Source organism: Gordonia sp. JH63 (genome assembly GCF_009856645.1).
Taxonomy (GTDB): Bacteria; Actinomycetota; Actinomycetes; order Mycobacteriales; family Mycobacteriaceae; genus Gordonia; species Gordonia hongkongensis.
Genome location: NZ_CP047235.1, coordinates 971,511 through 1,086,853 on the forward strand (window position 1 = coordinate 971,511; position 115,343 = coordinate 1,086,853).

General features: G+C 69.0%; 107 protein-coding genes and 1 pseudogene (2 of these 108 cut by a window edge). 71 read left to right on the forward strand and 37 right to left on the reverse strand.

Translation table 11 applies throughout. The annotated features are described in order from the left end of the window. Together GR168_RS04405 and GR168_RS04410 are read right to left on the reverse strand one after the other, a co-directional pair. On the reverse strand, positions 1–363 hold the 5' portion of the coding sequence (locus GR168_RS04405) for an MOSC domain-containing protein (RefSeq protein WP_231742502.1). The gene continues 315 nt to the left of window position 1, outside the view; only the first 363 of its 678 coding nucleotides appear in the window; its start codon is at positions 361–363; its stop codon lies beyond the left edge, outside the window. After that, positions 360–1,544, reverse strand: coding sequence for a folate-binding protein (locus GR168_RS04410; RefSeq protein WP_159370134.1), 1,185 nt, complete (start codon positions 1,542–1,544; stop codon positions 360–362). Before GR168_RS04410 ends, GR168_RS04405 begins: the two co-directional genes overlap by 4 nt. 58 nt (positions 1,545–1,602) lie before the next feature. Between GR168_RS04410 and GR168_RS04415 the strand changes: the two genes are divergently transcribed. From GR168_RS04415 to cydC, 5 genes are all read left to right on the forward strand, one after another. Then, on the forward strand, positions 1,603–2,472 hold the full coding sequence (locus GR168_RS04415; RefSeq protein WP_065629161.1) for an aminodeoxychorismate lyase: 870 nt from the start codon (positions 1,603–1,605) through the stop codon (positions 2,470–2,472). A 226-nt stretch (positions 2,473–2,698) separates the two neighbouring features. Next, complete coding sequence (locus GR168_RS04420; protein WP_065629162.1) at positions 2,699–4,282, forward strand: cytochrome ubiquinol oxidase subunit I; 1,584 nt, start codon at positions 2,699–2,701, stop codon at positions 4,280–4,282. A gap of 12 nt (positions 4,283–4,294) precedes the next feature. After that, complete coding sequence (gene cydB / locus GR168_RS04425) at positions 4,295–5,377, forward strand: cytochrome d ubiquinol oxidase subunit II (protein ID WP_065629163.1); 1,083 nt, start codon at positions 4,295–4,297, stop codon at positions 5,375–5,377. After that, positions 5,374–7,095, forward strand: a complete 1,722-nt coding sequence (cydD, locus tag GR168_RS04430) for a thiol reductant ABC exporter subunit CydD (protein ID WP_068972214.1) — start codon at positions 5,374–5,376, stop codon at positions 7,093–7,095. The genes cydB and cydD overlap by 4 nt, the downstream gene beginning before the upstream one ends. After that, positions 7,085–8,797, forward strand: a complete 1,713-nt coding sequence (cydC, locus tag GR168_RS04435; protein WP_068972213.1) for a thiol reductant ABC exporter subunit CydC — start codon at positions 7,085–7,087, stop codon at positions 8,795–8,797. The genes cydD and cydC overlap by 11 nt, the downstream gene beginning before the upstream one ends. Before the next feature lie 194 nt (positions 8,798–8,991). Here cydC and GR168_RS04440 read toward each other — a convergent pair whose 3' ends face one another. From GR168_RS04440 to GR168_RS04450, 3 genes are all read right to left on the reverse strand, one after another. Further along, on the reverse strand, positions 8,992–10,491 hold the full coding sequence (locus tag GR168_RS04440) for an aldehyde dehydrogenase (RefSeq protein WP_068972212.1): 1,500 nt from the start codon (positions 10,489–10,491) through the stop codon (positions 8,992–8,994). Between the two features lie 129 nt (positions 10,492–10,620). Then, the gene (locus tag GR168_RS04445; RefSeq protein WP_055475235.1) at positions 10,621–11,256 is read right to left on the reverse strand and encodes an LON peptidase substrate-binding domain-containing protein; all 636 of its coding nucleotides are present in this window, start codon (positions 11,254–11,256) and stop codon (positions 10,621–10,623) included. A gap of 54 nt (positions 11,257–11,310) precedes the next feature. Continuing rightward, positions 11,311–11,619, reverse strand: a complete 309-nt coding sequence (locus tag GR168_RS04450) for an antibiotic biosynthesis monooxygenase (protein ID WP_035717146.1) — start codon at positions 11,617–11,619, stop codon at positions 11,311–11,313. Between the two features lie 111 nt (positions 11,620–11,730). Here GR168_RS04450 and GR168_RS04455 point away from each other — a divergent pair, with 111 nt between their 5' ends. Continuing rightward, positions 11,731–12,561: an alpha/beta hydrolase gene (locus GR168_RS04455; RefSeq protein WP_055475268.1), complete on the forward strand. Its 831-nt coding sequence runs from the start codon at positions 11,731–11,733 to the stop codon at positions 12,559–12,561. A 69-nt stretch (positions 12,562–12,630) separates the two neighbouring features. On the opposite strand, the gene GR168_RS04460 is transcribed toward GR168_RS04455, so the two are convergent. After that, positions 12,631–13,587, reverse strand: a complete 957-nt coding sequence (locus tag GR168_RS04460; protein ID WP_055475234.1) for a hypothetical protein — start codon at positions 13,585–13,587, stop codon at positions 12,631–12,633. Between the two features lie 163 nt (positions 13,588–13,750). Beyond that, the gene (locus GR168_RS04465; RefSeq protein ID WP_055475233.1) at positions 13,751–14,647 is read right to left on the reverse strand and encodes an A/G-specific adenine glycosylase; all 897 of its coding nucleotides are present in this window, start codon (positions 14,645–14,647) and stop codon (positions 13,751–13,753) included. On the opposite strand from GR168_RS04465, the gene GR168_RS04470 reads away from it, so the two are divergent. After that, positions 14,646–15,296, forward strand: coding sequence for a carbonic anhydrase (locus tag GR168_RS04470; RefSeq protein WP_055475232.1), 651 nt, complete (start codon positions 14,646–14,648; stop codon positions 15,294–15,296). The genes GR168_RS04465 and GR168_RS04470 overlap by 2 nt on opposite strands. Positions 15,297–15,429: 133 nt before the next feature. Further along, a complete protein-coding gene (locus GR168_RS04475; protein ID WP_159370135.1) occupies positions 15,430–16,200 on the forward strand; it encodes a hypothetical protein in 771 nt (256 codons plus the stop codon). Positions 16,201–16,229: 29 nt separating this feature from the next. Here GR168_RS04475 and disA read toward each other — a convergent pair whose 3' ends face one another. Further along, a complete protein-coding gene (disA, locus tag GR168_RS04480) occupies positions 16,230–17,315 on the reverse strand; it encodes a DNA integrity scanning diadenylate cyclase DisA (RefSeq protein ID WP_055475230.1) in 1,086 nt (361 codons plus the stop codon). Positions 17,316–17,442: 127 nt separating this feature from the next. Here disA and GR168_RS04485 point away from each other — a divergent pair, with 127 nt between their 5' ends. After that, a complete protein-coding gene (locus GR168_RS04485) occupies positions 17,443–17,970 on the forward strand; it encodes a PaaI family thioesterase (protein WP_171011614.1) in 528 nt (175 codons plus the stop codon). Between the two features lie 22 nt (positions 17,971–17,992). On the opposite strand, the gene radA is transcribed toward GR168_RS04485, so the two are convergent. Then, positions 17,993–19,372, reverse strand: coding sequence for a DNA repair protein RadA (gene radA / locus GR168_RS04490; RefSeq protein WP_055475228.1), 1,380 nt, complete (start codon positions 19,370–19,372; stop codon positions 17,993–17,995). A gap of 185 nt (positions 19,373–19,557) precedes the next feature. Then, positions 19,558–20,187: pseudogene (locus GR168_RS04495) on the reverse strand (hypothetical protein); the annotation flags it as partial. A 401-nt stretch (positions 20,188–20,588) separates the two neighbouring features. On the opposite strand from GR168_RS04495, the gene GR168_RS04500 reads away from it, so the two are divergent. The 5 genes from GR168_RS04500 to rlmB all read left to right on the forward strand — a co-directional run bounded on the left by GR168_RS04500 (position 20,589) and on the right by rlmB (position 24,830). Continuing rightward, positions 20,589–21,077, forward strand: coding sequence for a CarD family transcriptional regulator (locus GR168_RS04500; protein ID WP_004020903.1), 489 nt, complete (start codon positions 20,589–20,591; stop codon positions 21,075–21,077). Between the two features lie 30 nt (positions 21,078–21,107). Further along, positions 21,108–21,800, forward strand: coding sequence for a 2-C-methyl-D-erythritol 4-phosphate cytidylyltransferase (ispD, locus tag GR168_RS04505; RefSeq protein WP_065629174.1), 693 nt, complete (start codon positions 21,108–21,110; stop codon positions 21,798–21,800). After that, on the forward strand, positions 21,797–22,294 hold the full coding sequence (gene ispF / locus GR168_RS04510; RefSeq protein ID WP_159370136.1) for a 2-C-methyl-D-erythritol 2,4-cyclodiphosphate synthase: 498 nt from the start codon (positions 21,797–21,799) through the stop codon (positions 22,292–22,294). Before ispD ends, ispF begins: the two co-directional genes overlap by 4 nt. Before the next feature lie 194 nt (positions 22,295–22,488). After that, positions 22,489–23,880, forward strand: coding sequence for a cysteine--tRNA ligase (gene cysS / locus GR168_RS04515; RefSeq protein WP_078112993.1), 1,392 nt, complete (start codon positions 22,489–22,491; stop codon positions 23,878–23,880). Then, the gene (gene rlmB, locus GR168_RS04520; protein WP_159370137.1) at positions 23,880–24,830 is read left to right on the forward strand and encodes a 23S rRNA (guanosine(2251)-2'-O)-methyltransferase RlmB; all 951 of its coding nucleotides are present in this window, start codon (positions 23,880–23,882) and stop codon (positions 24,828–24,830) included. Before cysS ends, rlmB begins: the two co-directional genes overlap by 1 nt. 20 nt (positions 24,831–24,850) lie before the next feature. Here the strand turns inward: rlmB and GR168_RS04525 are convergent, their stop codons facing one another. Further along, positions 24,851–25,609 (reverse strand): 5-oxoprolinase subunit PxpA, encoded by a 759-nt coding sequence (locus GR168_RS04525; protein WP_055475217.1) that lies wholly within the window; start codon positions 25,607–25,609, stop codon positions 24,851–24,853. 98 nt (positions 25,610–25,707) lie between these two features. On the opposite strand from GR168_RS04525, the gene GR168_RS04530 reads away from it, so the two are divergent. Next, the gene (locus GR168_RS04530; RefSeq protein ID WP_159370138.1) at positions 25,708–27,255 is read left to right on the forward strand and encodes a carboxylesterase/lipase family protein; all 1,548 of its coding nucleotides are present in this window, start codon (positions 25,708–25,710) and stop codon (positions 27,253–27,255) included. 446 nt (positions 27,256–27,701) lie between these two features. Here the strand turns inward: GR168_RS04530 and GR168_RS04535 are convergent, their stop codons facing one another. After that, positions 27,702–28,505: an alpha/beta hydrolase gene (locus GR168_RS04535; protein WP_068972228.1), complete on the reverse strand. Its 804-nt coding sequence runs from the start codon at positions 28,503–28,505 to the stop codon at positions 27,702–27,704. Positions 28,506–28,726: 221 nt separating this feature from the next. Here GR168_RS04535 and GR168_RS04540 point away from each other — a divergent pair, with 221 nt between their 5' ends. From GR168_RS04540 to GR168_RS04555, 4 genes are read left to right on the forward strand one after another with little or no spacing between them, the layout of a single operon-like run. Next, positions 28,727–30,688: an LPXTG cell wall anchor domain-containing protein gene (locus GR168_RS04540; RefSeq protein WP_159370139.1), complete on the forward strand. Its 1,962-nt coding sequence runs from the start codon at positions 28,727–28,729 to the stop codon at positions 30,686–30,688. 5 nt (positions 30,689–30,693) lie between these two features. Further along, the gene (locus GR168_RS04545) at positions 30,694–32,304 is read left to right on the forward strand and encodes a hypothetical protein (protein ID WP_159370140.1); all 1,611 of its coding nucleotides are present in this window, start codon (positions 30,694–30,696) and stop codon (positions 32,302–32,304) included. Beyond that, complete coding sequence (locus GR168_RS04550; protein WP_159370141.1) at positions 32,301–33,860, forward strand: glycosyltransferase; 1,560 nt, start codon at positions 32,301–32,303, stop codon at positions 33,858–33,860. Before GR168_RS04545 ends, GR168_RS04550 begins: the two co-directional genes overlap by 4 nt. Then, a complete protein-coding gene (locus GR168_RS04555) occupies positions 33,857–35,512 on the forward strand; it encodes a glycosyltransferase family 39 protein (protein WP_159370142.1) in 1,656 nt (551 codons plus the stop codon). The genes GR168_RS04550 and GR168_RS04555 overlap by 4 nt, the downstream gene beginning before the upstream one ends. Positions 35,513–35,536: 24 nt before the next feature. On the opposite strand, the gene GR168_RS04560 is transcribed toward GR168_RS04555, so the two are convergent. Continuing rightward, a complete protein-coding gene (locus GR168_RS04560; RefSeq protein ID WP_159370143.1) occupies positions 35,537–36,685 on the reverse strand; it encodes a beta-mannosidase in 1,149 nt (382 codons plus the stop codon). 13 nt (positions 36,686–36,698) lie between these two features. Between GR168_RS04560 and GR168_RS04565 the strand changes: the two genes are divergently transcribed. Next, positions 36,699–37,244, forward strand: coding sequence for a DUF2599 domain-containing protein (locus GR168_RS04565; RefSeq protein ID WP_159370144.1), 546 nt, complete (start codon positions 36,699–36,701; stop codon positions 37,242–37,244). Between the two features lie 52 nt (positions 37,245–37,296). On the opposite strand, the gene GR168_RS04570 is transcribed toward GR168_RS04565, so the two are convergent. From GR168_RS04570 to GR168_RS04580, 3 genes are read right to left on the reverse strand one after another with little or no spacing between them, the layout of a single operon-like run. After that, positions 37,297–38,166: a metal ABC transporter permease gene (locus tag GR168_RS04570; protein ID WP_058252624.1), complete on the reverse strand. Its 870-nt coding sequence runs from the start codon at positions 38,164–38,166 to the stop codon at positions 37,297–37,299. Then, complete coding sequence (locus GR168_RS04575) at positions 38,163–38,957, reverse strand: metal ABC transporter ATP-binding protein (RefSeq protein ID WP_223259038.1); 795 nt, start codon at positions 38,955–38,957, stop codon at positions 38,163–38,165. The genes GR168_RS04570 and GR168_RS04575 overlap by 4 nt, the downstream gene beginning before the upstream one ends. A gap of 44 nt (positions 38,958–39,001) precedes the next feature. Next, entirely contained in the window at positions 39,002–39,988 is a 987-nt protein-coding gene (locus GR168_RS04580; protein ID WP_159370146.1) for a zinc ABC transporter substrate-binding protein, read from the reverse strand. 127 nt (positions 39,989–40,115) lie between these two features. Here GR168_RS04580 and mshA point away from each other — a divergent pair, with 127 nt between their 5' ends. From mshA to GR168_RS04595, 3 genes are all read left to right on the forward strand, one after another. Further along, on the forward strand, positions 40,116–41,471 hold the full coding sequence (gene mshA / locus GR168_RS04585) for a D-inositol-3-phosphate glycosyltransferase (RefSeq protein WP_159370147.1): 1,356 nt from the start codon (positions 40,116–40,118) through the stop codon (positions 41,469–41,471). 60 nt (positions 41,472–41,531) lie between these two features. Further along, positions 41,532–42,152 (forward strand): YbjN domain-containing protein, encoded by a 621-nt coding sequence (locus GR168_RS04590; RefSeq protein WP_159370148.1) that lies wholly within the window; start codon positions 41,532–41,534, stop codon positions 42,150–42,152. Positions 42,153–42,234: 82 nt separating this feature from the next. Further along, positions 42,235–43,842 carry a 4-coumarate--CoA ligase family protein gene (locus tag GR168_RS04595; protein ID WP_159370149.1) on the forward strand — a complete coding sequence of 536 codons (1,608 nt, stop codon included), beginning with the start codon at positions 42,235–42,237 and terminating at the stop codon, positions 43,840–43,842. 87 nt (positions 43,843–43,929) lie between these two features. On the opposite strand, the gene GR168_RS04600 is transcribed toward GR168_RS04595, so the two are convergent. After that, positions 43,930–45,378 (reverse strand): APC family permease, encoded by a 1,449-nt coding sequence (locus tag GR168_RS04600; protein ID WP_159370150.1) that lies wholly within the window; start codon positions 45,376–45,378, stop codon positions 43,930–43,932. Positions 45,379–45,529: 151 nt separating this feature from the next. Between GR168_RS04600 and GR168_RS04605 the strand changes: the two genes are divergently transcribed. The 4 genes from GR168_RS04605 to GR168_RS04620 all read left to right on the forward strand — a co-directional run bounded on the left by GR168_RS04605 (position 45,530) and on the right by GR168_RS04620 (position 48,913). Beyond that, a complete protein-coding gene (locus tag GR168_RS04605; RefSeq protein WP_058252630.1) occupies positions 45,530–46,276 on the forward strand; it encodes a phosphoglyceromutase in 747 nt (248 codons plus the stop codon). 81 nt (positions 46,277–46,357) lie between these two features. After that, entirely contained in the window at positions 46,358–46,678 is a 321-nt protein-coding gene (locus tag GR168_RS04610; protein WP_159370151.1) for a GNAT family N-acetyltransferase, read from the forward strand. Positions 46,679–46,817: 139 nt separating this feature from the next. Further along, complete coding sequence (locus tag GR168_RS04615) at positions 46,818–48,230, forward strand: ATP-binding protein (protein ID WP_058252632.1); 1,413 nt, start codon at positions 46,818–46,820, stop codon at positions 48,228–48,230. Continuing rightward, positions 48,227–48,913: a response regulator transcription factor gene (locus GR168_RS04620; RefSeq protein WP_058252633.1), complete on the forward strand. Its 687-nt coding sequence runs from the start codon at positions 48,227–48,229 to the stop codon at positions 48,911–48,913. The genes GR168_RS04615 and GR168_RS04620 overlap by 4 nt, the downstream gene beginning before the upstream one ends. Before the next feature lie 27 nt (positions 48,914–48,940). Here the strand turns inward: GR168_RS04620 and GR168_RS04625 are convergent, their stop codons facing one another. Beyond that, on the reverse strand, positions 48,941–49,801 hold the full coding sequence (locus tag GR168_RS04625; protein ID WP_058252634.1) for a hypothetical protein: 861 nt from the start codon (positions 49,799–49,801) through the stop codon (positions 48,941–48,943). Positions 49,802–49,855: 54 nt separating this feature from the next. Between GR168_RS04625 and GR168_RS04630 the strand changes: the two genes are divergently transcribed. The 11 genes from GR168_RS04630 (at position 49,856) to GR168_RS04680 (ending at position 62,068) form a co-directional block, all read left to right on the forward strand. Then, positions 49,856–50,833: a Ppx/GppA phosphatase family protein gene (locus GR168_RS04630; protein ID WP_176455923.1), complete on the forward strand. Its 978-nt coding sequence runs from the start codon at positions 49,856–49,858 to the stop codon at positions 50,831–50,833. Positions 50,834–50,887: 54 nt separating this feature from the next. Continuing rightward, positions 50,888–52,639: a hypothetical protein gene (locus GR168_RS04635; RefSeq protein WP_159370152.1), complete on the forward strand. Its 1,752-nt coding sequence runs from the start codon at positions 50,888–50,890 to the stop codon at positions 52,637–52,639. 52 nt (positions 52,640–52,691) lie between these two features. Beyond that, positions 52,692–53,594: a sugar phosphate isomerase/epimerase gene (locus tag GR168_RS04640; RefSeq protein WP_058252637.1), complete on the forward strand. Its 903-nt coding sequence runs from the start codon at positions 52,692–52,694 to the stop codon at positions 53,592–53,594. A 38-nt stretch (positions 53,595–53,632) separates the two neighbouring features. Next, a complete protein-coding gene (locus tag GR168_RS04645) occupies positions 53,633–54,490 on the forward strand; it encodes a thioesterase family protein (RefSeq protein WP_058252638.1) in 858 nt (285 codons plus the stop codon). A gap of 6 nt (positions 54,491–54,496) precedes the next feature. After that, positions 54,497–55,357 (forward strand): pyrroline-5-carboxylate reductase, encoded by an 861-nt coding sequence (gene proC / locus GR168_RS04650; protein WP_065629198.1) that lies wholly within the window; start codon positions 54,497–54,499, stop codon positions 55,355–55,357. 188 nt (positions 55,358–55,545) lie between these two features. Next, complete coding sequence (locus GR168_RS04655) at positions 55,546–55,779, forward strand: helix-turn-helix domain-containing protein (RefSeq protein WP_004019963.1); 234 nt, start codon at positions 55,546–55,548, stop codon at positions 55,777–55,779. 293 nt (positions 55,780–56,072) lie between these two features. After that, complete coding sequence (locus GR168_RS04660; RefSeq protein WP_003402602.1) at positions 56,073–56,174, forward strand: AURKAIP1/COX24 domain-containing protein; 102 nt, start codon at positions 56,073–56,075, stop codon at positions 56,172–56,174. 97 nt (positions 56,175–56,271) lie between these two features. After that, entirely contained in the window at positions 56,272–57,324 is a 1,053-nt protein-coding gene (locus tag GR168_RS04665; RefSeq protein WP_065629199.1) for an NAD-dependent epimerase/dehydratase family protein, read from the forward strand. 192 nt (positions 57,325–57,516) lie between these two features. Continuing rightward, the gene (locus GR168_RS04670; protein WP_189340042.1) at positions 57,517–58,689 is read left to right on the forward strand and encodes a lysophospholipid acyltransferase family protein; all 1,173 of its coding nucleotides are present in this window, start codon (positions 57,517–57,519) and stop codon (positions 58,687–58,689) included. A 71-nt stretch (positions 58,690–58,760) separates the two neighbouring features. Beyond that, positions 58,761–59,924 (forward strand): zinc-binding dehydrogenase, encoded by a 1,164-nt coding sequence (locus GR168_RS04675; RefSeq protein ID WP_159370153.1) that lies wholly within the window; start codon positions 58,761–58,763, stop codon positions 59,922–59,924. 461 nt (positions 59,925–60,385) lie between these two features. Continuing rightward, positions 60,386–62,068: an HNH endonuclease signature motif containing protein gene (locus GR168_RS04680; RefSeq protein WP_159371823.1), complete on the forward strand. Its 1,683-nt coding sequence runs from the start codon at positions 60,386–60,388 to the stop codon at positions 62,066–62,068. A 36-nt stretch (positions 62,069–62,104) separates the two neighbouring features. Here GR168_RS04680 and GR168_RS04685 read toward each other — a convergent pair whose 3' ends face one another. After that, the gene (locus tag GR168_RS04685; protein WP_159370154.1) at positions 62,105–63,232 is read right to left on the reverse strand and encodes an HAD-IB family hydrolase; all 1,128 of its coding nucleotides are present in this window, start codon (positions 63,230–63,232) and stop codon (positions 62,105–62,107) included. Positions 63,233–63,412: 180 nt separating this feature from the next. On the opposite strand from GR168_RS04685, the gene GR168_RS04690 reads away from it, so the two are divergent. From GR168_RS04690 to GR168_RS04730, 9 genes are all read left to right on the forward strand, one after another. Then, positions 63,413–63,667, forward strand: a complete 255-nt coding sequence (locus GR168_RS04690; RefSeq protein ID WP_058252683.1) for a glutaredoxin family protein — start codon at positions 63,413–63,415, stop codon at positions 63,665–63,667. A 150-nt stretch (positions 63,668–63,817) separates the two neighbouring features. Next, positions 63,818–64,624 carry a redox-sensing transcriptional repressor Rex gene (locus GR168_RS04695; protein ID WP_055475198.1) on the forward strand — a complete coding sequence of 269 codons (807 nt, stop codon included), beginning with the start codon at positions 63,818–63,820 and terminating at the stop codon, positions 64,622–64,624. Further along, positions 64,621–66,000 carry a glutamyl-tRNA reductase gene (locus tag GR168_RS04700; protein WP_065629204.1) on the forward strand — a complete coding sequence of 460 codons (1,380 nt, stop codon included), beginning with the start codon at positions 64,621–64,623 and terminating at the stop codon, positions 65,998–66,000. Before GR168_RS04695 ends, GR168_RS04700 begins: the two co-directional genes overlap by 4 nt. Further along, positions 65,997–66,941, forward strand: coding sequence for a hydroxymethylbilane synthase (hemC, locus tag GR168_RS04705; RefSeq protein WP_055475196.1), 945 nt, complete (start codon positions 65,997–65,999; stop codon positions 66,939–66,941). The genes GR168_RS04700 and hemC overlap by 4 nt, the downstream gene beginning before the upstream one ends. Positions 66,942–66,990: 49 nt before the next feature. Then, entirely contained in the window at positions 66,991–68,682 is a 1,692-nt protein-coding gene (locus GR168_RS04710) for a bifunctional uroporphyrinogen-III C-methyltransferase/uroporphyrinogen-III synthase (RefSeq protein ID WP_055475195.1), read from the forward strand. 156 nt (positions 68,683–68,838) lie between these two features. Beyond that, complete coding sequence (gene hemB, locus GR168_RS04715) at positions 68,839–69,816, forward strand: porphobilinogen synthase (RefSeq protein WP_159370155.1); 978 nt, start codon at positions 68,839–68,841, stop codon at positions 69,814–69,816. 48 nt (positions 69,817–69,864) lie between these two features. Beyond that, on the forward strand, positions 69,865–70,611 hold the full coding sequence (locus GR168_RS04720; RefSeq protein ID WP_159370156.1) for a hypothetical protein: 747 nt from the start codon (positions 69,865–69,867) through the stop codon (positions 70,609–70,611). Continuing rightward, positions 70,608–71,033, forward strand: coding sequence for a hypothetical protein (locus tag GR168_RS04725; protein ID WP_159370157.1), 426 nt, complete (start codon positions 70,608–70,610; stop codon positions 71,031–71,033). The genes GR168_RS04720 and GR168_RS04725 overlap by 4 nt, the downstream gene beginning before the upstream one ends. Positions 71,034–71,038: 5 nt before the next feature. Beyond that, positions 71,039–71,608, forward strand: a complete 570-nt coding sequence (locus GR168_RS04730; protein WP_159370158.1) for a DUF3093 domain-containing protein — start codon at positions 71,039–71,041, stop codon at positions 71,606–71,608. On the opposite strand, the gene GR168_RS04735 is transcribed toward GR168_RS04730, so the two are convergent. The 3 genes from GR168_RS04735 to GR168_RS04745 form a co-directional block, all read right to left on the reverse strand. Continuing rightward, complete coding sequence (locus GR168_RS04735) at positions 71,590–72,294, reverse strand: hypothetical protein (RefSeq protein ID WP_159370159.1); 705 nt, start codon at positions 72,292–72,294, stop codon at positions 71,590–71,592. The two genes, GR168_RS04730 and GR168_RS04735, sit on opposite strands and share 19 nt — an antisense overlap. Before the next feature lie 95 nt (positions 72,295–72,389). Beyond that, positions 72,390–73,304, reverse strand: coding sequence for a manganese catalase family protein (locus GR168_RS04740; protein ID WP_078113013.1), 915 nt, complete (start codon positions 73,302–73,304; stop codon positions 72,390–72,392). Positions 73,305–73,538: 234 nt separating this feature from the next. Then, a complete protein-coding gene (locus GR168_RS04745; RefSeq protein WP_159370160.1) occupies positions 73,539–75,632 on the reverse strand; it encodes an acyl-CoA dehydrogenase in 2,094 nt (697 codons plus the stop codon). A gap of 157 nt (positions 75,633–75,789) precedes the next feature. Here GR168_RS04745 and GR168_RS04750 point away from each other — a divergent pair, with 157 nt between their 5' ends. Continuing rightward, the gene (locus tag GR168_RS04750) at positions 75,790–76,485 is read left to right on the forward strand and encodes a TetR family transcriptional regulator (RefSeq protein ID WP_078113015.1); all 696 of its coding nucleotides are present in this window, start codon (positions 75,790–75,792) and stop codon (positions 76,483–76,485) included. A gap of 170 nt (positions 76,486–76,655) precedes the next feature. Then, a complete protein-coding gene (locus GR168_RS04755; RefSeq protein ID WP_159370161.1) occupies positions 76,656–77,819 on the forward strand; it encodes an acyl-CoA dehydrogenase in 1,164 nt (387 codons plus the stop codon). 142 nt (positions 77,820–77,961) lie between these two features. Here GR168_RS04755 and GR168_RS04760 read toward each other — a convergent pair whose 3' ends face one another. The 3 genes from GR168_RS04760 to GR168_RS04770 form a co-directional block, all read right to left on the reverse strand. Then, positions 77,962–78,450 (reverse strand): YdcF family protein, encoded by a 489-nt coding sequence (locus GR168_RS04760; RefSeq protein WP_238995077.1) that lies wholly within the window; start codon positions 78,448–78,450, stop codon positions 77,962–77,964. 405 nt (positions 78,451–78,855) lie between these two features. Further along, complete coding sequence (locus GR168_RS04765) at positions 78,856–80,232, reverse strand: IS1380 family transposase (RefSeq protein ID WP_343213059.1); 1,377 nt, start codon at positions 80,230–80,232, stop codon at positions 78,856–78,858. A gap of 191 nt (positions 80,233–80,423) precedes the next feature. Further along, positions 80,424–81,893 (reverse strand): NAD-dependent succinate-semialdehyde dehydrogenase, encoded by a 1,470-nt coding sequence (locus tag GR168_RS04770; protein ID WP_078113070.1) that lies wholly within the window; start codon positions 81,891–81,893, stop codon positions 80,424–80,426. A 135-nt stretch (positions 81,894–82,028) separates the two neighbouring features. On the opposite strand from GR168_RS04770, the gene GR168_RS04775 reads away from it, so the two are divergent. The 7 genes from GR168_RS04775 (at position 82,029) to ccsB (ending at position 89,271) form a co-directional block, all read left to right on the forward strand. Further along, the gene (locus GR168_RS04775) at positions 82,029–82,970 is read left to right on the forward strand and encodes an SGNH/GDSL hydrolase family protein (protein WP_065629215.1); all 942 of its coding nucleotides are present in this window, start codon (positions 82,029–82,031) and stop codon (positions 82,968–82,970) included. Between the two features lie 83 nt (positions 82,971–83,053). After that, on the forward strand, positions 83,054–84,403 hold the full coding sequence (gene hemL, locus GR168_RS04780; protein ID WP_159370162.1) for a glutamate-1-semialdehyde 2,1-aminomutase: 1,350 nt from the start codon (positions 83,054–83,056) through the stop codon (positions 84,401–84,403). Continuing rightward, entirely contained in the window at positions 84,403–85,029 is a 627-nt protein-coding gene (locus tag GR168_RS04785; RefSeq protein WP_078113019.1) for a histidine phosphatase family protein, read from the forward strand. Before hemL ends, GR168_RS04785 begins: the two co-directional genes overlap by 1 nt. Before the next feature lie 15 nt (positions 85,030–85,044). Next, positions 85,045–85,638 (forward strand): TlpA disulfide reductase family protein, encoded by a 594-nt coding sequence (locus GR168_RS04790; protein WP_159370163.1) that lies wholly within the window; start codon positions 85,045–85,047, stop codon positions 85,636–85,638. Next, on the forward strand, positions 85,638–86,465 hold the full coding sequence (locus GR168_RS04795) for a cytochrome c biogenesis CcdA family protein (RefSeq protein ID WP_159370164.1): 828 nt from the start codon (positions 85,638–85,640) through the stop codon (positions 86,463–86,465). Before GR168_RS04790 ends, GR168_RS04795 begins: the two co-directional genes overlap by 1 nt. 8 nt (positions 86,466–86,473) lie before the next feature. Then, positions 86,474–88,231, forward strand: coding sequence for a cytochrome c biogenesis protein ResB (locus tag GR168_RS04800; protein ID WP_159370165.1), 1,758 nt, complete (start codon positions 86,474–86,476; stop codon positions 88,229–88,231). Between the two features lie 20 nt (positions 88,232–88,251). Then, positions 88,252–89,271, forward strand: coding sequence for a c-type cytochrome biogenesis protein CcsB (gene ccsB / locus GR168_RS04805; protein WP_159370166.1), 1,020 nt, complete (start codon positions 88,252–88,254; stop codon positions 89,269–89,271). A 36-nt stretch (positions 89,272–89,307) separates the two neighbouring features. Here the strand turns inward: ccsB and GR168_RS04810 are convergent, their stop codons facing one another. The 3 genes from GR168_RS04810 to GR168_RS04820 all read right to left on the reverse strand — a co-directional run bounded on the left by GR168_RS04810 (position 89,308) and on the right by GR168_RS04820 (position 90,487). After that, positions 89,308–89,784 carry a helix-turn-helix transcriptional regulator gene (locus GR168_RS04810; protein ID WP_058252664.1) on the reverse strand — a complete coding sequence of 159 codons (477 nt, stop codon included), beginning with the start codon at positions 89,782–89,784 and terminating at the stop codon, positions 89,308–89,310. Between the two features lie 123 nt (positions 89,785–89,907). Further along, the gene (locus GR168_RS04815) at positions 89,908–90,126 is read right to left on the reverse strand and encodes a hypothetical protein (RefSeq protein WP_058252665.1); all 219 of its coding nucleotides are present in this window, start codon (positions 90,124–90,126) and stop codon (positions 89,908–89,910) included. 136 nt (positions 90,127–90,262) lie between these two features. Next, entirely contained in the window at positions 90,263–90,487 is a 225-nt protein-coding gene (locus GR168_RS04820) for a BldC family transcriptional regulator (RefSeq protein WP_058252666.1), read from the reverse strand. 295 nt (positions 90,488–90,782) lie between these two features. On the opposite strand from GR168_RS04820, the gene GR168_RS23855 reads away from it, so the two are divergent. The 6 genes from GR168_RS23855 (at position 90,783) to GR168_RS04850 (ending at position 96,709) form a co-directional block, all read left to right on the forward strand. Continuing rightward, the gene (locus tag GR168_RS23855) at positions 90,783–91,055 is read left to right on the forward strand and encodes a DUF4229 domain-containing protein (protein ID WP_223258954.1); all 273 of its coding nucleotides are present in this window, start codon (positions 90,783–90,785) and stop codon (positions 91,053–91,055) included. Between the two features lie 12 nt (positions 91,056–91,067). Further along, complete coding sequence (locus GR168_RS04830) at positions 91,068–92,201, forward strand: PLP-dependent cysteine synthase family protein (RefSeq protein ID WP_159370167.1); 1,134 nt, start codon at positions 91,068–91,070, stop codon at positions 92,199–92,201. A gap of 45 nt (positions 92,202–92,246) precedes the next feature. Further along, on the forward strand, positions 92,247–92,948 hold the full coding sequence (locus GR168_RS04835; RefSeq protein WP_159371825.1) for an ABC transporter ATP-binding protein: 702 nt from the start codon (positions 92,247–92,249) through the stop codon (positions 92,946–92,948). Further along, positions 92,948–95,512, forward strand: coding sequence for an ABC transporter permease (locus GR168_RS04840; protein WP_159370168.1), 2,565 nt, complete (start codon positions 92,948–92,950; stop codon positions 95,510–95,512). Before GR168_RS04835 ends, GR168_RS04840 begins: the two co-directional genes overlap by 1 nt. Positions 95,513–95,604: 92 nt before the next feature. Continuing rightward, on the forward strand, positions 95,605–95,886 hold the full coding sequence (locus tag GR168_RS04845; RefSeq protein ID WP_065629224.1) for a hypothetical protein: 282 nt from the start codon (positions 95,605–95,607) through the stop codon (positions 95,884–95,886). Next, the gene (locus tag GR168_RS04850; protein WP_159370169.1) at positions 95,879–96,709 is read left to right on the forward strand and encodes a Clp protease N-terminal domain-containing protein; all 831 of its coding nucleotides are present in this window, start codon (positions 95,879–95,881) and stop codon (positions 96,707–96,709) included. Before GR168_RS04845 ends, GR168_RS04850 begins: the two co-directional genes overlap by 8 nt. Before the next feature lie 30 nt (positions 96,710–96,739). On the opposite strand, the gene GR168_RS04855 is transcribed toward GR168_RS04850, so the two are convergent. Further along, entirely contained in the window at positions 96,740–97,609 is an 870-nt protein-coding gene (locus GR168_RS04855) for a 1,4-dihydroxy-2-naphthoate polyprenyltransferase (RefSeq protein ID WP_159370170.1), read from the reverse strand. A gap of 146 nt (positions 97,610–97,755) precedes the next feature. Here GR168_RS04855 and GR168_RS04860 point away from each other — a divergent pair, with 146 nt between their 5' ends. Continuing rightward, on the forward strand, positions 97,756–98,631 hold the full coding sequence (locus GR168_RS04860) for a type IV toxin-antitoxin system AbiEi family antitoxin domain-containing protein (protein WP_159371826.1): 876 nt from the start codon (positions 97,756–97,758) through the stop codon (positions 98,629–98,631). A gap of 42 nt (positions 98,632–98,673) precedes the next feature. Here the strand turns inward: GR168_RS04860 and menE are convergent, their stop codons facing one another. The 4 genes from menE to GR168_RS04880 are packed head-to-tail and all read right to left on the reverse strand — an operon-like array spanning position 98,674 to position 101,790. Continuing rightward, on the reverse strand, positions 98,674–99,798 hold the full coding sequence (gene menE / locus GR168_RS04865) for an o-succinylbenzoate--CoA ligase (protein WP_238995018.1): 1,125 nt from the start codon (positions 99,796–99,798) through the stop codon (positions 98,674–98,676). 38 nt (positions 99,799–99,836) lie between these two features. Next, positions 99,837–100,181 (reverse strand): DUF3349 domain-containing protein, encoded by a 345-nt coding sequence (locus GR168_RS04870; protein ID WP_159370171.1) that lies wholly within the window; start codon positions 100,179–100,181, stop codon positions 99,837–99,839. Positions 100,182–100,210: 29 nt separating this feature from the next. Beyond that, on the reverse strand, positions 100,211–100,492 hold the full coding sequence (locus GR168_RS04875) for a hypothetical protein (RefSeq protein WP_159370172.1): 282 nt from the start codon (positions 100,490–100,492) through the stop codon (positions 100,211–100,213). 2 nt (positions 100,493–100,494) lie between these two features. Beyond that, the gene (locus GR168_RS04880) at positions 100,495–101,790 is read right to left on the reverse strand and encodes an inorganic phosphate transporter (protein ID WP_159370173.1); all 1,296 of its coding nucleotides are present in this window, start codon (positions 101,788–101,790) and stop codon (positions 100,495–100,497) included. A 143-nt stretch (positions 101,791–101,933) separates the two neighbouring features. Here GR168_RS04880 and GR168_RS04885 point away from each other — a divergent pair, with 143 nt between their 5' ends. Beyond that, on the forward strand, positions 101,934–102,998 hold the full coding sequence (locus tag GR168_RS04885) for an LLM class F420-dependent oxidoreductase (protein ID WP_068970733.1): 1,065 nt from the start codon (positions 101,934–101,936) through the stop codon (positions 102,996–102,998). Between the two features lie 10 nt (positions 102,999–103,008). Here GR168_RS04885 and GR168_RS04890 read toward each other — a convergent pair whose 3' ends face one another. Continuing rightward, on the reverse strand, positions 103,009–103,563 hold the full coding sequence (locus tag GR168_RS04890; RefSeq protein ID WP_159370174.1) for a YdcF family protein: 555 nt from the start codon (positions 103,561–103,563) through the stop codon (positions 103,009–103,011). Then, a complete protein-coding gene (locus GR168_RS04895; protein ID WP_159370175.1) occupies positions 103,560–104,933 on the reverse strand; it encodes an O-antigen ligase family protein in 1,374 nt (457 codons plus the stop codon). Before GR168_RS04895 ends, GR168_RS04890 begins: the two co-directional genes overlap by 4 nt. A 238-nt stretch (positions 104,934–105,171) precedes the next feature. On the opposite strand from GR168_RS04895, the gene GR168_RS04900 reads away from it, so the two are divergent. From GR168_RS04900 to GR168_RS04930, 7 genes are read left to right on the forward strand one after another with little or no spacing between them, the layout of a single operon-like run. Continuing rightward, entirely contained in the window at positions 105,172–106,662 is a 1,491-nt protein-coding gene (locus tag GR168_RS04900) for a polysaccharide biosynthesis tyrosine autokinase (RefSeq protein WP_238995019.1), read from the forward strand. Continuing rightward, on the forward strand, positions 106,659–107,948 hold the full coding sequence (locus tag GR168_RS04905; protein WP_238995020.1) for a lipase family protein: 1,290 nt from the start codon (positions 106,659–106,661) through the stop codon (positions 107,946–107,948). The genes GR168_RS04900 and GR168_RS04905 overlap by 4 nt, the downstream gene beginning before the upstream one ends. Beyond that, a complete protein-coding gene (locus GR168_RS04910) occupies positions 107,945–108,676 on the forward strand; it encodes a protein tyrosine kinase (RefSeq protein WP_159370176.1) in 732 nt (243 codons plus the stop codon). Before GR168_RS04905 ends, GR168_RS04910 begins: the two co-directional genes overlap by 4 nt. Beyond that, positions 108,673–109,917 carry a lipase family protein gene (locus GR168_RS04915; protein ID WP_238995021.1) on the forward strand — a complete coding sequence of 415 codons (1,245 nt, stop codon included), beginning with the start codon at positions 108,673–108,675 and terminating at the stop codon, positions 109,915–109,917. Before GR168_RS04910 ends, GR168_RS04915 begins: the two co-directional genes overlap by 4 nt. Further along, on the forward strand, positions 109,914–111,197 hold the full coding sequence (locus GR168_RS04920; protein WP_159370177.1) for an acyltransferase: 1,284 nt from the start codon (positions 109,914–109,916) through the stop codon (positions 111,195–111,197). The genes GR168_RS04915 and GR168_RS04920 overlap by 4 nt, the downstream gene beginning before the upstream one ends. Continuing rightward, positions 111,194–112,417, forward strand: a complete 1,224-nt coding sequence (locus GR168_RS04925) for a lipase family protein (RefSeq protein WP_159370178.1) — start codon at positions 111,194–111,196, stop codon at positions 112,415–112,417. The genes GR168_RS04920 and GR168_RS04925 overlap by 4 nt, the downstream gene beginning before the upstream one ends. Before the next feature lie 26 nt (positions 112,418–112,443). Next, positions 112,444–113,328, forward strand: a complete 885-nt coding sequence (locus GR168_RS04930) for a sialate O-acetylesterase (protein ID WP_159370179.1) — start codon at positions 112,444–112,446, stop codon at positions 113,326–113,328. Between the two features lie 31 nt (positions 113,329–113,359). Here the strand turns inward: GR168_RS04930 and GR168_RS04935 are convergent, their stop codons facing one another. Next, positions 113,360–114,874, reverse strand: a complete 1,515-nt coding sequence (locus tag GR168_RS04935; protein ID WP_159370180.1) for a sugar transferase — start codon at positions 114,872–114,874, stop codon at positions 113,360–113,362. Further along, positions 114,871–115,343, reverse strand: partial view of a GDP-mannose 4,6-dehydratase gene (locus tag GR168_RS04940; protein ID WP_159370181.1) — the 3' end only. It continues 517 nt past the right edge of the window; 473 of the gene's 990 nt are visible here — the last part of the coding sequence; its start codon lies off the right edge, out of view; the stop codon is at positions 114,871–114,873. Before GR168_RS04940 ends, GR168_RS04935 begins: the two co-directional genes overlap by 4 nt.

The window sequence follows — 115,343 nt, forward strand, 5'->3', positions numbered from 1 at the left end:
GGGGACGCGAGGGATGGTCACCTCGAGGACCAGCCCGTCGGTGCCGACTTCCCATCGCTCCCCGACGACTGCATCGGTGACCGCCATCCCGTCGATGCGCAGGTTCTCCCCGAACCATCCGTAAGGAAGCTCACGTCCGAGCTCGTCGGCCCATCGGCGCGCCTCGGGATCGGCGTAGGCGTACACCGCCTGATCGACGCCGCCGTGGTGTCGCTTGTTACCCACGTGGTCGTCGACGAGACCGAGTTCGTCGACGTCGAGGCGCCCGCTGCGGGGCCGCTTGTCGATGGCGGAGGGGCCGATTCCCTCGAGGATCACGTCGTCGCCGGCCGCGCACACGGCCAGCACCACACCCGTGCTCAACCGTTGCGTCCCGGCGCCGCCGAACCGCTGCGGAGTCGTTCCACGGCCGCGCGTCCCGCCTGGACCCGATCGTCGTCGCGGATCGAATCCGGATCGATCCGCGCGCTGACGGCGGACTCGGCCCCGACCGACAACTCCACGTCGGCGCCGACGTTGCGCTTGACGAGTGCCAGCGCGATGGGACCCCACTCATGGTGGTCGACGACCGTGCCCACCCGGCCGACGGTCCGTCCGCCGGCGGTGACCGGGTCGCCGGGGACAGGTCGCTCGTCGACGCTCCCGTCCAGATGCAGCAGGACCAGCCGTCGAGGCGACTTGCCGAGGTTGTGTACGCGGGCGACGGTCTCCTGGCCGCGGTAGCAACCCTTGTCCAGGTGGACCGCGCCGAACTCGTCCGGACCGCCGATCCAGTCGACCTCGTGCGGGATCGTGCGTTCGTCGGTGTCGGCGCCGAGCCGGGGTCGGCGGGCGGCCACGCGCAGGGCTTCGAAAGCCCAGCTGCCGGCCATACGCGCGCCGGCCTCGGTCAGCGTGTCCCACCAGCGGGTCAGCACGTACTCGGGCACCACGAGGTCGACGACCGGCAGGTCCCGGTCCTCGCCGAGCGGGGGCATGCGTCGCCAGAAACCGAGCGGTTCGTCCTCGTGATGCGACTCGGGCAACCCGCCCGCCTGGTACACCACGGCGTCCGCGCCGATCTCCAGGAGATCGGCGACCGGACCGTCGACAGCCCCGGGCCCGATCAGCGTCAGGACCTTCATGTCCGAACGCGCGGCGGGTTCGGCCTTGGCCCAGAACACCATCTTGGTCAGGAAGTCGAGCAGCGGTCCGCCGCGCGAACCCTCGGTGTCGATCCACGTCACGCCGTCGATGTCGGTGAGGACGAAATGCTCTTCGACACGACCGTTGAGGTCGAGAGAGAGGTCTTCGGCGCTCGACCGGTCGGCGAGGGTGGCGATGTGCTGGCTGCTGATGGTGTGCAGCCAGGTCAGGCGTTCGGCGCCGGCGATCTCGAGAACGGCGCGGTCGGACCTGTCGGCGATGATCACGCCACGTTGTGCGGCTCGTTGTTCGCCGAGGGGGTCGCCGTAGTGCCACGCGGTGTCGGCGGAGAAGAGGTCGCCGGGGCCGGGCACCGCCCCGCCCTCGGAATGCCTGGTCAGGATGGGTGAGCGGCTCACGCGTCGATTCTACGGGTCGATTCGGCGCGGGGCTGCGACGCATGACAACCTTCTATCCATGGCGGATTCGATCCTTGTCTCCCTCGACGGCACCCGACACGATGCCGACGCTCCCTTCCTCCACGCCGACGACCTGGCCGCGGTGCGCGGTGACGGCATCTTCGAGACGCTTCTCGTGCGCGGCGGCCGGGCGCGATGCGTCCGACTGCATCTCGAGCGACTGGCCCGGAGTGCGGCCGCGATGGAACTCGACAAGCCCGATCTCGACGAGTGGCGGGCGGTGATCGAGACCGCGACGCAGGCGTGGACGGAGAAGCACGGGTCGTCGGGTGAGGCACTGCTGCGGCTCGTCTACTCCCGCGGACGCGAGCACGGTTCGGCGCCGACCGCGTACGTCACCGTCGACGCGGTGCCCGACCGGGTGTCGGCGGCGCGTGCGGACGGTGTCCGGGTGGTCACCCTCGCTCGCGGCTTCTCGATCGACCTCGCCGCCACGGCGCCCTGGCAGCTCCTCGGCGCGAAGACCCTCAGCTACGCCACGAACATGGCGGCCCTGCGCCACGCGTCGGCCGAGGGCTTCGACGACGTGATCTTCGTCAGCAGCGAGGGCGCCGTCCTCGAAGGGCCCCGAGCCACGGTCGTCGCCGTGTACTCCGACACCCTGGTCACACCGCCGACCGAGATCGGGATTCTCGAGTCGACCACCGTGCGTGCGGTTTTCGATGTCGCGGAACAGGAGGGTTGGACGACCAAGACCGACGTCCTACGGCCCGAGGATCTGGTGGCGGCCGACTCGGTCTGGCTGGTGAGCAGCGTGACCCTCGCGGCGCGGGTCACCCATCTCAACCGGTACGTGATGCCGCTCGCCGCGGACGCCGCGAAGTTCACCGATCTGGTCGACCGGGCCATCTCGGTGGACGACAATTGATCCCGGTCACCCCCACCTGATCTCGTCCGCCTGGGGCACACACCCGCGTGGGTGAGAGGGAAGACACCGCTTCGAACTGGTCGGCGGGACCTTTGGCGCTTGTAAGGGCCCGGTGACCAGGCGTAACGTCGCGCCTACGACCTACTACTACCGCTAGTAGTAGGTACCCGGCAGGTTTCGACCTTGCCCCCGCAGCCCGGGGGCCGGCAACTCGATTTGAGGCGATATGGACGCTCTGGACGTCTCCAGATGGCAATTCGGGATCACGACCGTCTACCACTTCATCCTGGTGCCGTTGACGATCGGCCTCGCGCCGATGATCGCGGTGATGCAGACGGTGTGGCATGTCACCGGCAACGAGCAGTGGCTGCGCGCCACGAAGTTCTTCGGCAAGCTCTTCCTGATCAACTTCGCGCTCGGTGTCGCGACCGGCATCGTCCAGGAGTTCCAGTTCGGCATGAACTGGAGCGAGTACAGCCGGTTCGTCGCCGATGTCTTCGGCGCGCCACTGGCCCTGGAGGGTCTCGTCGCCTTCTTCCTCGAATCGACGTTCATCGGGCTCTGGATCTTCGGCTGGGACCGCCTGCCGCGCCGCGTGCACCTGGCCTGTATCTGGTTGGCCGCCATCGGTGTGAACGCGTCGGCGTATTTCATCATCGCCGCGAACTCGTGGATGCAGCACCCCGTCGGCGTCACATGGGATGACGAACGCGGCCGGCCTGCCATGAACGACTTCGTCGCGGTGCTCACCAACAACACGACCCTGGCGGCCTTCCCGCACGTCATCGCCGGCGCCTTCCTCACCGCCGGTACCTTCGTCGCGGCCATCGGCATCTGGTGGATGGCGCGGAACTCATGGCGGGCCAAGAAGATCCGCGAGGCCGCGGACACCGGTGACCTGTCCGAGATCCCGGACAGCACCTCGCCGAGCCACGTCGACGCCACACCCGAGGACCTCGAGAAGGACGCCCGCGACCTCTGGCGGCCGGTCACGAGACTCGCGTTGTGGATCACCATCGTCTCCGGTGTCGCGCTGTTCATCACCGGGGACCTCCAGGCGCAGATCATGTTCAAACAGCAGCCGATGAAGATGGCGTCCGCGGAGTCGCTGTGCGAGACCGAGACGGGTCCGGGTTTCTCGGTTCTGTCGATCGGCCGCCAGAACAACTGCGAGAACATCGAACACGTCATCGAGATCCCGAAGATGCTGTCGTTCCTCGCGAATCACGACTTCGATTCGACTCTGCAGGGCGTCGAGGAACTACAGGAGCAGTACACCCGGGCCTTCGCCGGACAGCCGAACGTGCCGGCGAACCAGAACTTCGCACCCAACCTCTTCGTGACCTACTGGGGCTTCCGGGCGATGATCACCTGGGCGCTCGGCTCGGTGGTCGTGGCCTTGGGCGGACTGTGGTTCACGCGCCGTAAGCGGGTGGTCGAATCCAGACGCTTCGGCTTCATCGCCCTGTTGATGATCCCGACGCCGTTCCTGGCCAACAGTTCCGGCTGGATCTTCACCGAGATGGGACGCCAGCCGTGGGTCGTGGCGCCCAACTGGGAGGACGACCTCGACCCGCTCCGGATCAGCATGCTGGTGCAGAACGGTGTGTCCAACCATTCGGCAAGCACCGTGCTCGTCACGCTGATCGGTTTCACGCTGCTCTACGGTGCCCTCGGCATCGTGTGGTTCATGCTGCAGCGGCGCTATGTCATCGAGGGCCCGGCCGCACACGATGCGCGACCGCCGGGCCACACCGACGACGACGAGTCCGATTCCGATGAACCCAAACAGCTCTCGTTCGCGTACTAGAGGAGCGTGCTCATGAGTCTCGAAGAAATCTGGTTCCTGGTCATCGCGTTCCTGTTCGTCGGGTATTTCGTACTGGAGGGCTTCGATTTCGGTGTCGGCATGCTGATGCCGATCCTCGGTTCGAGTCACACCGGCGGCGACGACAAGGTCGCCGCCGACGATCCCGAAGCCGACCCCGACAAACGGCGCCGCGCGCTCCTCAACACCATCGGCCCGGTCTGGGACGGCAACGAGGTCTGGCTCATCACCGCGGGTGCGGCGTTGTTCGCGGCCTTCGGCGGTTGGTACGCAACCATGTTCAGTGCGTTCTACCTACCGCTGTTCCTCATCCTCATCGGGCTCATCGTGCGGGTCTGCGCGATCGAGTGGCGGGGCAAGATCAACAACCCCCGCTGGCGCGTGTGGTGCGACGTCGGAATCGGGCTGGGTTCGTGGATTCCGGCGATCCTGTGGGGTGTGGCGTTCGCCAACATCGTGCGCGGGCTCCCGATCGACGCTGACGCCCAGTACACGGGTGGGTTCTTCAACCTCCTCAACCCGTATGCCCTGCTCGGCGGCGCCACGACCCTGCTCGCGTTCCTCACCCACGGGGCGGTGTTCATCTCGCTGAAGACCTCCGGTGTGCTGCAGGAGGATTCGGCTCGCTACGCTGCCCGGCTGGCCTGGCCGACACTGATCGTGGCCGCCGTGTTCCTGCTGTGGACCCAGTTCGCCTACGGCAGCTCGTGGACCTGGATTCCGGTGCTCATCGCCGCCGTCGCCGCGGTGGGCATGGTGGCCGCCACCCAGATCCGCCGCGAGGGTTACGCATTCATGTTCACCTGCATCGCGATCGCCGGCACGGTCGCCACGCTGTTCGCCGTGCTCTTCCCGAACACGATTCCGTCGACCCTGAATCCGCAGTGGAACCTCACCATCGAGAACACGTCGTCGAGCGATTACACCCTCACGATCATGACGTGGGCGGCCGTGCTCATCACCCCGGTGGTGATGGGCTACCAGGCCTGGACCTATTGGGTGTTCCGAAAGCGACTGTCGGTCGCGCACATCCCGGACCCGGCCGGACTTCCGTCGTTGCGAATCCCGAGCAAGTGAGACGCACCGCCCGGCCTCCGCTCGACCCCCGGCTGCTGCGGTATTCGCCGACGACGCGGCGGTATGTCGGGGTCACCGCGGCGTTCGCGGTGGCCGAGGTGGTCGCGATCATCGTGGTGGCCGCGATGGTGGCGTCGATCGTCTCCGAACTGATCGTGTCGCCCGGGGCGCGGTCGTTCGCCGCGCAGGGCGTTCACCTGACCGTGTTGGCCGCAGCACTGGCGGCCCGGGCCGCGATGGCATACGGACACGACCGATACGCGCACCGCGCCGCCGAGCGTGCGATCGCGGAGATGCGTGCCGAGGCCCTCGATGTCCTCACCGATCCGGCCCGCACGTCGCCGCGATCGCTGACGGCGATCCGCGAACACGCGAGCACTGTCCTCCTGCGCGGGCTGGACGCCCTTGGGCCGTATCTGTCGGGCTACCTACCGGCCCTGGTGGCCGCGGCGGTTCTGACGCCGACGGTCACGGTGGTCATCGCGTTCGCCGACTGGCCGTCGGCGCTCATCATCCTCGTCACCCTGCCCCTCATCCCGCTGTTCATGGTGCTCGTCGGACTGATGACGCGCGATCGCACCACACGCAAGCTGGCGACGATGAGCCGGCTGAGTGCCCAGCTCCTCGACCTCATCGCCGGATTGCCGACGTTGCGCGCACTGAACCGGGCCGGCGCCCCGGCGGTTCGGGTCGGTGAACTCGGTGAAGCCCACCGCCGCAGCACGATGAGTTCGCTGCGGGTCGCGTTCCTGTCGGGCGCCGTCCTCGAGTTACTGGCCACGCTCTGCGTCGCACTGGTCGCCGTGGGGATTGGTCTCCGTCTGGTCTATGGCGAGATGTCGTTGTACGCAGGAGTTTTCGCGTTGATCCTGGCGCCGGAGGCATACCTGCCGCTGCGTCGGGTCGGCATGCAGTTCCACAATTCCACCGACGGCCTCACCGCAGCCGAGCAGGTCTTCGAGCTCATCACACCGCAGTCTGAGGCGGCCACGCTGTCCGCCACCGGGAATCGTGGGGTCAGCGTCGCAGGCGAACCGATCACCGTGCTCGACGTCGGCATCCACGGGCGCGACGGATGGGCGCCGGAGTGCCTCCGCACGACGATCGAACCCGGGGCGCTGACCGTGTTCGCCGGACCGAACGGGTCGGGCAAGTCGACGATGCTGGCGGCGATGATGGGCCTGCTCGCTCCGGACGCGGGATCGGTGCTGATCGGGTCCATCCCCGTCGCCCAGGCCGATCCGGCGGCGCTGCACGAACAGATCGCCTGGCTGCCCCAGCAACCGGTGATCGTGCCGGGCACGGTCGCCGAGAACCTGGAGCTGCTCGGCGCGCTGGACCGCGACGCCTTCGAATCGGTGTCCACGGCAACAGGCTTCGCCGCGGTCCTGGGCGAGTTGCCGGTCCGGTTCGGCACGGTGCTGGGAACCGGCGGGGTCGGGCTCTCCGCGGGACAACGGCAACGCCTCGCCCTGACCCGAGTCCTCGCCTCGCCGGCGCCGCTGCTGCTGCTCGACGAACCGACCGCCCACCTCGACGAGGCGTCCGAGCGCGACGTGTTCGCCGCACTCCGCGATCGCGCTCGGGCCGGGGACACCGTCGTCGTGGTGGCGCACCGGGGAGTCGCCCGCGAGTACGCGGACCGGGTGGTGGACTTCCCGGCGGCCACCGGCACAGCAGCCGCGGGCACGGCCGAGGAGGTGGACCATGCGCGGTGATCCGTTGATCCGGGCCCTGGGCTTCCTCGGCCTGCGCCGGCGTCCCGCGCTCACCGCGCTCGCGCTCGGTGTCGGCGGCTCGCTCTCGGCCCTCTTCCTGGCGGCGCTGTCGGCCTGGCTCATCACCCGTGCGTGGCAGATGCCGCCGGTGCTGTACCTGTCGGTCGCGATCACCGCGGTCCGGGCGCTGGGTATCTCGCGCGGTGTGTTCCGCTATCTGGAACGGCTGGCGACCCACGATCTCGCTCTGCAGGCCATGGCCACCGCGCGGCAACGGGTGTACACGGCGTTGGCGTCGGGCGCACCGGGTTATTCGGTCACGCTGCGGCGGAGTGAACTGCTGAACCGGACCAGTGACGACGTCGACGAGATCGGGAACGCCCTCATCCGCGGCCTCATCCCGATCGGCATCGGTGCCACGACATCGCTTGCGGCAGTGGTGGTGATGGCGCTGGTCTCGGTGCCCGCGGCCGTGGTGCTCGCACTCGCGCTGGCCGTCAGCGGCGGTGTGGCGCCGTGGCTGGCCGCACGCGGTGGTGCCCGGTCGATCCGCGACGGCGCGCAGGCCGCGTCCGAGGCCACGGAGGCCGCCACGACGGCGCTGTGGCACGCGCCTGAACTCGTCGTCGCACGCAGACGCCATCACGCGCTGGCAGCGGCCGCAGCGGCGGATCGCCGCCATCTCGACGCCACGGACCGGGGTATCCGGTGGCAGGCATCCGCCGCGGCGGCGACTCCGCTGGCATTGGGTGCGTCGCTGATCGCGGCATGCGTCATCGCCGTCGAATTGGCCTCGGCGACCTCGGGTTCGCTCGCCGGGGTGAGTTCGGGGGCTGGACTGACGCCGATGATCCTCGGTGTGCTCGTCCTGCTGCCGCTGTCGGCCTTCGAATCCACCGCGCCGCTCACCGAGGCCGGGCTGCAGATCGAGCGGAGCCGACAGAGTGCGGCCCGGCTCATGGCGCTGGTGGACGGGGCGCACGCCGACGGAACAGTCGATGTAACCGACGCCGAGGTGTATCGGTCTCCGGTGCGCCTGAGGACCACGGGCTTGCGCTGGGGACACCGGGATCGGGAGGTCCTCGGTCCCGCGGCGGGCGTGGATCTCGACCTGCGACCTGGTTCGCGTCTGGTGGTCACCGGCCCGAGCGGGGCGGGGAAGTCGACGCTGCTCCTCACCCTCGCCGGGTTGTTGCCGCCGATGGCCGGGGACGTCGAGGCGGTCGACGTCGGCGACGGTTCGATCGTCGGGTTACGTTCGGCGGGATGCTATTTCGCCGAGGAGGCGCACATCTTCTCGACGTCGGTCCGCGAGAACCTGCGCGTCGCCCGCGGTGACATCACCGACGAGGAGATCGACACCGCGCTGGCGGCCGCCGGGCTGCAGCGCTGGGCCGCAGCACTTCCCGACGGTCTGGACACCGTCCTCACCGGTGGGGCCGATGCGATGAGCGGCGGGCAGCGGCGGCGACTGCTGCTCGCCCGCGCACTGCTGCATCCCGCGCCGGTCGTCCTGCTCGACGAACCGACCGAGCATCTCGACGAGGCGGACTCCGACGAGCTGTTGCGGCGCCTCCTGGGGATCGAGCGGGACCTGTTCGGGCCCGACCGCATCGTCGTCGTGGTGACGCACCAGCCACCGGCCGATACCGGTGCGGTGGAGGTCCTCGAATTGGCGGGCCGGCCCCTTTCTGCTCCCTGAGGTGCGAGCGAAGCGAGCCACGAAGGGCTCCGCAGCGTGCCTCACCAGGCCCTTCGTGGCTCGTCGCTATCGCTCCTCGCACCTCAGGGAGCAATAGTCAGCGGCTCTCTGCCTGTGGGCGGGCACGAAACAAGAACCGGGGCCGGACGTACACGTCGTCCGGCCCCGGTTCCCCCCTGTGAGAGGCGGGAGGGCTAACCCGTGGACACCTCGTATCCCATCGGCAGCATCGTCGACTTGTGCTCGAGGAAGGACTCGAGACCTTCTCGGCCGTTCTCACGGCCGATGCCCGAGTTCTTGTAACCGCCGAACGGTGACTCGGGATCGATGGCGTACCAATTGATCCCGAAGGTGCCGGTGCGGATCTTGGTGGAGATCTCGATGCCGCGCTCGACGTCGTTCGTCCACACCGTGCCGGCGAGTCCGTAGCTCGAGTCGTTGGCGATGGCGATGGCCTCGTCGACGTCGTCGTAGGCGATGACCGACAGCACGGGACCGAAGATCTCCTCCTGCGCGATGGCCATGTCGTTGGTGACGCCGGTGAAGATCGTGGGGGTGAGGAAGTAGCCGGAGTCGAGTCCCTCGGGACGCTCGCTTTCGAGAACCGCGGTGGCACCGGCCTTCTTGCCGAGTTCGACGTACTCCTCGACCTTGTTCCGCTGGTTCTCGGTGATCAGCGGTCCGAGCTGGGCCTCCGGATCGGAGGGCAGCCCGACCTTCATCGCCTTCGCGGCCTCGACCATCGCGGCCACGATCTCGTCCTGTCGGCTGCGCGGCACCAGAATTCGCGTCTGCGCGACGCATGCCTGGCCCGTGTTGAACAGGCCGAGGAACGTCAGCATGAAAGCGTTCGCGGCGAGGTCGACGTCGTCGAGGACGATGGCGGCCGACTTGCCGCCCAGCTCGAGCGAACACCGCTTGAGGGTCTGGGCGCAGGCGGCGCCGATCGCCTTGCCGGCCGCGGTCGAACCGGTGAAGGTGATCTTGTCGACGTCGGGATGCGCGACGAGCGCCTGCCCGGTCTCGGCGCCGCCGGTGACCACCGAGATCGCCTCGGCGGGCACGCCTGCCTCGATGAACAGCTGCGCGACGTAGTTGCCGGTCATGGGGGTCTCGGGTGCGGGTTTGAGCACCACCGAGCAGCCCGCGGCCAGTGCGGCACCCATCTTGTTGCAGGTGATGAACAGCGGGACGTTCCAGGCACAGATCGCGCCGACGACGCCCACCGGTTCGCGGGTGATGCGGGTGGTGCCGAACAGGCCGGTGCGGTATTCCTCCCACTGATAGTCACGGGCCGCGTTGGCGTAGGCGCGCAGGACACCGGTGCCGGGGAGCTGTTGGAGGGTGCTGATCGCGCTCGGCGGCGCGCCCATCTCGGCCGACACGAGCGCGGTGATCTCGTCGCCCCGCTCGTCGATCAGATCGGCGACCTTCGCGATGATGTCGGCGCGCTGCGCGGGCGGCGTCGAACTCCAGACCCCGGAGTCGAAGGCCGCGCGCGCCGCGCGGACCGCGGCGTCGACGTCGGTGGCGTCGGCGAGCGGTACCGAACCGACGCGCTCACCGGTGGCGGGGGAGTGGACCTCGAGGGTCTCGGTGGAATGGGGATCGGCCCATCGGCCGCCGATGAGCAACTGGGGTTGATCGCCCCCGCCGGTGAGGGTGGCGGGTTGGGACTCCACGGTCTCGGTCATTACGCGTGTGCTCCTCAGAGGACGGGGCCCTGTCCGGGCGTGGGCGGTCGACAGCCGCCGACGGACAGGTGTGAACTACGGCACACGCAATACTAGAACACGTTCTAACTCTGATGCCAGGGGTGGTCGTCAGGAACTCCCGAAGGCCACCCGGGCCTCCATCCCCTGCATCACGTCGTGGAGGATCTCGATCTGATCGGTCGGGTCCTCGGCCTCGAGGAGTCGTTGCTGGTCATGCGGTTGTCCCGCCGTCTGCGCCGCCCACCGGTGGATGGGCGAGAGGTCCGCGGCCCGGGGATCGGAGTCGATGAGGGCGAAGGCGGCGATGATCGGCTCGGGATCCTCGCCGGCGGCGCGGAACTTCCGCCGGATGAGCTCGCGGTGTCGTTCGGCGAGGTCGCGCAGACGGGCCAGATCGGAGCGGCTCGGGGTCCGCTCGGGCAACACCGTGATGCGGGCGCGCGGATATGGATCGTCGGGCAGCCATTCCTCGACCCGGAACCGGCGTCGGCCGATCGCGGTCAGCGTCGCGCGGCCGTCCGGTAGCCGGGCGGTGATCTCGGCGTGCGCCAGCGTGCCGACGCGGCAGCGTGACTCGCCGCCGCCGACCTCCGAACCGCGCTCGATCAGCACCACGCCGAATCGGACCGTGGGTGGATCGGTCGAGGTGTCGACATGGTCGTCGAGCATCTGCCGATAGCGCGGTTCGAAGATGCGCAACGGCAGTTCCGCGCTCGGCACCAGGGCGGTGCCGAGCGGGAACATCGGCGCGACGAGCGACGCGCCCGCCGCCGGTTCAGAGGTCAGGGCGTGCTCGTCTCAGGACTTGGGCCGCGCGTCGAGCACGACCTCGAACTCGAGCAGATCCGCACCCGAGGCGACCGGCTTCGCGCGCTCACCGGAGTGCGCCTCGCGGGCCGGACCCGCCGACCAGGCCTGGAAGTCCTCTTCGGACTCCCACTCGGTGACGACGAAGTAGCGGTCGTCGCCCTTGACCGGACGCAGCAGCTGGAATCCGAGGAACCCCTTGGACCCGTCGACCGAGTGGGCGCGATTGGCGAACCGCTTCTCCAGTTCGGGGCCCGCGCCCTCGGGGACGGAGATGGCATTGATCTTCACAACAGACATGCGTCCACCATAGGCGCTGTGCGGGGGCGGTCGTCTGGGGAACGACGACACGGCGGTCGGGCCCCGTGCCGGTCGTCGGTGGCACTGCGGTTCTGCGACTACAGTTCTGGCATGTTCGACGGTGAGGTTCCGCAGGAGACCGGACTTCGCGACCACGGTGGTCCCGAAGTCGCGGACGAAGCGAACGGATCGTCGGCCACAGTCGAGCGCGCGGCGCCGCCCATCGTGTTGCTGCACGGCCTGATGGGCCGCGGACGGACATGGCGCCGCCAGGTCCCGTGGCTGCGCCGGTACGGCCGGGTGTTCACCTACGACGCCGCGTTCCACACCGGCGCCGACGCCGAACAACCCTGCGACGACGGCGAACTCGCGACGGAGCGGTTCGTCGCCGACCTCGCCGAGGTCCTCACCTGGATCGACCGCGGGCCTGCGGTCCTCATCGGGCATTCGATGGGAGCCCTACACGCCTGGTGCGCGGCGGCGGAGTACCCCGAACTCGTCGCAGCGCTGGTCGTCGAGGACATGGCCCCCGACTTCCGCGGCCGGACCACCACGAGCTGGACCCCGTGGTTCGAGTCCTGGCCGGACCGATTCGCCTCCGAGGCCGAAGCCGTCGAGATGTTCGGGCCGGTGGCCGGCCGCTACTTCTTCGAGGCCTTCGACGACGGCCGGTTACACGGTCGGATTCCGTTGTGGGCCGCGATCGCCGAGGAATGGGGCCGACGCGATTTCTGGACGCAATGGCGTTCGGTCGGCGTGCCGGCGCTGCTGATCGAGGCCGAGCACGGGGTCACCCCGCCGGGGCAGATGCGGACGATGTGCGCGGTCAACGACCACGCCCGGCATCTCCGCGTGCCGGATGCCGGACATCTGATCCACGACGACGCGCCACATGTGTATCGCGGTGCGGTGGAGGCATTCCTGTCCGGCCTCGACCGCTGAGACCGCCGCGCAACGTAATTCGGGGCGTACACGACGAATCGTGTACGCCCCGAGGAGGAACGGGTGGCGTCAGGCGGGGTCGGCCGGCGCGATGGGCGCGCCGTTGAGCCGACGCCAGCAGTGCACGAAAAACAGCTGGGCGACGGGAGCTGCAACGATCAGGCCGATTCCGCACAGTAGGGCGCCGACCAGGGTGATTGCGTAAGTCACCAACCACGTGAGTAGAGAGTCGCCGAATCTGGACTTCACCAACTCGAACGATGCCTTCAGTGCCTCGACAGGCGATAGCCCCTTGTCGATTGTGGCAACGATCGAGAAGATCAAGAAGAACGCGGCGATGATGCCGGGGAGCACGCACAGGAACGTACCGATGGCTGTGATGATCCCGACCAGAATCGCGGTGCCGATCACTGGTCCGAATCGAATCGGGGTCAGGAAAGATGCCGCGGATACAGGTTCGCCGTTAGCGACACGGACCGCTCCGGAGATGATGCTCGCCTGCAAGTACAGAATGCCGATGTAGAAGACCACGGCGATAAGCGCCATTAGGATGTAAGTACCGATTCCAGGCCCGCCGGACTGGATATACCCGTTCTCGTCTATAACGAGGTCGTCACTGCTGGCGAATAAAACGGTGTAGAAGACCCCGAGGAACACCGCGTAAAGCAGGAACATCGCGAGGCCCGGCAGGATCATCGCGCCGACGTTGTTCTTGAATTTGCCGAAGGCCCACGAGAACGCGGTGCCCACGTCGATCTTGCCCGAATCTCCCGGCGCGCCGTAGGGATCCGGGGCTCCGGGATAGGCCCCGGCGTCACCGTACTGCGGCCCGCCCGGAGGCGGCGGAGGCGGGGCCTGGCCGTACTGCGGCTGCGGCGGCGGCTGCTGGCCGTACGGCGGTTGCTGGGGAGGCTGCTGCCCGTACTGCGGCGGCTGCTGCCCGTATTGGGGCGGCTGCTGCCCGGGGAAGCCGCCCGGTTGCTGCGGGTCCGGCGGCGGGACAGGGGGATACGGCGGCTGACTCATGGATCGGGACATTAGCAACGATCCGGGCGTGGTGGGAGACTATCTCCGAACGATCAAACGACTGGTCAATGAACCCGGCACGGATTATGAGGTCTGTCGGCACCGGCTCGAGCGGAGTTCCGGTACAGCCGTCTCGGAGCCGTTCGGCGGAGTCCCGGCGGAGCTATGCCTCGCCGGCGAGGCAGTAGCGTCCGCTTGCGGTGATCTCCACGAGCCCGTCGACGAGCAGCGAATCCAGGGCCCGGTCGCGCTGGGCGGTGTCGGAGGTCCACACGACGTCGAGTGCGGCGCGGTCGACGGCGCCGCTCGTGTTGCGCAGGACATCGAGGAGCAGCCCGCGCACCTGACGGTCGGTGCCGGCGAACTTCTGCACCCGGCGCGGCGGTCCGGAGTGCGTCGGCCGGCCGAGGCCGACCCAGGTGCAACCGTCGACGAGAGGGCACATGTCGCACTTGGGGTTTCGAGCCGTGCAGACGAGCGCGCCGAGTTCCATCAGCGCCGCCGAGAAGCGTGGTGCCGACGCGGCGTAGGTGCCGTCGACGGACCGGGGGAGCAGCGCCTGCGCGTCGGCGAGATCCCGCCGCGACGGATTCGCCGGTTGTTCGCGCCCGTGAACCGCGCGGACGATGACCCGCCGGACGTTGGTGTCGACCACCGGCACGGCCTGTCCATAGGCGAAGCACGCGACCGCCCGTGCGGTGTAGTCCCCGATACCGGGCAGTCCCAGCATGGTCTCGACATCCTCGGGAACCCGATCGCCGTGGTCGGCGGCAAGCACCTTGGCGCACTCGTGAAGGCGGAGCGCGCGTCGGGGGTAGCCGAGCTTGCCCCACGCCCGCAGGACCTCCCCGGCCGGTTCGACCGCCATCGCCGAGGGGGCCGGCCACCGCCGGACCCACTCCCGCCAGGGTTCGACCACCCGGGACACCGGCGTCTGCTGCAACATGATCTCGCTGATGAGGATCTGCCAGCCGCTACACGACGGGTCACGCCACGGAAGATCCCGTTCATGCATATCGAACCAACCGAGCAGATGGCCCGATGGCACACTATTGGGCATGACCGCAACGACACCACGGCAGGCCTGGCGCATCCTGCGCGACGGCAACAACCGATTTGTGACAGGTGAATCTCAGCATCCCAGCCAGGGTATCGAGGACCGGGCGCGACTCGCCGGGGGCCAGCATCCGCACGTCGCGCTCTTCGGTTGCGCCGACTCGCGGCTGGCGGCCGAGATCATCTTCGACCAGGGCCTCGGCGACATGTTCGTCGTCCGCACGGCCGGTCAGGTCATCGACTCGGCAGTCCTCGGTTCGCTCGAGTACGCCGTCGAGGTGTTGCAGGTGCCGCTCATCGTGATCCTCGGGCACGACAGCTGCGGCGCGGTGAAGGCCACCCTCGACGCGCTCGACGACAACCAGATCCCCGGCGGTTACATCCGCGATGTCGTGGAACGGGTCACCCCCAGCATCCTCGCCGGCCGTAGCGAGGGCCTGACACGAGTCGACGAGTTCGAGGCCCGCCATGTGGTGGAGACCGGGCAGCTGCTCATGCAGCGCAGCCGGATCATCGCCGACCGGATCAGTACCGGCCGCCTGGCGATCGTCGGCCTGACCTACCAGCTCAGCGAGGGGCAGGTGAACGTCCAGGGCGTGTACGGGGACATCGGTGAACGCCCGGCGCCCACCGCGGTGGCCGAGTCTGCCTGACGTCGTATTCGTCTCCGCATGCGGTGGACCTGAAGGCGAACTCTAGACTTTGCCTGCTCGGGACCGCTTTCCCGCTGCGACACGCCGCACGTGATGAACCAGAAGTCAAGACCCGGCCGTTAGCGTTGTGGTCGTGATCGAACCCCAGGGCCCGCTGCCACCCGAGATCTACTGGCGACGCCGCGTCGTCGCCGCGGGTGGTGCGCTGGTCGTGGTCGGTCTGGTCGTCGCACTGATCGTGTGGATGACGTCGGGAAGCGGGGATCCGCAGAACACCGCGGCCACCGCGAGCGCGCCGTCGAGTTCGTCGGCGTCGTCGACGACATCCGCGCCGCCCGCGTCGGAGCCGCAGGCGGGTGGCGCCTCCGGTGAACCGGATGCGGGGGGCGGCGCCGGCGGCGGGGCGGGTGCTCCGGCGGGGCCGCCCGCGGGGTCCGCGACCCCGGTCGAATCGGCAAGTCCAGCAGGCGTTCCCGGAGCGGCCGGCGGGCCGGCCCTGTGCCCGGATCAGGCGATCTCGGTGGTCCTCTACACCGACAAGCCCACCTACACGATCGGACAGAACCCGGTGTTCACCATCGTGACCACCAACGCGGGACTGTCCGAGTGCACCCGCGACGTCGGCAAGGCCGTGCAGAACGTCATCGTCCGCACCCTGGACGGCACCCGGACGCTGTGGTCGGCGCGCGACTGCTCGCCGCTGAACACGGTCAACAACGTGGTGCTCAAGCCTGCGCAGCAGGTGAAGGACACGATCACCTGGTCGGGCACCACCAGCAGCCCCGGTTGCGAGCGCCCGCGGACCCAGGTGCCCGCCGGCTCCTACTCCGCCATCGGCAAGATCGGCGAACGCGAATCGTTCCCGATCACGTTCAACATGGTCGCCCCGGCCCAACAGCCCTGAGCGACGGTCACGTTCGCCGGGCCAGGCGACTAGTCGTAGCGCTCGATGCTGGTCTCGGCCAGGCGGGACAGTCCCTCACGGATGTGGCGGGCCCAGATGCTGCCGATACCCTCGACCGCCTGCAGATCGGCCGACGAGCTCGCGAGCAGCGCCTGTAGGGTCCCGAAGCTGCGCACGAGCCGGTCCACGTGGGCGAACTGCAGCCGCGAGATCCGGGCGAGCAGACGGTAACCGCGGGGACTCATCGCCGTGTCCTGGGCCTCGATCGTCGTCGGGTACCCGAAGGCCCCGGCGAGCAGGGTGAGGTCGAGAAGGTCTGCGTCGCTGAGGTTCTCGACGACCTCGAGCGCCTGGCGGACATCCTCGGCGGTCGCCGGCTCGGGGCTGGCGTAGTAGTCGCGGACGAGCAGTTCGCGCATGGTGTCGTTGTCGCTGATCAGCTCCTCGAGCTGCAGGCTGACCTGCCGGCCGTTCACACCGAGTTCGAGGACGTACTCCTCGATCTCGGCCGACACACGACGGACCATCTCCATGCGCTGGGCGGTCGACATCGCGTCGCGCAGCAGCACGTAGTCCTCGATCTCCGCGCGCGACAGCGCCGAGATCACCTCGTCGAGCCGGGCCTTGTACCGCTCGAGGGTGGCCAGCGCGACGTTGGCGCGGGACAGGATCGGGTCCGGGCTCTCGACGACCCGGCGGGCGCCGTCGACGTAGACGCTCACGATCGACATCGACGCGCTCACCGAGATCACCGGATGCCCGGTCTGGATGGCGGTCCGCTCCGCCGCGCGGTGACGGGTGCCCGACTCCTCGGTCGGGATGGAGGGATCGGGGACCAGCTGGACGTTGGCCCGCACGATGCGCTTGCCGTCGGTGGAGAGCACGACTGCGCCGTCCATCTTGGCGAGCTCGCGCAGTCGCGTCGGCGCGAACTCCACGTCGAGGTGGAAACCGCCGTCGCAGATCTTCTCGACGTCGGAGTCGTGCCCCAGCACGATGAGGGCGCCGGTGCCGCCTCGCAGGATGCGTTCGAGGCCGTCACGAAGCGGCGTGCCGGGCGCGACGCGCGCCACCGTGTCGCGCGTCAGCTCGGATCTGACCACCTCGGCAACCATGACTTCCCTCCAGTGACCCGTCCGTCCCCGCGGGGACGGCGCCCACCCGCGCAAGGCCGGATGCCAGCGACATCGGCCGTTCTGATGGTGACTAGGGTACCGGGGTGTGAAGAGCAGCAGTTTCGTGGTGCCCGACGACCTGGACGAGGTGGAACGCCACCCGAAGGCGGCCAAGCCGGGCGAACCCGTCCGCATGCACAACCCGACCTGCTATGGCTGTGGACCGGACTCCCCGCAGGGCCTGCATCTGGTGGTGCATGCGGGTGAGGGGTTCACCGTCGACGCGTCGATGGAGGTCGAGACCCGGATGGAGGGCGGCCCCGGCGTCATCCACGGCGGCATCCTGAGCACCGCGTTCGACGAGGTGATGGGCACGATCCCGCTCCTGATCGGGCCCTCCGGGGTGACGGTGCATCTCGAGGTTGATTACATCCGGCCCATCCCGGTGGGCTCGACGCTGCAGTTCACCGGCACCTTGCTGGGCCGACAGCGCCGCAAGATCTTCACCGAGGCGGTCGCCCACATCGGTAATCCGGACGAGCCGGTGGCCAGCGCACACGCGATCTTCGTGACGATCGATGTGCGGAAGCACTTCGCCGCCCATGTCGAGAAGAGCGCCCGGGCGGAGGAGTACAAACGCCGGATGTACCCCTAGGCGCAGCGGCCAGGGGGACGGGTCAGAAGGGCGCGTCCACCGGATCGGCGTCGCGGAGACCGACGGCGTCGCCGAGGTTCGCCACACGCAGGATCCGGATGCCCGTCGGCAGTTCCTCGTCGGTGGCCGCGGGGATGATCGCCTCCCGGAAGCCGAGTCGCTTCGCCTCTGCGAGTCGGCGCGCGACGGCCGAGACACGACGGACCTCACCGCCGAGCCCGACCTCGCCGACGACCACCGTCGACTGCGGGATCGGCTGGTTCTTCACCGTGGAGTACACGGCGAGCGCGATCGCGAGATCGGCGGCCGGCTCGGTCACGCGCATGCCGCCCACCGTGGAGAGATACACCTCGCTCTTCGCGATCTGTTTCAGACCCCCGCGTGCCTGCAGTACCGCGAGCACCATCGAGACGCGGTTCATGTCCAGGCCGGAGACCGCCCGGCGCGGAATGTTCATCTCGGTGCCGTTCGCCAGCGCCTGGACCTCGCCCACCAGTGCGCGTTTGCCGTCCATGGTCACCAGGGTCGCGCTGCCGCTCACATCCGAATCACGTTGATGCAGAAAGATTCCGGAGGGATCCGGGACCTGATGGATGCCGTCGTCGCGCTGTTCGAAACACCCCACCTCGTCGGCCGCACCGAACCGGTTCTTGACACCGCGGACCATGCGTAGCGTCGAGTGCCGGTCACCCTCGAACGCGAGTACGACGTCGACGAGGTGCTCCAGCGACCGCGGCCCGGCGACCGCGCCCTCCTTGGTGACGTGGCCGACGAGGATGACCGCGACCCCGCGGTTCTTGGCGAGCGAGACCAGTGCGGTCGTGACCGCCCGGATCTGGGTCACGCCGCCGGTGACGCCGTCGGCCCCGGAGGCGACGAGGGTCTGTACCGAGTCGACGATCATGAGTGACGGCGCGACGGAGTCGACGTGGCCGAGGATCGTCGCGAGGTCGGTCTCGGCGGCCAGGTAGACGTTCGGGTGCACCGCGCCGGTGCGCTCGGCCCGCATGCGGACCTGCCCGGCAGATTCCTCGCCGGTGATGTAGAGCGCCGTGCGGTCCTGTGCCGCCCAGTGTTTGACGGCTTCGAGCAGCAGCGTCGACTTGCCGACGCCGGGCTCACCGGCCAGCAGGATGACCGAGCCCGGGACGACGCCGCGGCCCAGCACCCGGTCGAGCTCGCCGATGCCCGTGGGGATCGCGGCGGACGATTCGGCGTCGACCTCGGTGATGCGCAGAGCGGGGCTCGACGGTGCGACCGCCGCGGTCGAGCGCGCCGACGGTGCCGGCCCGGCCACCTCGCCGATGGTGCCCCATTCGCCGCACTCGGGGCAGCGGCCCACCCACTTGGGCACCTGATGGCCACACGCGGTGCAGCGGAAGGACGTCTTGGTTCTGGCCACCCGGTCAGCCTAGGTGGCGGGGCCGACAGAACGAGCGAGGCCCGGCGGGTGCCGGGCCTCGCTCGTGGAAGTGGTTCGACCGGTGGTCAGTGGCCGCCTTCGCCGTGACCCTCGCCGTCGGCGCCGTGTTCGCCGGTGCCGGCCCCGGAGCCCTCTTCGCCGTGGCCCTCGTCGCCGTGATGCTAGTTGTAGAAGGTCGGCTCGGCGTTACGTGCCACGTCCTGGCGCTCGAGCTCGGCGCCGCCGTCGACCGGGGCGTCGACGGTGGTCTGGCCGGCATCGACCCAGCGGCCGTCGGCCTCGCGCTTCTCGAACACGAACGTCAGCTCGGTCGTCAGACCCGCCGCGACCGTGTCACCGGTGTTGTCGAGCTCGACGCTGAGGCGCTTCTCGAACTCGGCGTTGGCGCCGACCGGGGTGCCGCCGCGCAGCGCCCCGTTGGGCGGGATGACGCGGTCATCGGCCTCAGCGCCCTCGATGAAGGTGACCTGCCCCTCCTCGGGGTTGATCCCCTTGAGGCGGTAGTAGACAAGCGGATCGGAGTTGGCGATGACGAACGCCAGCTCGAACGGTCCGCCGTCGCCGAAGACCGTCGATGCGTCGTTCTCGGGGTAGAGGATCTGCACGTCGCGGAGCTCGAGTTCGTCGTAGTTGACGTTCGCGCCGTTGATCGCGGGCAGCTGATTGGCGGTCTGCGAGATCTGACCCGCACCGCAGCCGGTGGTGCCGAGGGCGACGGCGATGCCGATCGCGGCAACCGCGGTCACCATGCGAGATGGCCGAACCGCCGACCGCCGCGCGGAAAGTGATAGCACTGACACCCGATCCTCCCAGGTCAAACGAAGCCGACATGCAGCGCGCGAAACCCTGCACTACGCAGCGTAGTGGGCGCGGTGCGGAAAAGTCCGGCCGGGTACCCGATTGGTCTGTCGCCGTCGCCGGCGCCACGGCCCCGCAGCGGTCGCCGGGTGGTCGTGCCCACGTCGTCCCAGGGGTCGGCGGGCGGTGCCGGGGAGCCCGGTCGACACCGTGGTGGGGCGTACCCCGCGCCAGGCCGACGGGGAGCTCCGGTGGGGTAGCGCACCCTCACCGCGCACCCCTCGCGACCTCGCAAGAGCCTGTCATGAAACCTGTTCACCGCGTTGACCTGCACCGTTGGGTGGGTGCCTCGGAACGCCCGTGCTAGACTGGCTTCACTCGAAAGGGGCAAGGAACATTGAATTTCAAAGTTGGCGACACCGTCGTTTACCCCCATCACGGTGCTGCCCGGGTCGAAGACATCGTGACCCGGACCATCAAGGGTGAGCAGATCGAATACCTTGTTCTCAAGGTTGCCGACGGTGACATGACCGTTCAGATTCCCTCGACGAAGCTCGAGTACGTGGGCGTTCGCGACGTCGTCGGGCAGGAAGGTCTCGATCAGGTCTTCCAGGTTCTGCGGGCCCCGCACACCGAGGAGCCGACCAACTGGGCGCGCCGGTTCAAGGCGAACCAGGAGAAGCTGATCTCGGGCGACATCATCAAGGTCGCCGAGATCGTCCGCGACCTCTGGCGTCGCGAACAGGATCGTGGGTTGTCGGCCGGTGAGAAGCGGATGCTGACCCGAGCCCGTCGCGTTCTGGTCGACGAGTTGTCACTCGCCCAGAACACCGACGACGAGAAGGCCACCAGCATGCTGGACGAGGTCCTCGCCGCCGCTTCCTGACCGCCGGTCGTACCTGGTTCAGGACTCTTCGTGACCCCTACGCCGGAGCTTTCCGGCGCAGAAGTCTGTGTCATCATCCCGGCCGCCGGGTCGGGAACCCGGCTCGGTGAGCCGGTGCCCAAGGCCTTCGTGGACGTGGGTGGACGGACGATCCTCGAGCGATGCGTCGACAACATCCCCGCCTCGCTGGGGGCGACCGTGGTCGTCGTGGTGCCCGCCGACCTCGTCGAGCGGGCATCGGCGTTGCTGACCGGCGTGCGCGTCGTCGCCGGTGGCGCTCACCGGTCGGATTCGGTGCGCGCCGGCATCGCCGCCGCCGGCCACGCCGGCATCCTGCTCGTGCACGACGCCGCGCGACCACTCACCCCCGCGCGGGTGTTCACCGACGTCGTCGCCGCGATCCGCGCCGGGCATCAGGCGGTCGTCCCCGCCGTTCCCGTCGTCGACACCCTCAAACAGGTCGAGCCCGGCCCGGCCGGTCTCGAGCGCGTGACGCGGACCGTCGACCGCGAGGAGTTGCGCGCCGTGCAGACCCCCCAGGGTTTCGCCCGTGACGCCCTCCTCCGCGCGCACGCCGATGACGCCGGTATCGCGACCGACGACGCCGGCCTCGTCGAGAGATGCGGAATCGATGTCCACCTCGTCCCCGGAGACCCGCTTGCCATGAAGATCACCACGCCCTGGGACCTGCGTATCGTGCGCGACATGGTCGGTGGTCGATGAGGGTCGGCATCGGTACCGATGCCCATCGCGTCGACGCGTCCGCCGAGTGCTGGATGGTCGGTCTGTATTTTCCCGACGAACCGGGGTGTGAAGGCCACTCCGACGGCGACGTCGGCGCCCACGCGCTGTGCGATGCGGTGCTGTCGGCGGCGGGTCTGGGTGACGTGGGTTCCGTGTTCGGCACCGGTCGCCCGGAGTGGGAGGGTGTCTCGGGAGTCCAGATGCTGTCGCACGTACGGACTCTCATCGAGGCCGACGGGCTCCGCGTGGTGAACGCGGCCGTACAGGTGGTGGGCAATCGGCCCAAGATCGGACCGCGCCGTGCGGAGGCGCAGCAGGTGCTGTCCGACGTGCTGGGCGGCCCGGTGTCGGTGTCGGCGACCACGACCGACGGCCTGGGCATGACCGGCCGCGGCGAGGGTATCGCCGCGGTGGCCACCGCGCTGCTGGACGCCGCGCTGTCGCAGGCCATGCCGCCGTACGATTCCGCTTAGTCCGCGACGTTCAGCACGAGCCCGTAGGGGCTGCGCTGCTCCAGGTGGCCCCGCCCGTGGGCCCTTGAGCACGCGCGGACGCACACCGTAGCGCCGAACGCCATGCGCCCGTGTCCGGTGGCCTTGCGTGAGGTGCGCGCACCTGCGGCTCGGGCCGTCGGTGGCCAGGTCAGGGTCCGGTAGGATTGCCGGTCGTGACCCTGCGCCTGTATGACACCGACTCCCGAGAGGTGCGCGACTTCGTGCCGCTGCACCCAGGCCAAGCGTCGGTGTACCTGTGCGGGGCGACGGTCCAGGGAGTTCCGCACATCGGGCACGTCCGCAGCGGCATCGCCTTCGACATCCTGCGGCGCTGGCTGACCCACCAGGGCCTCGACGTGCTGTTCGTGCGCAACGTGACCGACATCGACGACAAAATCCTGCGGAAGGCCGCGGACGCGGGACGGCCGTGGTGGGAATGGGCGGCCACCCACGAGCGTGCGTTCGACGACGCCTACCGCGCGCTGGGGGTCCTGCCGCCGTCGGCCGAGCCGCGGGCCACGGGGTTCGTCACCCAGATGATCGAATACATGGAGCGACTGATCGACCGCGGACACGCCTACGTCGCCGACGGCAACGTGTACTTCGACGTCCGGAGCCTGCCGGAGTACGGGTCGCTGTCCGGACACCGGCTCGACGACGTGCATCAGGGCGAGAGCGCGGGGACCGGCAAACGCGATCCCCGCGACTTCACCCTGTGGAAGGCGGCCAAGCCCGACGAGCCGTCCTGGCCGACGCCCTGGGGCCCCGGCCGTCCCGGCTGGCACCTCGAGTGCTCGGCGATGGCCACCTCGCTGCTCGGCGCTGAGTTCGACATCCACTGCGGCGGGATGGATCTCATCTTCCCGCACCACGAGAACGAGATCGCGCAGGCACACGGTGCGGGAGATGCGTTCGCGCGCTACTGGTTACACAACGGCTGGGTCACCATGGGTGGCGAGAAGATGAGCAAGTCGCTGGGCAACGTGGTGTCGATCCCCGCGATGCTGCAACGGGTCCGGGCGGTCGAGCTCCGCTACTACCTCGGCAGCGCGCACTACCGGTCGATGCTGGAGTACTCGTCTGGCGCGCTCACCGAGGCCGCCGCCGGCTATCGGCGCGTCGAGTCGTTCGTGGCCCGGGTCGGCGCGCGCGTGGGCGAGGTGGTCGTCGGGGATGTCGACCCCGAGTTCGCCGCCGCGCTCGACGACGACCTCGGCGTCCCGGCCGCACTCGCGGTCGTGCACAACGTGGTTCGGCAGGGCAACACCGCGTTGGAGTCCGGTGACGGAGCCGCCGCGCTGGCGGCGGCATCCACGGTCCGCGCGATGATGGGGATTCTGGGCGTCGACCCGCTGGACGACCGGTGGGCGGGTGCCGCCGACGAGTCGGCCACCACCTCCGCACTCGACGTGCTGGTGCAGGCGGAATTGCAGCGACGCGCCGACGCGCGCGTCGCCAAGGACTGGGCGACCGCGGACGCGGTGCGGGATCGGCTGGCGCAGGCCGGTATCGAGGTCACCGACACCCCCGACGGTGCGCAATGGGCATTGAAGGGTGAGGCGTGATGGCAGGGAATTCCAAGCGTAGAGGCGCGATTCGCAAGGACGGCACCAAGAAAGGACAGACCGTCGGGTCGGGTGGTCAGCGTCGCCGCGGCCTCGAGGCCCGTGGCGCGACACCGAAAGCGGTTGACCGGCCGTATCATCCGGCCCACAAGCGAGCCAAGGCGGCGTCGAAGTCGGCGGCCGGCCGCGGCGGGGCGCGGGCCCGGGACGAAGGCCCCGAGTATGTCCTCGGCCGCAATCCGGTTGTGGAATGCCTGCGCGCCGGCGTGCCGGCCACCGCGCTGTACATCGCCACCAACTCCGAGCCCGACGAGCGGGTCGCCGAGGCGGTGAAGATCGCCGGCGACTCGGCGATCTCCATCCTCGAGGTCGGCAAACCCGAACTCGATCGCCTGTCCACCAACGGAATGCACCAGGGCATCGCGCTGCAGGTGCCGGAGTTCGAGTACACCCACCCGGACGACCTGATGGCGGAGGCCAAGGCCAGCGGCACCCCGCCGCTGCTCGTCGCCCTCGACAACATCACCGATCCGCGCAACCTGGGCGCGGTGATCCGCTCGGTCGCGGCCTTCGGCGGGCACGGCGTGGTCATCCCCGCACGGCGCAGCGCGAGCGTGACGGCCGTCGCCTGGCGGACCAGCGCCGGTGCCGCGGCGCGCCTGCCGGTCGCCCGCGCGACCAATCTGACTCGCACATTGAAGGATTGGGCCGACGCCGGGGCGCAACTGGTCGGTCTAGATGCAGACGGTGACGTCACCACCGACGACTACGACGGCAGCGGCCCCACCGTGATCGTGGTCGGTTCGGAGGGCAAGGGGCTCTCCCGCCTCGTCCGCGAGAGCTGCGACTCGATCCTGTCCATTCCGATGGCCGGCGACGTCGAGAGCCTCAACGCCTCGGTCGCCGCGGGTGTGGTCCTCGCCGAGTTCGCCCGCCAGCGACGCGGCTAGGCAGCATCCCTCCCGGCCGGTCAGGCCGGTGGCGCGCCGATGACGATTCCGGCGGCGGTGAGTGCGTCGCGCACGGCCTGCGCGTGTCCGACCGCGCCCGGGGTGTCGCCATGGAGGCAGACCGATCCGGCGTCGACGTCGATCAGGGTTCCGTCGATCGCGCCGATCCGGCCCGTCGTGACGAGTTCGACCACCCGTCGCGCGATCTCGGCGCTGTCCGACAACACCGCGCCGTCGGTTCCGCGCGGCACGAGGGTGCCCTCCGGGGTGTAGGCGCGGTCGGCGAACGCCTCGGAGATGGTGTCGAGTCCCGCCCGTCGGGCGCGTGACAGCACCTCCGATCCCGGTAGCCCCATGACCGCCAATCCGGCGTCGACATCGCGGACCGCGGTGACCACGGCCTCGGCCTGCTGCTCGTGATGGACGATGGTGTTGTACAGCGCGCCATGCGGTTTGACGTAGGTGACGGCCCCGCCGACCGATCGGGCGAGGGCGTCGAGCGCGCCGATCTGGTACACCAGGTCGGCGACGAGGTCCGGAGTCGTCATCTCCATGAACCGGCGCCCGAAGCCGCTGCGATCGGGGTAGGACACCTGGGCGCCGATCCGGACCCCGGCGTCGACCGCGGCCCGGCAGGTGGCGAGCAACTGCGCGGGGGTGCCGGCGTGAAAGCCGCACGCCACGTTGGCGCTGGTGACGATCCCCAGCATCGCCGCGTCGTCACCGATGCCCTCACCGAGGTCGGCGTTGAGGTCGATGCGTGCCGCGCCGGAACCCATGAGCGCATCGTAGTGGTGGCCGACCAGCGGGGACCGCCCGATCGGTGTGTGCGCGGCGGCGGGTAGACGAAGTCGTCGTTTCGTCTACGGTGGTGGGTATGGCATTACTCGACAGTAAGGTGACCACCCGTAACGGCGTGGTCGAGGGCGCCCGGGGGAAGCGGCTGCGCAAGGGGACCATCAGCTGGCGAGGCATCCCGTTCGCGGCACCGCCGGTGGCCCATCGCCGGTTCCGTGCACCGGAGCCCGCCCACGACTGGCCCGGCGTCCGCGACTGCACCAAGGTGGCCAAAGCGGCCATCCAGGAGAAGCGGTTCACGGCCATCGCCCCGGGCAAGTTCGCGCCGATGGCCGAGGACTGCCTCACGCTGAACGTCTACTCGCCCGACGTCGCGTCGTCGACTCCGCGACCGGTGATGGTGTTCATCCACGGCGGTGCGTTCATCCTCGGCACGGCCGCCACCCCGCTCTACGACGGCGCCTTCCTCGCGCGTGCCCAGGACGTCGTCGTCGTCACCATCCAGTACCGGTTCGGTCCGTTCGGCTTCCTCGACCTCGGTCAGTTCGCCACCGAGGACCGTCCGTTCGACTCCAACGTCGGCCTGCGTGACCAGATCGCGGCCCTGCAGTGGGTCCAGGACAACATCGAGGCGTTCGGCGGGGACGCGGAGAACGTCACGATCTTCGGCGAGAGCGCCGGCGGGTCGTCGGTGCTCTCGCTGCTGTCCGCCCCGTCGACGACCGGTCTCTATCACCAGGCCATCGCGCAGAGTCCCGCCCCGGAACTGATCGTCGAGCAGGACGCGGCGAAGATCTACGCGGACGAGTTCGTCCGGCTGTTGCGCGACCCGCAGCGTCGGGCGACCTCCTTCGAACGGGACGAGCCGCCCGTCGACACGGTCCACGCCCAGCGTCTGCTCACCTCGCCCAACCCGGCGTTGCTGCTGGCGGCGGGGAACCGGCTGATGCGATTCGCCACCAAGACCGCCGGTGGTGCGATCCCGTTCGCGCCCGTCGTCGACGGCGATCTGCTGCCGCGGTCACCGCTCGCCGCCGCCGCGGGTGGGCTCACGCAGCCGGTGCCGCTCGTGATCGGCAGCAACCGCGACGAGGGCAAGCTGTTCGCCAAACTCTGGAACGTCCTGCCCGACGCCGAACGCACCCTGATGCGCGTCGAGGACGAAGAGGTCCGGCGCGAGATCGCCTCGCACTACGAGGACGGGGACCGGGATCGCATCCGGCTGGCCGGCGACTCGATCTTCTGGGCACCGATGAGCGCCTTCGCCGACGGGCACAGCGCCGTCGCCCCGACCTACGTGTACCGCTACGACTACCAGACGAAGGTGCTCGAGGCCACGGGCTTCGGGGCCACGCACGCCACCGAGCTGTTCAGCGTGTTCGGTGCCTACCGGGCCCCGATGGGTGCCGGTCTCGCCCTCGCCGACTGGCCCGCCACCGGCCGGGTCACCAAGAACGTCCAGACCCGCTGGGGCGGGTTCGCCCGCACCGGCGACCCCGGTTTCGGCTGGCCCGCCTACACCACCGCCGACCGCAAGGTCCTCGTCCTCGACGACCCCGACCACGTCGAGGCCGACCCGGACACCCTGCGGCGCCAGGCGTGGTACCGGGTGCATTCGCCGGCCTAGGCGGCCGTCGTGCACAACGAGAGAACACCCCTCAGCATCCACATCTCTGCTCCCTGAGGTGCGAGCGAAGCGAGCCACGAAGGGCTTCGCAACGTGTCTCACCAGGCCCTTCGTGGCTCGTCGCTTACGCTCCTCACACCTCAGGGAGCAAAGGGGCAGTCGCTGACGCTCCTCGCACCTCAGTAACTGCGGCCTGGCGGCCGTCGTGGACCACGAAAGAACAGTGAGCGTCCACATCTATGCTCCCTGAGGTGCGAGCGCAGCGAGCCACGAAGGGCTCCGAGACGCGTCTCACCAGGCCCTTCGAGGCTCGTCGCTATCGCTCCTCACACCTCAAGGATCAAAGGGGCAATCGCTGACGCTCCTCACACCTCAGGGGGCAATGGGTATGTCGTTCTCTCGGATCAGGGAGCAGGGGCAGGTCGTGCTTTCGGTCGGGGAGCGGGTCAGCCGAACTCCCAGACCGACGGGGGGTCGGCGGCCAGGAACGACAGGACGAGCGGGTTGAACAGCTCGGGCGATTCGACGGGCAGGATGTGGGTGCCCGGGATCACGGCCAGCCGGGCCGCCGGCAGCGTCCGCGACAGCTCGAGCGCGTGCTCGAGGCGGACGAGCCCGCGATCGCCGACCACCACCAGCGTCGGTACCTCGACGCCGGTGAATTCGCTGACCTCGCACTCCGGTTCGGCGGCGAGCATCCGGACCGCCTTGTCGAAGACCGTCTCGAAATGCTCGGGCCCGTCCGGTGACGTGGTGTCGTAGTAGATGCGCAGGTAGTCCATCGTCACCGGGTCGCGGCGAGACACCCGGGAGATGAACTCGTCGGCCATCCGGCCGGCACGGTTCAGGTATCCGCCGACGAACACCAGCCGATGGACGAGGTCCGGGCGGTCCCGGGCGACGAGCAGGGCGACGGTGCCGCCGTCGGCCCATCCCACCAGATTGGCAGGCCGGCGCACGACGGTCTCGAGATAGACGATCGTGCGTGCCACGATCCGGTCGAGGTGGAACTCGCCGGGGAGGTCGGGACTGTGACCGTGACCGGGCCGTTCGGGTACGAACACCTGCTGACCGGCGTCGAGGAAGGCGGGGATCTGCGTTCCCCACGTCGACGCCGACGCGAACAGCCCGTGGAGCAGGACCATCGGCGGGCCGTATGACTCGCCGGCGGTGAAGTGCCAGATCGTCGCGTCGGCGATGTCCACGTAGACGCCGCCGTCGACGCGTTCGCCGGCGTGAACCTGTCGCATCGCGCTCCCTCGAATCTCGCCGGACGTGTCGACCTGCAGGACATGGTCGCAGAGTCGGGTGCCGGTTCGGGGCATCGTTGGCGAATCGAGATGGCACGGATGACTCGCACCGGGCGGCCCACCGGTCCGATCGCGTGAAAATATGTGCCGAGCCGTGTCGTGGGATAGGTTTCCTTCGGGGCGTTTGAGGGTCGGGACGGGGGTCACTCGAAGGGTGACGAATGCACGTGTCCTGGAAAACCCGCGGCGAGTCGCGTTGTCGACGTAGCCGTGGGCCGGCGTTGTTGCTGGTGGGCCTGCTGTTGGCCGGCATCGCCTCGATCGGGGCGCCGTCGACACCGGCCGCGCAGGCGGCGCCGGGGGATCCGCCTGCGCCGCTGAACCTTCGCGATCTCGGTTCGTCGCCGACCATCGCGTTCCCGGGACAGCAGGGCGAGGTGAGTCTGTCCCTCGCGGTACCGCCGGATCTCGCCCCCACCGAATTGCGCGGCGTCACGCAGTATCCCGCTTTCGTCACCGGCGGCAACATCGACGTCCTGCAGGAAGGCCGGCTGATCTCGCGGACGCCGATCAATCCGGCTGTGAATTCGCCGATCTCGCTGTCGCTACGCGGCGTGCGGGTCGAACGCAACGCCGCCGACATCGTCCTGCGGACCTATCTGCGCACGGCCGGATCGTGTCTGTTCGACCCCGATTCGGGGTTGCGCATCCAGAATGCGACCGTCACATACGGTGGCCGGGAAGCCGCGCCGAACAGCGTCGCCGAGTTCCTGCCGCCGGTCCTGCGCAAGCTGACCATCTTCGTCCCCGACGACGTGCGGCCCGCCGAGGGCGCTGCGGCCGTGTCGCTCGCGACCGCCGTGATCGCGAATTACGGTGCGGCGACAGTGGAGATCGAGACGGACTCGCTGCCGCGCGGCGATGCCGCACCCGACGAGGAGATCGAACCGCTCGAACGGCAGATCGTCATCAACTCGGCTCTGCCCGACGGACTCAGCCTGGGGCCGGGTGCAGGCTGGCCGGTGTTGCGGATAGGCGGCAGCGAGGACGACCTGGAGACCCAGGTCGAGTTCCTCACCTCTGATCTCTCGTCGATCGCCGTCAGCTCCGCGGCCGTGGCCGGACCGCCTTTTGCCGCACCGCAACTCGCGCCGGAGGTCACCACGCTCGCCGAACTGGGCGTGGGGGATCAGCGCGTCTCGGCGACCGGCTGGCCGACCATCTCGTTCGGGGTCGACCAGACGCGCCTGGGACGGCCGTCTCAGAACGTGCGAATGCAGCTGAAGGGCACCTACACCCCGATGGGCGGCCAGATCGCGGTGTCCGTCGGGGACCGGGTCATCGCCTCCTGGCCCGCCGACTCCTCCGGCAGCTACAACTCCTGGGTCGACATCCCCGCCGATCTGCTGACGCGTTTCACCGAGGTCACCGTCACCTACAACCACGGCGACGTCGGCGAGCAGTGTGGCGCGGGAGTGCGCAGTTCGCTGAGCCTGGACTCCTCCGGTGAGGTGCGATCCGAGGTCGCCGACCCACCGACACCATCCGGGTTCGCATCGTTGCCGCAGGCGTTGATGCCGCGGAACTCGTTGGCCTGGACCCGCGGTGACGTCGCCGACGTCGCCCGCGCGGTGGCGCTGATGTCGGGCCTGCAGCGACTGTCGGCGGTGCGTCTCGGAGTCGACGTCGTACCGCTCGACGACGCCATGTCGGCCTCGGCCCCCGCGGTCGTCATCGCCGCGGACGGCCAGGGATTGCCCGAGCTGTCGCTGCCGGTGACCGCCGACGGCGGCACGGTCTCGGTGCTCAATCCCGACGGCCGCCGCGCCGAGGTGCTGCTGTCGCCGACCGTGCGTTTCGGTTCGCTGCAGGTTGCCCGTGGTGCCGGCCGGTCGGTGCTGGTCGCGACATCGACGAACGCCGCCGCCGATCTCGACGCCCTGCTCGACTGGCTGGCCGCCGATCCCGATCGCTGGCCGTCGCTGAACGGCGACGCCTTGTTGCAGGTGTCCGGCCAGGAGCCGGTGCCCGTGGTCGATGACGATGTGCAGCAGCCGGAATCGTCGACCGGCGACACCTCCTGGGTGGCGTTCGCGGTCGTCGGGGTCGGCATCGTCGTGGTGGCGGCCGTCGCCGCGACCCTCATCCTGCGCCGTCGACGCCAACGGACCGCCGAGAGCTGACCGGCGTGCCCGAGGCTCCCGCGACGACCACGGCGCAGAACCCGGAACCGTCGACCCCGGATTCGGGGTCGGCCGGCACGACGAGTGCGGTCGCCACGCTCGTCGGCGTCGTCACGCGCCGCAAGCCCGAGACGCCGCACCCCGCATTCGTCGATCACCCGGAGTGGCTGGTGGCGGCCCGGTGGCTGTTCCTGATCGGGTGCACGGCCCTGGGGTTCTGGAACACCATCGTCGCGATCGTCGACGAGTTGATGGCGCAGACGCTCATCCTCTACGTCCCGGTGCTGGTCGTCCTCGCGCTGATCGCCGTGATCGGGGTGTCGTGGCGCACCGTCGACGAACTGCCGATCTACGACCGGCAGACCGACGTCATCGTCGGCATCGTGGTGCTGATCCTCGCGCTGGCGATGAAGTATCTGGTCAACCCGCGCTATGCGCGCGCGTACCTCACCACCCACATGGATCTGCTCGCCCTGTGGTTGTTCGTCTTCGGCGCCGCGGTTCTGCTCTTCGGGCTGCGTCCGGTCTCCCGCTACCGGTGGGTGTGGCTGCTGTTGGTGCTCATCTTCCCGCCGCCGGTCCGCGCCGTCGTGCTGATCATGGGTGGGACGTCGCTCGCCGCCGGTTTCGTGGTGGTGCTGATGGCCGTCGCCGCGACCGCGATCGCGGTGGGTCGGACGTGGCGGCGGAAGCTGCTCGCGGCGCTGCTGGCCGGTGCGGTTGGCCTGGTCGCGCTGTTCGTGTTCGACGCGCTCGGCGCGCCCCGGAACATCGTCGTGCCCTACCCGGGCCTGATCGCGGCCCTCGCGACGTCGGCCTACATGCTGGTCGACTATCGGCGGCGCGGCGGCCGGCAGTGGTCGCCGCCCGAGGCCGGCCGGATCAGTCCGCCGAAAGTCCCGTTCGTGGGCCGGCCGGGTCTGGTGGTGCTGCTCGTGGCGGTCCTGCTGGCGCTGTGCCCCACCCCGCCGGTGGGTAGCAACTACCAGAGCAATCGCTATCCGCAGCTCGGTATCGGTGAGCCGCTCGTGGTCCCGGTCGGCTGGCGGCAGGAGTCCCTGGGTGTCTACGGGTGGGTGTCACGCCTCTACGGGCCGGGGTCCGTGCTGATCCGCCAGGTCCTGGTGCAGACCCGCGGCAACCGGGCCTACGACAAGTTCGCGCGTCCCCGGCGGGTGGTCGTCGACAGCGTCGACAGCAGGCGGCCACTCGTCCTCGACGTCTACCCGGACATCTTCCGATACGACCTGTCCAACGAACGCACGAGCCTTCCGATCGAGGTGGACCTGTCGAACGGGGTCCGGGGTCGGGTGTGGAGTGTCGTCGACGACGAGCGCTACCTGACCTACACGGTGCTGTCCTGGCGATGGAACAACGGCAACCGCACCCAGCAGGTCATGCTGTGGGCGGTCGACAACCACGAGCCCGAGGCCTACTTCCCGGAGCCGCGCATCACGATCCTGGCGAACATGAACTCACTGATGACGATCCTGCTGCGGGGCAACTCGGTCCTGCTGGACACCGACCCGCAACTCAAGGACGAGGCCCTGCTCATCGGCCTGGCCGGGGAGCTCATCCGGGCCCAACTCGGGGCCGCTCGGGGGGCCGGTGCATGAGCATCGACGAGGCCGGCCCCGGGCACGCCGCAGCCGCCGACAAGCCGGGGGTCGCGCGCAGCACGAGACCGACGCGTCCGGTGGCCGAACTGCTCGCCGACCCGGACTACCGGGCGCAGGCCCTCGAAGACGCCGTGAACCGCCTTCGCAACGCCGACGAGGACATGTCGGCCTCGGTGGCCTTCAGCCGGATTCAGAAGATCATCGGGTCCGCGCTGCTCGGCATCATCGCCGTCGCGATGGTGATCGAACCGGTCGGGACCTGCGCCACCCTGGTCTCGATCGCCACGATCGGATACGTGGTGACCCTCGCCGACCGCCTGGTGATCTTCCGGCGGGGGCTGGTCAACGGTGCCATCCGCGTCTCCGACGAGGACGCCCGGTCCATCCCCGACGACGAGTTGCCCGCCTACACCGTGTTCGTCCCGGCCTACGGCGAGCCGGAGGTGGTGGGTCAACTGGTGGCCGCGATGGAGACGATCGAGTACCCACGGGACAAGCTCCAGGTCCTGCTGCTGCTGGAAGAGGACGACGAGCCGACGATCGAGGCGGCGCGCGGGGTGGAGGAGAACGGGATCGTCACGGTCGTCCTGACACCCCCGGCACAGCCGCGGACCAAACCGAAGGCCTGCAACTACGGCATGCACTTCGCCACCGGCGACATCGTCACCATCTTCGACGCCGAGGACAAACCCGACCCGTTGCAGTTGCGTCGGGCGGTGTACGTGCTGAACAACTCCGGCGACGACTCGGTGGTCTGCGTGCAGGGCAAGCTCAGCTTCCACAACGTGCGCGACAACATGCTGACCGAGTGGTTCACGGCCGACTACGGCATCTGGTTCGGCTTCCTGCTGCCGGGCATGATGGTCAGCCGCGCGCCGATCCCGTTGGGCGGCACGTCGAATCACTTCCGCCGCGATGTTCTCGACACGATCGGCGCCTGGGACCCCTACAACGTGACCGAGGACGCCGACCTCGGGGTCCGCATCGCCGACCACGGATACCGCACCCTGGTGCTCGACTCGGTCACGATGGAAGAGGCCAATGTCGATGCCATCAACTGGGTCCGCCAGCGCTCCCGTTGGTACAAGGGCTACATGCAGACGTGGCTCGTCCACATGCGGCACCCGGTCAAGCTCTGGCACATCCTCGGGCCCGTCGCGTTCGGGCGCTTCACGCTGCTGATCGCCGGAACCCCGGTGATCGCCTGCCTGAACATGGTGTTCTGGCTGATCCTGGCGCTGTGGATCGGCGGACAGCCACCGGTCGTCGCCGAGCTGTTCCCCGGACCCATCTACTACCTGTCGCTGATCTCGCTGCTGCTGGGCAACGGGGCGGCGCTGTACATGAACCTCGTCGCGATCCGCGAGGACGATCGCAGCGAACTGCTCGGTTCGGCCCTTCTCATCCCGCTGTACTGGCTGATGATGAGTGTCGCCGCCATCAAGGGCATGTGGCAGATCCTGGTCAATCCGTCGTACTGGGAGAAGACCTTTCACGGTCTGTCGACGAGCAGTTCGCCGGACACCGATCCCGACGGGCAGGAGCCGACGTGACCCGCCGTGTCCCGGCCTCGGTGCTCATCTTCCTCGCGACGTGGATCCCGTACCTCGTCATCGGGGTCTACCTCGTCAGCGAGGTGCACCTGTTCTTCGGCGACGCGCTCTCGAGGGTGCAGTCGGCACAGAGCGTACTGTTCAGTCGGACACCGCATCTCGCGGCGATCGGATTCATCTTCACCCCGCTGACCGCCATCGTCCAGCTGCCGCTGACCGCGCTCACCCCGTGGTTCCCGGAGATGACGACGCAGGCGCTCTCGGCGGTGATCATGTCGTCGGCGTTCATGGCCGGATCGGTGGTGCAGGCGTCGGGGATCGCGCGCGACCAGGGCCTGCGTCCGCTCGTGGCGGGCACTTTCACGATCTTCTATGCGATCAATCCGATGATCGTCCTCTATGCCGCGAACGGGATGAGCGAGGCGCCGTACCTCTTCTTCTTGGCCTGGGCCACCCGTCGTCTGATCCGGTGGGTCTCCTCAGACGACGTCCACGAGCTCGTGGTGGCCGGGATCGCGCTCGGCCTGTCCTATCTCACCCGCTACGACGGCGGTGCCGCCGCATTGGCCGCGGCCTTCGTGGTCGGCTGGGTGACCTACACACGTCGCGACCGCCGAAAACGGGTGTCGCGCACGCTCCTCGACGTCACCCTGGTGGTGGCGCCCAGCGCACTGGCCTTCCTCGCCTGGGCGGCGGCGGGCTGGCTCATCACGGGTGACGCGTTCGCGCAGTTCACCTCTGAGTACGGCAACGCCGCGATCATCGCGCAGTCCGGCGGTAGCGGGTCGTCGACGACCGGGGATGCGATCGGGTTCTCCCTCACCGAGATCTTCATCCTCGCGCCACTGCTTCCGATACTCATTCTCGGAGTCATCGGGGTCCGTGCCCGACGTCATCGGCTTGCGGCGATGTTGCCCGCACTGCTGATCGTGGCCGTGCTGGCGTTTCAGGTCTTCGGTTACTCACGCGGTTCGACGTTCGGCTTTCTTCGGTTCTACATGACCGTGGTCCTGCTCGCCGCGGTCATCGCCCTGTTGTCTGTGCCCCTACGGCAGCAGGTTCCGATGCGTCGCGAGGGCAGGCATTCGGACATTCTGCCGCCCCGCCCCTATGCCTCGCGTTGGAGTAACAAGATCGCCGCGACGATCGTGATCGTCGTGGTCGCCACCGCGATCCCGGTCACCGCCGCCGGGATGACGTCACCCAAGTACGCGCCCCAGGAGTTCGCGCTCGGATCGGTGGTCGATCCGCGCCCGGACTCGGTGGACCAGAAGTACCTCGGCGAGCAGCGCATCGTGCGGTCGTTCTCCACCGAGCGGGCGCTGGCGCAGTATCTCGACGGTCTGGACCTGCCCGACGGCGCGGTGTTGTGCGACACCGTGTACGGCTTCGCGGTGGTGGTCCAGTCCGAGCGGCCGCGCCAGTTCGTCATCCCGTCGGATCGCGACTTCGCGCAGCTGCTCAACGACCCGGTCGGCGGCGGTGTGCGCTACTTCCTCACCGTCCCACCGGAAGGTCGGGGACTCTCCGACGCGGTCAACCAGCGGTATCCGACCATCTACGAGAACGGCGCCCAGATCGGGGTTCTCGTCCTCGAGGCGCGCAACCAGGGCGCGGATCTGCCGGACTGGCGGCTGTATCAGCTGGTGTGAGCCCGAGCGGGCCGTCGCACGCGATCAGGAGGCGTTCTCGCGCACCACATTCCAGGCCGGGTCATGCAACCCGATGTCGTACGAGCACTGCGCGCCGCGCGGGTCCGGCACGAAGGACCACAGCAGCGCGCCGGCGACCCCGGCGTCGCGGTGGCGCGCGATGATGGTCTCGAACTGTTCGGCCCGGTTCGCGATCGAGACACATGAGCCGGCGTGTATCCCGATCTCGTTGACCACGAGCGGTTTTCCGAGCTCGCGAGCCTGCGCCAGTCGTGCGCGCAGATTGCTGCCCGCGGGCCCCGATTCGGGATCGACATCGGAGCGGTAGTCGTGAAAGTCGAGCACGTCCACGCCGGCCGAGCCCAGGACCTCGGCATAACCCGCGCCCGCGAGGCCGCACTGGTCGCCGCCCACCACTCCCGAGAAGATCGGACGGTCGGCGTCGTAGGCCCGGAGATGGGCGCCGGCGCGGTCGAAGAACGCGCGCAACACGGTCGTGGCATCGTCGGGACACGTTCGCGCCTCCCAGTCGCACGAGGCCGGACCGCATTCGCTCGCCTCGGGCTCCCCGACGAGTTCCCAGCCGGCGATCGACGGCTCGTCGTGCCAGCGGGTCACCGCGATCTCGACCCACTCCGCGTATGTCAGCCCGCCGACGATCTCCTCGGTCTGCCAACCGTCGACGTAGAAGTCGCGCTCTTTGAACCGCTCGTCCTCACAGTCGCCCGAGCCTCCGGTGAGGACCGGCAGGACCATCTGGTGATGCCGGGCCGCGGCCTGGAAGACCCGGTCGATCGGCCCGAAATCGATGAGCCCGCTGCGCTTGTCGACGGCGAAGACCGAGTACAGGTTGAATCGGGTCAGCGCGCGGGGCGGGAGTCTGTCGAAGTACCCGTCGGCGTCGACCTGGGCGCCGCAGCCGCGGTTGACCGACCAGTCGGTGCTGAGCTGATACGCATTGAAACCCGCGGGCCACCAGGGTTTTCCGTCGAGCACCAGGCCGGTGGGCGTGGTCGAGGCCCGATGCGACTGGGTGATCTGGGGAGGTCCCGGATCGGGGGTGCGCGCACACCCCGCGAGGCACAGCACGACGACGGCGATCGCGGTGACGAACAACCCGACCGCCCGCTTGTGCGTGCGCCGGCGGACCACAAGGTGCAGGCTACCCGTCACCTAGGGTGTCGGTATGTCGACGGGGTTGCGCAGGGCGGGTGCGGGAGTGACAGACGGAGGGCGGCGGCGGTGGTGCGCCGCGGCCGGCGCGCTGGCCGTCGCCGCGGTCCTGTCCGCGTGCGGGACAGACGCGGTCGACCCCGGAGCACCGGGTCCGAGCACGACCGGCTCGAGCACGACGAGCCCGTCGCCCACCCCGTATTCATCGGGCCCGTACTCGCCCACCGAGAGCGCGCCGACGATCGTCTACCGCCCGCCGTACATCGAGCGGACCGAGTGGACCGACACCGACGTCGGTCCGAGCCTCTCGGTGTTCCCCACGAATTCCGGGCGCTACACCACCGACCCCGGCGCGATGGCCGCCGCGTGGGCGGAGGTCGTCGCTCTCGACCCCACCGCCGACACCCCCGGAATGCAGGCCCAGTTCGATTGCCACTGGCGGTTCGCCCGCATCGTCGAACCCGAGAAGCCCAGCTGGAACCTCGAACCCGGCCGGCCGGTCGTCGCCGAGGAGGACATGGTCGGCGCAGGCTGCAACCCCGGCTTCGCCGAGGAATGAAAGGTACTGCGGTGCGAGCGAGGCGGCCCGGCAGTGGTTGTGTTCTGTCGGATCAGCGCGTGCGATGCACGCGGCGGTTGCCGATGATCCGGCACACGACGTAGATCGCGAACGAGATAATCGTGACGAAGACCGACACGGGCAGCTTGGGAGCGAGCGACATCAGCAGCCCGCCGACCGCCGCGACCTCGGCGAACACGACCGACAACACCAGCGTGCGCGTCGGATTCGACGTGACGCGGGCGGCGGCGGCGCCCGGGGTGATCATCAGCGACATCACCAGCAGCGCGCCGATGATCTGCACGCCCTGCGCGGCCGCCAGGCCCATGATGATCGCGAACACCACCGACAGGGTGCGGATGGGTACCCCCCGCGCCTGCGCGACCCGGGGATCGGTGGAGGCGAACAGCAGTGGCCGGTAGATGACGGCCAGCACGACGACGACGATGCCCGTGGTGATGGCGATCGCGACCAGGCCGTTGATGCCGACGCTCACGACCTGACCGGTCAGCAACGCGAAGCCGGTCCCGATCCGGCCGTACAAGGCCAGGAAGAGGACGCCGATGCCGAGGCCGAACGCCATCACGACGCCGATCACCGAGTCGCGCTCCCGCGCCTTGTTGCCGAGGAAGCCGAACACCGCCGCGGCGATGACCGCGCCGATGACGCCGCCGAGGTTCACGCTGAACCCGATCAGCAGGGCCGCCGCGGCACCGGTCACCGACAGTTCGCTGGCGCCGTGCACCGCGAAGGACATCTGCCGGGCGACGATGAGCGGGCCCAGCAGGCCGCCCAGGAGGCCGAGCAGCACCATCGCGAGCAGTGCCTGCTGCATGAAGTCGTAACCCAGCAGGTCGATGGTGGTGGAGAAATCCCAGAGGTCGCTCAACGAACGGTCGACGGAGAGGTGGGTGACGCTCACGCCGGACCGCCTCGCCTCGCGACACCCGGTTCGCTGTCGGCGGCGCAGTGGTGCGCGTCCTCGCCACCGATCACGACCAGACGGCCGTTGACGCGCAGCACCTCGACGTCGCTGCCGTACAGCTCGCTCAGCGTCTCCGTCGTCATCACCTCATGCGGCTCGCCGATGCGGAACCGGCCGTCGACGAGGTACAGGACCCGGTCGACAAAGGGCAGGATCGGGTTGATCTCGTGGGTCACGAACACGACGGCCGTCCCGGCGTCCCGGCGCCGGCGATCGATGAGGTCCACGACCACCTGCTGGTTGGTCGGATCGAGACTGGCGAGCGGCTCGTCGCAGAGCAGCAGCGCGGGATCGCTCACCACCGCCTGGGCGACGCGTAGCCGTTGCTGCTCGCCGCCGGACAGGACGCCCAGCGGGGCGTCGGCGTACGGCAGGGCGTCCACCGAACCGAGCGCGGTGTCGACGAGTGCGCGGCGTCGTGCCCGGCCCCGGAGTCCCACACCCCAGCGGCCGCCGTCGACACCGAACCCGACGAGGTCCCGGCCGCGGATGGCCATCGGGTCGGCGTCGTCCTCGGCGTGCTGCTGGGGGATGTAGCCCACCGCGTCGGTGGTGGTCACGGTGCCGCGGTCGAGCGCGTACTGGTGCAACAGAACCCGCAGGAACGACGTCTTGCCGGAGCCGTTGGGCCCGAGGACCGCGACGAACTCACCGGGTTCGATCGTCAGGTCGAGGTCGTCCCAGAGAACCCGGTCGCCGAACGCGAGCCGGGCGCCGGTGAATTCCACGACCGGCCTGCCCTTGCCTGCTCCGGACGAGTCGCCTGCCCCGGTCAATTGGAGCCGGAACCCAGCGCCGCGGTCAGGGCGTCGATCTGGGCGCCCTGCCACACGACGTAGTCGGTGACGCCGTCGGGCAGGGTCTCGGTGAACTCCACGACCGGGACGCCCGCGGAGCGCGCGACGTCGAGCATGGCCTGTGTCACCGGGTCCACGGCCTGGGTGTTGTAGATCAGCACCTTCGCCCGACGGTCGGCCAGGATGTCCTGCAGTGCCGCACGGTCGGCGGCCGCGGGTGACTGGCCCTCCTCGACGGCCTGGGTGAAACCGGCCGGTGCGATGTCGACGAGCCCGGCCTCGGTCAGCATGTAGCCCGCGAGCGGCTCGGTCTGGGCGACCTCGGTGTCGGCGTGCTGTTCCCGGATGGTGCTGAGCTTCGCGCGCAGACCGTCGATGCTGGTGGTGAAGGTCTCGGCGTTGGCGCGGTAGGACTCCGCGTTGCCCGGGTCCTTCTCGGCCAGCGCGTCGGCGACCTTGTCGGCCACCTGGGCGACGACGGGGAGGTCGTAGAAGACGTGCTCGTTCTGGTCGCCGTGCGCGTGGTCGTGAGCACCGTCGGAGTGATCGCCGGACGCGTGCTCGTCGCCGTCGTCGGTGTGCTCGCCACCGGCCTCGTCGGCATGCTCGTCGCTCCCGAGCAGGGCGTAGGCGTCGACCGCCGTCGCGTCCGAGTTGGCCGCCGCCTCCTCCATGTAGGAGTCGTAGTGGCCGCCGTTGAAGACGAGGATGTCGGCATCGGCGATCGTCGCGGTGTCCGCTGCCGAGGGCTCGAACTCGTGCGGATCACCGTCGGCGTTGGTGTACAGCGCGGTCACCTCGGCGTTGTCGCCGGCGACCGCGGCCGCCACCGAACCCCAGACGTTCGTGGACGCGACCACGGTCGGGGGGCCGTCGGTCCCGCCGGAGTCGCTGGAGCAGGCGGACAACACCAGGGCGGCGGCGGACAGCACACCGGCCGTGGCCAGCAGGGATTTCTTCATCGACAACCTTCACGCAAATGACAATCGTTACCGAAAGCAGTCTAGGTGATCGCGGCGACGGGCGTGCAGGGTGTCCGCAGGCCGGGGGACTCCTCGCCCGACACGGCGTTTCTCTATGGTGGAGACCATGACCTCGAGCCCGTCCCCGCGGCGTGTCGCGCTGATCTCCGTGCACACCTCGCCGCTGGCGCAACCGGGCACCGGCGACGCCGGCGGGATGAACGTCTACGTCTGGCAGACCGCGACGCGGCTGGCCCGTCGGGGAGTCGAGGTCGAGATCTTCACCCGCGCGACGTCGTCGGCCGACCCGGCGTCGGTCGCCGCAGCGCCGGGGGTGACGGTGCGCAACGTCGTCGCCGGCCCGTTCGAGGGCCTCGACAAGCGCGACCTGCCCGCCCAGCTGTGTGCGTTCACGGCCGGGGTCCTGCGTGCCGAGGCCGCGCAGGCGCCCGGTCACTACGACGTCATCCACTCGCACTACTGGCTCTCCGGCCAGGTGGGGTGGCTCGCCCGCGACCGGTGGGGTGTACCGCTGGTGCACACCGCGCACACCCTGGCCGCGGTCAAGAACGCATCGCTGGCCGAGGGCGACACCGCCGAGCCGCAGCTGCGGGTCATCGGGGAGCAGCAGGTGGTCGGGGAGGCCGATCGTCTGGTCGCCAACACCCAGACCGAGGCGACCGAATTGCTCTCGATGTACGGTGCCGCCGCCGACCGTATCGACGTGGTGACCCCGGGTGCCGATCTCGACTGTTACACGCCGGGTTCCGCCGCGGCCGCCCGCGCGGAGCTCGGCCTCGACCCCGACGAGATGATCGTGACGTTCGTCGGGCGCATCCAGCCGCTGAAGGCCCCGGACCTCCTGGTCGCCGCGGTCGCGCCGCTCATCGGGGAGTCCGCCGCGACCGGGCGGAGGCTGCGGGTGCTCATCGTGGGCGGGCCGTCGGGGTCGGGGCTGCAACGGCCCACCGCGCTGATGGATCAGGTCGCCGAACTCGGGATCGCCGATTCGGTCAGCTTCCTGCCGCCCCAGCCGGCGAACCGTCTGGTGCAGGTCTACCGGGCGTCGGATGTGGTTGCCGTGCCCAGTCATTCGGAGAGTTTCGGACTGGTCGCGATCGAGGCGCAGGCCTGCGGGACGCCCGTCATCGCCGCGAATGTGGGTGGCCTCGGGGTGGCGGTCGACGACGGCCGGACCGGGGTGCTGGTCAACGGGCATCGGGTCGGGGACTGGACGAATGCGCTGGAAAAGCTTCTCGCGCAACCCGATCGACTCGTCGAGCTCGGACAGCACGCCCGCGCCCACGCCGAGCAGTTCTCCTGGGAACACACGGTCGATCAGCTCCTCGAGAGTTACGGCCGGGCGATGCGGTCGTTCGCCGCGCACCAGCGTCCGGCGTCGCCCGAGGTGTCCGCTACGGCCGCGGCCTCGGCGCGCCTTCGACGCCGCTGGCGTCGTCGGCGCAACCGGGTCACCGTCTGACGCTGCGCCGAAATCGCCCGCTGCGCAAGGGGTTCCCGATACCACCGACGAGAGGATGCCGTGAGTCGCAACGAGGTCGTCGACCTGCTGGAGAAGACGCTGGGCGAGAACGAGATCGCCTTCGCACGCAAGAGCGGCGGCGGGGCCGACGTCGATCACGTGGTCGTCGAGCTGCCCGGCGAACGCAAACTCAAGACCACCGTGCTGCTGACGGCGAGCGAGCACGGCGTCCGGGTGGAGGCCTTCGTGTGCCGCCGGCCCGATGAGAACCACGCCGGCGTGTACAAGTACCTGTTGAAGCGCAACCGCCGGCTGTATGGCGTCGCCTACACCATCGACAACACCGGTGACATCTACCTCGTGGGCCGGATCTCCGCCGACGGGTTGAGTTCCGGCGAGGTCGACCGGATCCTGGGGCAGGTCCTCGAGGCCGCGGACGGGGATTTCAACACCCTGCTCGAACTCGGGTTCCTGACCTCGATCCAGCGGGAGTGGGCGTGGCGGGTGTCGCGCGGCGAATCGCTGCGCAACCTGCTCGCCTTCGAGCACCTCATCGACAAGGAGTCCCTGCCGGAGGCGGGGAAGCCGCTCGAAGGTCGCTACATACCGGGTGAGTCGGTCGTCGACGGTGCGCAGAGCGTCACCGAGGATCCGTCGACCGCCGAATCGGACGAATCGTAGACTCTCTCGAGAGAGGTCCACGTCACATCGTGTCAACGTGCGTTGATACGATGCGGTCGAGAAATTCCCCAATGGAGGTGTCATGAGCTTCACGAGTCCGTTCCCCGACGTCGAGATCCCGGACGTGAGTGTGTTCGAGTTCCTGTTCGGCGCGGTGGCCGAGGAGGACCTGTCCCGTATCGCGCTGGTGGACCCGAAGTCGGGGGCGACGACGACGTATGCGCAGTTGATCTCGCAGATCGACGCGGCGGCGGGTGCGTTGGCGTCGCGGGGGATCGGTGTGGGCGACGTGGTGGGCATCCTCTCGCCCAACATCCCGGCGTTCGCCACGGTGTTCCACGGCATCCTGCGCGCCGGTGGCACCGCCACGACGATCAACGCGCTGTTCACCGGTCCCGAGATCGCCAAGCAGTTGCGGGATTCCGGCGCCAAGATGCTGGTGACGGTCTCGCCGATGCTCGAGCAGGCCAAGGCCGCGGCCGCCGAGGTGGGGCTCGCGGATGCGGATCTGATCGTGCTCGACGGCGACGGGCAGGACGCCTCCGGACACCCGAACGCGGCGGACCTCCTGGGCGCCGGACTGGCCGCACCGGAGGTGTCGTTCGATCCGGCCACGCACGTCGCGGTCCTGCCGTATTCCTCGGGCACGACCGGGAATCCGAAGGGCGTCGCGCTCTCGCATCGCAATCTGGTCGCCAATGTTGCGCAGATCCGACCCTTGCAGGGCATGGGCGCCGACGACGTGGTGATCGCGGTGCTGCCGTTCTTCCACATCTACGGGATGACGGTGCTGCTGAACGCGGCGCTGTACAACCGGGCGTCGCTGGTCGTGATGCCGCGGTTCGACCTCGTCGAGTTCCTCGAGAACATCCAGAACCACAAGGTCACCATGGCCCACATCGCACCGCCGGTGGCCGTGGCACTCGCCAAGCACCCGATCATCGACAACTACGACCTGTCCTCGCTGCACACGATGATGTCGGGCGCGGCTCCGCTGGACGACGAGCTGGGCCAGGCCGTCGCCAAACGACTCGACCTGCACATGCTGCAGGGCTACGGCATGAGTGAGCTGTCGCCGGTGAGTCACATCATCCCGGCCGACACCCCCGGCCTGCTGGGTCAGCAGGACCCCCCGCTGTCCTCGACCGGGTGGGCGGTGCCGAACTCCGAGAACAAGATCGTCGACCCCGCATCGGGTGCCGAGATCGAGCTGCCGAGCGAGGGACTGTCCGAGCCGGGCGAGCTGTGGGTCAAGGGGCCGAACGTGATGCTGGGCTACCTCAACAACGATCAGGCGACCGCCGACACCATCGACGCCGACGGCTACCTGCACACCGGCGACATGGCGCAGGTCGACCCGACCGGATGCGTCTACATCGTCGACCGGCTCAAGGAGCTCATCAAGTACAAGGGCTACCAGGTGCCGCCCGCCGAGCTCGAGGCGCTGCTGCTCACCAACGACAAGATCGCCGACGCCGCGGTCATCGGCGTGATCGAGGCGGAGTCGGGCGAGGAGATCCCCAAGGCCTTCGTGGTGCGCCAGCCCGATGCGGAGATCACCGCCGACGAGGTCATCGAGTTCGTGGCGTCGAAGGTGGCCCCGCACAAGAAGGTCCGGGCGGTCGAGTTCATCGAGACGATCCCCAAGTCGGCCTCGGGCAAGATCCTGCGCAAGGATCTCCGGAAGTAGTTCCGGCTCTCACACCCCGTACGACCCCTGACACCCGTATGACGTTGTGCCCGGATACCGGGCACAACGTCATACGGGGTTTGCGCGTCAGGGGATCTCGTGCGGCGGGATGTCGTCGTAGTTCGCTGCTTCCGCTCCCGTGCGCTTGTGCCACCAGTAGGTGAACGCCCACAGCACGACGCCGAGCAGGAGTAGCCAGGCCGCGATCACGTACTGCTGGTTGTCGGCGCGGGCGAACGGGAGGGTGAGCGCCCCGGAGGTCACGGCGCCGAGCACCGCAACCGGCGTATAGGTACGGAAGTGGTTGTGTCCCACGTGATCCTTGCGCAGCACCAGGACGGAGACGTTGACGACGGTGAACACCGCGAGCAGCAGCAGTGCGGTGGTGCCGCCGAGCAGTCCGACGATGGAACCCTTCGGGTCGGCGCTGACGTAGACCAGTAGGCACAGCGCGATGACGGTGGTGAACACGATCGCGGCGAACGGGGTACGGCGTCCGGGATGGACGTAGGCCAGGAACTTGGGCAGGACCCCCTGCTTGGCCATGCCGTACAGCAGCCGGCTGGCCATCATCATGTTGATCAGGGCCGTGTTGGCCACCGCGAACATCGAGATCCACGGCAACAGCTCGGTCATCGGGAAGTCCGGGGCGGCGGTCTGCACGACGTCGACGAGCGGCGTCTCGCTCTCGGCGAGCACCCCCACGGGCACGATCGCGACCGCGAGGATCGCGATGAGCACGTACACCACCGCGGTGATCCCCAGACCACTGAGCATGACCTTGGGGAAGATCCTGGTCGGTTCCTTGCACTCCTCGGCCATGTTGACCGAATCCTCGAATCCGACCAGTGCGAAGAACGCCAGCGCCGTCGCCGCCGACACCGCGATGAGGATGTTCCTCTCCTCCGGCGATTCGAAAACCACCACCGCATCCCAGTGATCGGCGTTGCCACCGAACACGAAGAACAGGGCGATGAAGATGACCAGCAGGAGACCCGTCAGCTCGACAAGGGTCAGGACCACGTTGGTGCCCACACCTTCGGCGACGCCGCGGAAGTTGATGAACATGACCAGCAGCAGGAAGCCGATCGCGATGAACAGCAGAGCGGGGTGCGTCGCATCCGGGGACTCGCCGCCGTTGATGCCGGTCAGCATGTTCACCGCGAACGCGCGGGACGCGGTGGTCGCCGAGGTGATACCCGAACACATCACGGTGAACAGCACGATGAAGGTGATGAAGTGGACGCCGAAAGCCTTGTGCACGTACAGGGCAGCGCCGGCGGCCTGGGGATATTTGGTCACCAGCTCCAGGTAGGAGAACGCCGTCAGCGTCGCCACCGCGAACGCGATGAGGAACGGCAGCCACGCCGCGCCCCCGACCTCGCCGGCGACCTGGCCGGTGAGTGCGTAGACGCCGGTGCCCAGGATGTCGCCGATGATAAACAGCAACAACAGCTTCCAGCCCAACACGCGTTTGAGCTCGGGCTGCTTCTCCGCATTCTGGCCGGTCGCGCCGGCGTCTGTACTGGCTGTCATGCGCTAACGCTAGACCCGCCCATGGCCGTTCGCGCGGCGAATCGACCGGTTCATTACCATTTCGTCGTCACCAGGTGCGCGCCGGGGTCCGGCCGGGGGTTCAGGCGCCGGTGAGGAGAGGGTGCGCACCGACTGTGGAAAACTATCGGCCATGAGCAACGGCACCCTGATCCTGATGCGGCACGGCGAGAGCGAATGGAATGCGTCCAACCAGTTCACCGGTTGGGTCGATGTGGCGCTCACCGACAAGGGCAGGGCCGAGGCCGAACGCGGGGGCGAGCTCCTCGTCGAGCACGACCTGCTGCCTGACGTCGTCTACACGTCGCTGCTGCGCCGCGCGATCACGACCGCGCACATCGCCCTCGACCGGGCCGACCGGCTCTGGATCCCGGTGATCCGCGACTGGCGACTCAACGAACGTCACTACGGCGCGCTGCAGGGCCTGAACAAGGCCGAGACCAAGGAGAAGTTCGGCGACGAGCAGTTCATGCTGTGGCGCCGCAGTTACGACACCCCGCCGCCGGCGATCGAACCCGATGCCGAATACAGCCAGGTGGGCGACGCGCGGTACGCCGATCTCCCCGAGGTGCCGCTGACCGAGTGCCTCAAGGACGTCGTCGAGCGGTTCATCCCGTACTACCTCGAGACGATCGTCGCCGACGTCCGGGCGGGGAAGAACGTGCTGCTCGCGGCACACGGCAACTCGCTGCGCGCGCTCGTCAAGCACCTCGACGGCATCTCCGACGACGACATCGCCGGACTGAACATCCCCACCGGCAACCCGCTTCGTTACGACCTCGACGACGACCTGAAGCCGCTCAACCCGGGTGGTACCTACCTCGACCCCGAGGCGGCCGCCGCGGGTGCCGCCGCGGTGGCGGCCCAAGGGCAGAAGTAGTCGTCGGGGTCCGTTCGGACATCCAGACGTGACACGTTTCGCCATGGCGTCGACGGTGTGGCGCGCGCTACATTAGACGGCATGGCGGACATGGGCACCCTGCGAATCGAGCACTCACCTGCCCAGGAGCGGTACGAGGCGATCCTCGTCGCCGATTCCCAGGGCGACGACGAGATCGTCGGTTATCTCGACTACGTCTCCGAGCCCTACCAGGTGGTCATCACGCACACCGTGATCCGCGAGCAGTTCAGTGGTCACGGGTACGCGGGCCAATTGGTCCGGGCGGTCCTCGAGGACATCCGGCGCGGCGGCAAGCAGGTCGTGCCGGTCTGCTCGTACGTGCAGCGCTTCATCGAACGTCACCCCGAGTTCGCGGACATGGCGGTTCCGGTTCCGCAATGACCGGTCCGGACACGGCCGCCCCGGTACCGGGGAAGCGCGCCGCCGCGTCGGCAGGGACTCCGGCCAACTCCGCGTGAACAACTGTCGAACACCTTCGTCAGATGTGCGTTCGGTGTTGGTCGAGCCGTAAGCTGCCCCTGTGACCGCCGCAATCTTCGCCGCGACGATCGCGTTCGTACTCGCGCTCTGCCTCGGTGTCGTGATCGGTCGACGCACCCGGGACCGGGACCGGTCCCGAGGGTTCGCGTTCCTCGATCGCATCCCGCGTCGTTCCGCATCCACCGCCGCCGAATTCGTTCCCGAGGCGACCCTCGGTCCCCGTGAGGTGCCGGCCTCGGCCGAGGTCCGTGACTCCGACGTGCAGGCGACCACCGACGACGGCCGCATGACCAAGGCCGGTCTGTTGAGCATGGTCGTGCGTAACACCGAGACCGCCATCGCCGTGGTCGACGAGTTCCGCGACGTCGTGCTGTACAACCAGCGGGCCGTCGAACTCGGGCTCGTACGCGAGATGCTGCTGGCCGACCCGGTGTGGGAGGCCGTGAAGGAAGTGCTCGACACCGGCGTCGAACGGCGCTTCGAGTTCAGCCCGCCGATGTCGAGTCTCGGTTTCGTCTCTACCGGCCGGACGCCCCGGCCCAGTGTCGAGCACGTGCGCTGTCACGCGCGGATCGTCGCGCAGGGCGAGGAACGCTATGTCGTCGCGTACGGACTCGACGACACCGAACACAAACGCGTGGAGGCCACCCGGCGCGACTTCGTCGCCAACGTCTCGCACGAACTCAAGACCCCCGTCGGCGCGATCGGGCTGCTCGCCGAGGCGTTGCTCGAGTCGGCCGACGACACCGATTCGGTGCAGCACTTCGGTCGCCGCGTCGTCGGCGAGACCAAGCGCATGGGCAACATGGTGAGCGAGCTGCTGGCGTTGTCCCGACTCCAGGACGGCGTCACACCGGAGTTCACCTGCATCGACGTCGACTCGCTCATCGACGACGCGCTGGCCGCGGCGACGCTCGCCGCCGAGGCGGCGGCCATCGAACTGCGCGCCGACGGTCCGATCGGCGTCATCATCCGCGGCGACCGTCCGCTGCTGCTCACCGCACTGAACAACCTCATCTCGAACGCCATCTCGTACTCGGCGTCGGACACCGTGGTCTCGATCAGCCGCCGCGTGATCAAGATCGACGGGCGGCCGATGGTCGCCATCGCGGTGACCGACCGGGGGATCGGGATCGAGCCGGAGGATCAGCAGCGGGTCTTCGAGCGGTTCTTCCGGGTCGACAAGGCCCGGTCCCGGATGACCGGCGGCACCGGACTCGGACTGGCCATCGTCAAGCACGTGGCCGCCAACCACGGCGGGACCATCAACCTGTGGAGCAAACCCGGCACCGGCTCGACCTTCACGCTGTGCATTCCGGAGGATCTGTCCGACGCCGGCTGGCCGCCGGCAGCGCAGCAGGCGCTGTCGGATCCCGATGCGCCGCCCCGCGCACTTCCCTCCGCGGAGGGTGACGACCCATCTGCCCGACCCACCGAAGGAAACAAGAGTTGACCCACGTTCTGATCGTCGAGGACGAGGAATCGCTGGCGGATCCGCTGGCCTTCCTGCTGCGCAAAGAGGGCTTCGAGGCCAGCGTCATCACCGATGGCGCGCAGGCGTTGCCGACCTTCGATCGGGTCAGTCCCGACATCGTGCTCCTCGATCTCATGCTGCCCGGGATGTCCGGAACCGAGATCTGCAAGGCCTTGCGCACCCGGTCGAATGTCCCGGTGATCATGGTGACCGCGCGCGACAGTGAGATCGACAAGGTCGTCGGCCTCGAACTCGGCGCGGATGACTATGTGACCAAGCCGTATTCGGCGCGCGAGCTGATCGCCCGCATCCGCGCGGTGCTGCGACGCGGCGGGGAGGTACCCGACGACGGTCTGGAGATCGGGATCCTGGAGGCCGGGCCGGTCCGGATGGACGTCGAGCGACACACCGTGTCGGTCAACGGAACGTCGATCACCCTGCCGCTCAAGGAGTTCGACCTCCTCGAGTATCTGCTGCGCAACTCCGGCCGCGTCCTGACCCGGGGTCAGCTCATCGACCGGGTGTGGGGCGTCGACTACGTCGGCGACACCAAGACACTCGACGTACACGTCAAGCGCCTGCGCTCGAAGATCGAGCCCGACCCGGCGAATCCGAAGCACCTCATCACCGTCCGCGGCCTCGGGTACAAGCTCGAGGCGTGAGCCGGCCGGGCCGCGGCGTCCCGGGGACTACTCCGGGGGCTGCAGCTCGTATTTGACGTCGGTCTCGCGGCGCTCGGTCGCGGCCTGCGTCGCCGGGTGGATCGCGATGAGCCCCAGCCCGTTCCGGCGCCGGCAGGCCGCTGCCAGCGCCGCATAGGCGGCCTCGCCGAGCAGCGCGGTGAGCTCGGGTGCGTACGACTCCCACACCTGCTTGGCCCCGATGTGGACGTCGGGGGAACCCGAGCAGTACCACTTCAGATCGTGGCCGCCCTCGCCCCAGCCACGCCGGTCGAATTCGGTGATCGTCGTCTGGAGCACCTGGGTGCCGTCGGGGCGTTCGATCCAGTCCTGCTCACGACGGATGGGCAGCTGCCAGCACACGTCGGGTTTGACCGTGAGCGGTTCGAGTCCCTTGCGCAGCGCCATCGAGTGCAGCGCGCATCCGACGCCGCCGGAGAACCCGGGTCGGTTCAGAAAGATGCACGCGCCCTTGTGGAGTCGCGTCTTCAAGGCGGGCTCGTCGTCGAGGTCGCTCTCCTCGAGGTACCCCTTCGGGCCGACCGGATCCTTGCCGGAGCCCTTCTTGTAGAACTGCCAGTCCTCGGGCGTCAGCATCGCGACGCCGCGGGCGAGGGTCTTGCGATCGTCCTTGTCGGACAGATACGCGCCGTGACTGCAGCACCCGTCGGTCTCCCGGCCCGGGAGGATGCCCTGACATGCGGGTGTGCCGAACACACACGTCCAGTGCGAGAGCAGCCAGGTGAGATCGGCCCGGATGACGTGCTCGGGGTCGGCGGGATCGGCGAATTCGTACCATTCGCGCGGAAAGTCGAGTTCGACCTCCGGCGCGGGATCGATGCGAGGCGCGGACGGCGAAATGGCGGTCACCTTTACACGGTAGCCGGGATCGGGCGGTGCAGGCGGTTGCACTACCGTTGACCCGTGCGCTTAGGAGTCCTCGACGTGGGCAGCAACACAGTCCACCTCCTGGTGGTCGACGCCCATCGTGGCGGTCACCCCACCCCGATGAGTTCGACCAAGGCGGTCCTGCGCCTGGCCGAACAGATTGACGCCGACGGCCGGATGAGTGACCGCGCCGTCGCCAAGCTCATCGAGTCGATCGACGAATTCACCCATATCGCCCGGACGTCCGGTTGTGAGCAGATGATGGCGTTCGCGACGTCGGCCGTGCGCGATGCGACGAACTCCGACGACCTGCTCGACGAGATCGAGCAGCGGACCGGGGTGCGCGTGCTCGTCCTGTCTGGACGCGACGAGGCCAGGTTGACGTCGCTGGCGGTGCGCCGCTGGCGTGGCTGGAGCGCCGGCCGCATCCTCGCTCTCGACATCGGCGGCGGCTCCCTGGAGATGTCCAACGGCGTCGACGAGGAACCCGACGTCGCGCTGTCACTGCCGCTGGGGGCCGGACGTCTCACCCGCGAGTGGCTGCCCGACGATCCGCCGGACCGGCGGCGGGTCGGCGTGCTGCGCGACTGGCTCGACGCCGAGCTCCGCGCACCCGCGTCCCAGCTGCTCGCACCCGGTGCGCCGGATCTGTGCGTCGGCACGTCGAAGACCTTCCGGAGCCTGGCCCGACTGACCGGCGCGGCGCCGTCGAGCGCCGGACCGCGGGTGCGCCGCGAACTGACGACGAGCGGGCTTCGTCAGCTCATCTCCTTCATCTCCCGCATGACCAAGGCCGATCGCGCCGAACTCGAGGGCGTCAGCTCGGACCGGGCCGGCCAGCTGGTCGCCGGAGCGCTGGTCGCCGAGGCGGCGATGCGCGCGTTGCAAGTCGATACACTGGAAATCTGTCCGTGGGCACTCCGGGAAGGTGTGATCCTGCGCCGACTCGACGCGGAGCAGGCCGACGCGCTGGAGCCGACACCGGTGCAGGGCGTTCGCGAGGGCGTCGGCTGACACCCTGGTAGACCCGGACCCAAACGTTCGAGAACGAGGACGGAGAGCCACTACATGCCGAAGGATTCGGAGCCCGAATCCCGACCCATCTCGGTGTCGGAACTTCTCGCCCGCTCGCAGGGGTCCCAGGGGGACTCGCCGGCACGTACCCGTGACGGCCGCGGCCGCCGACGCGCCGGCCGGGACGGATCGTTCTCGGTGTCCGAGCTGACCGGCGAGATCCCGAAGGTCGCCGACGCGGGAGAGGGTTCCGCGGCGCCCGCGGCCCGGCCCGAGCCGGCAACCCGGCCCGAACCCGCAACCCGGCCCGAGCCGGCTGCCCCGCCAGCGAGCACCGCGCCTGCAAAGACGGCGGCCCCGGAGAAGGCAGCTCCGGAGAAGACTGCTGCGGAGAACGGTGCCCCGGAGCGGGACACGACCCCGCGGAACCGTCCGGCCGCGGCCGCCGCGCCGTTCCCGCGTTCGACGAACCCGGTCCCACGCCGCCCGGCCGACGATCAGCCCGTCGTCGACCGGCCGCGCGCCGACCAGCAACACCAGGCACGGCCGGGTAACCGCACCGCCAGCGGGATGCCCGGTTACGGCCAGGGAGCCGTCCCGCCGATGTCGACGCGCGACTTCAGCTCCGAGGCGGTGGCACGTCGGCTCGGGCAGACGCCGCCGCGAGATTCCGCTCCCGTCGACCAGGAGTCGGCGAACGCCGTCACCGGCATCATCCCGGTGGTGGGTGAGAACGGGTCGGATCTGTCGGTCGTCGACTCCGACGACGTGGTCACCTACGACCTGACCGAGGTCGATGCGGGCACCGACGGCCCCCGCGAGCGCGGCGACGGCGGGTTCTCCGAGGTCATGGACTTCGACGCCTATCGCAACTTCGCCGACGTGGAGAGCGGGAACGACGGGCCCGGGGGCAAGGGCCGGTCCGGGGGCCCGGCCCGCAAGACCGGGACGTCGAAGAAGACAGGGCAATCGGGTGTCGTCGGGTTCGCGCGAAAGCTCTTCGGCGGCAAGAACCGGGACCGGAACGACCCCGATCGCCACATCGACGACCACCCGGACGCACACACCGACGGCAACGAGTCGACACACGACTGGGCAGCCACCGCCACCGCGACCGCGGGCGGGACGACGGCGGCGATCGCCGCGGCGCACCCCGAGACCCATGAGGCCGACGGTCGGTGGACCGGCTCGGACGAGACCGAGGGTCTCCAGACCGCCGACCGCCCCACCGACGACCACCCGACCGAGGCCATCGAACCGATCGAGTCCGCTTCCGAGGGCGACGAGGACCGGGTCGACCTGGTGAAGGAGCGCGAGCCGGAGGATCCCGCCGAGCCCGAGGGCCCGGCGGACTTCGATGCCCTGCACGACACCACGGACATCGACGAGACCTCCGATGACGACGCCGATCCCGACTCGGCAGCCGCCACGGCGGAGCACGCCGGACAGGACGTCGTGCATTCGGCCGCGGACGCGGAGTCCGCCGAGCGGACCGGCACCGTCGACACACCGGCACCGGACGGTCGGGCGACCGACGACGCCGAGGAGTCGCCGGTGAAGGCCTGGCTGGTGTTGTTCGGACAGGCGATCGTCGGCCTCGCGGTCGGTGTCGGCCTGTTCTGGGGTTTCACCGAACTGTGGCGTTGGAATCCGTACTTCGCGCTGGTGCTCGCGGTCCTGGTGATCTTCGGCATCGTGACGCTGTCGCATGTGGTCCGGCGCACCAAGGACCTGCCGACGACGCTGCTCGCGCTCGGCGTGGGTCTGCTGGTCACCATCGGGCCGCTGGTGTTGTTGGCCGCGTGAGCCGGTGTGAACCGATGAACCCGTCCGGAGCGGAGCGAAGCGGGCGGGCCGGATGAGACCCGACCTCCCGCGTCCGTCCGCCGAGATCCCGATCGGCCTGTCGACGGCGTCGGTCTATCCCCAGAACACCGAGGCGGCCTTCGCCTACGCCGCCGAACTGGGCTTCGACGGCGTCGAGTTGATGGTGTGGGGTGACGCTCTGAGCCAGGACATCCGGCGGGTCGAGTACCTGTCGGACCACTACCAGGTTCCGGTGCTGTCGATCCACGCCCCGTGTCTGCTCATCACCCAGCGGGTGTGGGGACGCGACCCGGTCGTGAAGCTGGCCCGTGCGGTGGAGGCGGCCGAGGATCTCGGTGCGTCGACCGTCGTCGTGCATCCACCGTTCCGGTGGCAACGCGGCTACGTCGCGGCCTTCGACGATCTCGTCGACGAACTCGAGGCGGACAGCGGGGTCGCCGTCGCCGTGGAGAACATGTTCCCCATGCGGGCCGACCGGCTGTTCGGCGCAGGGGAACCCTCGGTCCGGCGACTCAGCAAGCGCGGCGGTGGTCCCGGTCTGGCGGCATCCGCGTTCGGCAAGTCGATCGATCCGACCGATGACGGCTACGCGCACTACACGCTCGATCTCTCGCACACCGCGACCGCCGGCGTCGACGCCCTCGCTCTTCTCGACCGGATGGGCTCGCGCCTCAACCACCTGCATCTCGCCGACGGCAACGGTGCCGCCACCGACGAGCACCTGATCCCCGGTGACGGGGCGCAGCCTTGCGCCGAGGTGTGCCGGCGCATCGCGGCGAGCGACTTCGCCGGGGCGGTTGTGCTCGAGGTCACCACGGGGAGCGCGCGCACCAAACCCGAGCGCAGCGCGCTGCTGGCCCGTTCGCTAGATTTTGCGCGGCGGCATCTCAAACGGGAGCTGCACCCCGAGCCCACCGGCCAGTTGAGCAGCTGATTCGTCGGGGGACGGGTCTCCTCGACGAAGGCGGGACGATGACCAGCAAGATCACCCAGGTGCAGGAGCTGACCGAGGTCGACCGTGGCGGTCCGGACTCGATCACCCTGCGGGCGCACATCGACGAGACGTTCACGATCGGCCCCAAGGTGCACGGCGGCACGCTGCAGATGGTGGTCGCGAAGGCGGCCCGGACCGCGCTGACCGCGCTCACGCCGGACGGCGACCGGCTCGCCGAGTCGGCGGCCGCGATGATCCCGGTGGCGATCTCCAGCGACTACCTCACCGCTCCCGATGCCGCGGACGTCGACCTGGTGATCAGTGTGCGCAAGCGCGGACGCACCGTCACGGTCCTGTCGGTCGACGCCGTGCAACTCGGTCGGACCGTGGTGTCCTCGTCGGTGACGATGGCGCGTCCCGACAGCGGCCGGCCGCACCACTCCGGCCCCACGGTCCTCGACTCCGTGCCCGTGGAACCGTCGTCGACCGGCATCCCGCTCGACGGTTCGCCCATCGCCGAGGTCAACCACCTCGGCGCCGCCATCGACCTGGTCCTCGACTCGGAGACGTTCCCCGTCGTCCGCGGCGAGACCGGCGAGCCGCTCGTCCGCGGGTGGATTCGGCCGAAGGGCGTCGAACCCGACGAGTACTTCACGGTCCTGGTCGGAGACATCTCGCCCCCGGTCGTCATGAACCTGGCGCTGTTCGGGTGGGCGCCCACGGTGCAGCTGACCACCTACGTCCGGCGCCATCCCGCGCCCGGCTGGCTGCGTTTCGCCGCGACGAGTTCCGAGGTCGGCCCCGGGATGTTCGAGGAGGACCACCTCGTGGTGGACTCGACCGGGACCGTCGTCGCACAGTCCCGTCAGCTCGCCCTCATCCCCGCAGGAAGGTAGACATCCGTGTCCGAACGCATCGCCATCATCGGCGGAGGCAAGATCGGTGAGGCACTGCTCGCCGGTCTGATCGGTGCAGGCACCCCCACCAAGGACCTCGTCGTCGCCGAGCGGGTGGAGAGCCGCGCCGCCGAGATCGCCGAGGAGTACGGCGTGCTGGTCACCGACGTCAAGAGCGCGGCCGAGTCGGCGCAGTATGTGTTCCTGGCGATCAAGCCCGACGACGTCGACTCGATCCTGCGCATCCTCGCCTCGGCGGAGGACAATGCGGAATCCGAGCGAGTGACCGTGACCCTGGTGGCCGGCCTGCCCCTGTCGCGCTACGAGAGCGCGCTGCAGGCCGGGTCGCCCGTCATCCGGGTCATGCCCAACACCCCGATGCTCGTCAACGAGGCGATGTCGGCGGTCTCGGCCGGCCGGTACGTCGGCGACGAACAGCTGCAGGCGGTGGTCAAGATTCTGCAGACGGTCGGCCGGGTGACGGTTGTGCCGGAGAAGCAGATGGACGCGGTCACCGCGGTGTCCGGTTCCGGTCCGGCCTACGTCTTCCTGCTCGCCGAGGCGATGATCGACGCCGGCGTCGGCTTGGGGCTCACCCGTGCCCAGGCCTCGGAGATGGCGGTGCAGACCATTCGCGGCGCGGGCATCCTGCTGAGCGACTCGGGGCTGTCCGCGGTCGACCTGCGTGCGGCCGTCACCTCGCCCGGCGGAACCACCGCCGAGGCGATCCGGGAGTTCGAGGCCAACGGTCTGCGGCACGCGGTCTACCAGGCGACTCGTGCCTGCGCGGCCGCCAGCGCCCGCGGCGGACGTCGAGTGGAAGTCGAGGGTTTGGCGCAGGGACACGCCGTCACCGACACCCCATGAATTGTGGTCGAACGGCCGACAAACCCCAGCATGTTGGGGTCGAGTCACAGGAATCTCAGAAATACCGGTCTCTCACGTCGCTTTTTTCACATCTGCCACGCTAAGCTTCTTTAAGCACGTGCGTGTCTGATGTCCGCAGGAGGGGAAGCCTGCGGCCGCGACGCGTGCACCGGAGGTATGAGTGATCCATGGCACCTGCAGACACTCCTGGTGACAGGACAGGCGCAGTGAGCAACGCGGCTTCGGCGTCGCAGTTCCTCACCGTCGCCGAGGTTGCATCGTTGATGCGCGTTTCGAAGATGACCGTCTACCGTCTCGTCCACAACGGCGAACTGCCCGCGGTTCGGGTCGGACGCTCGTTCCGTGTGCACGCGAAAGCGGTCCACGACTACCTGGAGACGTCGTACTTCGACGCCGGCTGATCCGGCTTTCGCACCACGCCTGAACAGCAGTTTCTTCGAAAGGTCTCCGTGACCGGCCCACGCCGGTCACGGGGCCTTTTGCGTGTGGGCGTCCCCCGCCGCCGCTCGTCGCCCATCGCGATTTCCCGATCCGGCGTGCCGCCCGGTAGGCTCGGTGGTCGCGTACCTGGATGCGCCGGTGAGCCCTACGTGACGCACCGCCGCTCGTCGCTTCGCTCCCGGCGCCGTACCCGGCTGAAGTGCTGACCAGGGCCGAACAAGTACATCAGTGTCAATCGTGAGGAAGCGCCCCGATGGGTTCAGTGATCAAGAAGCGCCGCAAGCGCATGTCGAAGAAGAAGCACCGTAAGTTGCTGCGTCGGACCCGGGTGCAGCGTCGCAAACTCGGTAAATAGGCTTTTCTTCGGCATCAGGACCCGCTACGGCGGGTCCTTTTGTCGTCCCGGGCCTCCTCGGTGCGCCGGAACGCCCGACTGGCGATAGCCTCGGGGCATGGCCGAATCCACCTCCGCACCGCCCAGGGTGGTCCTGGTCACCGGGGCGTCGACCTTCCTCGGCGGCTACCTGGTGGCCCGTCTCGCGGCCAATCCGGACATCGAGAAGGTGCTCGCCGTGGACTCGCGGGTGCCGCGCAAGGATCTCCTCCGCCGGATGGGGCGAGCGGAGTTCCTCCGGGTGGACATCCGGCGTCCCACGATCGCGAAGGCGCTCGCCGCCTATGACGTGGACACGGTCGTCCACGCCGCGACGTCGATCGCCGACACCGCCCCGCACTCCGCTGCGATCAAGGAGTTCAACCTCGTCGGGGCGATGCAGGTGTGCGCGGCCTGCCAGCGCACACCATCGGTGAAGCGTCTCGTGCTGCGTTCCACCGCCATGGTGTACGGCGCGGGCAGCCGCGATCCGTCGCACTTCGCCGAGGAGACGCGCGCTCCCCGGGAGCCGAAGCGGGGATACGGTCGAGATCTACTCGACGTCGAGGGTTACGTCCGCGGTCTCGGCCGTCGTCGTCAGGACATCGACATCACCATCGTCCGCCCGCAGGCCATGTTGGGTCCGCGCATCACCACCCGGATGAGTTCGTACCTCTCCCTGCCGGTCGTGCCGACGGTGATCGGATTCCAGCCGCGACTGCAGTTCCTGCACGAGGAGGATGCGCTCGCGGCGATGGAGCACGTCACCCTCGCCGGGAAGGTCGGCACCTACAACATCTCGGGCGAGGGCGTGGTGACGCTCACGCAGGCGATCCGACGCGTCGGGCACATCGAACTGCCTGTTCCGAGCAGTCTGCTGGCGCCGATCGCGGGGGTGTTCCAGGACCTGCGGTCGGCGAAGCTGCGGTCGTCGCAGACGGAGTTCCTCACCTACGGCCGGGTGCTCGACACGACCCGCATGCGGACCGAACTCGGCTTCGTCCCGCGGTACACGACGCTGGAGACGTTGGACGACTTCATCGAACGCAGCGGGGTGACGCCGGTGATCGGGTCCGATTCGTGGAGATCGTTCGAGCGACGGGTCGTGTCGGCCGCCCACCAGTTGCAGTGAAATTCAGGGTCATGATGGCGGCGAAGTCGCCGTGAGCATGCGCAACGTGGGTGCAACCTCTAGACTTGGACGCCAGACCCACATCGCGCCCAGCGCTCCTACGCCGCGACTCGTTCGCCTCGGCGGTCCGAGTGCCGGCAGCAACCCGAGCCCAGACCCGGCCCGGATTTCGAACCCAGGACTCAGCTAGGGGTGAGCACTTTGGCAGGTGGCGGAGCGACAGATGCACGTACCGCGAAAGTCATTCAGCTCTACACATCGCCGACGGGTCCCGATGCCCGGGGTGTCCGGGAGTCGGGTCGCCGACGCCATCCGAGTCAGCAGGTCGGTCGTGAACGATCGAAAAGCGCGGCGGCGCAACGGGGATCGACGCTCGGACACCCCAACACCGATGGGTTCGGACGCGCGCCCGCGCAGGTGACCCCGATCAGCGACGAGATCACCCTTCCCGACGAGGTGCTGGGCGTCGAACATCGCGGTCCGTCGAAATCGAGTCCGCTGTTCAGCCTGGGCGGTCTGCGCGGCGCGGTCGCCGACACCCTCACCTCGACCGCCGGGTTCATCCGGGAACGGATGGCGGGGGAGTACGAGGTCGACGAGTTCGGATTCGATCCCCACTTCACCGAGTCGGTGTGGTTCCCGGCGATCCGGCAGGTCTACGAGAAGTGGTTCCGCGTCGAGGTCACCGGTGTGGAGAACCTGCCGCGCGAGGGAGGGGCGCTCCTGGTCGCCAACCACGCGGGCACCATCCCGGTCGACGCCGTGATCACCTCGCTGGCCGTGCGCGACAACCACCCGGAGGGCCGGTACCTGCGGGTCCTGGCCGCCGACATGGCCTTCGACACGCCGGGCGTCAGTGAGGTCGCGCGGCGGATCGGTGCGACGCTGGCGTGCAACTCCGACGCCGACCGTCTCCTGCGCGCGGGTGAGCTGACCGCGGTCTGGCCCGAGGGGTACAAGGGCATCGGCAAGCTGTACAAGGACCGCTACAAGCTCCAGCGGTTCGGCCGCGGCGGATTCGTGACGACCGCGCTGCGCAATGCTGCGCCGATCATCCCGGTGTCGATCGTCGGCTCCGAGGAGATCTACCCGATGCTCGCCGACCTCAAGCCGCTCGCCAAGATCCTCGGCCTGCCGTACTTCCCGGTGACCCCGCTGTTCCCGTGGCTCGGGCCGCTGGGCATGGTGCCGTTGCCGTCGAAGTGGCACATTCATTTCGGCCGGCCCATCGAGACCGGCTCCTACGACGAGGCGTCCGCCGACGACCCGATGGTGGTCTTCGATCTCACCGACCACGTGCGCGAAGAGATCCAGCAGACCCTCTTCCGGATGCTGAGCCGGCGCGGAAGCGTCTACTTCGGCTGAGCTCGGTGTCGCGCGGGGGCGTGGCGCGCGTTCGACGCCCGTTCCGGTCCGTCAGCTGATACTCATGGAGCATGCGTGCAGTCGTGTGCCGGCAGGGCGAGCTGACGGTCGAGGAGATCCCCACCCCGGAGCCCGGCAAGGGTCAGGTACTGCTCCGCGTTCTCCGCGCGGGCATCTGTGGTTCGGACCTGCACGCCCGGGTCCATGCCGATGCCACGGCGCAGGTGTCCGCCGAGGTCGGCTACGACGCATTCATGCGATCCGGGCAGTCGGTGGTCATGGGACACGAGTTCGCCGGCGAGGTGGTCTCCTACGGGCCCGGTTGCCGTAAACGCTGGTCTCCCGGGACCCCGGTGGTGTCGGTCCCGATGATCCGGCACGGCGCCGACGCCCACCTGACCGGACTGTCGGAGTCCGCGCCGGGCGGGTACGCCCAGTTCGTCCTGGTGTCGGAGGACATGACCTTCGAGATCCCGGAAAACCTGCCCGCCGAGCATGCTGCGCTGACCGAGCCGATGGCCGTCGCCCATCACGCGGTCCGACGCGGGGAGGTGGGACGCCGGGATGTCGCGGTCGTCGTGGGTTGCGGCCCGATCGGGCTGGCCGTCATCACGATGCTGAAGGCCGACGGAGTTCGCACGGTCATCGCGAGCGACCCGTCACCCGGCCGCCGGGTGCTGGCTCATCGCGTGGGGGCCGACATCGTCGTCGACCCGACGGTGTCGTCGCCGTTCGAGCGATGTGCCGAGGTCGGCAAGTACATCACTCGCGCCCAGGATCTGCTGGGCGCGGCGTTCGATGCCATGCGGACCCTGCGGCGGATTCCGCTGGCGCCATGGTCCTCGGTCTTCCGCATGGCCGACCGGCTGGGTGCCACGCCGAAGGGCCCTGTCGTCTTCGAATGTGTGGGGACGCCCGGGATGATCGAGCACGTCGTGACCGAGGCGCCGTTCCGGTCGCGGATCGTCGTGGTCGGGGTGTGCATGGAACCCGACACCTTCCGCCCGGCGATGGCGCTCAACAAGGAACACGAGTTGCGGTTCGTGTTCGCCTACGACCCCGCCGAGTTCCACGACACGCTGCACATGATGGCCGACGGCAAGGTCGACGTCGCACCGCTGATCACCGCGACGGTCGGCCTCGACGGTGTGGGAGCGGCGTTCGATGCCCTCGGCGGCGCCGAACACCACGCCAAGGTCCTCATCGACCCGATGAGTGAGGTGGACTCGCTGTAGGACCGGGGCGACACGGTGCGGTGGCCGAATCTAGTTGTCGCAGTGGGTTGTTGAATGTGCGTCGAAGTCCGTCGACGGTGCGGCCCTGCCCGCTGGTTGAGCCGGCCCCCCTCCGCTGGTTGAGCCGGCAACGAGCCGCTAGGCGAGTCGCCGTGTCGAAACCACCTGGCGACCACCCCTTCCCTCCGCTGGTCGAGCCGATACCCCTCCGCTGGTTGAGCCGGCAACGAGCCGCTAGGCGAGTCGCCGTGTCGAAACCACCTGGCGACCCGACGATCTCAGCCACCACCGACCCGGACGGCACCATACCGCAACGCCCAGCGCACATTTCGTCTACGACGATGTCATCTGCTGTGGAGACTCATCCAGGTTTTGTCGGTGGTCGGGTTTACATTGGTTGGTAACAGATCACCCAGCTCGGGGCGGGTGATGAAAATCAGGCGTCGGGGGGCGTTGTGCGGGTGTGGACCGATCTACCGGGCGAGTACATCGCCGGGGTCGATCCTGCCCACACGGCCGAGACCGACATGGTCATGTTGATGGCCGGCCTCGACGCGTCGCGGCGCGGCGAGTCCTACCTTGCCTGGCACCGCTATCAGACGATCGCGGCGATGACCGACCGCCTGATCACCACCAGCGCGTCCGGGTTCGTGATGGACGGTCATGCTGATTGCGCGGCCCGCATCGCCCGCCAAGCCGGGGTGTCCCGCCGGCATGCCGAGACCCTGATCGACGAGGCCCTCGCACTACGGGATCGGCTCCCCGAGGTAGCGGACACGTTGCGTGACGGGGTCTTGGCGCAGTGGCAGATCCGGTTGGTCATCTCCCGCACCGAACTGATCCCCGCCGATGACCCGATCACCCCCGCGTTGGATGCCGAGATCGCCGACACGGTGCGTCGCCGTAAAGGTGTGTGGGATCGGGCGCGCCTGCGCGACATGGTCGACCGCCTGGTCTTCCGCCACGATCCGGATGCGGTGCGGCAACGCCGCAAAGACGCGATGGATCAGCGTGGGGTGTGGACCCACGAACTGCCCGACGGCACCGCCGAACTCACCGCCGTGATGTCGGCGGAAAACGTGCGGATCTCCGCCAAAGCCGTCGCCATCCTCGCCGACTCCGCCTGTAAGCGGGATGGCCGCACCCAGGGGATACGACGATCCGATGCGATGTTCGCCCTGCTGACCCGCACGGCATTCGAGTGCCAGTGCGACGACGACGATCCGTGCACCGCCGACATCCCCGACCCGCAAAGCGTCCTCGACGCGGTCCGCGCCGAAGTCGTGATCCATGTGGTCACCGATGCCACCACCCTGGCCGGGGCACCCGGGGTGGGGTTTCTCGACGAGCACGGCATCATCAGCGACGAACACGTCCGTGACCTCGCCGCCCGCCCCGACGCCACCCTCACCCCGGTCACCCCCGCCCGCACCCAACCCACCTACGCCGCCCCCAGCACCAACGACGATGACCAGCGGCGGACCGCCCAGCGCCCGGCACCAGCCGAGGACACCCGAGCCGACGACGCCACGACCGGCGCACACGGCGAAAACGAAACGGACGCAGCCGAACCCGATCGACCCGTCGAGACCACCGCGAGTGTCGCGGTGGTGTATCCGGCCACCCATCCCGGCAACGGGTACCGGCCCACCACGGCGTGCGCCGACTTCGTACGCGTGCGGGACGGATACTGCACCGAACCCGGCTGCATCCGTTCAGCGTTCGCCTGCGATCTCGACCACGTCACCGAATACGACCACACCGACCCCGCCCGCGGTGGAGCGACGTCGAGTGAGAACCTCAACGCCAAATGCCGTCCCGGTCACCTGTTCAAAACCCACGGGGACTGGGTCGATGTGCAGTACCGCGACGACGACGGTCGCCTGGTCACCGAGTACGAGACCCCCGAAGGGGTCACCCTGTCCGGCGACGCCGAAACGCTGGAAGACACCTTCCCCAACCTGCGGCGGATCCGGTTCGAACAAGCCGCCCAAGCCCCACCCACACCACGCGTCATCGCCTCCGACAATCCGGAGCGCACGCACAGCCGACTGGACGCCAAACTGGCCCGCCGGCGACAAGAACGCGCCCGAAACAAGCGAGCCCGCGAAGAACTCGACCGCCTCGGCCCACCGCCCTTCTGATCCGGGGAGTTAGGGCCGGCAGCGTCGCAGGAACGATCAGCGCTGCCGCAGGAACCGCGCCGCGGCTGCGGCCCCACCGCCCGCGGCGCCGAGAACGATCGCAGTACCGGCGCCGTACTTGGCGGCCTTACGCGCGGTACGGAAGTCGTACATCTCCCAGCCGCGGACCTTGGCGACGTCGCGCAGGTCCGTGTCGGGGTTGATCGCCACCGCGCGGCCGACGAGCGACAGCATCGGTACGTCGTTGTGTGAATCCGAGTACGCCGTACAGCGTTTGAGGTTGAGCCCCTCGCGGATCGCGAGCGCGCGCACCGCATGGGCCTTACCGGGGCCGTGCAGGATGTCGCCGACGAGTCGCCCGGTGAAGACCCCGTCTACGCTCTCGGCGACGGTGCCCAGCGCACCGGTCAACCCCAGCCGGTCGGCGATGGTCTGCGCGAGTTCGACGGGTGTCGCGGTCACCAGCCAGACCTGCTGTCCGGCATCGAGGTGACGCTGGGCCAACGCCCGCGTACCCGGCCAGATCTTGTCGGCGATGTAGTCGTCGAAGATCTCCTCGCCGAGCTCGACGAGTTCGGAGGTCGGCTTGCCCGCGATGAACGACAACGCCTTCTCCCGCCCCTCCGCGACGTCGCGCGCGTTCTCCTTGCCGGTGATCCGGAACTTCGCCTGCGTCCACGCGAAATCCATGATGTCGCCGTAGGTGAAGTACTTCCGCGCGGCGAGGCCACGAGCGAAGTGCACGATCGACGCGCCCTGGACCAGGGTGTTGTCGACGTCGAAGAAGGCGGCGGCGGTGAGGTCGCGCCGCGGTTCGCCCGGGATCTCGGCCGTCGGGCGCGAACGCAGCGAGTCGACGGCGGCCTTCGCGCTCGCCTCACCGGCCAGGGTCTGACGGAGTTCGTGCGCGGTCTGCCGGAAGCGGCCGGTCGCGGCGGTCGCCCGCTGGGAGATCCAGGTGGTGACCCGGTTGGTCTCGTCGTCGACGAGTTCGTGGAGTTCGGCGTCCTCGTCGAAGTCGTCGGTGAACTCGACGCTCGCGGCGTGGGCCTCCCAGTCGTCGCCCGTCGGGCCGTCGCCCTGGATCGGATTCGGCGGGAGAAGTGCGGCGTCGTCGGGCGTCTCGTCGTCCTGCCGGTCTTCCGGGCCCGGGGTCTCGCCCACTGCCCACCTCCCACGCGTAGCGCCAGCACTGCTTGCCGGGTACAGCCTAGTGGTGCGCCTGGGAACCGGGCGACTGGTCTCCGGCGTTCGATCCCCACGCCCGGTGACGGACCGCACACCGTCGGCGGGGGAGGGTCACCCGGCTGATCCCGCGGGCGCTGCGCTGGGAGGATGGTCGGCATGACGGTGGAACTGTTGACCCGTGCGGGGTGCGCGGCGTGCGCGGCGGCCCGCTCCGAACTGACCCGGATCTGCGCCGACATGGGCGTGGAGTTCACCGAGGTCGACGTCGACGAGGCGGCCGAAGGGGGTCGGCCGGACGTGCGCGCCGAGTTCGGCGACCGGCTCCCGGTGGTCCTCCTCGACGGTGACGAGCACAGCTATTGGGAGGTCGACGAACCGCGTCTGCGGGCCGATCTCGCGGCGCGGCGGTGATCGGCGCCCACGTCCGACGCGGTGCCTAACACAGCACGGCCGATCCCCAGGGGCCGTGTGAACAGATTCACAGGGAAGTTATATCCTCCCTTGGTCGGGAAGAGTCGGGTCCCGGTGTCTGGTGACGCCGGCAGATGTGTGGGAGTGCGAGTGGGCGCGGAGAGTGCGAAGTCGGCCGACGCCGACCCTCCTGCGTCCGCCGTCCCTCCGGTCGACGGCCCCGCCACCGACATCCCCGGTCCCACGGTCGCCCGGTTGGCCACCTACCTGCACGTACTGCGCTCGTTCAGTCGTCGGGGCATCCTGCTGGCGTCGAGCGGCGAGCTCGCGACGGCAGCCGGGGTCAACCCGGCCATCCTGCGCAAGGACCTCTCCTACGTCGGCGCCAACGGCGTGCGCGGCGTCGGATACGACGTGGGCAGGCTGACCGCCCGGATCTCGATGACGCTGCACACCGACAGCATCCACACCGTCGCGCTCGCGGGCGCCGGCTCGCTCGGCCGTGCGCTGCTGTCGCACGCCGGCTTCGGACGCGGCTTCCGGGTCGCTGCGATGTTCGACGCCGATCCGGCCCTGACCGGCGCGGTTCTCGAGCCGGGCGGCCCGCGGGTCGCCCCGCTGACCGACATCGCCGCCGTCTGCGCACAGGTCGTCCCGGCCGTCGAGATCGCGGTGATCGCCACCGCCGACGACGACGCCCGACGCGTCTTCGATGCATTCGTGGCCGCGGGTGTCCGGCAGGTGCTCAACGTCACGCCCGTGTCGCTTCCGGCGGAGTCGGATGTTGTCGTCAGACAAGTTGATCTAGCCTTGGAACTACAGGTGTTGGCTTTCCAGGCCTCTCGCGGGCCGCGCGACGACGTCAAGGAGGCGCGCGAGGCGAAGCCGACGCGGGGGCACCGGGGAAGTGCCGGACACCAGGGAAATGTGATGGGTGAAGAAACGGTGACAGCGTGAGTGTTCTGTTGTTCGGGGTATCGCACCGCAGTGCTCCCGTCGAGGTGCTCGAGCGGTTGGCGGTCTCCGACCACGACCGCCCCAAACTGATCGACGAACTGCTCTCCTCGCGCGCGATCTCCGAAGCCATGCTCGTGTCCACGTGCAACCGCGTGGAAATCTATGCCGTCGTCGACGCCTTCCACCCGGCACTCGAGGCGGTCGGCTCGGTCCTCGGCGACCACTCCGGCATGACCGTCAACGAGATGACCCGCCACGCCTACGTCCGTTACTCCGAGGCCGCCGTCGAGCATCTGTTCACCGTCGCGGCGGGCCTCGACTCGCTCGTCGTCGGCGAGCAGCAGATCCTCGGCCAGATCCGCAACGCCTACCTCAGCGCCGACGCCAACGACTCCGCCGGACGAGTGCTGCACGAGCTGGCGCAGCAGGCGCTGCGGGTCGGCAAGCGCGTGCACACCGAGACCGGGATCGACCGCGCGGGTGCCTCCGTGGTCTCCGTCGCGCTGCACCGTGCCAAGTCGCTGCTCACCGATCCCGCGACGGGCGCGCATCGCCTGCGCCGCGCGGTGGTCGTCGGTGCCGGCGCCATGGGCGGTCTGGCGACCGCGCAGCTGGCCCGTGAGGGCGTGACCGAGATGGTCGTCGTCAACCGGACCGTCGACAAGGCCGACCACCTCGCGGGCAACATCGCCGCCAACCACGGAATCAGCGTCCGCGGCGTCGGGCTCGACGACCTGCCGGAGGCGATGGCCACGGCCGACGTCGTCGTCACGTGTACGGGCGCGATCGGCGCGGTCGTCGGCGTCGGGTCGGTGCACTCGGCGCTCGCGGCCCGTACCGGGGACGCAGCACCGCTCGTCATCTGCGACCTCGGGCTCCCGCGCAACGTCGACCCCGCCGCGGCCCGCCTGCCCGGCGTGCACATCGTCGACATCGAGGGACTGCGCGGCGACTCCGAGACCCAGGCCGCCGAGAACGACACCCTCGCCGCCAGGTCGATCGTCGCCGCCGAGCTCGCCGACTACCTCACGCACCAGCGTCAGGCGGAGGTCACCCCGACCGTCGCGGCCCTGCGCCAGCGCGCGGCCGACGTCGTCGAGGCCGAGATCCTGCGCCTCGAGACCCGCCTGCCCGACCTCGAGGGCGCACAGCGCGACGAGGTCGCCAAGACCGTCCGCCGCGTCGTCGACAAGCTGCTGCACGCACCGACCGTGCGCGTCAAGCAGCTCGCCTCGACCCCCAACGGGGATCACTACGCCGAGGCGCTGCGCGAGCTGTTCGAACTCAAACCCGGTGCAGCCGAAGCGGTTTCGGCTCCCGACCATCTCGGTGGCCTGCCTTCGGGCGACGCGGCCGGCGATCTGGGTGACCGATGAGCGAACCCTCCACCGCGCCGATCCGGATCGGTACGCGGGGCTCGCTGCTGGCCCGGACCCAGTCGCAGACCATCGCCGACGCCCTGACCGCCGCCGGACATCCCGCCGAACTGGTCATCATCAAGACCGCCGGTGACGCCTCGGCGGCCCCCGTCGCCGAGATCGGCGTCGGGGTGTTCACCACGGCGATCCGCGTCGCGCTGCGGAACAACGAGGTCGACGTCGCGGTGCACTCGTACAAGGACCTCCCGACCGCCCCCGAAAGTGACCTCACGATCGCGGCCGTCCCGCCGCGGGTCGATCCCCGGGATGCGCTGGTCGCACGCGACGGAATGGTGCTCGGCGAACTGCCGCCCGGCTCGGTGATCGGTACCTCGGCCCCCCGGCGGGCCGCGCAGCTTAGAGCACTGGGTCTCGGTTTGGAAATCCGCCCCCTACGAGGCAACCTAGACTCTCGGTTGGGCAAAGTCGCCAGCGGCGAACTCGACGCAGTCGTGGTCGCCCGCGCCGGACTCGTGCGGATCGGACGGACCGACGTGGTCTCCGAGGCGCTCGAACCGGTGGTCATGCTGCCGGCGCCGGCGCAGGGTGCACTCGCTGTGGAGTGCCGCTCAGACGATGCCGAACTGGTGAGAATTCTCGCCGAGTTGGACGACCAGTCCACCCGCGCGGCCATCGAGGCCGAACGGGCGGTACTCGCGGCTCTCGAAGCCGGATGTACCGCACCGGTCGGTGCGATCGCCGAGGTGGTCGAGTCGATCGACGAGGACGGGCGCATCTTCGCCGAACTGTCGTTGCGTGCGGCGGTGGCGGCCGAGGACGGGTCGGACGTGATCCGCGCTTCGGTGGTGGGTCCGGTCGATCGTGCCGTTCAGCTGGGCAAGGACCTCGCCGCCGAACTGCTGGAGCTGGGAGCGGGCGACCTCGTCAACTCTCCCTAGCAGAGAACGAACTGCAGCCCTCGCCGAGAGGGCAGGAGAGTGCGAACCCATGAGCCGTACGAAGAAGGCAAATCCCGGACGGATCCTGTTCGTGGGGTCGGGTCCAGGGGACCCAGACCTGCTCACCGTGCGGGCACGCACCGTGATCACCAACGCGACCACCGCCTACATCGATCCCGATGTACCCGCGCCGGTGGTGTCGCTGATCGGCAGTGCGCATCGCGACGAACCCGCCGCCGACACTCGCCGATCCACCAAGAAGGCCGAGAAGCCCGCTGACGACGCCGCGTCGACGCCCGCCGCACCGGCCGACGATTCGCAGGCCGCCGGTGACGAGGCCGGCGCGACCGATGCCGGGCAGACCGACGAGGAATCGGTGGTCCGGCCGGCGCTCGGCGATCCGGCCGAGGTCGCCAAGACCCTCGTGGCCGCGGCCCGCAACGGCGACGACGTCGTGCGCGTCGTCGCCGGCGACCCGCTGACCACCGATTCGGTCCTCGCCGAGGTCAACGCCGTCGCCCGTACGACGGTCACCTTCGAGGTGCTGCCGGGCCTGCCCGCCGCATCCGTGGTCCCGAGCTACGCCGGCATGCCGCTCGGTTCCACCCACACCGAGGCCGACGTGCGCGGCGAGGTCGACTGGGCCGCGCTGGCCGCCGCCCCCGGCCCGCTGGTGCTGCACGCGACATCGGGCCACCTGGCCGAGACCGCCAGCGCGCTCACCGAGCACGGCATGGCCCCCCAGACCCCGGCCGCCATCACCATCAACGGCACCACCTGTGCGCAGCGCACCATCGAGGCCACGCTCGCGACGCTCAACGAGCAGGGCAACGCGCTCACCGGTCCGCTGATCGTCACGGTCGGCAAGGTCGTGGGCGCGCGCGGCAAGCTGTCGTGGTGGGAGTCGCGCGCCCTGTACGGCTGGACCGTCCTGGTGCCGCGGACGAAGGACCAGGCCGGCGACATGAGCGAACGGCTCGTCAGCCACGGTGCGATGCCCAAGGAGGTGCCGACCATCGCGGTCGAACCGCCGCGGAGCCCCGCGCAGATGGAACGCGCCGTCAAGGGTCTCGTCGACGGGCGGTACCAGTGGGTGGTGTTCACCTCCACCAACGCGGTGCGCGCGGTGTGGGAGAAGTTCGCCGAGTTCGGGCTGGACGCCCGGGCGTTCTCCGGCGTCAAGATCGCCTGCGTCGGCGAGGCCACCGCCGAGAAGGTGCGCTCCTTCGGCATCAACCCCGAACTCGTGCCGTCGGGTGAGCAGAGCTCGCTCGGTCTCCTCGAGGACTTCCCGCCCTACGACGACGTCTTCGACCCGGTGAACCGAGTCCTGTTGCCGCGCGCCGACATCGCGACCGAGACACTGTCCGAGGGACTGCGCGACCGCGGCTGGGAGATCGACGACGTCACCGCTTACCGCACCGTGCGCGCCGCACCGCCGCCCGCCGAGACCCGCGAGATGATCAAGACCGGTGGTTTCGACGCGGTCTGCTTCACCTCCAGCTCGACCGTGCGCAATCTCGTGGGCATCGCCGGAAAGCCGCACGCGCGCACCATCGTCGCGTGCATCGGGCCCAAGACCGCCGAGACCGCAACGGAATTCGGCCTCCGGGTGGATGTGCAGCCGGAGAACGCATCGGTGCTCGAACTCGTCGACGCGCTCGCCGAGCACGCCGCCCGACTTCGGGCCGAGGGCGCACTTCCGCCCCCGCGCAAGAAGTCTCGCCGCTCGCGTTCCTGAGCTGCTCCTGCTCCCTGAGGCGCCGCCCTGAGGTGCGAGGAGCGCAGCGACGAGCCTCGAAGGGTGCGAGGAGCGATAGCCGCCGGGCCGAGCAAGCGACGAAGGAGCGCGTCGAGGTCGACGAGCCTCGAAGGGCCCGTGAGACGAAGGAGACCCATGCCACCCGTGATCCGGCCCCGACGACTGCGGACCACCCCGGCCATGCGCCGGCTGGTCGCCGAGACCTCGTTGGAGCCGCGACATCTGGTGCTGCCGATGTTCGTCGCCGACGGCATCGACGACCCGGTACCGATCTCGTCGATGCCGGGCGTCGTGCAGCACACGATGGATTCGCTGCGGACCGCCGCGGCCGAGGCCGTCGACGCCGGTGTCGGCGGGCTCATGCTGTTCGGGGTGCCGCGCGCCGAGGACAAGGACGCCACCGGGTCGGGTGCGGATGCCGACGACGGAATCCTCAACCGGGCTCTGCGTACCCTCGGCGACGATCTCGGGGACGCCACGGTCCTGATGGCCGATACCTGCCTCGACGAGTTCACCGATCACGGGCACTGTGGCGTGGTCGACGGTCGGGGTCGCGTCGACAACGACGAGACCCTCGCACGCTACGTGTCGATGTCCCTGGCCCAGGCGCGGGCGGGTGCGCATCTCCTCGGGCCGAGCGGGATGATGGACGGTCAGGTCGCCACGATCCGGGCCGCCCTCGACGCGGCGGGCTTCACCGACACCGGGATCCTGGCCTACGCCGCGAAGTACGCCTCGGCGTTCTATGGCCCGTTCCGCGAGGCGGTCGGCTCGTCGTTGCAGGGCGACCGGCGCACGTACCAGCAGGACGCGGCCAACCGGGTCGAGGCGCTGCGCGAGGTCCGGCTCGACCTCGAGGAGGGCGCCGACATCGTGATGGTGAAACCGGCGATGAGTTACCTCGACATCGTGCGCGACGTCGCCGACATGAGCGACGTGCCGGTCGCGGCCTACCAGATCAGCGGTGAGTACTCGATGATCTCCGCCGCCGCCGAACGCGGATGGATCGATCGCGATGCGGCGATCCTGGAATCGCTGACCGCCATCCGGCGCGCGGGTGCGTCGATCGTCCTGACCTACTGGGCGGCCGAGGTGGCGCAGCGCCTGTCCTGACCTGAGCGTGTAGGGCTCGTCGTGCTGCCCGTTCACTAGGCTGGTCCCATGTCCGCACCGTACGACCCCGCGTCCGACCCCGGCGCGCCGTCGCGACCGAAGATCCCCGACTCCGTCTCCATCGCCGTCGAGCTGTGGGTGGTGGTGATCGTCGGGCAGATCGTGGCGATGTTCGCGCAGACCGGCACCTTCGTCGACATGATCCGCGATCAGGTGAGTTCTGCTCCGCAGGAAGGGGTCCCGCCCGAGCAGATCGACTTCATGACCTCGTCGGGGTTCGTGGTCGGTGTGCTGGTCGTGACGTCGCTGGTCCTCACCGCGATCACGGCCTTGGTCGTCTGGTTCACCCGTAAGGGCTATAACTGGGCGCGGATCGTGCTGTCGGCGATGGGTGTCTACGTCGTGGTCAGCCTGCTCTTCTCGCTGTTCGGTGGCGACACGTCGCCGGCGTGGGCGATGGTCCCGCAGGTGATCAGCGGCGTCGCGGCGCTCGGTGCGACCGTGCTCCTCATGCGCGGGGACTCGGAAAAGTACTGCCGGGAGATGGCGGCGGCGCGGAGGCCGCAGCCGGTCCACCCCCCGTCACCCCCGTACCCGTACGGCCAGAACCCGTACGGCCAGAACCCGTACGGCCAGAACCCGTACGGCCAGAACAGGCCGTATGGTGACAGCGATCATCGCGGCGCGCCCGGCCCGTACTCCGACGACGCCCGATCCGAGCCCGTTCACCTCGACAAGCCGCATCCGGAGAACCGGGGCGCCGACACCCAGAACGAAGGACCGAAGAACCAGTGACAAGACCTGATCCGGCGCTGCGTCCGAAACTCGTCGTCTGGGCCTACCGGTGCTGGCTGACCTCCGGCGCACTGCTGATCGCGCTCGGTGCACTGGTCATCGTCGTGTCGGCGGCCAGCGACACCGGGACCGTCACGTCCGGGGTGCTCGGCGCCATGGTCGCCGTCGTGGGTGTCGGGTACATCCTGCTGGGCAGCAAGGCCTACTCCGGCGATGCGCGGTGGCGGTCGTCGCTGGCGGCGCTGACCCTGGTCGTCGTGGCCATGCTGCTGTTCCTGAGCCTGGGGATGAACTTCTTCGCGTTCCCGTTGCTCGCGGGGCTCGTCGGTCTGTTCGGGTCCCTACTCGCCTACCGTCCGCCCGCCGAGACCTGGTACACCGGCAAGGAGCCGGAGCCCAAGACGCCGCGGTCGCGCAAGTAGGGCACATGACCGACGACGATCCCGAAGGTCACGACCCCGACCCCGTCGAGCCGGCGGGTGAGGTGCTGTTCGCCGAGTCCGGCGGCAGCTGGTGGGTGGTGCTGATCGGTCCGGTCCTGGTGGGTGCGGTCCTCGCGATGGAGATCGCCGGGCCCGGTCAGGTGCACTGGCCGGTGCTAGCGATCTTCTTCGTGCTGCTGCTGGGGTTCTCGCTCGTGCAGGTGTCGGCAGCCCGTCGGCATGTCAGCGTCGAGCTCACCGAGACCACGCTCCGCCAGGGTGCCGTCACGACGCCGCTGGCCGACATCGCGAAGATCTTCCCGCCCAATCACAGCCACACCCCCGAGGACTGGGAGAGTGCGTCCGCGTTGGGCGAGCTGCACGGTGTGCCGCGCCGCCGCAAGGGGATCGGCGTGCAGCTGACCTCCGGGCGGATCGCGCAGGCATGGGCCCGCGATGTCGAGCGGTTGCGCAGCGAGCTCACGCAGGCGCACGAGGCCGTCCGGCTGGGGCTGCCGCCTCGGGGGACGTCGACGACGGAACCGTCCTCGGAGGATCAGGACACGACGGAGTGACGTCCCGCCCGGCTGTCGCGATAGGCGCGGCGTCGTAGATCCCCGAGCCACGACGGGGCGAACTCGACGCCCTCGGGCCGGTGCAGGATGGGGTCGAAATCCACGTCGAGTCCGGTGAGGACGTGGTCGAGTTCGATCCGGACGACCGGCACGAACCGTCCGGCGCCGGCCTCCAGGACGATGACGATCGGTTGGTTGCGGCGGAGACGGGCGGCCAGGTCCTCGATCGACAGGCCCGACGAGTCCGACGGTTCGAGGATGCGGGCCCGAATCCAGTACAGGTCACCGTCGTACCGGTACGGCGTCAGGCTCGACACCGCGGTGGCCCAGTGCGTCGTCGGCAGCGGGACGGGTAGTCGGCCGTCGAGCGGCGCCGGGCCGGCGAGCAGGAGATCCCACGCGCCGGTGGCGTTGGTCGACGGCGACACCCCGCCGCCGCCGACGGTGCCGGGGTCGGTCGACGGGAAGCGGATGGCCAGGCCGACGATGTCCGGTAGGCCGCCGGGTGTGCCGATGCCCTTGGAGACCCGCACCGACACCGGGCCGCTGTGAAAGGGCAGTGGGTGGTCGGCCGACAGCGCGGCCGTGCCACCACACAGCAGACCGTCGGGGTGGAACACCCGGGCGTGTCTGAGGGCGGCCAGCCAGCGGAACGGGGTCGTGATGAGGTCGGGTAGTGCGCTCATGAGAACTCCGGTTGTCGGGTGGGCGCACGCGTGCCCGGAGGCGTCCCCGACATCGGGTCCCCCGCCGGGCAGCGTGCACTGCACATGCTGTCGGTCTAGCCGGACGGGTCCGGGTCGACGACGTCCTTGATTTTGCCCATGACACCCTTCTCGGTGCCGAACTGCGGCTTCTGCGGGGTGCCCATCGCGCCGTCGTAGGTCGCGTAGAGCTTCGGGTCCGGCGGCGGACCCGACTGCCGGTCGCCCAGGGGCTGCGGATCGGCCAGGAACTTGAACTCGTGCGCGCCGTCGGGGGTGGGGCCGCTGGCCCAGCCGCCCTTGTTGGAGTCCTCCCCGTCGGACAGGTGCCACAGGGTGCTCGCGTGCTCGCTGAACTCCTCGTCGAAGAGGTCGTCGGGGGCGATCGTGCCCTCCAGGCCGTCCTCCTTGAGCTCCTCGATCCCCTTCAGCCAGAGGTTCTGGTGGAAGGTGTCGCGGGCGAGGTTGAACCGCAGCATGGCCTTCACGCCCGGATCGTCGGTCATGTGCCACAGGCGGGCCGTCTGGACGCGCCCCTGCGCCTCGGCGGTCACGTTGGCGTGGAAATCGGCGAGCAGATTGCCGCTGTGCGTGATGTATCCGCTGTTCCAGGGCACACCGTTGCTGTCGGCGAGACGGGGGCCGCCGCCGGAGAAGATGGCCTGGGTGGGGTCGGTGCCGCCGAGGACGGCGGCGACCACCGGGTCACCGAGGGCGTTCTCGGTCGAGTTGGTGACCGGCGCGCCTTCGAGCAGACGTGCGACCATGGTGGCGATCATCTCCACGTGACCGATCTCCTCGGTCGCGATGTCCATGATCATGTCCTTGTACTTGCCCTTCATGCGGCAGTTCCAGCCCTGCATGAGGTACTGCATCGTCACCGTCATCTCGCCATAGGCGCCGCCGAGCAACTCCTGGAGCTTGCGGGCGTAGATGGGGTCGGGCTTCTCGGGTTTGACGTCGAATTGCATGTAGTCGGTGTGGCGGAACATGTGTTCTCTTTCCGAATCGGCTTGTGGCACGCTGTCGCAGCGCAGATGGACAAGTCGGGCGCGGGCGATTCCCGGACGCGGGCCCGCGCGATCTCGTCGGTGCGTCGCAGCGTGGTCTCCACAGCGGCGTCGGCGGCAGTATTCCCGTGGTGCGCAGGCCCAAACACCGGTGCCGAAACGACAACGCGGCCACCGCCTGTTCGACGGTGGCCGCGATGGTCTCGAGAGCGGGGGTCAGCCGTTCTGGAGCATGGGTGCGCGCAGCAACTCTTCCGGGACGCCGAAGGCGTCGACGAGCGACCGGGCATGCGGCCGCAATTCCTGGCAGAGCTCGTTCACGCCGCGGCGGATCGCCTTGGCGCGCTCCACCGAGATGTGCCGGTGCATCATGAACCAGGACAGGTCGTCCTCCAGTGCTGAGTAGACGAAGAGGTCGCACACCTTGCCCAGAAGCTCGGCCGCCGAACGGGAATCGCAATTCTCGATCGCCTCGACAAAGGCCTCGAGCACCACGCGTTCGATGTGCGCGTGCCCGACCTTCAGCAGGTGGTCCTGCGCGTTGTTGAACACCTCGAAAGCGTCGTTGTCGTCGTCAAGCGCGCGGCGTAGACGTTGGGCGCACGTCCGGACGAGGTGGTCCTCACGGTTACGGAACAACCTGATCTGGGTGCTGCGGTCGGTGAGCGCCGACTTCTCGGTGTCCTCGTCGGAACCGTCGAGCAGGGTCTGCACGACCTGTCGGACCGCGGTCTTCTCGGCCACCACGTCGCGGGCCATGCCCGCGATGAAGCGCACCCAGCCGCCCGCCGAAAGGCCCTGGACGTCTTCGGAGTACGCGGACAGCAGCTCCTTGGCGATGAGCTGCGTCATGATCGTGTTGTCGCCCTCGAAGGTGGTGAAGACGTCGATGTCACCCCGCATGATCGACAGCTGGTTCTCGTCGAGATAGCCTGCGCCGCCGCAGGCCTCACGGCTGACGTTGATCGCGTGGGAGGCGTGCCACGTGGCGTAGGCCTTGAGGCCGGCGGCCTGCCCCTCGAGCTGGCGCTGGCGTCCGGAGTCGGAGTCGTCGGGTGCGACCGACTGGACCTCGTGCAGTTCGTCGACGATCTCGTTCTGCGCGAATCCGATCGCGTACGACTTCGCGATAAGCGGCAACAGCTTTCGCTGGTGACCGAGGTAGTCCATCACGGTGATCTCGTCGGTGCCCTCGGGCGCCTCGAACTGCTTGCGGATCAATCCGTAGCGGGTCGAGAGTGCCAGCGCCTTGCGGCCGGCGGCACCCGCGGTCGCCGCCACGCTGACGCGGCCGCGGATGAGGGTGCCCAGCATGGTGAAGAAGCGACGGTTGGTGTTCTCGATCGGCGAGCTGTAGCTGCCGTCTTCGGCGACGTCGGCGTAGCGGTTGAGCAGGTTCTCCGCGGGGATGCGGACGTTGTCGAACATGATCCGGCCGTTGTCGACGCCGGCGAGTCCGCCCTTGTACCCGCAGTCGCTGGTGGTGACGCCGGGCAGGTCGGAGCCGTCCTCGTCGCGGATCGGCACCACGAAACAGTGGACGCCACGACCTTCGGGCTCCTCGTCGGGCCCGCCGGTGACGAGCTGGGCGAACACCGCGGCGTACCGGGCGTGCGCGGCGGCACCGCCGATGTAGTCCTTGCGGGACGACGGGGTGGGGGAGTTGATCACGAACTCGCGGGCCTCACGGTCGTAGGTCGCCGTGGTCTCGATGGCCTGCACGTTCGAACCGTGCCCGGTCTCGGTCATCGCGAAGCACCCGAGGACGCTCAGGTCGATGATGCCGGGCACGTACTTCTCGTGATGCCGTGCGGTACCGAGGTTTTCGACGGCGCCGCCGAAGAGGCCCCATTGCACGCCCGCCTTGACCATGAGGGACAGGTCCGCGTAGCCGAGCATCTCGATGGCGGTGATCGACGCGCCGATGTCGCCGCTGCCGCCGTGGTCCTCGGCGAAACCGGCGGCCGCGAAACCCTGCGAGGCGAGCTCGCGCATCACCTCGAGGGTGTGGGCGCGCGCCTCGTCGAGCGTCCGGGACGGGTCGGGCAGGAGGTCGGCGCGGTTCGAGTTCTCCCGCACCGTCTCCCTCGTCGCGCGCCAGCGACCGTCGAGGACGAACCGCAGATTGTCGACGAGCAGGGCACGCTCGTCCGCGGACAGTTCGTCGTCGGCGGAGACGTCGGTCGGGGCGACCGGGTCGTCGACGGTCGGTTCGGTCGCGATGGGTGTCGGACTCGTCGTCGACGGGGTCTTCTCCGTCGAGCTCTTCTCAGCCGGGGTCTTCTCGGTGGGAGCGGTGGGGGTTGCCATGGCTCCACCGTACGTAGTGACCACGCGTCGGACCCAGCTTTTGTGGCGGTCGCTACTGACGAGTAATGCGCACCGATCCGCTGCACGGGTCCGCGCCGAACTCCCGGTTCGGGACGGTCCGAGGGTCTCGTCGCCTCGATGTGGTGATACTTGTCCCATGTCAGTCGCGGACACCGATCCGGCCGCCTTCCGCACGCGCGTCGTCGCCGAGTCCATCCGTCTGTTCAGCGAGCACGGCTACGAGTCGACGACCGTCGAGCAGCTCGCGGCCGCCGCCGGGATGTCCCGTCGCACGTTCTTCCGGCAGTTCGGGTCGAAGGAGGACGTGATCTTCGCCGACCACGAGTCGCTGCTCGCGCAGGTCGGCGACCGGCTCGCGGCCTCCGACGAGGATCCGTGGCTGGCGGTATGTGCGGCGGCCGAGCTGGTCTTCGCCCACTTCGTCCGGGATCGCGAACTCGCGGTGCGGCGCGCACAGGTGGTGCAGGAGGTGCCCGCGCTGCGGGATCGGGAGCTGGTGACGACGTACCGCTACCAGGGTGCGTTCGAGGAGTTCCTGCGCGCACGGTTGCCCGGCGAGTCGCCGGTGCGGGTGGTTGCCTACGTCGCGGCGGTCACGGGCACCCACAACTTCCTGCTGCGGCAGATGATCCGCGGCGACGCCGAAGCCACCCCCGAACGACTGCGGGACGAGCTGCACCGAGTGGCGATGGCACTCGGTGCCGGCGGCGCCGGCGGCGCATCGGTCCCGGGCGGCGGGTCGCGCGGACAGGTCACCGTGGTTGCCTATCCGGCCGGGATGTCTCGCTCGGAAGTCGCACGTCGGGTGGCCGAAGAGCTGGGGGAGGACTGACCCGGCGGAGGGCTGCGGGACATCGGCGCCGGTTTCGGGGACAATCGGCGGGGACGGGGACTGCATCGATTGACATGGCACTCAGTGCCGTGCTGAACTGGTTGTCAACATCTGCCGGCACCCCGTGTGCCGGGAACGAACAGGCACTCGCTGTGCCGTGAGGAGTTGTCATGGGCTACGGAAATCCCGACTTCAACGTCTTCGAGCTCCCGGAAGAGCACATCGCGCTGCGCGAGGCCATCCGCGCGCTCTCCGAGAAGGAGATCGAGCCGCACGCGGCTGACGTCGACGAGAACTCGCGTTTCCCGGAGGAGGCGCTGAACGCCCTCAACGCGTCGGGCTTCAACGCCATCCACGTCCCCGAGCAGTTCGGCGGCCAGGGCGGTGACTCGATCGCAGCCTGCATCGTCATCGAGGAAGTGGCCCGCGTGGACGCCTCGGCGTCGCTGATCCCGGCCGTCAACAAGCTCGGCACCATGGGCCTGATCCTCAACGGCTCGGACGAGCTCAAGCAGCAGGTGCTCCCGGGCATCGCCTCCGGTGAGGCCATGGCCTCCTACGCGCTGTCGGAGCGTGAGGCCGGTTCCGACGCCGCAGGCATGAAGACCCGCGCCCGCAAGGACGGCAACAACTGGGTCCTCAACGGCTCCAAGTGCTGGATCACCAACGGCGGCAAGTCGACCTGGTACACCGTCATGGCCGTGACCGACCCGGAGAAGAAGGCCAACGGCATCTCCGCGTTCATGGTCCACAAGGACGACCCCGGCTTCACCGTCGGCCCGCTGGAGAAGAAGCTCGGCATCAAGGGTTCGCCCACCGCCGAGCTGTACTTCGAGGACTGCACCATCCCGCTCGACCGCATCATCGGCGACGAGGGCACCGGCTTCAAGACCGCCCTGCAGACCCTCGACCACACCCGCCCGACCATCGGCGCGCAGGCCGTCGGCATCGCGCAGGGCGCGCTCGACCAGGCCATCGCATATGTCAAGGACCGCAAGCAGTTCGGCAAGCCGATCAGCTCGTTCCAGGGCGTCGAGTTCATGATCGCCGACATGGCGATGAAGGTCGAGGCCGCTCGCCTCATGGTCTACACCTCGGCCGCTCGCGCCGAGCGCGGCGAGAAGAACCTGGGCTTCATCTCCTCGGCGTCGAAGTGCTTCGCCTCCGACGTCGCCATGGAGGTCACCACCGACGCCGTCCAGCTCTTCGGCGGTGCCGGTTACACCCGCGACTTCCCGGTCGAGCGCATGATGCGCGACGCCAAGATCACCCAGATCTACGAGGGCACCAACCAGATCCAGCGCGTCGTCATGAGCCGCGCGCTCCTGCGCTGATCGCCCCTGAAGCAACACGATCTCGCCCCGTCGGCTTCGGCCGGCGGGGCGAGCTGCGTTCTCGCGGTGCCGTTTCCGTCCCGCTGATGGGATCGAATCAGCGGGATGGAAATGGCGACGCGAGAAGGGTATTCGCGAGGTGCTAGGCGTACGCCGACCGGAACTCGATGCGCGCGCCCTGTTGCCGGGCCGCGTCGCGGAAGTTCTTCATCGCGCGTTCCATGTGGAAGCCGTTGGTCACGATGATCGCGCCGTTGGCGCCCATGTGCTTCAGCATCCGCACCGTGTTCTGGGCGTTCTGCACCGTGGAGGTGGAGGCGCCCTCGTTGACCATCTGCCACATGGGAATTCCACGTCGGATGAGCCCGAGGTTCATGAACTGGGCCTCGGTGACGGGCAGCCAGTGGGTGTCGCCCCCGGAGACGATCATGCGGTTGAACGGGTGCTTCTTGCCGAGGTTCGCCGCGACGTCGAGACGACGCTTGAGGACATCCGGAGTTTGCCCGAGAACGCCGAACTTGGCGCCGAGTACGACGATGTACCGGGTCCCCGGACTCTGCCAGAGGAAGTTGCTGTTCGGGGTGCCGAGTTCGGAGCTACCGAGGTCGACGCTGCCGAAATCGGTACTGATCGCGGCGTTCTCGACCTACGCCACCGGTTCGGACGGTGCGACGGCGACCGCCACCGAGGCGGCAGTTGCGATTGCGGCCGCGGCTGCCGCGGTCGTGAGGGTTCTACGACGTATGGTGACCGAGTGTAGGGATCAGTACGGCCGTACAGGTATCGGATTGATGACACCTGCATCACTAGTCACATACGTAACATGGCCCTTCGTGGCTCGTCGCTTGCGCTCCTCGCACCTCAGCCTGAATCTTTCACGGGTGGGTAGGGTTTCGCCGATCGGTTGTCGGTGTCGCCTTTTGATGGTTGGTGCTGGTGTGTGGGCAGGGTGGATCGCCAGCGTTGGGTTCGCTGGTTGTTCGGGTTCTGAGGTGGGGTGGGCGGCGGTGACGGGGCGCGGTGACCGAGGGGCTGGTTAGGCGGTGAGGCGTTGCCAGCCGTGGCGTATGTGGTGGTTGTAGGGCCAGTCGGTGGGTAGTCGCAGGGTGGTGGTGCGGGCGTGGGTGATGATCTTGCCGCCGACGGTGAACAGGCGGTGGCGCAAGCGTTTGGGTTCCCAGCGGCGGATGGGGTCGTGGCGGTGGTAGCCGAGGGTTTGAGTCCAGACGAGCAGGTCGGAGGCCAGGGCGACGATATCGAGCCACAGTTGGTTTTTGGCGAATGAGTCGAACGGTAGGTTGGCCATGCCGGTGTCTTTGAGGCAGCGGATACGGTCTTCGGCGCGGGCACGTTGACGGTGACGCAGTTCCAGGATCGGCAGTGTCCAGCCGCGGCCGCGGGTGTTGGTGGCGAACACGGTGTAGCGGCGGCCCTCGATGTCGGTGATGAGGTGTTGGGCTCCGTTGTGGGGATATTCGCGGCGCGCGATCAGCCGCATCCCGGGTGGCCAGGGCTCGTAGGCGGTTTCGGTGTCACGGACCGAGCGCGGCATGTGGTCGGTGATCTCGGCGACCTGGGCATCAGCTCGTGGATCGGCGTCGTCGGTGTTGATCGCGGTCACCCAGGCAGCCTCAGGCAGCACGTCCAATGCGTCTTTGACCAGCTCGGAGATGGTGAACCCGACCGAGTACTGCAGATTCTGCTCGGTCAGGTGGGCCAGGAACTTTTTGGCACACCCGGCCGAATCGGTACGTATGAGCACCTGGGGGCGTTCAGCGGCGGGCAGCTGGGCCAACGCCGAGTCGGTGGCCGCGATGTGCATGTCCGCACCTTTGGGTGAGGCACCTCCACGCCGCAGGTCCAGGTTCAGTGTTTCCCCGGTGCCGAAGGCGCCGTGGTCGATGAACGAACACATCGGGGAATGCCCGAACACCCGCTTATACGTTGTCTGGGCCTGTTCTTTGGCCGATCCTGCGGTCACGGTCGTGGCATCGAGATCAACGATCACCAGCCCGCCATCGATGCTGCCCGCGGTGCCCTCCAACGGGCGGGCGATGCCCCACACCCGTTCCCGCGCCGCGGCGCGAGCCGCGCTGATCGCGGTACTGACCGCCTCGATATCGGTAGCCAGCCGGCTGATCACCCGCGAGATCGTGGGATCAGAGGCCACCTGCCCGTACAACTGTGGTTGAGCCCGGACTGTGGCCACATCGGCCACACAGTCACCACCGGTCGCCAAGGTGAGCGCCAGATCCAGCACGATCTTGGCCGGATCATGGACCGTCGCCGCGGTCCGCCACGGCGCCATCGCCGCGGTCAGGTCTGCTCCCAGGCCCGAGACCTGCACGGTTTTCGTCAGCAACACCCCGCCCGAGGTCGTCAGCACCGACTCAGTGCGCGTAGGGTCCACCATCAACTCGGGATACACGTTATTCTTCACCTGCGAGGTGCCTTTCTTCTTGTGACTATTTGTTTGTGGTGAATCAATAATCACAAGGCAGACAGGCACTTTCGCGTATCACACGCCGAACACCAGCAACATCAGTGAAATATCCAGGCTCAGGGAGCGGAGGGAGGACGCAGCTCGCACCGGATCAGAAGGTGTCAGGTGAGCGCGATGTACTTCACCGAGAGATACTCGTCGATTCCTTCGCTGCCGCCCTCGCGGCCGATGCCCGACTGCTTGATCCCGCCGAACGGCGCTGCGGCATCGGAGATCACGCCGCGATTGACCCCGACCATGCCGGAGTCCAGGGCGCCCGCGACGCGCATGCAGCGCTCGAGGTCGCGGCTGTAGAAGTACGACGCCAGGCCGTATTCGGTCGAATTCGCGGCCTCGATCCCCGCGGCTTCGTCGTCGAAGCTGCTGATCACCGCGACGGGGCCGAAGATCTCCTCGCGCGTGACCGGCGCGTACGGATCGACGTTGTCGAGAACCGTTGCGGGATAGAAGAAACCCTGACCTTCCGGACGTTCACCGCCCAGTCGCACACGGGCACCGTCGGCCACCGCCTGCTCGACCGCGTCGGCGACCTTGTCCCGCTGGTCGGCGTTCACCAGCGGCCCCAGGGTCACCCCGTCGTCGTACCCCGGTCCCATCCGGACCTCCGACATCTTCGCCACCAGCTTCTCGGTGAATTTCTCGGCGACACCGGACTGCACCAGGAACCGATTCGCGGCGGTGCAGGCCTCGCCCCCATTGCGCATCTTGGCGGCGAAGGCGCCCTCGACCGCGGCGTCGACGTCGGCGTCGTCGAAGACCAGGAACGGGGCGTTGCCGCCGAGCTCCATCGACGTGCGCAGGACGCGGTCGGCGGCCTGGCCGAGCAGGCTGCGACCCACCGGCGTCGACCCGGTGAAGCTGATCTTGCGGATGCGATCGTCGGTGATCAACGTCGACGACACGTCGCCGCTCGACGTGGTGGGCAACACCGACAGCACGCCGGGCGGCAAACCGGCTTCGGCGAAGGCCTCGGCCAGTGCCAGCATCGTCAGCGGCGTCTCGCGGGCCGGTTTCACGAGCATCACGTTGCCCGCGGCGAGCGCGGGTCCGATCTTGCGCGTCCCCATCGCGAGCGGGAAGTTCCACGGGGTGATTGCCAGACACGGCCCGACGGGCTGGTGGGCCACCAGGATGCGCCCGTTGCCGGCCGGCGCCGGACTGAACCGACCGCCGATCCGGACGGCCTCCTCGGCGAACCACCGCAAGAACTCGAGTCCATAGGTGGTCTCCGCCCGGCTGTCGGGGAGGGCGCGGCCCAGCTCGAGGGTCATCAGCATGGCGATGTCGTCGGCGCGATCGGTGAGCAACTGGAAGGTCCGGCGGAGGATCTCGCCGCGCTCCCGTGGTGGGGTGGCCGCCCAGTCCGCCGACGCGGCGACGGCGGAATCGAGAGCGCGGCGGGCATCGGCGACCCCCGCGTCGGCGACCGAGACGAGCGACTCCTCGGTCGCGGCGTCGTAGACCTCGAAGGTCCCGCCGTCGGCTGCGGGTGTGGACCGGCCGTCGATCCAGAGTCCGGTGGGCACGCCGTCGAGCACGGCCTGCGGGTCGAGAATCTCCTTGTCGCTCATGCGCATTCACATCCTCGTGACTCGGCTGCGGGACTCCGCACGAAGCGGCGATCCCCTCGGCGAACCACGCTACCCGCGCGGGCGGGCGGCCGGCCGGTGGTTGCCGACGGGCTTCACCGCACGCAGGATGGCGGCATGACGGCACGCAGGTTCGACGATCGACGTCCACGGCGGCTCATCCGGTCCGGACTCGTGCTGCTCGCGGCAGGAGCGGTCCTCGCCGGCTGTGCCCAGTCGACGCAGAACGACGCCCAGTCGACGGAAACGCCTGCCCAGTCGACGCAAACGCCTGCCCAGTCGACGGAAAACGACACCCGGTCGACGGAGTACGTGAACCTCGGCGACAGCTTCAGCGCCGGGACCGGTGTGCGGCCGCTGGAGGAGGACTCGCCGATCTACTGCCTGCGGTCGTCGAGGAACTACGCGCATGTCGTCGCGGCGGACGAGGACTTCGACCTCACCGACGTCAGCTGCGCGGGCGCCGACACCGACGACTTCGGCGAGTCGCAGCACCAGGGCGTGCCGCCGCAGCTCGACGCGCTCGACGACGACACCGACGTGGTCACGATGATGATCGGCGGCAACGACGAAGAGACCTACGGTCGCGCGATCCGGCTCTGCGGCGAACTGGCCGACGCCGACCGCACCGGCTCGCCGTGCACGGACCGTTACGGACGGGCGCTGATCGAGCCGGTCGCCACCGACATCTATCCCGCCGTGCGCCAGGCCCTGCGCGACGTCCGGGACCGCGCGCCGAACGCGCGCGTCCTGCTCGTCGGCTATCCCTGGCTGGTCCCGCCGACCACCGGCTGCTATCCCGAGATGCGGCTCGCCGCCGGGGACGTGCCGATGATCCGCGAGCTCCAGACCGCGCTCAACACGTACGGGCGGCGCGCGGCGCAGGACGAGGGCGTCGAGTTCGTCGACATGTCACAGGTGTCCGAGGGGCACGACGCGTGTGCCGGCGAGCAGCGCTGGATCGAGCCGATGACCACCTCGGGACCCGGCGCGGTGCACCCCAACGAGGCGGGTCAGGCGGCGATCGCCGAGCAGGTGCGCACCGCGCTCGCGAGCTGACCAGACACGGTTCGAGCCGGGTCGCACCCCCTCCCACCAGCGAGGATTTGGGTCACCCGGTGCCGTTTGGAACACTGTAGGCCGTGACCCCTTCCGCTGCTGCCACGGCCGCTCCCGGCACGGCCGCCTCCGCCGCGCTGTTCACCCGCGCGACGCAGGCCATCCCGGGCGGCGTCAACTCCCCGGTGCGCGCGTTCTCCGCGGTCGGCGGGACCCCTCGCTTCATCGCCTCGGCGTCCGGATGCCGGCTGACCGACGCCGACGGCAACGACTACGTCGACCTCGTGAGCTCCTGGGGTCCGATGATCCTGGGGCACGCGCACCCGGCCGTCGTCGAGGCGGTGCGTGAGGCGGCCACCGGCGGCCTGTCGTTCGGCGCCCCGACCGAGGCCGAGATCGAACTCGCCGAGGAGATCATCGGCCGCGTCGACCCCGTCGAGCGTGTTCGGCTGGTGAACTCCGGCACCGAGGCGACGATGTCGGCGATCCGCCTGGCCCGCGGCTACACGGGCCGGTCCAAGATCATCAAGTTCGCCGGCTGCTACCACGGTCACGTCGACGCACTGCTGGCCGCGGCCGGCTCCGGCGTCGCCACGCTCGGCCTGCCGACGAGCCCCGGCGTCACCGGTGCGTCGGCGCACGACACCCTCGTGTTGCCCTACAACGACCTCACCGCCGTCGCCGAGGCCTTCGCCGAGTTCGGCGACGACATCGCCGCCGTCATCACCGAGGCGGCGGCCGGGAACATGGGCGCGGTCGCGCCGGTCGAGGGATTCAACGCCGGACTCCGCGACCTGACGCGCCGCCACGGCGCGCTGCTCATCATGGACGAGGTCATGACCGGGTTCCGGGTGAGCCCGAGTGGCTGGTACGGACTCGAGGGCGTGGCCGGCGACCTCTACACCTTCGGCAAGGTCATGAGCGGGGGACTGCCCGCGGCGGCGTTCGGTGGCCGTGCGGACGTCATGGAACGTCTCGCGCCGACCGGGCCGGTGTACCAGGCGGGCACGCTGTCGGGGAATCCTGTCGCCGTCGCCGCCGGCCTCGCGACCCTGCGCAACGCCGACGTCGAGGTCTACCGCACGCTCGACGCGAACGCCGACCGGCTCGCGACCCTGCTGCACGACTCACTCGACGCGGCGGGCGTGGCCCACCGCGTGCAGAAGGCGGGCAGCCTGCTGAGTGTGTTCTTCACTACCGACCCGGAGATCCCGATCTTCGACTACGACGGCGTCGCCGCCACCGAGACCTGGCGGTTTGCGCCGTTCTTCCACGCCCTGCTCGAGCGCGGCGTGTACGCGCCGCCGAGCGCCTACGAAGCCTGGTTTGTGTCCGCGGCGCTCGACGAGGATGCTTTCTCGCAGATCGCCGAAGCGCTGCCCGCCGCAGCGCAGGCGGCCGCGACCGCAGCCACCCCGGGGGACAACGCCTGATGCACACGATCGTCCACATGATGCGCCATGGAGAGGTCGACAACCCCGACGGCATCCTCTACGGCCGTCTCCCCGGCTTCCGCCTCTCCGGCGACGGCCAGGCGCAGGCCCGTAAGGTCGCCGACACCCTCGCCGACCACGACGTCAAGGCCGTGTTCGCCTCGCCGCTGCAGCGCGCGCAGGAGACCGCCACCCCGATCGCCGCCGCGCACGGCATCCCGATCCTCACCAACGACGACCTCATCGAGGCCGACAACGTCTTCGAGGGTCTCAAGGTCTCCGTCGGCGACGGTGCGCTGAGCAAGCCCCGGCACTGGCCCAAACTCCGCGACCCGTTCACCCCCTCCTGGGGCGAGCCCTACATCCAGCTCGCGCACCGCATGCTGGCCGCGGCGAACAAGGCCCGCGACGCCGCCCGCGGTCACGAAGCCGTCTGCGTCAGCCACCAGCTGCCCGTGTACACGTTGCGCCGGTTCCTCGAAGGTCAGCGCCTCTGGCACGACCCGCGTCGCCGCCAGTGCTCGCTGGCCTCGCTGACCAGCCTCATCTACGACGACGACGCCCTCGTCGACATCATCTACTCCGAGCCGGCCGGGTCCTCGGACCCACTGGCCACCGGTGCGTGAAGAAAGCCTGACGTAGTGCGCAAGTTCCTCCTGCCGACGATGTTGTCGGCCCTGATCCTGCTGGTCGCCGGATGCAGCACCGGCGACGACGCGGTCGCGCAGGGGAACACCTTCCAGTTCGTGTCACCGGGCGGGCAGACCGTCATCACCTACGCACCCGACGAGCGCAAGCCGATCGCCGAACTCGCCGGCGAGGACCTCGTCACCGAGCAGCCGCTGTCGCTGTCCGACGAGCGGTTCGCGGACAGGGTCGTCGTCGTCAACGTGTGGGGTTCGTGGTGCGGACCCTGCCGCGGTGAGGCCGACGACCTCGAGCGCGTCTACGAACGCAATCGCGCCGACGGAGTGGAATTCCTCGGCATCAACCTGCGCGACGACCGGGAGTCGGCCAAGGACTTCGTGCTCGACCGCAAGGTCGGGTTCCCGTCGATCTACGACTTCCCGGGGATGTCACTGGCCGCTCTGACCACGCCCACCTCGGTGGTGCCGACGACGATCGTCCTCGATCGGCAGCACCGGCCGGCGGCGGTGTTCCTCAAGGCGGTCTCCGACAACGAGCTCGACGAGGTCGTCAAGCGCGTCGCGGCCGAGCCGGCGGGGTCGATGTGATGGACCCGTTCACCCAGGACTCGACCACCCTGGTGCTCGCCTCCTCGATCGGCGACACGTTCGCCGACACCGTCTCCAGCGGACCGCTGCTGCTCGCCTTCGCCGCCTGCCTGCTCGCCGGGCTCGTGTCCTTCGCCTCCCCGTGCGTCGTGCCCCTCGTCCCGGGCTACCTGTCCTACCTCGCGGGTCTCGTCGGGGCCGAGGCGCCCGCGGTGAAGGTGGGGGAGAGCGCCAAGAGCGGCCGGTCGCGGGTCGCGCTGGCCGCCGGCCTGTTCGTCCTCGGCTTCACCGTCGTCTTCGTCGCCGCCACCGCCACCGTCCTCGGCGTGACCAGCACCTTCGTCTTGAATCGCGAACTGCTGCAACGCATCGGCGGGGTCGTGACCATCGCCATGGGCCTGGTGTTCATCGGCCTCATCCCGGCTCTGCAGCGCGAGGTCCGCTTCGAACCGCGGCGGGTCTCCAACATCGTCGGGGCGCCGCTGCTCGGAGCGGTCTTCGCGCTCGGCTGGACGCCGTGCCTCGGGCCGACCCTGGCCGCGGTGATCGCCACCGTCAGCGGGACCGAGGGGGCGACGGCGGCCAAGGGCGTGACCCTCATCGTCGCGTACTGCCTCGGCCTGGGCCTGCCGTTCGTGATCCTGGCCTTCTCCTCGGCCTGGGCCCTGCGCAGTCTCGGCTGGCTCCGCCGGAACGCCCGCACGATCCAGGTCATCGGGGGCGTCCTGCTGATCGGGGTCGGCGTCGCCCTCCTGACCGGCTGGTGGGACCAGTTCATCGTGTGGGTCCAGGTCCGCTTCGTCACCGACACCCAACTACCGATCTGAGTGTCCTGATGACCGATGTGACCGACCGCCCGCAGGTGGACACCCCCGAGCCGGCCCCGAAGCCCCACTGGGCCCGCCGCCGGGTGCTGTGGCCGCTGCGCAACCTGTGGCGTTCGCTGACCTCGATGCGGACCGCGCTGATCCTGCTGTTCCTGCTCGCCCTCGCCGCGATCCCCGGTGCCCTGCTCCCGCAGCGCGAGCTCAACGAGCAGAAGACCCTGGAGTACATCGCCGCACGTGGTCAGCTCGGCGTGTGGATGGACCGCCTGCAGCTCTTCGACGTCTTCTCCAGCGCCTGGTTCACCGCGATCTACGTCCTGCTGTTCATCTCCCTCGTCGGCTGCCTGACGCCGCGCATGGTCGAGCACTTCCACAGCCTGCGCGCGAAACCCGTTGCCGCACCGCGCAACCTGTCGCGCTTGCCGCGGCACGTGACCCACACCGTCGACGGGGATCCGGAGACGGTCGCCCGACGGATCGACGGCCGGTTGCGCGGGTGGCGTCGCGAGGTCGTGGTCCGCGAGCCGAGCAAGGCGTATCCGGACGGGTGCGTCGAGGTCTCGGCGGAGAAGGGCTACCTGCGCGAGTTCGGCAACCTGGTGTTCCACTTCGCGCTGCTGGCGCTGTTGGTGTCGATCGCGCTGGGCAAGATGTACGGCTACGAGGGCACCCGCAGCCTCGTCGCCGACGGCGAACAGGGACTGTGCAACACCTCGACCGCTGTCTACGACTCGTTCCGCGCCGGCAACCTGGTCGACGGCACCGACCTGTCGCCGTTCTGCTTCCGCGTCGACGACTTCTCGGCGACCTTCCTGCCCAGCGGTCAGCCCGACATGTACGACGCCACCATCCGGTACGCCGCGGGCAGTGACGGCAGTGTGGGCAACCTCGGCGATCCCGCCGGCTGGGACACCGCGTCGGTGCGCGTCAACGAACCGCTTCGCGTCGCGGGCGACCGGGTCTACGTCCTCGGCAACGGTTTCGCGCCGACGTTCACGGTGACCTTCCCCAACGGGGAGAAGCGCACGCAGACCACCCCGTTCGTGCCGGACGAGCTCCAGACGATGCTCTCGTCGGGCGCGGCACGCTTCGACACCCCGGCGGGTCTGTACCCCGACGCCGACGACCGCCGGAAGAACCAGATCGCGCTGGAGGGCCTGTTCGCGCCCACCGCGTCGTTCCACGGCTCGCTGCTGACGTCGTCGTCGCCGACACCCGACGACCCCTTCGTCGCGACCCGGATCTTCAAGGGCGACACCGGTCTGGACACCGGCAGACCGCAGAACGTCTACTCGCTCGACCAGGACCTCATCGAACAGGGCCGCCTCCAACGTCAGGCGCAGGTCAACCTCGCGGTCGGCCAGAGCCACACCCTCGCCGACGGCACGACGGTGACCTTCGACGGCTACGAGCGGTGGGTGTCCGTGCAGGTCTCGCACGACCCCGCCCAGATCTGGGTGCTGGTGAGCTCGATCGTCATGCTCGGCGGTCTGCTCGTGTCGCTGCTGATCCGCCGCCGGCGCATCTGGGCCCGCCTGGTACCGGTGCCGGCCGCGAGCGCTCGTGCCGACGGCGATGGCCAGGACACCGATGGCCCGGACACCGATGGCCCGGACACTGGGCAACGACGTACTGTAGTAGAAATCGCCGGGCTGGCGCGTACCGATCAGGCCGGTTGGGGTGAGGGCTTCGACGAGCAGGCGGCCGAGCTGGTGGCCGACGACGCCGACGGACCTGCCTCGCGGCGGACGACCCGGCGGCTCTAGCGGCCGGCGAAAGGAAGCACATGAACACCGACGCTCCGGCGATGCCGATCGACGAGACGCTCGCGCGGTACTCGGACCTGCTCTACGGCACGGCCATGACGGTCTACGTCGTCGCGGTCATCTTGTTCCTGGGCGCTCTCGCCGCGGTCCGCGGCCGACGCCTCGAGCAGAAGCAGCTGGTCAACGCCGGGGCGAACGGAACCGACACGCGGGTGCCCGGGCGGGTCGACGAGTCGTCGCGCCGGACCCTGGGCGAGAAGCTCGGCAACATGGCGCTGCCGGTCGTGATCGTCGGCCTCGCCGCGCACATCGGTTCGATCGTGCTCCGCGGCATCGCGACCGACCGTGCGCCCTGGGGCAACATGTACGAGTTCATCTCGATGACGTGTGCCGCGGGCGTGCTCGCCGCCCTGATCATCCTGCGCAAGCGCGAGCACCGGCCGCTGCTCTCGTTCGTGCTGTTGCCCGTCATCCTGCTGATGTTCATCGCCGGCCGCTGGCTCTACACCCAGGCCGCACCCGTCGTCCCGGCCCTGAAGTCCTACTGGCTGGCCGTGCACGTCTCGATCATCTCGGTGTCCTCGGGCATCCTGCTGGTGTCTGGTGTGGCGAGCATCCTCTACCTGGTCAAGATGCGCTGGGCTCCGACCTCGTCCGACGACTCCGCCGCGGCTGCGACCCGTCCGGGTCTGGGCGGCGCGGTCCGTCGGGTCGTCGAACATCTCCCGTCCGTCGAGCAGCTCGATCGTCTCGCCTACAAGTGCGTCGTGATCGGCTTCCCGCTGTTCGGCCTCGGGGTGATCTGCGGTGCCATCTGGGCCGAGGCGGCCTGGGGCCGGTTCTGGGGCTGGGACCCCAAGGAGACGGTGTCCTTCATCGCCTGGGTGATCTACGCGGCCTACCTGCACGCACGCGCGACGGCGGGCTGGCGCAGCAATGCCGCGGCCTGGATCAACGTCGCCGGATTCGTGGCGATGCTGTTCAACCTGTTCATCATCAACCTGGTCGTCTCGGGACTGCACTCCTACGCCGGCCTGTGAGGACCGTCCGGTCGCGATGCGTGCCGACGGAATCCGTCAGCCGGACGCCTCGCTCGGGGAGTTCTCCTCGGCCCGCTTGGCGATCGCCTGGGCCTTGACCAGTTTGAGCAGGTCGATGAGTGCGTCGATGGTGTCCGGGCACAGCGAACCCATGTCGATGCCGGACAGGTGGCTCCCGGTGACCTGGAGCATCTCGACGTAATTCTGTTGCTGCCGAACGCGTTCGAGGTCTTCGTCGGGGTTGGACAGGAAGTAGGTGACACTGACGTCGAAGGCGCGGGCGATGGCCTCGACGGTGCGGAACGACGGCGTGCGGGCCTTGCCGGTGCGTAGCTGGGAGATGTACGCGTCGGACAGCGAGTAGCCGAGACGGTTGGCCTTCTCGGCGATCTTCTTGCCGGTATATCGGATGCCGTTCTCGTCACGGCTGTGTTCGAAGAGGTATCCGATCTTCTCGGCGAAGCTCAGGTCGTCATCGGTCGACGCCCCTCGCGGAGATCGTCCCGGGTTCAACGGCGCCTTCTCTCGGTCCAGCCATCGGGGGGTCGATGGTGAAGAGGACAATACCCTACCCACGGGTATGTTCCGCAGAGACGTTCTGAACCTGGTCTCAGCTTTTCGGTGGCGCGTCACGCCTCAGATCTCGTCACCGTCGGTGCCGTTGGTGCCGCGGGTGCGATTGTCCAGGTCGCGCAGGAAATCAGGGTCGTCGTCGGGGCCGAGCGGGCCGCGGGGACGGGATCGGCGCGGGCCGGGCGAAGGGGTGTCGCCGGACTCGTCGGAGTGGGGTCCGAAGGCGCGCCACATGAGGAAACCGATGGCCAGCAGACCCAGAACGGCGAACAGATAGATCATGACAACCTCCCGACGACCAGCGTACGTGAGACGCCTGAGAGGTCAGGACGAAAGCCGACCTGACCCGCACATCTCCGCCGATCGGATGAGGTCCGGCCGGGCGTCGGGTCGTCGGGAGAACGACAGTGCCGCCGGGTCAGTGGGCGCGGCGGTTGAGCAAGGCGACGACGTCCTCCTCGCGGAAGCGTCGGTGGCCGCCCGGGGTGCGGATCGAGCCGAGGATGCCGGAGCTCGCCCAGCGGGCGACCGTCTTGGGATTCACGTTGAACATCGCGGCGACCTGGCCGGGTGTCAACGTGTGCTGACTGGCCAGTCCCGGGGTGATGTAGGTCGTGGGCGGTGCGGTCTCGATGCTGGTCATGATTCCCCCTGTGCGTGTTGGAGTGCTCGGTCGGTGCGCCGAGATGGCGAAGCGGCTCTGCACGGTGGTGGACGAGTTCCTTATGAATACACGCAAATCGCCCAGGTACTCGAACCGTCAGTGGGAGGTAAAGAGCATGCAAAGGCCCGCGACCTGCGGGAGCGCCGAGACCGCCCAGTACGCTGAGGGGGTGAGTGAAACGCCCGACCCCACCCCCGGCAAGAAGGCCACGCCCGACGCGGCCACCCGCGAGACCACGGCCGGCGACGCCACGCCGCAGGCGGGTGGACGCCCGATGACCCTCGCGTTCGCCCTGTTCGCATACACGTTCGCGCGTCTGCTGCTCGTCACCGCGGTCGTGGTGATCATCATGGTCGGCGGCAACCTGGTGGGCGTCGAGGTGCCATTCCTCGTGGCGGCGGTGTTCGGGGTGCTGATCGCACTCCCGCTCGGCATGGTCCTGTTCAAGACCCTGCGTCTGAAGGTCAACAGCGAGATCGCGGCACTGGAGGCCGGTCGCCGTTCCAAGCACGACGACCTGCAGGCTCGGCTCCGCGGCGAGAAGTGAGTTCGACGACCCGTGGAACCCACGCGAGTCGTCGACCGTCGCGCTGATCGGGCCTGGACCCAGAACGCCGTCCGCCTCATCGAGGCCGACGGCCGGCGCAGTGCCGACACCCATCTCCTCCGCGTCGCGCTGCCCGCATGGTCGCGCTGGACCGTCGCCGACGGCGACACGATCCGCGACGTCGGCGTGGACCTCTATGTCAAGGACGAGTCGACCCATCCGACGGGTTCGCTGAAGCACCGGCTCGCGCGTTCGCTGTTCCTCTATGCGCTGTGCAACGGGTGGGTCGTCGAGGGCACGCCGGTGATCGAGGCGTCGTCGGGGTCGACGGCGGTCAGCGAGGCCTACTTCGCCGAACTGATCGGGGTCCCGTTCATCGCGGTGATGACGCGGAGCACCTCGCCCGCGAAGACGGCACTCATCGAACGCCACGGCGGGCGGTGCCATTTCGTCGACCACCCCGGCGAGGTCTATGCCGAGGCGCTGCGTCTCGAGGCCGAACTCGGCGGCCACTTCATCGACCAGTTCACGATGGCCGAGCGTGCGACCGACTGGCGCGGCAACAACAACATCGCCGAGTCGATCTTCGCCCAACTGGCCGAGGAAGAGCATCCGATCCCCACCTGGATCGTCGTGGGGGCGGGTACCGGTGGTACGTCGGCGACTCTCGGACGGTATGTGCGCTACCGGCGCCACGACACCTGGCTGGCCGTGGTCGACCCGGAGAACTCGGTGTTCCTGCCGGCCTACGCGTCGTCGGACGGCACGCTGACCGCCCAGACCGGCTCGCGCATCGAGGGCATCGGCCGGCCGCGGGTCGAGCCGTCGTTCATCTCGCAGGTCATCGACCGCATGATCGGGGTGCCCGATGCGGCGTCGATCGCGACCGCGCGGCGCGTGAGCGACCTCCTGGGCCGCCGCGTCGGCGGATCCACCGGCACCAACATGTGGGGGGCCTTCTCGCTCGTCGCCGAGATGGTCGCCGCGCGCACGCCCGGCAGTATCGTCACCCTGCTGTGTGACTCCGGGGATCGGTACGCGACGACCTACTTCGACGACGACTGGCTCGCCGCCGGTTCGTTCGACCTCGGCCCCGCCGAGACGGTGCTCGACCAGTTCCTCGCCACCGGCCGCTGGACCGCCTGAGACCCGGGCCGGCCGCCGCGGGTGGGTTACGATCCGGGAGTGTCGATGGAACCCGGGCGGACGCCCGGCACCGGAAGTGCCCTGGTGGAAGCGGTCGATCTGGTGCGTGAGTACCAGATGGGCGAGGAACGGGTTCGCGCCCTCGACGGTCTGAACCTGTCCATCGACGGCGGTCAGTTCGTCTCGGTGGTCGGCCCGTCGGGAGCGGGCAAGAGCACCCTGCTGCACGTACTCGGAGCTCTCGACACCCCGACGTCGGGCCGGATCAGCATCGACGGCGTCGACCTCGGGGCGCTCGACGACACCGCCGCCTCCGAGTTCCGGCGCAACCGCGTCGGGTTCATCTTCCAGTTCTTCAACCTCGTGCCGACGATGTCGGCGTGGGAGAACGTCGCGCTGCCGCGACTGCTCGACAACCAGTCGCTCCGCAAGGCGAAACCCCGTGCCGTGGAACTGCTTGCGCGGGTCGGACTCGGCGATCGAATCGACCATCGGCCCTCGGAGCTGTCCGGCGGCCAGATGCAGCGGGTCGCGATCGCCCGCTCGCTCATCATGGATCCGACGATCCTGCTCGCCGACGAACCGACCGGCAACCTGGACTCCAAGACGGGTGAGGCGGTACTCGAACTGCTCTCCGAGGTCGCCCACGACACCCCCGACCGGCTGGTGGTGATGGTGACCCACGACCCGAAGGCCGCCGCGGTCGCCGACACCACCATCACGGTCCGCGACGGGAAGATCGCCTAGTGGCGGGACGGGGTTCTCGGGCCGCCGCCCTAGCCGCCGGTCTCACCCGCATCCGCCTGCTGAACCTGCGCGAGATCCGTACCCACCGGCTGCGCCTGCTCACCTCGCTGGTGGTGGTGGTCGTGTCGTCGGCGTTGCTGATCGCGGTGCTCGGCACCTACGGGTCGGCGTCGGAATCGGTGCGGGACTTCAACAATGCGGTGTCGGGGGTCGCCGACATCGAGGTCGCCGGCATCACCGACACCGGCGTCGACGAGTCGCTGGCCGGCGAGATCCGTCGCGACGTCGATGCGGCGGCGGCCGTCGTGCCGATGATCCGCGGGTCGGTCGTCGTCGACGGTTCGGCCGTGCCGCTGCTCGGCTCCGATCAGCGCGTCACCCAGCTCTCGGGCAGTCTGCGCGGCGCCCTGCGACAGGGGCAGGCCGGGACCGGTCCGGGCACCGTCGACCTGGACCGACTGCGCACCGGCGTGTTCGTCGGCCCGGGACTCGGGCTCGACCGCGGAGACCGATTGACCGTCAACGGGATCGAGGTCGAGGTCCTCGAGGTCGCGGACAACGAACAGGCCGCCGGTCTCAACAACGGCCGTTTTCTCTTCGCCTACGTCGACCTCGCGCAGCGACTCGTCGGACTCGAGGGCCGGCTCGACTCGATCCTCATCGTGACCGAGCCCGACGCCGATGTGTCCGCCGTGCGCTCGCAGGTGCAGGGCATCGTGGACGGCCGTGCGGTGGTGGTCGATCCGGACTTCCGCGCCAAGCAGGCCGAGGTCGCGAGTTCGGTGACCCGCGATGCGACCCTGCTGGTCTCGCTCGTGTCGCTGGTGATCGCCGCCTTCCTGGTGTTCAACACGATGAACATGGCGGTGGCGTCGCGGCGGAGGTCGCTGGCGATGATCCGGGCGTTGGGGGCCAAGCGGTCTCACCTCGTCGGGGACATGCTCGGCGAGGCCGCGCTGATGGGTCTCGTCGGCGGCGTACTCGGTATCCCCCTCGGAATCCTGGCCGGGCGGGCGGTGATCAGCAGCCTGCCCGAACCCCCGGCCGATTCCGTCGGCACCGTCATCAACTACCACCTGCCCGGATACGCGCCCGCGGCGGCGGTGATCGCCTGCGTGGTCGCGTGTGTCGCGGCGACGACGCTGGCCGCGCGGGCGGTGTTCGCGGTCTCGCCGGTGGAGGCGATGGCTCCGGTCGAGGTGTCGGACTCCGCCGCGCGGCGTGGTCCCGCGGTGGTGATCGCCGCGGTGCTCGGGGTCGCCGGCCTGATCGCGTCGTGGGTGGTCGTGGCAACCGTGCCGGGCCGCCCGGCCATCGTGGCCGGCGTCTTCTATCTGGTCGGCGCGCTGCTGCTGTGCTTCGCGCTGTCGAAACCGCTGGCCTGGGCGGTGGTTCGGGTGGCGCGCTGGTTCGGTGGCCCCGGACAGCTCGCCTCGGTGAACAGCGAGCGCGCCCCGCGGCGCGCGTGGGCGACGCTGATGACGGTCGCGGTGGCCATCGCGGTCGGCATGGGGACGTCGGGAGCGCTGGACAACCTCGTCTCGTCGATGTCGAAATCGCTCGACGGACTGGGGGATCCGGACTTCTACGTGTCGTCGACGTCGGCCGCGAGCCTGCCCCTGGGTCCGATCCTGCCGCCCTCGGTGGCCGAACGCGTTGCGGCGGTTCCCGGGGTCACCGAGGTCGTCGGTGGTCAGTGGGCCGCGGTCAACATCGGCGAGAGCAAGGCGAATGTGCAAGGGCTCGAGCCGGGTTCGCGCGCACCGTTCATGCGCAAGGCGTCGCCGGAAGCGGTGGCGAGCGTCCTCGCCGGCGACGGCATCCTGATGTCGAACGTCTTGGCCCGCGCATTGGGCGTGGGCACGGGCGACACGGTGGAACTCGCGACCCCCAACGGTCCGCGGCAGACGGTCGTGCGCGACACCGTCGACTATGTCTCCCTCGACTCCGGTGTGGCGGCCATGTCGCAGGAGTTGCTGGGGGAGTGGTTCGATCGCGACGGCGACACCTACCTGCAGGTGATCACCTCGCCCGATGCCGACCCGGAGCAGGTCCGCCGGGACCTCGAGGCGCTCGTCGACGGCGTCCCGACGACGGGCAACAAGCCCATCAGTGTCTACAGCGGTGCCGAGGCCCTCGCGGCCACCCAGGCCACTGTCGAGCAGGCGGGCGCGTTCGCGGTCGCCATCCAGTGGATCGTCGCCGGTGCGGCCGCGATCGCACTGCTCAACACGCTGCTGCTGTCGGTCCTCGAACGACGACGCGAACTGGGCGTCCTGCGGGCGATGGGGGCCTCCCGCCGGTTCGTCTCGCGGACGGTGCTCGCCGAGGCGGGAGCGGTCGCCCTGGTCGGGTCGGTCCTCGGCGTCGTCCTCGGTGCCGCCATGCATCTGCTCAGCAACCAGATCCTGACCATCACGACGTCCCTGACGGTGCTGTACTCGCCACGGCCGTCGGCCCTGCTTTTCGTGACCATCGCCGTGGCCCTCTGCCTGATCGGTGCCTTCGTCCCCGCGGTCCGGGCCGGGCGGATGAACATCAGCGAGTCGATCCAGAACGAGTAGTCCCGTCGCGGGGGCGCGGTCGGGCGAGATGCGCCATGCCCGGCTCGTCAACTATTCTTGACACGAGCGGGATGTCAACATAACCTGACATCATGCACGACGACCACAGCACCGACACCGCACCCGACGCACCGAGCGCCGAGCTGGCCGGAGACGCCGCGAGCGGCGATCCGGCGAGGGGCTTGGCCGCGGTACGCGCCCTGCGCACCCTGGCCGACCGACTCGAGGACGTGCAGGTGGCCAACGCCCGTGCCCACGGGTGGAGCTGGCAGGCGATCGCAGAAGTGCTGCAGATCAGCCGACAGGCCGTGCATCAGAAGCACTCACAACGTGAGGCCCGCGCGAGTGGGCCAGAAGGAGACACAGATGTTTGAGCGAATCAGTCGCGATGACAAGATGCTGCTGGCTTTCGCCACGCAGGAGGCCGGCGACCTGGGTCACCGGCAACTCGGCAACGACCACCTGATCCTGGGCATGCTCTGCAACGCCCGCAGCCCGTTGTTCGCGCTGCTGGCCGACCAGGGGCTAGCGCTGACGTCGGCCCGGGAGGTGGTTCGGAAGTATCACGACGAGCACGCGGAACGGTCCGACGCCGCGGAGACCGCCGACGACGAGTCGGCTCGCGAACGCTATGAGGAGGATCGAGAAGCCCTGCGCGGCATCGGGATCGACCTCGACAAGGTCCGGGACGCGGTGCGCGGGCGCTTCGGTGAGGACCTGTCCGACGGCTGGGGCGAGCGTGCCCAGCGCGGCCCTCGAGGACGTGGTCACGGGCGTCGGGGGCACCGGCACCATGGTCGCGGTCGCGGACCCCGGCCGGATTGCGGCCCACAGGGTCTCGGGCCAGAGGGTTTCGGGCCGGGTGGTTTGGGGCCGGAGGGTTTCGGGCCGGGAAGTTTCGGACCGGGCGGACCGTTCGGCGGCGAGGGGCCCTGGGAGCCGGGGCGCGGCCGGCGCGGACCGCGGGGCCGGGGCGCCCGTCCGCGTTTCGCGGACGACACCCGGACGGTGTTCGGCCGGGCCATGGAGATCGCGCGGGAACGGGGTGACCGCCGCCTCCGCGCGGAGTACCTGTTGCTGGGGATCATCGACACCGCCGACGACGCGTCGCGGGCGTTGATCGAGTCCGCCACCACGGCCGACGAACTCCGCGCCGCGGTCGTGGCGAGCCTGCCCGACGTCGAGGCGCAGGTCTGATCGTCGGCGCAGGTCTGGCGTCGAGGTCCGTCAGGTGAGCGCGAGCGAGACCGCCGTGACGACCGCCCAGGCGAGCATCGCCTTGCCGGTCGTCCCGATCGACGGGATCAGTCCCGGTCCGGCCGCCCCGGTTCGGACCGGGGCGTAGGCCTGCCACAGCAGTGGGAACGTCACCAGTCCGAGCAGCGCCCAGGGGGTCGCGAACGCCAGGACCACGCTCATCGCGAGCGGAGTCAGGAGAAGCACGGCGAACAGGATCCGGGTCCGGGCGTCACCGAGGCGCACGGCGAGGGTGATCTTGCCGGATTCGGTGTCGCTGGGGATGTCTCGGAGGTTGTTGACGACCAGCACGCTGCTCGAGATCGCGCCGATCGCGATCGCGCCGGCCAGTCCGACCCAGTCGACGCGGCCGGCGGAGACGAACTGGGTGCCGAGGACGGCCACGAGCCCGAAGAAGGTGAACACCGCGACCTCGCCCCAGCCGGCGTAGCCGTATGGGCGCTTGCCGCCGGTGTAGAACCAGGCGCCGGCGATGCAGATCGCGCCGACCAGCACGAGCCACCACGCCGTCGCGATGGCGAGGACGAGCCCGCAGACCGCGCCGATCCCGAAGCACAGGAACGCGGCGGTCTTCACGGCCTTCGGCGAGGCGGCGCCCGACCCGACCAGGCGCATCGGACCGACCCGGTCGTCGTCGGTCCCCCGCACGCCGTCGGAGTAGTCGTTGGCGAAGTTCACGCCGATGATGAACGCGACGGCCACCGCCAGCGCGAGTACGGACTTCCACCACGTGACGTCGCCGGAGTGCGCCGCCGCGCCGACACCGACCACGACCGGCGCGATCGCGTTGGGGAGCGTGCGCGGACGAGCGCCCTGGATCCACTGCGAGGGGGTAGCCACGGGGTTCATCGTGTCACGGCCGCGCGCGCGAGCCGGCGGCTGCCCGGCAGGTGTAGAACTTCGTGGCGCCTGGCGCGACGACACACTACATCTGCGGGGGACGTCGAGCGATGGAACCGGTTGCGGCGCAGGTGCGTATGAAGGTCATGCATCTTCCGCCGGACTTTCGGGCGTTCGCCCTCGACCAGGACGGCGTGTTCACCGTTGCCGATGCCCGCGGACACGGCATCAACCGGTCGGCGGTGCACCGTCGGGTGCGGGCCGGCGAGTGGGTATCGGTGCATCCTCGTGTCTATCGGCTCGCCGACCACCCCGAGACCGACAGGACGCGAATCCGGACCGCGACGCTGGCCGTCGGCACTCACGGGGTCCTCTCGGGACTCGCTGCCGCATGGTGGCATGGGATCGTCGAAGCCCCACCCGCCTTGCCCACGGTCACCGCTCTTCGCGGCCGCCACGGTCATCCGGTGACGGGAGTCCGGATTCTCAACCGCGCTCTCGCCGACGCCGACGTGCTGACCCGGGACGGGCTACCGGTCACCGGGGTCGCGTTGTCGGTTTTGGAGGGTGCGGTAGAGGGCGGCGGCGAGGTCATCGATGCTGCGCTGCAGCAGCGGCGCACCACGGTCGAGCGTCTCGTCGAGGCCTACGAGCGGCGGCGCCGGTGCGTCGGCGCGGCGGACATGGGTTCGATGGTCCAACTGCTGGAATCGGGTGCGCGGTCGGCCGCCGAGCGGCTCGCTGTCACGATCCTCCGGACCGCGGGTATCGAAGGGTGGGTGGCGAACCATCCGACCTGTGGGTACGAGATCGACTTCGCCTTCCTCGACCGGATGGTGGCGGTGGAGATCGACGGGTTCGCCTTCCACCGTGACGCGAAGACGTTTCAGCGTGACCGCACCCGACGCAATGCGCTCATCGCGGCGGGTTGGACGGTGCTGAACTACACCTGGGGTGACCTCCGCGACCGAGCGGAGTACGTCGCTACGTCGATCTCCCAGGCACTTGCGACCGCCGCCTGAACTGCAGTTGTCGCACATCGTTGCGCCAGGCGCGACGACACACTACATCTGCGCACCGAAGCGGGCCCGTAACGCGCGACGGTCGTACTTGCCGGGTCCGCGGAGGGGGAGGGCGTCGAGTTCGACGACCCGCCGGGGGGCCGCGTACTTGTCGAGCCGCTCGGTGACCGAATCGCGAATGCGGTTGACGTCGAGGCGTTCTCCGGGACGGACGACGACGAATGCGGTGACCGCCTCGCCGAGCCGGTCGTCGGGGAGTCCGACGACGACGCATTCGGCGACCGCCGGGTCGTCGGCGATCACGGCCTCGACGACCTGCGGTACGACGGTCAGGCCGCCGGTCGAGATGGCCTCGTCGGCGCGGCCGACGATCGAGAGCAGTCCGGCGTCGTCGACGCGGCCGAGGTCGTCGGTGCGGAACCAGCCCGGCTCGGCGAAGGCCGGATGGTCGGGCAGATTGCGATAGCCGGAGGCGACGACCGGACCGCCGAGCAGTACGCGCCCCACCCCGTCGGGTGCCGGATCGGCGATGCGGACCGCGACGCCGTCGAGTGGTCGCCCGTCGTAGACGCACCCTCCGGCGGTCTCGCTCATCCCGTATGTCGCGACGACCGGGAGACCTTCGTCGACCGCTCTGTCCCACAACGGTTTCGGGGTGGCCGCACCGCCGACGAGGATGGCGTCGAGCTCCCGCGAGGCGGCGGTCGCGGCGGGCTGGTCGAGAACCTTGACGAGCTGGGTGGGCACCAGCGAGGTGTATCGCCGCGGACCCTCGAAGTCGCGTACGGCGCGGGCGTAGACCTCGGGATCGAAACCGGCCCGCATGTTCAGGACCACGGGCGTCTGCCCGGCGGTCAGCGCCCGGAGCAGGACCTGCAGGCCGGCGATGTGGTGCGGGGCCAGCGCCAGCAGCCAGTTGCCCGGCCCGCCCAGATGATCGGCGGTGGCCCGCGACGACGCGGCGAGGGTCGCCGGAGTGTGTTGCGCGCCCTTGGGGGTGCCCGTCGACCCCGATGTCGAGACCACGAGGGACACGGGGTCGTCGATGGGTGCGCCCACCTGCAGCGCCGAGGCGAGTTCGGCTGCGGCGCGGGCGTCGTCGGGCACGGGCAGGAAGGCCGAGGAACCGTCGAGGATCGCCCGGAGGTCGTCGACGTGGTCGAGCACGGCGGCGGTCGACGGCAGCGGCAGGGTTCGCAGGGTCCTCAGGGCAGGTCCCCATCGGTCGGACCGTCCCCATCAGGATCGGGGTCGTCGCTGAACGGCCATCCGCGGGCGACGAGGTGTGCGCGTACCCGCGCGATGTCGTCCTCGTGCGGCAGTTCATGGGTGTAGTGGGTGATCTTCACCGCCGCGTCGATCCGCGATATCGGTTCGGGTGGCGGCGGGGACTCGCGGGCCAGCTCCGCCGACACCTGGCTCACCTCGTCGTCGGTCAGCTGCCGGCGCAGCAGCGCCACGAGCGGTATGTAGTCGTTGTGCGGGACGCCGTCGGGGTAGCCGGCGCGCAACCACTCCACGACCTTCTGCAGAAGTGTCGGGCGGTCCACGGGGTGTCTCCGATCAGAAGCGGGGACGATCACTTGTAGCCGAACGGGAAGATCTTGACGCCGGTGTAGTAGAAGATCGTTTGCCGGGTGATCCAGAGGATCCCGACGACGATCACCAGGATGACGACGCCGAAGATGAGGTACGCCACGGGCTTCAGCGCGGGATGCGGATCGGAGGTCGTTCCGTCGGCGGCGACGGAACCCTCGGCGAGGGACCGCAGACGCAACCCGACTGCGAACAGCGCGGGCAGTCCCGCTCCCAGTACCAGTCCGATGATGAGGACTTTGCCGATGGCCTCGAACGTCTCCATTCTCAGGCGCTCCTCTCCGGGTCGTGCTGCACGATGATCTCGGCCGGGATGACCGGTGGCAGCGGGAGGGTCGTGTCGTCCGTCTCGGTGGCGACCGTTTCCTCCCACTCCTCGCCCGCGAGGGCCTCGCCCTCCCAGGCGTCGTTGACGTTCTCGTGGTCGACCTTGTTCTCCTGCGCGCGCCAGTACATGTAGCCCGACGCGACGACCAGGATCGCGAAGATGATGAGGGCCCCGGTGACTTCGCCGAACAGGTGCGCGAGGAAGTAGCAGGCGGCACCGACCGCGCCGGCGGCGGGCAGGGTCGTCACCCAGGCGACGGCCATCCGGCCGGCGACCGACCAGCGGACCTGGGCGCCTTTGCGGCCGACCCCCGAACCCAGGATGGAGCCGGTCGCGACCTGGGTGGTCGAGAGCGCCATGCCCGCGGCACTCGAGGTGAGGATGATGGCGGCCGACGACGCCTCGGCGGCCATGCCCTGCGGCGAGGTGATCTCGACGAGTCCCTTGCCGAGGGTGCGGATGATCCGCCAGCCGCCCAGGTAGGTGCCGATCGCGATGGCGGCGGCGCAGCTGAACACCACCCAGAAGGGGAGTCCGTGGCTGACGCTCGACGCCTCGAGGTGTCCGGTGGCGATGAGGGCCATCGCGATGACACCCATCGTCTTCTGGGCGTCTCCGGTGCCGTGGGCCAGCGAGACCAGCGATGCGGTGGCGACCTGCCCGTAGCGGAAGCCGTCCTCCTTCTGCCGGTCGGCGATCCGGCGGGTGATCGCGAAGACCAGCCAGGTTCCGCACGCCGCGACCAGACAGGCGATGACCGGTGCGGCCAGCGCGGGGATGAGGATCTTGGAGGTGATCCCGGACCAGTTGATCCCGCTGACACCGATCGCGGCCAGGCCCGAACCGATCAGCCCGCCGAACAGGGCGTGGGACGAACTCGAGGGCAGCCCGAACAGCCAGGTGAAGAGATTCCACAGGATGCCGCCGATCAGGCCCGCGAAGATGATGAGCAGCGCCGTCGTCGCCGACAAGCCGGCCACCAGCTCCCCGGCGTCGGGTCCCGAGGTCTGCTGGATGTTCAGCACGTCCTTGGTGATGGTCGCCGCGACCTCCACGGACAGGAAGGCGCCGACCAGGTTGAGCAACGCCGACAGCCCGACCGCGACCTTCGGCTTCAGGGCGCCGGTGGCGATCGACGTCGCCATCGCGTTGCCGGTGTCGTGGAAGCCGTTGGTGAAGTCGAAGCCGAGGGCTGTGACCACCAACAGCACCAGGATCAGCATCTCGCCGCTCATGGTGACGATTGTGGGACCTACCGCCCTCATTTACCTAAACATCGGGCACAGTTCCGGTGCGCGGGGTCCCCGGCCGGGGCCGACCTATCGAACGTTCAACAGACCCTCGGAAACCGGTCGCCGCTGTGGAAGAATCCGTCGGCATGACATCGATGAAGCTGGGCATGCCGATCAACTACGCGGGCGACTTCCGCGAGACCATCAACAACCTCGCGGACTTCGAAGCCGCGGGCGTGCAGCGCATCGCGGTTCCGGAGGCCTACAGCTTCGACGCCGTCTCGCAGCTGGGGTACATCGCGGCCAAGACCGAGACGATGGAACTGCAGACCGCGATCCTGCCGATGTACTCGCGGACGCCCACCAACCTGGCGATGACCGCGGCCGGCCTCGACTACATCAGCGGCGGTCGCGCGGTGCTCGGTATCGGCGCATCCGGTCCGCAGGTGATCGAGGGATTCCACGGCGTCAAGTACGACTACCCGCTGGGACGCGCCCGCGAGCACGCCGAGATCTGCCGGATGGTCTGGCGCCGCGAGAAGCTGAACTACCAGGGCAAGCACTACACGTTGCCGCTCGACGAGGAGCATGGCGGCTCGGGACTGGGCAAGTCCCTGAAGATCATCAATCACCCCGTACGCGACAACATCCCGTTGCTCCTCGCCGCCATCGGCCCGAAGAACATCGAGTTGGCCGCGGAGATGTTCGACGAGCTGCAGCCGATCCTGTTCCACCCCGAGCAGATCGACGCGGCCTTCGGTGAGTCGCTGGCGGCGGGCAAGGCCAAGCGCGATCCGTCGCTGGGGGATCTGGGCATCGTCGTCCAGGCCACCGCCCGCATCTCCGACGACGCCGAGCAGATCGACAACGCCAAGCAGCTCGTGCGCCATCATGCCGCCCTGTACATCGGCGGGATGGGCGCCCGTGGGAAGAACTTCTACAACCAGCTCGCCATCCGCTACGGCTACACCGACGAGGCGAAGCTGATCCAGGACCTCTACCTCGACGGCAAGAAGATGGAGGCCGCCGCCGCGGTCCCCGAGGACCTCGTCACGTCGATGTCGCTGATCGGTTCCAAGGCCCAGGTGGCCGAGCGGGTCGCGGCGTTCCGGGAGGCCGGTGTCACGTGCATCCTGGCCTCGCCCACCGCGCCGACCCACGCCGAGCGCGTCACCGAGGTCGAGCACCTGCGCGACATCTTCGGGGGCTGATCTCTCCGATCTAGCAACCCAGTACGGCGGCCTTCGCCAGGCCGCCGTACTGGTACGCGTAGACGCCGGCCCACAGAACCGGGTTGGCGCTGTAGTCGCGCGGTACCGCGTGCATGACGACGTCGCCGTCGAAGCACTGGCCGAAGATGAACCGGGCCCGCACCAGGTGGTAGCTCCAACTGATGACGATGACGTCGTCCCAGTTGTGCTCCCGGGCCATCTGCCGGACGTACATCGCCTCCCCGCGCGTCGTCGAGGGCTCCGGCTCGAAGCACGTGACGGTGATGGTGGCGGTCCCCGCCGAACAGGCGCCGGGCATCATGGCGTCGAACTCCGTATACGGCCGGTAGGGATCGGAGATCAGCACGTGATCGGCGTAACCCCTTCGCGCTAGCTCGATTCCGTAGGCCTCGCGGCCGTCGTGTTCGCCGCCCAGGACGACGATGGCGTCCACCTTGCGCAGCGGGTCCTGGTGGTCGCGGGTGAACAACTGGTAGCCGAGTACGGCGGAGGCCACAATGGCGACGACCAGGACGCCGACGAGGACCCGGAGAGCGCGTTTCATGCCGCGGCGGGGAGTTTCTCGGGGTGCGACGGCGCCGGGGTACCCGGTGGTCCGGTGAGCCGCAGGGCGACGATCAGATACACCAGCATCAGGGACAGATCGGTGACCGAGACGGGGATGGTCACCGTGCTGAAGTCGAGTTGCATACCCAGCACGAAGAAGGCGATGAAGCCGCCGCCGTAGAACGCCACCCACGGCCGGCTCGAGCGCAGGCACCGATAGGCCAGGTAGCAGCCGTAGATCATGATCGCGGTGAACACCACTCCGACGAAGATCCCGCCGCGATACACCGACAGCAGCGGTGCGTTGGCAACATAGTTGATGGTGAAGGCCTGTTCGGGATCCTTGAACTCGGCGATTCCCCATCCGTGCCCGAACAGCCAGTGGCCGTCCATCTTTCCCGGGAACTCACGCAGTGCGTCGGACCGGGCGGTGGAGCCGGTGTCGTCTTCTCCGAAGGAGGAGAAGATCCGGCGACGCGACGCCGGGAACGCGGCCAGCAGCACCATTCCGCCGACGAGCGACCCGGCGATGACGGCGCGACCCCGGGTCGTCATGGTGTGAAATGCGAGCATCAGCAGCAGGCCCAGCACGACGCTGAATATCGCCGCGCGGCTCAGAGTCATGGCGATCGCCGCGAACATTACGACAGCGAGAACCCAGCGCCGGCCGCCGTCGAAGACCAGCATGCTGATCATGAGGGCGGCGAGGAAGCCGATGCCCGCGGCGTTCGGGTCGATGTAGGTGCCGGACAGGCGAGCGGTGACCGACGCGCCGCTGAACACGAAGCGTCCCGCCGATGCCGAGTCATACCCGAAGGGGGACAGCAGATCGAAGGTGCGCGCGGACTTGTCCACGGTCAGCATCACGAGGCCCAGCCCCGCCGACACCGCGGACGCGACGACGAACACCTGGCCGAACAACCGAAGTTGGTCGGGCCGAAGGCGCAACAGTGCCACGACAAGGAGGACTGCGCTCGACCATTTCACGTACTCGACGATGTCGACGGCGCCGTGCAGGGTTGCGACGACGGAGGCACCGCCGACGGCGACGAGCACGCACAGGGCGCGTTCCAGCGGGACGAACGTCCGTACCTCCCGCGTATGGAGCACGGTGGCGAGGAGCACCGCGACGGTGAGCGCGAAGATCATGGGAATCGGTGTGCCGGGCAGATATCCAGCAGGCAGCACAGCGATCACCACCGCCAGGATCCACAGCAGCCACGTTGGATGGGCGAGTCCGACGTACCCTCCGATCACCAGGAAGACCGCAAGGAACGCCGCGGTCACCGCCGTTCCACCGGCCATGAGGCAGACGAAGGCGCCGACCGCCGCCGCGGCCACGATCAGAAGTGAACGAACGATCCCCACTGCGGCATCATCGCACGATCCGACCGTACCCACCGGTTCGGAGCGTTCTCGGTAACGGGCGTGGGACGCAACGCGTTCAAGATCACAGTACTCGGAGCGCGCGGTCCGCGCGCACTGGTTAGAGTTGTCGCGTCGGGGGGCGGCACGAACGGTCGAACAGCCTCCACGGACACGTCCATCGGACATCACGCGGTGGATATTCGGCGCGTCAGCCAGCTCACCATCCCCGGAAGGAGGCATGTTCGTGCCACTCAGTGACTACGTTCGCGTCATCGTGCGTTATTGGTGGGCGCTCGTCGCCGGCGCGGTCACCTTCGGACTGATCGGTTTCGGTTACGGCATGTTCGTCCAGTCGACGGAATACGTGTCGTCCGCAAGGCTTTTCGTCACGGCGGAGGGCGGAACCTCGGTCGGCGAGTCGTACCAGAACAACCTCTTCGCCGAGGGTCGCGTCAACTCCTACGCGCAGGTCGCGGTGAGCGAACAGGTCGCCACTCGCGCGTCGGCCGCGCTCGACGGGGCGATCAGTCCCGCCGACCTGCGAGCCCGGACGACCGCACTGCCGGTCGACGACACCGTCATCCTCACCATCTCGGTCACCGGACCGAGTCCACAACGCGCACAATCGTATGCGTCCGCGATCGCCCAGCAGACCGTCGAGGTAGTCGAGGAACTCGAGACCTCTCGGCGCGGCGGCACCCCGGCCGCCTCGGCCGTCCTCTACGACGAGCCGGGCCTCCCCGCCCGCGTGAGCCCGCCGTGGCTCCCCTGGACCGCGCTCGGGGTCGTCGGGGGACTCGTGGTGGGTGTACTCACCGCGTTGCTGCTGGGGTGGCGCCGCCGGGGCACCGTCGAGGACGTGTCGGCGGCTGTGGATTCGGCGCACCACCCGGTACTGGCGACGGTGACACATCGAGCCGACGCGGCCGATGGGCCGGCGGGCCTCGGCACGGCCGATCCCGACGCCGACTCGCTGCGCGGAGCGCACAACCTGATCCGTTTCCTGGGGGCGCAACGACAGCCGGACGGCCTTGCGCCGCGGGTACTGGGGTTCGTCGGCGTCGGGAAGGACAGCGAAGCGGGTTCGGTCGCAGCGCGGTTCGCGGCCACGATCTCCGCCACGGGCAACAGTGTCCTGCTCGTCGACGGTGATCTCACCGGCCACGGGATCACCGGCGCCACGTCGTCGTCCGACCATGGTCTGTCGACCGTCCTCACCGGCAGCGCCGGGAGCGTCGATCCGTTCGTGAAGCGAGGAGACCTCACGGTCCTGCCCGCCGGACCCGTTCCGCCGGAACCGGGTGCGCTGGTGAGCGGACCCGCGGTGGCCGGCGTGTTCGACGACCTGCGGAGCAGGTTCGACTACATCGTGATCGCCGGACCCGCGATCGTGTCGAGCCCCGGGGCCATCGTGTTCGCCGCACTCGCCGATGCCACCGTCGTGGTGGTGCGTAGTGGTGCCGCGACGCGGAAGTCGTTGCGCGAGACCATGGAGACCATCGAGCTAGTCGGCGCCGTCGCCGGCACCATCCTGGTCGGCGGCACGGCCTCCCGGTCACGTGCGGACAAGGCGGCTCCGGCGGCCGACGATGCGGCTCCGCACGTCGGGACGGACGCCGAACGCGAAGCGCCGGGTTCGGCCGGCATCCGCGCCGAGGTCTACCGCCACACACGGAACGGTCGCGTGGCGTCCCCGATCGGGGTGCCGGACGACGGGGAGGGTCGTTGACGCGGCGGTCGCCCCGCCAGCGGCGGATCGGCCTCTCCGGACTCGCCGCCGTGATCGTCACCGGTGCCCTGGTAAGTGGTTGTGGGACGACCGGTGTCGCGGATGAACGCACCGGTCACGCCGCCATCCCCCTGACGATCCAACCGTCACCCGACCTGGTGACCCCGTACCCGGAACCCGTGGTCGTCGGTGCCCGCGACACGGGCAGGCCAGGTGCCGTCCTGGAGGTCGAGGATCCGCCGCGCGGCCCGATCCCGGTCATCGACGAACTCGGTGCGATCGTCAAACGCGTCGAATACCGATCGACATCCGGTCTGGATCGGTCCCCGACGGTGGTCTCGGGGATAGTGGTGACACCGAAGGGCATCCCACCTGCGGGAGGCTGGACGACCATCTCGTTCGGACACGGCACCACCGGCGTGCTCGACAACTGTGGTCCGTCGGAGTACGCCAACCTGATCGGCAGCGATCAGATCATCGCGGCACTGGTCCTCAACGGCTTCGCCGTCGCGATGTCCGACTACGAGGGTCTCGGGATCCGCGGTGCCGATCACGCGTTCCTCGACGCGCGATCGTACGGCTACAACATGATCGACGCGGTGCGTGCCGCACGTGCGGTCTTCCCGGGGCTGAGCGACAGATGGATCTCCTACGGGGTGTCGCTGGGTGGCATGGCCTCCTGGGCGGCAGGCGAACTCGCTCCCGTCTACGGTGGCGGTCTCGACCTGCTGGGCACGGTGTCGCTGGTGCCGGTGTCGAACATGACCGGCCTGGTCGATCGCGCCGAGCGGGGCACGCTGACACCCGATCAGGTCCCGATGATGGCCTACCTAGTCGATTCGGTCGCCCGCACCCTGCCTGACGACTTCGATCGCGACGACTATCGGTCGGCGCTCCTGAGGCAGAACTGGGCCGAGGTGCTCCGCTGCATCCCGATCGACGTCGACGTCACCCAGCGCGTCCTGAACTCGATCGGTGTCGAGGACGTGCGGCCCCGGAACCCCCGGGCCTCTGCGCGATTGCGCGACTACCTCAGGGACACCGCGCTTCCGGTAGGGGTCGCGCGTGCCCCGACTCTCATCATGTACAGCACCGACGACCCGCTCATCGCGGCACCGTGGACCGAGGGCGCGATCAGTCGCGCCTGTGCGGCCGGGTCGCCGATCCAGGCGATTCGGCGGATCGGTGAGACGCACGCCGATCTGGACTCCGGTCAGTCCGTGGCATGGATGAAGTCGCTGGCGAACGGATGGAATCCGCCGCAGAACTGCCAGGACGTGCAGTGAGGTCCCCGTCGTCGCGGCGACCGTCGGATTACCTCGGCATGGTCCGCCGGAACATCGTGGTGGTCGTCGCCTCCTCGCTCGCCGCGGTTCTCGTCGGCCTCGGGGTGTTCGCCCTCACGCCCGAGACCTACGAGGCACGCTCGAGCGCACTCGTACTCGCGCCGGGGCCCTCGAGTGTCGCGGCCGAGCAGGCCAGTGACCTCGCCGGGCAGTTGCGTACCGCGAGTTACATGCAGTTGGCGACGTCGGACCAGGTGCTGGCCCGGCTGGTCGTCGACGACGACGCCGGGGTTCTCGGTGACGGCGTCACCCTGGACGAACTCCGTGGGCGCCTGATCGTCACCTCGCCGCCGGACACCGCGGTGCTCGAGATCGTCGCCACCGGACCCACATCGCAAGCGGCGATGTATCTCGCCGACGGCGTGGTCGAGGTCCTGCGCGACCTCGTGGTGGAACTCGAATGGAGCTCGGTGCCGATCGCGCGTCCGCTGCACGCGATCGACGTGATCGACAGTGCGCGGGCTCCCGATTCGCCGATACTGCCAGATCTCGGGAGCACGCTCGGCACGGCCGCGGCCTTGGGGCTGGTGGTGGCTCTGCTGCTCGTCGTCGCAGTGGAGCTCGGACGCGATCGGGTCGTCGGCCCGCGGGAGGCACGCGTGCCACGGGCGCCGGACCACCGCAGCGACGACGATCTGGTGGGGGCACAGGGAGGGACAGCACGATGAGGACACCGAGAACCGGGCGGCGGGGGATCGCGACGATCCTGCTGACCGCTGCCATCGCAGTGGTGGGATGTTCGACGGCGCCACCCGAACCCGGCACGGCCCCGGTGGGCGCGGGCGGCGTCGAGTACCGCGTCGACACCGAGGGCACGAGCCCCGGTGCTCTGCGCGCGGCCGAGACGATGCCACTGCTCGACCGGCGGGTACGCGCGAACTCGCAACTGGCGCTTCGGGTCAGGTACGTGTCGACCGACGGACGGACCGGCGCCCAAACCGAGGTGTGGGGTGCGTTCTTCGCGCCGAGAGGGCCTGCGCCCGCGGGTGGGCGGCGGGTCATCGTCCTGCCGCACGGAACGAGCGGTGTCCTGGGTGAGTGCGGCGTCACCCTGAGGTCCGATCTCGGAGACCTCGCTGTGACCGCGGCCGGCTGGCTCGAACTGGGGTATGTCGTCGCGGTGCCCGACTACCAGGGACTGGGGATTCCCGGCGAGGGACGGCCGACCCACCCGTATCTGGATGCACGTACCGCCGGCCGCAACGTCATCGACGCGGTGCGGGCCGCGCGGCACCTGGTGCCCGGGACCGGGACGAGCTGGGCCGCGCTCGGTGGTTCTCAGGGTGGACAGGCCGCCTGGGCTGCCAACAAACTGGCCAGAAACTATGGGGGCGAACTCGATCTGGTCGGAGTCGCCGCGCTGTCGCCTGCCTCCGACGTCTCCGAACTCGCCGACCTCGCTGCCCGGGAGCAGATGACGGTCGAGCAGTACGGTCTGCTCAACTGGCTCCTGCTGGCCCTCGAATGGGAGAACCCGCAACTCGACCTGAGCCGGTTCGTCGGTCCCGACGTCCTGATGCACTGGGACGAGCTGTCGCAGTGTTCGGCATCCCAGGGCGCACGACGCGCCGAGGTGCTCGGGTCGCTGACGCCGGAGAACCTCCGACCGTCCTCACCCGCGGCAGTCGCGGAACTACGGGCTCTGCTGCGCGAACGAGCGCTGCCCGACCTCCCGGCCGCGTCGCCGTCACTCGTGATCTACGGCGGCAAGGACGAACTCGTGTTGTCGCGTTGGACGACCGCGGCGATCCGGGACAGCTGCGCCCGCGGCGACATCGTCCACACGCAGTTCCAACCCGCCGCCGACCACGGCGGCGTCGACGGCCGTCAGGTGGTGGGCTGGCTGACCGCCCGCTTCGACGGTGAGGCGAGTTACAACCGATGTGTCGAGACCGAGGACGCGCCATGACCGAAGAGTTGGCACGACCCGGCGGCACGGTCCCGCCGGCCGCCGCCGGCGGGCCCACCACCCCGGCTGCGGCGACGCCTCAGCGCGGCCGCATCCGCGGTCTCGACGGTCCGCGGGGTCTCGCGTGCTGGGCGGTCGTGATCGTCCATGTGGCGGTGCACCATTCGCCGGACACCATGAGTCGCGGTGGACTCCAGCTCCTCGGCCAGGCCCTCATCTTCTTCTTCGCGCTCTCGGGCTTCCTGCTCTACCTGCCCTACGTGCGAGATCTGCTGCGGGAGCGGCAATCGCCACCCGACGTCCGGATGTACCTGACGCACCGGGTCCTCCGGGTGTTCCCGGCGTACCTGGCGATCTTCCTCGTCGTCAACTTCGTGTTGCAGGCGTCGTTCCTCGCGAACGAGTACGCGGTGAGCGAGACCGGCGAGGGCACCGGAACCGGCATGATCACGGATCCGTGGATGCTGCTCACCAACCTCTCACTGACCCAGACCTACTTCCCGCAGTATCTCCAGACCGGTATCAGCCCGGCGTGGTCGCTGACGCTCGAACTCGTCTTCTACGTATCACTTCCGCTCTTCGGGATGGCGATGTGGTGGCTGCGGAGGAGGTTCGGCACCCATGCGGCACTGCTGGTGGTGGGCCCGCCGGTGCTGCTGATCATCGTGGGCACCATCGGAAAGCTGGTCGCCGGCAAGGTGGCCGCCGCCGAAGGCATCACCGATGTCACCGAACAGAACTGGGGACCGAACGCCGCCGCGGTCATCCTGCGCAGTTTCTTCGCCGCCTCCGACAACTTCGCGTTCGGGATGCTCGCGACCGCCGCCTTCGTGGCGGTCGGGGCCGGCCACATCTCCGCTCGGATCGCACGGCGGCTACGGGTCGGGGCGGTCATCGCCCTCGTGCCGTCGTTGATGGCGATGCTGCTGCTCATCGCGGCCGGGTCGTCGTTCCAGTCGACCTTCACGGCACTGGCGTCCGCGCTGGTCATCCTCATCATCGTGCTGCCACTCGCGAGCGGACAGGACAGCAGACTCGCCTCGGTCCTCGACTGGAAGCCGTTCGACTACAGCGGCCAGGTGTCGCTCAGCATCTACCTGTGGCACTTCCCGCTGATCATCGTGCTGGGCCGGCTGGGATGGTTGCAGGGGGATTCGGTCCCCGGACTCGCGATCAACATCGCACTCGTCGGTGCGGTCAGTCTGGTGTTCGCGAGCCTGAGCTACCACTACGTCGAGAAGCCGGCCATGACGCTCGCCCGTAAGTTGCGAACGCGATGATCGGCGTCGTCCGCCGACATCCGTTGCTCGTCGCCGTTCCGTTCGCGCTGGTGTCGAACCTGGTCGTGCTGCTCGTGCTGGTCGCCGGAATACGCATCTCGAAGGTCGCGCTCGAATCCGACGACGCGCCGGTGCCTTTCACCGCGACCGAGGGACCCGGGAAGGTGGTGTCCGCCGAACGTGTCGGCACTCTGCCGTTGTCGGCACGACTCGACGACGTCAGCGCCATCCGGGTGGAGTACTGGTCGACCGACGCCGGCACCGGAAAACCCACCGTCGTCAGCGGCCTGATCGTCACCGGGCCCGAACCCGAAGCCGGACAGACACGTCCGGTGGTGGCGTTCGCACACGGCACCACCGGCATCGACCAACCGTGCGCACCATCGGCGGCCGACGGGATGTACGGTCTCGGAGTCCTGGCCCACAATCTGGTGAAGGCGGGATTCGTCGTCGCCCTTCCCGACTACCAGGGCCTGGGCGCCCGGGGCGTACACCCTTACCTCGACGCGCGCACAGCGGGACGGAACGTCATCGACTCCGTGCGGGCACTGCGAGCGGTGCTCCCGTATGCCTCTGACACCTGGGCGGCCTACGGCGGGTCGCAGGGAGGCGGTGCGGTGCTGGCGGCCGCCATGATCGCACCGCAGTACGGAGCCGAGACAGGCCTGGTCGGCGCGGCGGCGATGGTGCCGGCCGCCGACGTCGTCGGTCTGGTCGAGAAGTCACGTGCGGGGACGATGACCCGGGACCAGCAACTCATGCTGCAGTGGGTCCTGGAGGCGTGGTCGCGTTCGGATGGCTCGGTACGGCTCGACGACTACCGTCGCGGCGCTGCGGTCGGCGCGTGGGACACACTGTCCGCGTGCACCGGCCCGGCGACTGCACGGCGTGCAGCGGCCGCCGGAACACTCGGTCCGGGCGACATCGGCCCGGGCACCGATGCGTCGGCTACGACGCTGGCGGCGCGATTGACGCGCTATGCGGTGCCCGTCGCGCGGACACCGGTGCCGATGTACGTCCTCTACGGTGGGACCGACACGTTCATCGACGCCGAGTGGACGGCGTCGTTCATCGAGCGGGCCTGTGCGGTGGGGGATTCGGTCACGGTCGATCACCAACCGGACCGAGGGCACGCCGACGTGGACGCGGTGGCGATGCTGCCGTGGATCCTGGACAGGTTCGCCGGGGAGCCGGTGCCGTCGGGTTGCCACGGACGCTGATCAACCGAACGTCGACGGGGACTCCCATGAACACTCATCCGGTTCCGTCCGAGCAAGATCTACGCCGCCACGGCGACGCACCGCTGACGGTGCAATGGACGGTCCGGGCGAAGGATGCCGTCAAGCGCTTGCGGGCGTCGGGAACCGAGGTCGAACCCGCAGGAAACTACTCTGTGGTCGCGGTTCTCGGACAGTCCAACGCTCACGGCGCGGGTCGTCTCGTCCCCGGTCAGCGTCCGCCCGTACCAGACCCACGGGTGCATCAGTGGCCCGGATGCGGGCGCCGCCGCGGTCGTGTCCTGCTCGCCGAGGACCCACTCCTGCACGAGATCCCGGGCGCGGGCGCAGGATTCGCGACGACGTTCGGCTCACTGCTCGCCGTTCACACCGGCCGGCCGGTGTTGCTGGTGCCGTCTGCGCGTGGGGACACGGCCTTTCGACAGAAGAACGGCTACAGCTGGGATCGCGGCAACCGCACGGCCCGTGTGAACCTGTACGACCTCGCGGTTCGTCAGATCGCCAACGCACTCACCGCGGCCGGCCGGGATTCTCGACTCGCCGCGATCCTCTGGCACCAGGGTGAGAGCGATGTCCCGCTGACCCGTCCCGAGGTCTACCGGGACAAACTCGATGCGCTGATCAACGGTCTGCGAGACGAATTCGGCCCGGTGCCGTTCCTCCTGGGACGGATGGTGCCCGAGGAGATCGCGACCGGGCACCCGGGATATCCGGGCATCGACTCGATCCACGCGGACGTTCCGTCGAGACACCGGTCCTGCGCCTGTGTTGCCGGTCCGCGGGGGATGCACAACCCCGGTGAACTGATCCACTACAACGCCGAGGGCCAGCAACACCTCGGGCACGCGATGTTCGAGGCCTACCGACGGCTGGAAAGTTCGTCACCCGCGTGACCCGGAGGGAGCGCGGAGAGGCCAGCCCGGCTCAGTATGCGCCGTCCTTGGCGATCACGGCACGCGCCGTCTTCCAGAGAATCGTCAGATCCTGCATGATCGACCAGTTCTCGACGTAGGAGAGGTCGAGGCGGACCGCTTCCTCCCACGACAGATCCGAGCGCCCCGACACCTGCCACAATCCGGTCATCCCCGGCTTGACGAGCATGCGCCGCGCCACCCGCCCGTCGTACTTCTCAACCTCTTCCGGCAGCGGTGGTCGTGGTCCGACGAGGCTCATGTCACCGGTCAGCACGTTGAACAGCTGTGGGAGTTCGTCGAGGCTGTAGGCGCGGATGACGTTGCCCACCCGCGTGACCCGCGGATCGTCGCGCATCTTGAACAGCAGACCCGCGCCCTCGTCCTGGTCGTGAAGATCGGCACGCATCCGGTCCGCGCCGGTCACCATCGACCGGAACTTCCACATGCGGAAGGTCCGGTTCCCCACACCCACGCGCTCGGCACGATAGAAGACGGGCAGACCGGTGTCGACCACGACGGCGACGGCGACCACGACGAGCAGCGGTGCCAGCAAGAGGATCAGAAGTGCTGCGCCGCAGCGGTCCAGCGCCGCCTTACGGAGCCGGCTCGCCGCCTCGTACCGCGGGTGATCGATGTGGAGCAGTGGCAATCCGGCCACCGGGCGCACCATCATCCGCGGGCCGGTGACATCGGCGACGCCCGGCGCCAGGACCATGTCGACGTCGAGACCGTGCAGATTCCACGACATATCCTGCATGGCCTGGTGGCCCAGGGCGTCGGCGGAGGTGACTGCCACCGTGGTGGCGCCGCAGGCGCCAACCGCAACGGCCACGTCGTCGAAGTCCCCGAGCACCGGGACGACGGCTCCCTCTACGGCGATCTCGCCGGAACCGCTGCGCATACCGGAGGGCAGACATGCGCCGACCACCTCGTAACCCAGGGGGGCGGCGGCCGACAACCGTCGGATCGTGGGGCGTACCGACTCGTCACTTCCGACGATCAGCACCGATTCCCGGTGGCGGCCCGCGACTCTCGCGCGGGCCAGCATTCTGCGGAACACGTTCCTGCTCACCAGCAGCCCGATCGTCCCGACAGGCAACGCGATCGCGAGATAGCCGCGTGCGATGTTGATCCGGAACAGCAGGTCGATGATGGCGAGGGTGCCGAACACGGTGAAGCAGGCGGTCGCCACCCGGCTGTACTCCTGCGCGCCGGAACCGAAGATCCGCCGGTCGTAGGACTGGAAGGCGAACAGCGCGGTCAGCCACACGACCACGAGAACAGCCGACGCGACGATCCAGGGAATGCGAACGCCGGCAGCGGAATCAAGTGATCCGCCGGACCCGAAACGGAGCTGCTGGGCCATACCCACCGACCCCACCACGATGAGGACATCCGCCCGCCGCAACCAGGTCCGGTACCTGGGTACCCAGGACCGGGACCGGGACTGACGACGTCGCACGGCCATCGGTCGCCGGAAGACCGGATCGTGCCTGCCGGGCGGTGACTCGTCTGCCGTGGTCATACGGCTGCCGCCCGGCGGTCGTCACTCCGGGACGCCAGGTTCAGGTCATGGCGGACCATCGCGGCAACCACCTCGTCGAACACCGTGGTGGGGCGCCAACCGAACTCTTCGGTGATCTTCCGATGGTCACCGACCAGATCCACGCCGTCGGCCGGACGCACCAGGGCCGGGTCGGCGGTCACCATCTCGTGCCAGGACTCGATCCCCGCGACCCGGAACGCAGTGGCGAGAAAGTCGCCGACACTGTGTGATTCACCGGTTGCCACGACGTAGTCGTCGTTGGCCCGGTGATCGGCGAGGATCGTCATCGCGTCCACGTAGTCCGGTGCCCAGCCCCAGTCGCGTCGCGCGTCGATGTTGCCCAGCACGATCTGCGTCGCGCGGCCGGTGGCGATCGCGGCGACCCCGGCCGTGATCTTGCGGGTCACGAATCTCGAGGGCCGCAACGGGGACTCGTGCGGGTAGAGGA

What these genes read in the sequence shown, in the direction of transcription:
- GR168_RS04415 (WP_065629161.1), top strand. Translation starts at nt 1,603, where the DNA reads ATGGCGGATTCGATCCTTGTCTCCCTCGACGGCACCCGACACGATGCC.
- GR168_RS04420 (WP_065629162.1), top strand. Translation starts at nt 2,699, where the DNA reads ATGGACGCTCTGGACGTCTCCAGATGGCAATTCGGGATCACGACCGTC.
- cydB (WP_065629163.1), top strand. Translation starts at nt 4,295, where the DNA reads ATGAGTCTCGAAGAAATCTGGTTCCTGGTCATCGCGTTCCTGTTCGTC.
- cydC (WP_068972213.1), top strand. Translation starts at nt 7,085, where the DNA reads ATGCGCGGTGATCCGTTGATCCGGGCCCTGGGCTTCCTCGGCCTGCGC.
- GR168_RS04440 (WP_068972212.1), bottom strand. Translation starts at nt 10,491, where the DNA reads ATGACCGAGACCGTGGAGTCCCAACCCGCCACCCTCACCGGCGGGGGC.
- GR168_RS04445 (WP_055475235.1), bottom strand. Translation starts at nt 11,256, where the DNA reads ATGTTCCCGCTCGGCACCGCCCTGGTGCCGAGCGCGGAACTGCCGTTG.
- GR168_RS04450 (WP_035717146.1), bottom strand. Translation starts at nt 11,619, where the DNA reads ATGTCTGTTGTGAAGATCAATGCCATCTCCGTCCCCGAGGGCGCGGGC.
- GR168_RS04455 (WP_055475268.1), top strand. Translation starts at nt 11,731, where the DNA reads ATGTTCGACGGTGAGGTTCCGCAGGAGACCGGACTTCGCGACCACGGT.
- GR168_RS04460 (WP_055475234.1), bottom strand. Translation starts at nt 13,587, where the DNA reads ATGAGTCAGCCGCCGTATCCCCCTGTCCCGCCGCCGGACCCGCAGCAA.
- GR168_RS04470 (WP_055475232.1), top strand. Translation starts at nt 14,646, where the DNA reads ATGACCGCAACGACACCACGGCAGGCCTGGCGCATCCTGCGCGACGGC.
- GR168_RS04465 (WP_055475233.1), bottom strand. Translation starts at nt 14,647, where the DNA reads ATGCCCAATAGTGTGCCATCGGGCCATCTGCTCGGTTGGTTCGATATG.
- disA (WP_055475230.1), bottom strand. Translation starts at nt 17,315, where the DNA reads ATGGTTGCCGAGGTGGTCAGATCCGAGCTGACGCGCGACACGGTGGCG.
- ispF (WP_159370136.1), top strand. Translation starts at nt 21,797, where the DNA reads ATGAGGGTCGGCATCGGTACCGATGCCCATCGCGTCGACGCGTCCGCC.
- rlmB (WP_159370137.1), top strand. Translation starts at nt 23,880, where the DNA reads ATGGCAGGGAATTCCAAGCGTAGAGGCGCGATTCGCAAGGACGGCACC.
- GR168_RS04525 (WP_055475217.1), bottom strand. Translation starts at nt 25,609, where the DNA reads ATGGGTTCCGGCGCGGCACGCATCGACCTCAACGCCGACCTCGGTGAG.
- GR168_RS04530 (WP_159370138.1), top strand. Translation starts at nt 25,708, where the DNA reads ATGGCATTACTCGACAGTAAGGTGACCACCCGTAACGGCGTGGTCGAG.
- GR168_RS04535 (WP_068972228.1), bottom strand. Translation starts at nt 28,505, where the DNA reads ATGCGACAGGTTCACGCCGGCGAACGCGTCGACGGCGGCGTCTACGTG.
- GR168_RS04540 (WP_159370139.1), top strand. Translation starts at nt 28,727, where the DNA reads ATGCACGTGTCCTGGAAAACCCGCGGCGAGTCGCGTTGTCGACGTAGC.
- GR168_RS04550 (WP_159370141.1), top strand. Translation starts at nt 32,301, where the DNA reads ATGAGCATCGACGAGGCCGGCCCCGGGCACGCCGCAGCCGCCGACAAG.
- GR168_RS04565 (WP_159370144.1), top strand. Translation starts at nt 36,699, where the DNA reads ATGTCGACGGGGTTGCGCAGGGCGGGTGCGGGAGTGACAGACGGAGGG.
- GR168_RS04580 (WP_159370146.1), bottom strand. Translation starts at nt 39,988, where the DNA reads ATGAAGAAATCCCTGCTGGCCACGGCCGGTGTGCTGTCCGCCGCCGCC.
- mshA (WP_159370147.1), top strand. Translation starts at nt 40,116, where the DNA reads ATGACCTCGAGCCCGTCCCCGCGGCGTGTCGCGCTGATCTCCGTGCAC.
- GR168_RS04595 (WP_159370149.1), top strand. Translation starts at nt 42,235, where the DNA reads ATGAGCTTCACGAGTCCGTTCCCCGACGTCGAGATCCCGGACGTGAGT.
- GR168_RS04600 (WP_159370150.1), bottom strand. Translation starts at nt 45,378, where the DNA reads ATGACAGCCAGTACAGACGCCGGCGCGACCGGCCAGAATGCGGAGAAG.
- GR168_RS04605 (WP_058252630.1), top strand. Translation starts at nt 45,530, where the DNA reads ATGAGCAACGGCACCCTGATCCTGATGCGGCACGGCGAGAGCGAATGG.
- GR168_RS04610 (WP_159370151.1), top strand. Translation starts at nt 46,358, where the DNA reads ATGGCGGACATGGGCACCCTGCGAATCGAGCACTCACCTGCCCAGGAG.
- GR168_RS04635 (WP_159370152.1), top strand. Translation starts at nt 50,888, where the DNA reads ATGCCGAAGGATTCGGAGCCCGAATCCCGACCCATCTCGGTGTCGGAA.
- GR168_RS04640 (WP_058252637.1), top strand. Translation starts at nt 52,692, where the DNA reads ATGAGACCCGACCTCCCGCGTCCGTCCGCCGAGATCCCGATCGGCCTG.
- GR168_RS04645 (WP_058252638.1), top strand. Translation starts at nt 53,633, where the DNA reads ATGACCAGCAAGATCACCCAGGTGCAGGAGCTGACCGAGGTCGACCGT.
- GR168_RS04655 (WP_004019963.1), top strand. Translation starts at nt 55,546, where the DNA reads ATGGCACCTGCAGACACTCCTGGTGACAGGACAGGCGCAGTGAGCAAC.
- GR168_RS04660 (WP_003402602.1), top strand. Translation starts at nt 56,073, where the DNA reads ATGGGTTCAGTGATCAAGAAGCGCCGCAAGCGCATGTCGAAGAAGAAG.
- GR168_RS04665 (WP_065629199.1), top strand. Translation starts at nt 56,272, where the DNA reads ATGGCCGAATCCACCTCCGCACCGCCCAGGGTGGTCCTGGTCACCGGG.
- GR168_RS04675 (WP_159370153.1), top strand. Translation starts at nt 58,761, where the DNA reads ATGCGTGCAGTCGTGTGCCGGCAGGGCGAGCTGACGGTCGAGGAGATC.
- GR168_RS04690 (WP_058252683.1), top strand. Translation starts at nt 63,413, where the DNA reads ATGACGGTGGAACTGTTGACCCGTGCGGGGTGCGCGGCGTGCGCGGCG.
- hemC (WP_055475196.1), top strand. Translation starts at nt 65,997, where the DNA reads ATGAGCGAACCCTCCACCGCGCCGATCCGGATCGGTACGCGGGGCTCG.
- GR168_RS04710 (WP_055475195.1), top strand. Translation starts at nt 66,991, where the DNA reads ATGAGCCGTACGAAGAAGGCAAATCCCGGACGGATCCTGTTCGTGGGG.
- hemB (WP_159370155.1), top strand. Translation starts at nt 68,839, where the DNA reads ATGCCACCCGTGATCCGGCCCCGACGACTGCGGACCACCCCGGCCATG.
- GR168_RS04720 (WP_159370156.1), top strand. Translation starts at nt 69,865, where the DNA reads ATGTCCGCACCGTACGACCCCGCGTCCGACCCCGGCGCGCCGTCGCGA.
- GR168_RS04730 (WP_159370158.1), top strand. Translation starts at nt 71,039, where the DNA reads ATGACCGACGACGATCCCGAAGGTCACGACCCCGACCCCGTCGAGCCG.
- GR168_RS04735 (WP_159370159.1), bottom strand. Translation starts at nt 72,294, where the DNA reads ATGAGCGCACTACCCGACCTCATCACGACCCCGTTCCGCTGGCTGGCC.
- GR168_RS04740 (WP_078113013.1), bottom strand. Translation starts at nt 73,304, where the DNA reads ATGTTCCGCCACACCGACTACATGCAATTCGACGTCAAACCCGAGAAG.
- GR168_RS04745 (WP_159370160.1), bottom strand. Translation starts at nt 75,632, where the DNA reads ATGGCAACCCCCACCGCTCCCACCGAGAAGACCCCGGCTGAGAAGAGC.
- GR168_RS04750 (WP_078113015.1), top strand. Translation starts at nt 75,790, where the DNA reads ATGTCAGTCGCGGACACCGATCCGGCCGCCTTCCGCACGCGCGTCGTC.
- GR168_RS04755 (WP_159370161.1), top strand. Translation starts at nt 76,656, where the DNA reads ATGGGCTACGGAAATCCCGACTTCAACGTCTTCGAGCTCCCGGAAGAG.
- GR168_RS04765 (WP_343213059.1), bottom strand. Translation starts at nt 80,232, where the DNA reads ATGGTGGACCCTACGCGCACTGAGTCGGTGCTGACGACCTCGGGCGGG.
- GR168_RS04770 (WP_078113070.1), bottom strand. Translation starts at nt 81,893, where the DNA reads ATGAGCGACAAGGAGATTCTCGACCCGCAGGCCGTGCTCGACGGCGTG.
- GR168_RS04775 (WP_065629215.1), top strand. Translation starts at nt 82,029, where the DNA reads ATGACGGCACGCAGGTTCGACGATCGACGTCCACGGCGGCTCATCCGG.
- GR168_RS04785 (WP_078113019.1), top strand. Translation starts at nt 84,403, where the DNA reads ATGCACACGATCGTCCACATGATGCGCCATGGAGAGGTCGACAACCCC.
- GR168_RS04795 (WP_159370164.1), top strand. Translation starts at nt 85,638, where the DNA reads ATGGACCCGTTCACCCAGGACTCGACCACCCTGGTGCTCGCCTCCTCG.
- GR168_RS04800 (WP_159370165.1), top strand. Translation starts at nt 86,474, where the DNA reads ATGACCGATGTGACCGACCGCCCGCAGGTGGACACCCCCGAGCCGGCC.
- ccsB (WP_159370166.1), top strand. Translation starts at nt 88,252, where the DNA reads ATGAACACCGACGCTCCGGCGATGCCGATCGACGAGACGCTCGCGCGG.
- GR168_RS04815 (WP_058252665.1), bottom strand. Translation starts at nt 90,126, where the DNA reads ATGATCTATCTGTTCGCCGTTCTGGGTCTGCTGGCCATCGGTTTCCTC.
- GR168_RS04820 (WP_058252666.1), bottom strand. Translation starts at nt 90,487, where the DNA reads ATGACCAGCATCGAGACCGCACCGCCCACGACCTACATCACCCCGGGA.
- GR168_RS23855 (WP_223258954.1), top strand. Translation starts at nt 90,783, where the DNA reads ATGACCCTCGCGTTCGCCCTGTTCGCATACACGTTCGCGCGTCTGCTG.
- GR168_RS04835 (WP_159371825.1), top strand. Translation starts at nt 92,247, where the DNA reads ATGGAACCCGGGCGGACGCCCGGCACCGGAAGTGCCCTGGTGGAAGCG.
- GR168_RS04845 (WP_065629224.1), top strand. Translation starts at nt 95,605, where the DNA reads ATGCACGACGACCACAGCACCGACACCGCACCCGACGCACCGAGCGCC.
- GR168_RS04850 (WP_159370169.1), top strand. Translation starts at nt 95,879, where the DNA reads ATGTTTGAGCGAATCAGTCGCGATGACAAGATGCTGCTGGCTTTCGCC.
- GR168_RS04860 (WP_159371826.1), top strand. Translation starts at nt 97,756, where the DNA reads ATGCATCTTCCGCCGGACTTTCGGGCGTTCGCCCTCGACCAGGACGGC.
- GR168_RS04875 (WP_159370172.1), bottom strand. Translation starts at nt 100,492, where the DNA reads ATGGAGACGTTCGAGGCCATCGGCAAAGTCCTCATCATCGGACTGGTA.
- GR168_RS04880 (WP_159370173.1), bottom strand. Translation starts at nt 101,790, where the DNA reads ATGAGCGGCGAGATGCTGATCCTGGTGCTGTTGGTGGTCACAGCCCTC.
- GR168_RS04885 (WP_068970733.1), top strand. Translation starts at nt 101,934, where the DNA reads ATGACATCGATGAAGCTGGGCATGCCGATCAACTACGCGGGCGACTTC.
- GR168_RS04890 (WP_159370174.1), bottom strand. Translation starts at nt 103,563, where the DNA reads ATGAAACGCGCTCTCCGGGTCCTCGTCGGCGTCCTGGTCGTCGCCATT.
- GR168_RS04900 (WP_238995019.1), top strand. Translation starts at nt 105,172, where the DNA reads ATGTTCGTGCCACTCAGTGACTACGTTCGCGTCATCGTGCGTTATTGG.
- GR168_RS04915 (WP_238995021.1), top strand. Translation starts at nt 108,673, where the DNA reads ATGAGGACACCGAGAACCGGGCGGCGGGGGATCGCGACGATCCTGCTG.
- GR168_RS04920 (WP_159370177.1), top strand. Translation starts at nt 109,914, where the DNA reads ATGACCGAAGAGTTGGCACGACCCGGCGGCACGGTCCCGCCGGCCGCC.
- GR168_RS04925 (WP_159370178.1), top strand. Translation starts at nt 111,194, where the DNA reads ATGATCGGCGTCGTCCGCCGACATCCGTTGCTCGTCGCCGTTCCGTTC.
- GR168_RS04930 (WP_159370179.1), top strand. Translation starts at nt 112,444, where the DNA reads ATGAACACTCATCCGGTTCCGTCCGAGCAAGATCTACGCCGCCACGGC.
- GR168_RS04935 (WP_159370180.1), bottom strand. Translation starts at nt 114,874, where the DNA reads ATGACCACGGCAGACGAGTCACCGCCCGGCAGGCACGATCCGGTCTTC.